At 63.3% G+C, this 88,587-nt stretch carries 76 protein-coding genes, 1 tRNA gene and 1 pseudogene (1 of these 78 only partly in view); 17 read left to right on the top strand and 61 right to left on the bottom strand.

Features of this window, described 5'->3' with window-relative positions; genetic code table 11:
• Positions 1 to 132: 132 nt before the first annotated feature.
• Both PAN31117_RS17495 and PAN31117_RS17490 read right to left on the bottom strand, forming a co-directional pair.
• Complete coding sequence (locus PAN31117_RS17495; protein WP_150739334.1) at positions 133 to 1,497, bottom strand: coniferyl aldehyde dehydrogenase; 1,365 nt, start codon at positions 1,495 to 1,497, stop codon at positions 133 to 135.
• 241 nt (positions 1,498 to 1,738) lie between these two features.
• Positions 1,739 to 3,403, bottom strand: a complete 1,665-nt coding sequence (locus PAN31117_RS17490; protein WP_150739313.1) for an isovaleryl-CoA dehydrogenase — start codon at positions 3,401 to 3,403, stop codon at positions 1,739 to 1,741.
• Between the two features lie 312 nt (positions 3,404 to 3,715).
• Between PAN31117_RS17490 and PAN31117_RS17485 the strand changes: the two genes are divergently transcribed.
• The gene (locus PAN31117_RS17485; protein WP_246189147.1) at positions 3,716 to 5,449 is read left to right on the top strand and encodes a GMC family oxidoreductase; all 1,734 of its coding nucleotides are present in this window, start codon (positions 3,716 to 3,718) and stop codon (positions 5,447 to 5,449) included.
• Here the strand turns inward: PAN31117_RS17485 and PAN31117_RS17480 are convergent.
• The 15 genes from PAN31117_RS17480 to gatC all read right to left on the bottom strand — a co-directional run bounded on the left by PAN31117_RS17480 (position 5,420) and on the right by gatC (position 24,063).
• Entirely contained in the window at positions 5,420 to 6,310 is an 891-nt protein-coding gene (locus PAN31117_RS17480) for a prepilin peptidase (protein WP_246189146.1), read from the bottom strand. The two genes, PAN31117_RS17485 and PAN31117_RS17480, sit on opposite strands and share 30 nt — an antisense overlap.
• Positions 6,311 to 6,312: 2 nt before the next feature.
• Entirely contained in the window at positions 6,313 to 7,404 is a 1,092-nt protein-coding gene (locus PAN31117_RS17475; protein WP_150739312.1) for a type II secretion system F family protein, read from the bottom strand.
• A 61-nt stretch (positions 7,405 to 7,465) separates the two neighbouring features.
• Complete coding sequence (locus PAN31117_RS17470) at positions 7,466 to 9,199, bottom strand: GspE/PulE family protein (RefSeq protein WP_150739311.1); 1,734 nt, start codon at positions 9,197 to 9,199, stop codon at positions 7,466 to 7,468.
• Complete coding sequence (locus PAN31117_RS17465) at positions 9,183 to 9,656, bottom strand: hypothetical protein (protein WP_150739310.1); 474 nt, start codon at positions 9,654 to 9,656, stop codon at positions 9,183 to 9,185. The genes PAN31117_RS17470 and PAN31117_RS17465 overlap by 17 nt, the downstream gene beginning before the upstream one ends.
• The gene (pilO2, locus tag PAN31117_RS17460) at positions 9,646 to 11,016 is read right to left on the bottom strand and encodes a type 4b pilus protein PilO2 (protein WP_150739309.1); all 1,371 of its coding nucleotides are present in this window, start codon (positions 11,014 to 11,016) and stop codon (positions 9,646 to 9,648) included. Before pilO2 ends, PAN31117_RS17465 begins: the two co-directional genes overlap by 11 nt.
• Before the next feature lies 1 nt (position 11,017).
• Complete coding sequence (locus PAN31117_RS17455; protein ID WP_150739308.1) at positions 11,018 to 12,778, bottom strand: secretin GspD/PilQ domain-containing protein; 1,761 nt, start codon at positions 12,776 to 12,778, stop codon at positions 11,018 to 11,020.
• A gap of 48 nt (positions 12,779 to 12,826) precedes the next feature.
• Positions 12,827 to 13,381, bottom strand: a complete 555-nt coding sequence (locus PAN31117_RS17450) for a toxin co-regulated pilus biosynthesis Q family protein (RefSeq protein WP_150739307.1) — start codon at positions 13,379 to 13,381, stop codon at positions 12,827 to 12,829.
• A gap of 45 nt (positions 13,382 to 13,426) precedes the next feature.
• Complete coding sequence (locus PAN31117_RS17445) at positions 13,427 to 14,038, bottom strand: pilus assembly FimT family protein (RefSeq protein WP_150739306.1); 612 nt, start codon at positions 14,036 to 14,038, stop codon at positions 13,427 to 13,429.
• 489 nt (positions 14,039 to 14,527) lie between these two features.
• On the bottom strand, positions 14,528 to 17,677 hold the full coding sequence (locus PAN31117_RS17440) for an efflux RND transporter permease subunit (RefSeq protein WP_150739305.1): 3,150 nt from the start codon (positions 17,675 to 17,677) through the stop codon (positions 14,528 to 14,530).
• Complete coding sequence (locus PAN31117_RS17435) at positions 17,674 to 18,930, bottom strand: efflux RND transporter periplasmic adaptor subunit (protein ID WP_150739304.1); 1,257 nt, start codon at positions 18,928 to 18,930, stop codon at positions 17,674 to 17,676. The genes PAN31117_RS17440 and PAN31117_RS17435 overlap by 4 nt, the downstream gene beginning before the upstream one ends.
• A gap of 158 nt (positions 18,931 to 19,088) precedes the next feature.
• Complete coding sequence (locus PAN31117_RS17430; protein ID WP_150739303.1) at positions 19,089 to 19,895, bottom strand: polyphosphate kinase 2 family protein; 807 nt, start codon at positions 19,893 to 19,895, stop codon at positions 19,089 to 19,091.
• A gap of 133 nt (positions 19,896 to 20,028) precedes the next feature.
• Positions 20,029 to 21,501, bottom strand: a complete 1,473-nt coding sequence (gene gatB / locus PAN31117_RS17425; RefSeq protein WP_150661120.1) for an Asp-tRNA(Asn)/Glu-tRNA(Gln) amidotransferase subunit GatB — start codon at positions 21,499 to 21,501, stop codon at positions 20,029 to 20,031.
• A gap of 144 nt (positions 21,502 to 21,645) precedes the next feature.
• Complete coding sequence (locus tag PAN31117_RS17420) at positions 21,646 to 22,131, bottom strand: hypothetical protein (protein WP_150739332.1); 486 nt, start codon at positions 22,129 to 22,131, stop codon at positions 21,646 to 21,648.
• Positions 22,132 to 22,160: 29 nt separating this feature from the next.
• Positions 22,161 to 23,651: an Asp-tRNA(Asn)/Glu-tRNA(Gln) amidotransferase subunit GatA gene (gene gatA / locus PAN31117_RS17415; protein WP_150739302.1), complete on the bottom strand. Its 1,491-nt coding sequence runs from the start codon at positions 23,649 to 23,651 to the stop codon at positions 22,161 to 22,163.
• Positions 23,652 to 23,763: 112 nt separating this feature from the next.
• Entirely contained in the window at positions 23,764 to 24,063 is a 300-nt protein-coding gene (gene gatC, locus PAN31117_RS17410; protein WP_150739301.1) for an Asp-tRNA(Asn)/Glu-tRNA(Gln) amidotransferase subunit GatC, read from the bottom strand.
• Positions 24,064 to 24,612: 549 nt separating this feature from the next.
• Between gatC and PAN31117_RS17405 the strand changes: the two genes are divergently transcribed.
• From PAN31117_RS17405 to PAN31117_RS17355, 11 genes are all read left to right on the top strand, one after another.
• On the top strand, positions 24,613 to 25,656 hold the full coding sequence (locus tag PAN31117_RS17405; protein ID WP_010805637.1) for a rod shape-determining protein: 1,044 nt from the start codon (positions 24,613 to 24,615) through the stop codon (positions 25,654 to 25,656).
• Between the two features lie 196 nt (positions 25,657 to 25,852).
• Positions 25,853 to 26,821 (top strand): rod shape-determining protein MreC, encoded by a 969-nt coding sequence (gene mreC, locus PAN31117_RS17400; RefSeq protein ID WP_150739300.1) that lies wholly within the window; start codon positions 25,853 to 25,855, stop codon positions 26,819 to 26,821.
• 9 nt (positions 26,822 to 26,830) lie between these two features.
• Positions 26,831 to 27,343: a rod shape-determining protein MreD gene (mreD, locus tag PAN31117_RS17395; protein ID WP_039394706.1), complete on the top strand. Its 513-nt coding sequence runs from the start codon at positions 26,831 to 26,833 to the stop codon at positions 27,341 to 27,343.
• Between the two features lie 48 nt (positions 27,344 to 27,391).
• On the top strand, positions 27,392 to 29,644 hold the full coding sequence (gene mrdA / locus PAN31117_RS17390) for a penicillin-binding protein 2 (RefSeq protein ID WP_150739299.1): 2,253 nt from the start codon (positions 27,392 to 27,394) through the stop codon (positions 29,642 to 29,644).
• Positions 29,644 to 30,792: a rod shape-determining protein RodA gene (gene rodA / locus PAN31117_RS17385; RefSeq protein WP_039401937.1), complete on the top strand. Its 1,149-nt coding sequence runs from the start codon at positions 29,644 to 29,646 to the stop codon at positions 30,790 to 30,792. The genes mrdA and rodA overlap by 1 nt, the downstream gene beginning before the upstream one ends.
• Before the next feature lie 247 nt (positions 30,793 to 31,039).
• Positions 31,040 to 31,780 (top strand): hypothetical protein, encoded by a 741-nt coding sequence (locus PAN31117_RS17380; protein WP_150739298.1) that lies wholly within the window; start codon positions 31,040 to 31,042, stop codon positions 31,778 to 31,780.
• A 27-nt stretch (positions 31,781 to 31,807) separates the two neighbouring features.
• The gene (locus PAN31117_RS17375; RefSeq protein WP_150739297.1) at positions 31,808 to 32,653 is read left to right on the top strand and encodes a hypothetical protein; all 846 of its coding nucleotides are present in this window, start codon (positions 31,808 to 31,810) and stop codon (positions 32,651 to 32,653) included.
• Positions 32,654 to 32,824: 171 nt separating this feature from the next.
• A complete protein-coding gene (locus PAN31117_RS17370; protein WP_150739296.1) occupies positions 32,825 to 34,123 on the top strand; it encodes a protein-tyrosine phosphatase family protein in 1,299 nt (432 codons plus the stop codon).
• A 133-nt stretch (positions 34,124 to 34,256) separates the two neighbouring features.
• The gene (locus tag PAN31117_RS17365) at positions 34,257 to 35,204 is read left to right on the top strand and encodes a protein-tyrosine phosphatase family protein (RefSeq protein ID WP_150739295.1); all 948 of its coding nucleotides are present in this window, start codon (positions 34,257 to 34,259) and stop codon (positions 35,202 to 35,204) included.
• Positions 35,167 to 35,550: a CesT family type III secretion system chaperone gene (locus tag PAN31117_RS17360; RefSeq protein WP_174991009.1), complete on the top strand. Its 384-nt coding sequence runs from the start codon at positions 35,167 to 35,169 to the stop codon at positions 35,548 to 35,550. Before PAN31117_RS17365 ends, PAN31117_RS17360 begins: the two co-directional genes overlap by 38 nt.
• Positions 35,551 to 35,574: 24 nt before the next feature.
• On the top strand, positions 35,575 to 36,264 hold the full coding sequence (locus PAN31117_RS17355; RefSeq protein ID WP_150739293.1) for a hypothetical protein: 690 nt from the start codon (positions 35,575 to 35,577) through the stop codon (positions 36,262 to 36,264).
• A gap of 54 nt (positions 36,265 to 36,318) precedes the next feature.
• On the opposite strand, the gene PAN31117_RS17350 is transcribed toward PAN31117_RS17355, so the two are convergent.
• The 3 genes from PAN31117_RS17350 to PAN31117_RS17340 all read right to left on the bottom strand — a co-directional run bounded on the left by PAN31117_RS17350 (position 36,319) and on the right by PAN31117_RS17340 (position 39,588).
• Positions 36,319 to 38,349 carry a hypothetical protein gene (locus PAN31117_RS17350; RefSeq protein WP_150739292.1) on the bottom strand — a complete coding sequence of 677 codons (2,031 nt, stop codon included), beginning with the start codon at positions 38,347 to 38,349 and terminating at the stop codon, positions 36,319 to 36,321.
• A 454-nt stretch (positions 38,350 to 38,803) separates the two neighbouring features.
• Positions 38,804 to 39,133, bottom strand: a complete 330-nt coding sequence (locus PAN31117_RS17345; protein ID WP_150739291.1) for a hypothetical protein — start codon at positions 39,131 to 39,133, stop codon at positions 38,804 to 38,806.
• Positions 39,130 to 39,588: a hypothetical protein gene (locus tag PAN31117_RS17340; RefSeq protein ID WP_150739290.1), complete on the bottom strand. Its 459-nt coding sequence runs from the start codon at positions 39,586 to 39,588 to the stop codon at positions 39,130 to 39,132. The genes PAN31117_RS17345 and PAN31117_RS17340 overlap by 4 nt, the downstream gene beginning before the upstream one ends.
• Positions 39,589 to 39,930: 342 nt before the next feature.
• Here PAN31117_RS17340 and PAN31117_RS17335 point away from each other — a divergent pair, with 342 nt between their 5' ends.
• A complete protein-coding gene (locus PAN31117_RS17335) occupies positions 39,931 to 41,589 on the top strand; it encodes a winged helix-turn-helix domain-containing protein (protein ID WP_174991008.1) in 1,659 nt (552 codons plus the stop codon).
• Between the two features lie 99 nt (positions 41,590 to 41,688).
• Here the strand turns inward: PAN31117_RS17335 and PAN31117_RS17330 are convergent, their stop codons facing one another.
• The 38 genes and pseudogenes from PAN31117_RS17330 to def all read right to left on the bottom strand — a co-directional run bounded on the left by PAN31117_RS17330 (position 41,689) and on the right by def (position 78,688).
• Entirely contained in the window at positions 41,689 to 42,813 is a 1,125-nt protein-coding gene (locus PAN31117_RS17330) for an IpaD/SipD/SspD family type III secretion system needle tip protein (protein WP_150739288.1), read from the bottom strand.
• Positions 42,814 to 42,838: 25 nt separating this feature from the next.
• Positions 42,839 to 43,927 (bottom strand): IpaC/SipC family type III secretion system effector, encoded by a 1,089-nt coding sequence (locus PAN31117_RS17325; protein ID WP_150739287.1) that lies wholly within the window; start codon positions 43,925 to 43,927, stop codon positions 42,839 to 42,841.
• 16 nt (positions 43,928 to 43,943) lie between these two features.
• Positions 43,944 to 45,695 (bottom strand): type III secretion system translocon subunit SseC family protein, encoded by a 1,752-nt coding sequence (gene sctE, locus PAN31117_RS17320; protein WP_150739286.1) that lies wholly within the window; start codon positions 45,693 to 45,695, stop codon positions 43,944 to 43,946.
• Complete coding sequence (gene sicA, locus PAN31117_RS27730) at positions 45,692 to 46,957, bottom strand: type III secretion system translocator chaperone SicA (protein WP_281349200.1); 1,266 nt, start codon at positions 46,955 to 46,957, stop codon at positions 45,692 to 45,694. The genes sctE and sicA overlap by 4 nt, the downstream gene beginning before the upstream one ends.
• A gap of 120 nt (positions 46,958 to 47,077) precedes the next feature.
• On the bottom strand, positions 47,078 to 48,241 hold the full coding sequence (locus PAN31117_RS17310; RefSeq protein ID WP_150739285.1) for an EscU/YscU/HrcU family type III secretion system export apparatus switch protein: 1,164 nt from the start codon (positions 48,239 to 48,241) through the stop codon (positions 47,078 to 47,080).
• A 13-nt stretch (positions 48,242 to 48,254) separates the two neighbouring features.
• Positions 48,255 to 49,031, bottom strand: coding sequence for a type III secretion system export apparatus subunit SctT (gene sctT, locus PAN31117_RS17305; protein ID WP_150739284.1), 777 nt, complete (start codon positions 49,029 to 49,031; stop codon positions 48,255 to 48,257).
• A gap of 1 nt (position 49,032) precedes the next feature.
• Entirely contained in the window at positions 49,033 to 49,296 is a 264-nt protein-coding gene (locus PAN31117_RS17300; RefSeq protein ID WP_150739283.1) for an EscS/YscS/HrcS family type III secretion system export apparatus protein, read from the bottom strand.
• A 10-nt stretch (positions 49,297 to 49,306) separates the two neighbouring features.
• Entirely contained in the window at positions 49,307 to 49,951 is a 645-nt protein-coding gene (locus PAN31117_RS17295; protein ID WP_150739282.1) for an EscR/YscR/HrcR family type III secretion system export apparatus protein, read from the bottom strand.
• Positions 49,941 to 50,912 (bottom strand): YscQ/HrcQ family type III secretion apparatus protein, encoded by a 972-nt coding sequence (locus PAN31117_RS17290; RefSeq protein WP_150739281.1) that lies wholly within the window; start codon positions 50,910 to 50,912, stop codon positions 49,941 to 49,943. The genes PAN31117_RS17295 and PAN31117_RS17290 overlap by 11 nt, the downstream gene beginning before the upstream one ends.
• Positions 50,906 to 51,973, bottom strand: a complete 1,068-nt coding sequence (locus tag PAN31117_RS17285) for a SpaN/EivJ family type III secretion system needle length determinant (RefSeq protein WP_150739280.1) — start codon at positions 51,971 to 51,973, stop codon at positions 50,906 to 50,908. The genes PAN31117_RS17290 and PAN31117_RS17285 overlap by 7 nt, the downstream gene beginning before the upstream one ends.
• A complete protein-coding gene (locus PAN31117_RS17280; RefSeq protein ID WP_150739279.1) occupies positions 51,961 to 52,416 on the bottom strand; it encodes a SpaM family type III secretion system protein in 456 nt (151 codons plus the stop codon). Before PAN31117_RS17280 ends, PAN31117_RS17285 begins: the two co-directional genes overlap by 13 nt.
• Positions 52,400 to 53,758 carry a FliI/YscN family ATPase gene (locus PAN31117_RS17275; RefSeq protein WP_246189145.1) on the bottom strand — a complete coding sequence of 453 codons (1,359 nt, stop codon included), beginning with the start codon at positions 53,756 to 53,758 and terminating at the stop codon, positions 52,400 to 52,402. The genes PAN31117_RS17280 and PAN31117_RS17275 overlap by 17 nt, the downstream gene beginning before the upstream one ends.
• Before the next feature lie 2 nt (positions 53,759 to 53,760).
• Positions 53,761 to 55,878, bottom strand: coding sequence for an EscV/YscV/HrcV family type III secretion system export apparatus protein (locus PAN31117_RS17270; RefSeq protein WP_150739278.1), 2,118 nt, complete (start codon positions 55,876 to 55,878; stop codon positions 53,761 to 53,763).
• Positions 55,878 to 57,023 carry an HrpJ domain-containing protein gene (locus PAN31117_RS17265; protein ID WP_174991007.1) on the bottom strand — a complete coding sequence of 382 codons (1,146 nt, stop codon included), beginning with the start codon at positions 57,021 to 57,023 and terminating at the stop codon, positions 55,878 to 55,880. Before PAN31117_RS17265 ends, PAN31117_RS17270 begins: the two co-directional genes overlap by 1 nt.
• Positions 57,010 to 59,082 carry a type III secretion system outer membrane ring subunit SctC gene (gene sctC / locus PAN31117_RS17260; protein WP_150739276.1) on the bottom strand — a complete coding sequence of 691 codons (2,073 nt, stop codon included), beginning with the start codon at positions 59,080 to 59,082 and terminating at the stop codon, positions 57,010 to 57,012. Before sctC ends, PAN31117_RS17265 begins: the two co-directional genes overlap by 14 nt.
• Complete coding sequence (locus PAN31117_RS17255) at positions 59,079 to 59,861, bottom strand: helix-turn-helix domain-containing protein (protein ID WP_217429667.1); 783 nt, start codon at positions 59,859 to 59,861, stop codon at positions 59,079 to 59,081. The genes sctC and PAN31117_RS17255 overlap by 4 nt, the downstream gene beginning before the upstream one ends.
• Before the next feature lie 82 nt (positions 59,862 to 59,943).
• Positions 59,944 to 60,225, bottom strand: a complete 282-nt coding sequence (locus PAN31117_RS17250) for a hypothetical protein (RefSeq protein WP_150739275.1) — start codon at positions 60,223 to 60,225, stop codon at positions 59,944 to 59,946.
• Positions 60,212 to 60,952 (bottom strand): hypothetical protein, encoded by a 741-nt coding sequence (locus PAN31117_RS17245; protein WP_150739274.1) that lies wholly within the window; start codon positions 60,950 to 60,952, stop codon positions 60,212 to 60,214. Before PAN31117_RS17245 ends, PAN31117_RS17250 begins: the two co-directional genes overlap by 14 nt.
• Before the next feature lie 10 nt (positions 60,953 to 60,962).
• Positions 60,963 to 61,577 carry a type III secretion apparatus protein OrgA/MxiK gene (locus PAN31117_RS17240; protein WP_150739273.1) on the bottom strand — a complete coding sequence of 205 codons (615 nt, stop codon included), beginning with the start codon at positions 61,575 to 61,577 and terminating at the stop codon, positions 60,963 to 60,965.
• On the bottom strand, positions 61,574 to 62,323 hold the full coding sequence (locus tag PAN31117_RS17235) for an EscJ/YscJ/HrcJ family type III secretion inner membrane ring protein (RefSeq protein WP_150739272.1): 750 nt from the start codon (positions 62,321 to 62,323) through the stop codon (positions 61,574 to 61,576). Before PAN31117_RS17235 ends, PAN31117_RS17240 begins: the two co-directional genes overlap by 4 nt.
• Positions 62,323 to 62,625 carry a type III secretion system inner rod subunit SctI gene (gene sctI, locus PAN31117_RS17230; protein WP_150739271.1) on the bottom strand — a complete coding sequence of 101 codons (303 nt, stop codon included), beginning with the start codon at positions 62,623 to 62,625 and terminating at the stop codon, positions 62,323 to 62,325. Before sctI ends, PAN31117_RS17235 begins: the two co-directional genes overlap by 1 nt.
• Before the next feature lie 62 nt (positions 62,626 to 62,687).
• Positions 62,688 to 62,948, bottom strand: coding sequence for a type III secretion system needle filament subunit SctF (sctF, locus tag PAN31117_RS17225; RefSeq protein WP_150739270.1), 261 nt, complete (start codon positions 62,946 to 62,948; stop codon positions 62,688 to 62,690).
• Positions 62,949 to 62,973: 25 nt separating this feature from the next.
• Positions 62,974 to 64,185, bottom strand: a complete 1,212-nt coding sequence (locus PAN31117_RS17220) for a PrgH/EprH family type III secretion apparatus protein (protein WP_150739269.1) — start codon at positions 64,183 to 64,185, stop codon at positions 62,974 to 62,976.
• Between the two features lie 173 nt (positions 64,186 to 64,358).
• Positions 64,359 to 65,105: a tetratricopeptide repeat protein gene (locus PAN31117_RS17215; RefSeq protein WP_150739268.1), complete on the bottom strand. Its 747-nt coding sequence runs from the start codon at positions 65,103 to 65,105 to the stop codon at positions 64,359 to 64,361.
• A 116-nt stretch (positions 65,106 to 65,221) separates the two neighbouring features.
• A complete protein-coding gene (locus tag PAN31117_RS17210) occupies positions 65,222 to 65,644 on the bottom strand; it encodes a DsrE family protein (protein ID WP_370855766.1) in 423 nt (140 codons plus the stop codon).
• A gap of 88 nt (positions 65,645 to 65,732) precedes the next feature.
• Positions 65,733 to 66,248, bottom strand: coding sequence for a hypothetical protein (locus tag PAN31117_RS17205; protein WP_150739266.1), 516 nt, complete (start codon positions 66,246 to 66,248; stop codon positions 65,733 to 65,735).
• A 164-nt stretch (positions 66,249 to 66,412) separates the two neighbouring features.
• Positions 66,413 to 66,853 carry a 6-carboxytetrahydropterin synthase QueD gene (gene queD / locus PAN31117_RS17200; protein WP_411829204.1) on the bottom strand — a complete coding sequence of 147 codons (441 nt, stop codon included), beginning with the start codon at positions 66,851 to 66,853 and terminating at the stop codon, positions 66,413 to 66,415.
• A gap of 12 nt (positions 66,854 to 66,865) precedes the next feature.
• Entirely contained in the window at positions 66,866 to 67,501 is a 636-nt protein-coding gene (gene queE / locus PAN31117_RS17195; RefSeq protein WP_150739265.1) for a 7-carboxy-7-deazaguanine synthase, read from the bottom strand.
• A gap of 26 nt (positions 67,502 to 67,527) precedes the next feature.
• Entirely contained in the window at positions 67,528 to 68,268 is a 741-nt protein-coding gene (queC, locus tag PAN31117_RS17190; RefSeq protein ID WP_150739264.1) for a 7-cyano-7-deazaguanine synthase QueC, read from the bottom strand.
• Between the two features lie 292 nt (positions 68,269 to 68,560).
• Positions 68,561 to 68,636 (bottom strand) — tRNA-Phe (locus tag PAN31117_RS17185).
• Positions 68,637 to 68,747: 111 nt separating this feature from the next.
• A complete protein-coding gene (locus PAN31117_RS17180) occupies positions 68,748 to 69,488 on the bottom strand; it encodes a response regulator (RefSeq protein ID WP_150739263.1) in 741 nt (246 codons plus the stop codon).
• Positions 69,489 to 71,867: a sensor histidine kinase gene (locus tag PAN31117_RS17175; protein ID WP_281349199.1), complete on the bottom strand. Its 2,379-nt coding sequence runs from the start codon at positions 71,865 to 71,867 to the stop codon at positions 69,489 to 69,491.
• Between the two features lie 223 nt (positions 71,868 to 72,090).
• Positions 72,091 to 72,687, bottom strand: a pseudogene (locus tag PAN31117_RS17170) (DUF4390 domain-containing protein); the annotation flags it as partial.
• Entirely contained in the window at positions 72,684 to 73,997 is a 1,314-nt protein-coding gene (rsmB, locus tag PAN31117_RS17165) for a 16S rRNA (cytosine(967)-C(5))-methyltransferase RsmB (RefSeq protein WP_150739260.1), read from the bottom strand. The pseudogene PAN31117_RS17170 and the gene rsmB, both read right to left, overlap by 4 nt.
• Before the next feature lie 77 nt (positions 73,998 to 74,074).
• A complete protein-coding gene (htpX, locus tag PAN31117_RS17160; protein ID WP_039394597.1) occupies positions 74,075 to 74,935 on the bottom strand; it encodes a zinc metalloprotease HtpX in 861 nt (286 codons plus the stop codon).
• A gap of 233 nt (positions 74,936 to 75,168) precedes the next feature.
• On the bottom strand, positions 75,169 to 76,146 hold the full coding sequence (gene fmt / locus PAN31117_RS17155) for a methionyl-tRNA formyltransferase (protein WP_150739259.1): 978 nt from the start codon (positions 76,144 to 76,146) through the stop codon (positions 75,169 to 75,171).
• Between the two features lie 95 nt (positions 76,147 to 76,241).
• The gene (locus PAN31117_RS17150; RefSeq protein ID WP_150739258.1) at positions 76,242 to 78,023 is read right to left on the bottom strand and encodes an ArnT family glycosyltransferase; all 1,782 of its coding nucleotides are present in this window, start codon (positions 78,021 to 78,023) and stop codon (positions 76,242 to 76,244) included.
• Between the two features lie 161 nt (positions 78,024 to 78,184).
• A complete protein-coding gene (gene def, locus PAN31117_RS17145; protein ID WP_150739257.1) occupies positions 78,185 to 78,688 on the bottom strand; it encodes a peptide deformylase in 504 nt (167 codons plus the stop codon).
• Between the two features lie 264 nt (positions 78,689 to 78,952).
• Between def and dprA the strand changes: the two genes are divergently transcribed.
• The 3 genes from dprA to PAN31117_RS17130 all read left to right on the top strand — a co-directional run bounded on the left by dprA (position 78,953) and on the right by PAN31117_RS17130 (position 83,613).
• A complete protein-coding gene (dprA, locus tag PAN31117_RS17140) occupies positions 78,953 to 80,263 on the top strand; it encodes a DNA-processing protein DprA (RefSeq protein WP_246189144.1) in 1,311 nt (436 codons plus the stop codon).
• Positions 80,264 to 80,353: 90 nt separating this feature from the next.
• On the top strand, positions 80,354 to 80,743 hold the full coding sequence (locus tag PAN31117_RS17135; protein WP_150739256.1) for a thioredoxin family protein: 390 nt from the start codon (positions 80,354 to 80,356) through the stop codon (positions 80,741 to 80,743).
• 161 nt (positions 80,744 to 80,904) lie between these two features.
• Complete coding sequence (locus PAN31117_RS17130) at positions 80,905 to 83,613, top strand: DNA topoisomerase III (protein WP_150739255.1); 2,709 nt, start codon at positions 80,905 to 80,907, stop codon at positions 83,611 to 83,613.
• A 134-nt stretch (positions 83,614 to 83,747) separates the two neighbouring features.
• Here the strand turns inward: PAN31117_RS17130 and PAN31117_RS17125 are convergent, their stop codons facing one another.
• Positions 83,748 to 84,710 (bottom strand): LysR family transcriptional regulator, encoded by a 963-nt coding sequence (locus PAN31117_RS17125; RefSeq protein WP_150739254.1) that lies wholly within the window; start codon positions 84,708 to 84,710, stop codon positions 83,748 to 83,750.
• A gap of 460 nt (positions 84,711 to 85,170) precedes the next feature.
• Between PAN31117_RS17125 and hemN the strand changes: the two genes are divergently transcribed.
• Entirely contained in the window at positions 85,171 to 86,721 is a 1,551-nt protein-coding gene (gene hemN / locus PAN31117_RS17120; RefSeq protein ID WP_246189143.1) for an oxygen-independent coproporphyrinogen III oxidase, read from the top strand.
• 160 nt (positions 86,722 to 86,881) lie between these two features.
• On the opposite strand, the gene PAN31117_RS17115 is transcribed toward hemN, so the two are convergent.
• Entirely contained in the window at positions 86,882 to 87,079 is a 198-nt protein-coding gene (locus PAN31117_RS17115; protein ID WP_044453281.1) for a YbdD/YjiX family protein, read from the bottom strand.
• Positions 87,080 to 87,117: 38 nt separating this feature from the next.
• Positions 87,118 to 88,587, bottom strand: the 3' portion of a protein-coding gene (locus PAN31117_RS17110; protein WP_150739253.1) for a carbon starvation CstA family protein. Its footprint extends 597 nt past the window's final position; the window shows 1,470 of its 2,067 coding nt (coding positions 598–2,067); its start codon lies beyond the right edge, outside the window; it ends in the stop codon at positions 87,118 to 87,120.

Genomic DNA, 88,587 nt, shown 5'->3' with positions numbered 1-88,587 from the left:
ATCGACGCCGGATAGATTTAGGCAAGCCAAACACTGCATCAAATCAGTCTTGCAAAAACGGGGGTGACCATAGATTTGTTTTGGGCAGCCTGGTCGTACTACGGCGATGGACTGTGACGAAGTGCCCGGCCCTCAGCGCAGCAGCAGCTTCATCATCGCGGCGAACCGCTTGCCGTACGGCGGGTTGAGCAGACCACCGCCATTCCAGCGTGCCTGACGGAAGATCGGCTTCTCCTTCGAGAACGTCCGGAAGCCCGCCTCGCCGTGATAGCCGCCCATGCCGGACGGCCCCACGCCGCTGAACGGCAACGAATGCTCGGCCACGTGCAGCAGCGTGTCGTTGATCGTCACACCGCCGGAGATGGTGCCGTCCACTACCTGATCGATGCGCGCGTTGTCGGTGTCGAACATGTAAAGCGCGAGCGGACGCGGACGCTCATTCACGTACGCAATCGCGGCGTCCAGATCGTCGTAGGGCACCACCGGGAGCAGCGGTCCGAAGATCTCCTCGCGCATCACGCGCATGCCATCGTGCACGCCCGTCAGCACGACCGGCGGCAGACGTCTGCGCGCCGCCTGCGCCGGTGCATCGAACAATGCGTGGGACGTCGCGCCCTGCGCCACCGCCTCGCCCGCCAGCCCGGACAATCGCTCGAAGTGACGCGCCGATACGATGCTCGTGTATTGCGAGTTGTTCACGGCATCAGGGTACAGGCGCGACGCCACCTGTCGCGCCGTCGCCACGAAAGTATCGAGTTTTTCGCGCGGCACCAGCACGTAGTCGGGGGCGACGCACGTCTGCCCCGCATTGAGCAGCTTGCCGAGCATGATGCGCTCCACCGCGTGTTCCCAGCGCGCGCCCGGGCCGATAATCGCGGGCGACTTGCCGCCGAGTTCCAGCGTCACCGGCGTGAGATGCTCGCTCGCCGCGCGCATTACGTGATGCCCAATCGACGTCGCCCCGGTAAACAGAAGATGGTCAAACGGTAGCGAGGAAAAGGCGCGTGCGACCTGCGCGTCGCCCGTCACTACTGTCACCCATTCCGGCGGGAACGTCTCGGCAACGGCCGACGCGAACACTTCCGCAAAACGCGGTGTGACTTCCGAGACCTTGATCATCACGCGATTGCCTGCGGCCAGTGCATCCGTGAGCGGACCGATGGCGAGAAACAGCGGGTAGTTCCACGGCACGATGACACCAACGACACCCAGCGGCTGGGGGACGATGGCGCGTCGCGCAGGCAGGAGCCAGAGGTTCGCCCAACCCGAAGAGCCACGCATCCAGCGACGCGTGTGCGACAGCGCATGCTTCAGATTGCCCAGCGAGGGAAACAATTCGAGCATGTCGGTCTCTTCCGTCGACCGCCCGCCGAAGTCCTCATCGATGGCCCTCGCAAAGGGCTCACGATACTTGTGCAACATGCCGAGCAGCGCCGTCAGATGACGCTTGCGGGTCGGCCAGTCGACGTGTGGGGCGGCATCGTGCGCGTGACGCATCGCGTCGAAGCGTGGCAACAGCAACGCGCGCGCCAGATCGTCGTCATGCGACACCTGCAATGTCGCGGCTTCGTGCAGCCCGCCCCCGCCCATCTCGTCCTTGTGTCCCATGCCATTCCTCCCTGCGACTGCCGGTGCGTGAGTGCTCCGGCCGCCGTCGTGTCGATATGTTGTCGTTATATGAAATCGATGCTTCGATGCGTGACGTCTTCGCGCGACGCCTCATGTCTTGCTTCGTGCCTCATGCAAGAAACGCCCTGTCGAGCCAAGCGCGTCGCACACCGACAGGAATCGTGTCCGGCATCACGCCATAGACACGTCCACCTGCATTCGCGAACCGGCTCTCGACGAACCCGTGCGCCAGCTCGGACGGCGCATGCTCCAGCAGCAACGCCGCTTGTGACAGCAACACGATCTGTTGCGCGATGGCACGCGCGCGCACCGCGTGTGACGCGGGATCTGCGGCGAGCCAGCCATGCAACTGTGCGAGCGCGGCTCGCAGCGTCGCGTGCGATCCGACGCGCTCGCCGAGCCACTGAAACCAGCTTTGCGCGACGTCCGGTTCGCGGCTCATGGCGCGCAGCACGTCCAGACACATCACGTTGCCCGAGCCTTCCCAGATCGAATTGACGGGCGCTTCCCGATACAGACGCGCCAGCGGCCCCGTCTCGACATACCCATTGCCGCCCCACACTTCCATGCATTCGCCAGCGAGTTCGAGCGCGCGCTTGCACACCCAGAACTTCGCGGCTGGCAGCACGATGCGTCGCCATGCACGCTCGACGGATGAATCGTCGTCTGACAGGCTCGCGTCGAATGCACGCGCGAGTCGCATCGCCAGCCACGTCGCCGCCTCCGACTCCAGCGCGAGATCGGCAAGCACCGCCGTCATCAGATCCTGATCGACGAGTTTCGCGCCGAACGCCGTGCGATGCCGCGCGTGATGAATCGCTTGCACGACGCCCGTACGCATCATCGCCGCGCTGCCGATCACGCAATCGAGCCGAGTGTAAGTCGCCATCTCGATAATCGTGGGCACACCGCGTCCGGGCGCTCCCACACGCGTGCCGTACGCGCCCTGAAATTCCACTTCGCTGCTCGCGTTCGAGCGATTGCCGAGCTTGTCCTTGAGACGCTGAATCTGCACCGCGTTCTTGTGGCCGTCGGGCCGGTAGCGCGGCACGAAGAAGCATGACAACGCGTCGCTGTCGCTATCGCGCGCGAGCACCAGATGCGCGTCGCACTGCGGGGCAGAAAAAAACCACTTGTGGCCGACGAGCGAGAACTCGCCGCTGCCACGCTCAGTCGCGACCGTGGTGTTCGTGCGCACGTCGGAGCCGCCCTGCTTCTCCGTCATTCCCATGCCGACGAGCATGGTGTGCTTCTGTGCGAGCGGCACGTCGCGCGGATCGTGCTGCGGCGCGAGCAGCTTGTCCTTGATCGTGGCGAAGAGCGCTGGCTCCTTCGCCAGCACCGGGATACTCGCGAACGTCATCGTCGTGGGACACAGCGAACCGGCTTCGTTCTGCGCGTGCAGAAAGTACGACGCCGTGCGTGCCGCCATCACCCCGCCACGCGGATGCGCCCATGGCAACGATTGCAGTTGTGCACCGCGCAAAAGGCCCATGAGCGAGTGCCACGCGGGATGAAATGCGACACGGTCGATACGATTGCCTTGCGAATCGAAGGATTCCAGTTCCGGTTCGTGACGATTCGCGTCCTGTGCCCATTGCTGGACTTCCGCCTCGCCCACACGTGCGCCCTGACGATGCAACTCCTTCACGTGCCAGTCCGCGTCGAACGCTGCCACAGCGGCTTGCAGCGCGGCGTCAAGCGCGTAGAGGTTGTAGTCCGTGAGCGGCGGCACCTGATTGGTGACGTCGTGCGTCTGCCAGGCTTCAGTCATCCGTGTCTCCCTTGCGCGTCATCCCGAATGCCTTGCACGGGACGGTCACCTAAAGTCGATCATTTCATCATAGCGGTTAAGCCCGCAGGCTCGCGCAAATTAGAGGAATGCTTCACTTCCCCCCCGGGCACACGCATTGTCTGCCTACAATGAGTGCCGCTGCAAAGTGACGTTGACGAGGCTCCCCGGAGGTCGACGCAAGCGGCGAGAGACACAGGCATCGCAAAGCATCATAAGAACGAGCAGCACAAAAAGCAGCGAACGCATTCAACAACAAAGTTGAAGCAGTGCCATCCAAGGGAGGATGACAGCATGGACTATGACTACGTCATTGTCGGCGGCGGCTCGGCCGGTTGCGCACTCGCGGCGCGTCTGGCGGACGGGTTGCCGGATCGCACGATTGCACTCGTCGAAGCCGGTCCGCCGGATAACAGCTTCCTCGTGCGTCTGCCGCTCGGCCTCGCAGCACTCGTGCCGTTCGCATCGCGCCGCAACTACGGCTATCGCACCACACCGCAGGCGGGACTGGCGGGACGTCAGGGTTATCAGCCACGCGGACGCGGTCTCGGCGGCTCCAGCTCGATCAACGCGATGATCTACACGCGCGGGCATCCGGACGACTACAACGACTGGGCGCAAGCGGGCTGCACCGGCTGGGCGTGGGACGACGTGCTGCCGTACTTCCGTCGCAACGAGAACAACGAGCGCGGCGCGAACGCATGGCATGGGGCGGGCGGCCCGCTCAACGTCGCCGATCTGCGCACCGTCAATCCGTTCTCCCAACACTATGTCGACGCCGCGCGCGAAGCGGGATTCCCCGTCAGCGACGACTTCAACGGCGAGCATTACGAAGGTGCGGGCATCTATCAGGTGACGCAGAAGGACGGTCAGCGATGGAACGCGGCGCGCGCCTATTTGCACGGCAAGACGCGTAATAACCTGCATGTGATCACCGATGCGCTGGTGCAGCGCATTGTGTTCGACGGCAAGCGCGCGACGGGCATCAAGCTGCAACGGCAAGGCACCGTGCAAACGATTCACGCGCGCGCCGAAGTCGTGCTGAGCGCAGGCGCGTTCAACTCGCCGCAGTTGCTGATGTGCTCAGGCATCGGTCCGGCCGACCAGCTTCGCGCGCATGGCCTGGACGTGCGGGTGGACGCACCCGGGGTGGGCGAAAACTTGCAGGATCACATCGACTTCATCGTCAACAAATACATCGCGCATCGCGATCTCGTCGGCTATACACCGCCAGGGCTTTGGCATCTGCTCACGCAAGGGATGGAATACCTGCGCGACCGGCGCGGTCTGTTCGCGAGCAACGTGGCGGAAGCCGGTGGCTTTCTGAAAAGCGACCCGTCGCTCGTGCGGCCCGATTTGCAGATGCACTTTCTTGTGGGCATTTGCGACAACCACAACCGTCGGCTGCATCTGCGGCGCGGCCTCTCGTTGCATGCGTGCGTGCTTCGGCCGAAGAGTCGTGGACGCGTCACATTGGCGTCAGCCGACATGCGCGACGCACCGCACATCGACCCGGCGTTTCTGCAAGCGCAGGAAGATCTCGACACGCTGCTGCGCGGGGCACGCGTGATTCGGCGCATTCTCGCGGCGCCGTCGCTCGCGAAGTTCGGCGGAGAAGAGCTGCACAGCCGGGGTGTGGAATCGGACGAAGCGCTGACGGCGTTGATCCGTGCGCGTGCCGACACCATCTATCACCCGGTCGGCACTTGCCGGATGGGCAGCGATGCGGCGTCGGTCGTCGACACGGAACTGCGGGTGCGCGGCGTGGAGGGATTGCGCGTGGTCGATGCGTCCATCATGCCGACGCTCATCGGTGGCAACACCAACGCCCCCTCGATGATGATCGGGGAGAAAGCCGCGGACATGATGCTGGCGAGTGCACGGGCATTGAATCGGGGCGCTGGGGAAAACGTCAGCGCGCGTGGCGATGCCCATACCGTTGCCGATTTGGCACCCGACGGTACATCCGGCGTCGAAACGATGACCGCTTCCACTCCGTTAGCCGCTCGTGCGCAACCACAGGTCTAGGAACGGCTCGCCCCACACCGCGCTCGCCAACGCGCCGAGCACGAGCCAGGGGCCGAACGGCATCGGCTCGCGCAGCACGCGGCCACGCACCAGCCCATAGGCCGCGAACGCCAGCGTCGCAGCCATCGCGCCGAAGGCGAGCGTGAGCGGCACGCCGATCCATCCTAGCCACGCACCACAGGCGGCGACGAGCTTGGCGTCGCCGCCGCCGAGGCCATCATGGTGCGTCAGAGCGCGGTACACCGATCCGATCGTCCACAACACGACGTACCCGAGCGCGGCGCCCAACACCGCTTCGTCAACGGGCAACGTTACGCCCATCACGCTGCATAACAGCCCCGCCCATAGCAACGGCAACGTGAGCAAGTCCGGCAACAATCGCGTATCGATGTCGATGAGGGCGAGGGCCAGCGACGTCGCGCCGAAGCCGCACCACACGAGCATCGCGGCGTATTGCTTCGACGGTACGAATGTCAACGCCATCGCGGCGAACAGCACGCCGACAGCTATTTCGACGAGGGGATAACGCAGCGCAATCCGTGCGCCACAAGCGGCGCAACGCCCGCGCAGCCACAGATAGCTGACGACCGGGAAGTTGTGACGCGCCGCAATGCGCGACTCGCAATGCGGGCATCGCGACGGCGGCCATGCGAGATTGAAGACCGGCGTCACCGGCGGAATCCGTCCGGACCACGCCGCGACTTCGCCCGCCCACTGCGTCTCCAGCATGCGCGGCAGCCGGTAGACGACAACGTTCAGAAAGCTGCCCGTAAACAGCCCCAGTACGGCCATCGCCGCAGCGACCGCTTCACGCGGCAGCGTCTGAAATTCGCACCACAGGGATTCGAAAAGAGAGACCATCGTCAGAACATCGATTGGGCGTACTCGCCCGCCGCATGGCCGATCTGCAACATGCCGCCCACGGTGAAGATGATCGTCAGGCCGACGAGCGCGAGAAGCACGGAGCGTAACGTGGCCGAACGGGCCTTGATGCGTTCTGCGACCTCTTCGATGGTCATCAACCCGATCTTGCGAATGCCCGCGTCGAAGTTGGTCCGCCCCGAGTACTCGACGAGCCGATCGAACACTTCCTCGTTGAAGATGCCCGTGTCCATCGCCTTGATCATGCTGCGCTCGCTCTTGAGCGAGGCCCGCATGCGTAGCAGGTGCCACCGCAACCAGGGCGACGCCCGCGTAAGCAGCAGCGAGACGGCGTCGAACACAGAGGTCTTCGCACTCGTGAGCGCGGCGAGCGCCACCAGAAACTCTCCCGCGCGCACGTCGCGATAGACGGCGTAGGGGCCGAAGTTGTCGAAGCGGCGGCGAAGCGGTCCCGTCCACCGACTGAACGAGAACGACATCAGCATGACAAGCGCGAACGGCAGGCCATAGAGGAGCGGCCACCAGCTCGCGACAAAGCTGGACATCGCATAGAGGCCCGCGCCGATCAGCGGGAATTTCTCCGGCGGCATGATCTCCGTCATGATCGGCATCATGCCGTAGGCCACGCCCAACTGAATCGCCGCAAGCAATACCGACATGAAGATCGGCAACGCCACCGCGCCCGCAATGACCGCACGCGTTTGCTGCTGGAGCGTCACCACGCGCGCGAGAAAGCGCAACGTGCCGGGCAAATCGCCCTTCTCGCCTGCCGCGATCACGACGAGGTCCTCCTCGGGAATGGTGCCCGCCCACGACTTTTGCAGGTTTTTCGAACTGGCCCGGTCGCGCCACACGGCGTACAACGGCGCCATCGGATTGCGGCGCTCCTTCGCCCGCGCATAGCGGCGCGAGAACAGTTCGAACGGGTTCGCGCCGTCTTCGATAGCGTCGGCAAAGTCGCTGTAAAACTTGGCACGGGATTTGCGAAATTGGCGCTTGGCCTTCGTCAGGCCGGGATACGGTTCGCGCGCGGGAGAGATTTTGGCGAGCAGACGATTAGCGGCTTCGATCATGGCATTCGGTGCTGAACATCGGAGGGGGAATTACGCCGACATCGACGCGTGCAACGCGTCGTCACACACTGGCGAGACGCCGTGTCGAAGCGGCGCTCAACGACGTCGACTGACGGAAATGGAATTTCTTGAGTTTGCAGAAGGCGGATTCGATATCGTGCGGGTCGACCAGTCCCTGCGACATCTTGTATATGGCGTGCTCCATCGCGGACTTGCCGGTCATGTGCGGGCTGGTCAGGTCTCCATCGTGGCAGACGCGCCAGTGACGCTCCGCGTCCCAGTAGTGCCCCTCGCGCAGCAAATCCAGCAACTCGTCGGTCAGCTCACACACTTCGGCCACGACCGTCTGCCCACTGGTGCCGCGACCGGAACAGCGCTCGCAGCCCGGCCCTTCGACGCAAACCTTCGACGTGTCGATGCCGAGTGCGCCGATCACCGACAACGTGGCGGCGTCGATGACGTCCGGCGCGTCCAGCGCGGCTCGCTTGCAGTGCGCGCATAGGACCGGAATGAGCTTCTGATAAACGATGGCCGTGAGGAAATTAGGCGAGGCGACGGCCGAGAGCGGCATGCCGATTTCGTCGCTGACCAACCGGGTCACGATGCCGAACGCGCTCGACGCGTGCACGGTCGACAACACCTGGTGGCCCGTCTCCGTCATCGACTTGGCGAACGAGCCGGTCTCCGCATCGCGAATCTCGCCCGGCATCAGCTTGTCGGGATCGCCGCGTAGCAAAACCTTGGCCGCCGCGCCGAAGGGAGATTCTCCCGGGCCGTCTTCCGCGCGTCGCTGAATCGGGATCTGCGTCATATGCGGCTGGATGTACTCCACGGGATCCTCGATGGAGAAGAATTTTTTTCCCGAATCGCGCTCGTAGGTCATCAACGTACGCAGCGTCGTGGACTTTCCGGAGCCGGTTTCGCCCGCGATGATCGTAAGACCCGGGCTGCGGTGCACGGCGTCTTCCAGAATTTCGACCTGATCGTCGGCATAGCCGAGTTGGGTGAGCGTGAGGACATCGCCGTCCATGGCTTCGTTGATCAGCAGACGCAGCACCACGTCCACACCGCGATTCTCCTTCACGCTCTGGAAACGCAGTTGGTACTTGCGCTGGCGAATCGTCAACGGAATCGAGCAGCTTTGGTGCTGCGCGTCGTCGAAGTGATTGTGGCTGCGGCTGCTCGGATCGGCGCGCGAGTTATAAGCGGCCGAGACGGCGTCGAGCATGGCGTGATAGTCGCGGGCAAGACGATCGCTCTCCGCAGACATGCGCAGCTTGCCGTGAATGCGCATGCGCACATGAACATGACGTCCCTCGCGGAACTCGAAGTGGATATCCGACGCCCCGGCTTCCACCGCACGCTCGATGATCAGATCGAAATTGCGATACGCACCGGTACGCTGCTCACCCACCTGGCTGCCGTCGTCCCCTTGCTGCTGAAGGCGCGACTGCATCAGCAGGATTTCTTCTGTCGTGCCGACGTAGATGCCTTCAAGGTCCAGCCGGTGCTTGGCACGCACGGCACGGTCGAAGCGTTCGAGCAGATCGGAACCCTGCATGCGCACGAACGTGTTGTTTTCGAGCAGTACAAGGTACAGACGGGGCTTCATCGCAACGAGCACCAGCGCGCCATGTTCCGCGCCTGCGAGCGTGATACCGAGGTCCTGTCGCCAGCCGAACGTCTGAATGTCGGACTCGCGCAGATCGGCAATAGGGCGGACGATGGCACGCGTGTGCCCGCGTCGTCCGAGGTGCGCCAGCGTGGCACGCAGCCGTTCAGTAATCGTCGCCATGCGCTTGCCCCGGGACGCGCCGACTCGTCTGCTCGGAAGATGACGGCGCTTCGCCGAAGGCGTTGGGCAACAGCAACCGTTGTTGCCGCGCGCCGCGTCGAATGTCGACGAAATCGTCGCCGATCTGCACGACCTGCCAGAGCCCGACCTTGTCGCCTTTCGCCACGTTGCGTCCGAACTTGCCGTCTACACGCAGATATGCCACGGAGGCGTTCTCCACACCGTAGATAAACAGCAGTTCGGGCGGCACATCGGCCAGCGCGGGTTTGGCGAACGTCGGCGTCTTCCCGTCCCCCGCCGCCTGTGCTTTGGCTTGCGCCTGTTTGGCGTCCTGCGCCTCCTGCGAGGCCTTGAGATGCGCCCGCGCAAAGGCGTCGATCGTCTCTTCGGCATGGACACTCGCCGACAGCAGCGTCGCCGTCGCCCATACGGCGCCACGGAGCAACTTAGTGAACATAGTAGGTTCCTTGTGCGGAGAAGACGGGTTTGCCGTCGTCGATGACGATCTTCAGCTCGCCGAGGGACATGTTGCCCGCGCGCATCATCAGGCCCGAGACAGAGTCGAAGAACGCCAGATGCCCCGCCATCTTCCATTCACCTTTCGAGATGGGGGGTGGCACGTCGTCGCGCGAGGCCGCACCCGGTGGCACCGGCACCAGGGGCTCGGGCATCGTCAGCGCGATATCCATGCCGTAGTCGCCAAGCGCTTGCAGCCGCGCCCCCGCCGTGCGCAGAAACTGATTGCGCGGGATGGGGGCGACGCGGGCATCGCCATCGTCTTCGAGCGCTTCGATGGCGGGTGTGTCTGCCGGTGTGCGCGCTTCGCTTTTGGCTGCACCGAGCGATGCGGCGACGGTGCTTGCCGAGGTGGCATCGTCCTCGGGTAGCACGAAGCGCTCCTTCGCATGATCGAGATCGACAATCTGCGCATGAGGACGTTGTGACAGCAGCAGATCGAAGGTGCCGCCTTCGAGCCGTCGCCATTCGATCTCGCAAGTCCGTGCCTTGCAGTCGATGGATGCCGGTCTCCATCCACCCGCACTCGCAGGCAGTTGTTGCACCGCGCGCTGCAAATGCCTTGCGTAGGATGCGCCGGTCGAGAACGACTCGTCGGCGAGTGCCCGCGTCAGCGCCTGCTTGTAAGCCTCGACAGGATCGACGCGATTGGCTGCCGCGAGCTTTTCGCGCTGAACGCTCTCGTACCATTGCCACCCCCCGTACGCTGCGCCAGCGATGACCGCGAGCACCGTCAGCACCGCAGCGGCGATTCTCAGCTGACGCACCGGGAGCGCCTGACGCACCGGCTTAATACGTGTCTCGGGCGTTGCCTCGCGAACTGCAGCGGCGGCGATGTCGTCGAGCGTGAGGATGACGTCGGCATGCGGCAGATCGGTGCGCATCACCCCGGCGACCGTCACCGGCCCTTCGACCTCCGCCGCCCACTGATCGAGACGATGCTTCAACTGCGACGCCGGGACCTCCAGATCAAGTTCGGGACGATGGTCGCGCAACGTCACGAATACCGCCTTGGCGGGGTCGTCGGGGTCCGGATGCATGAACGCGACGTTCGGTCCGTCGACCAGCGTGCACAGCACCGCCGCAAGCGCGTACCTGGCCGTAGCGGCGTCCGTCTGCGGCACTTCGGACAGCGAGAGCAGCCCCACGGTGCGCGTGCCTGCCCCGTCATCGGTGACGGTGAAGTGCGAGGCGTCGCGGCTGCGCGCGAGACTGCGGATCTCGGCCATCTCCTTTTCGAGACCGATCAGCGTCTCCCATTGCGCGCCGATCACGAGGTGGTTGGACAGTGCGCGTCCCATCTCACACGCCCTCGGTCAGTTCCGGCGAGATCATGATGACGACCTCGTTCACGTGTTGATTCGCCTCCTTCGTGCCCCCTTCGTAATTGAAGATGCCATCGCGCTCGGTGTTGTCGTCCTTGCGACGGAAGCCGCTGAGCACCAGCGTATCGCCCGACTTGAGCGACGCGCGCTGCATCGTTTGCAGCGACGAAGTAATGGGCAACTGCATGAATGTGCCTGCACCGAGGCCGTCGTCGTTGCGACCACGATCGTCGTCCTTGCCACCGATTTCGACGCTCGCGCCTTTTCCGCTGACGGCGGCGCGCACGTTCGAGCCGTTGCCGGACGACTCGCCATCGCCGCCGCTCGGCGCTTCCTTGCCGGTGCGCAGATTGATCTTGTCGAGCTTCTTCAGGTCCGACATATCGATCTGCACTTGCAGCATCACGCTCCGGTTATCCATCAACGTCGGCAACAGGTTCATGACGAAGCCCGTGGTGAGCACCGATTGTTCAGCCGTCACGACAGCCTGTCCACCGTAGTTGCCGGGCGTCATCTTGGTCTGCGCGACGAACCCCCGGTTCTGTGTGACGGCCACCGGCGCAGGCTGGTTGTTCAGCGTGACGACGGTCGTGTCGATCACCGTACTCACGCGCCCCTGCTTGCTCAGCGCCTTGATGAACGCGGTAGACCCGGCCAGACGCCCGTTCGGGATCGTGCGGATGCCCAGCCCGCCCTTGCGCGTCATGAGCGCGCCGCCCAGCGCCGGGCCGCTCAGGCCCGCCACGAAGCCGCTTGCGGATCGATAGACAAGATCCCAGTCGATGCCCGCCGCTGAGTTTTCGTCAAGCGTGACGGAGTAGACCTGTACGCGCAGCTTCACCTGACGGCCAAGCACCGCATTCTCCGATTCCACGTATCGCGCGACGCGCTCGACGACATCGGCCGTATCGGTGACGACGAGCGAACTCGTGACGACCGACGGCGTGACGCGACCGCTCGGCGAGAGCATGTCGGTGACGGTTTTGACGAGATCCGTCCAGTAATCCAGTTCGGACTCGACCGTGACGTTCGCGTCGGCGTTGAAACTCAGATCGACGCCGCCCGCCGACGTCCCGCCACCGCCGCCGGATGCGCCGCGATCCGCCTTCATTCTTGACGCCTTGCCGACCGACGCCGTGTACGTTGAGCTACCCGGCATCATCTTGATCTGAAAGGTTCGGGTGACGTATCGCGCGAATTGCACGACGCCATCGCGATAGGACCAGTGCGTGCCGGATCGATGTGCAATGGTGTCGAGCAGCCCGGACAGTGAGCCGTGGTATTGCAGCGGCACGGCAGGCTCGCCACTTTCGGTGCAGTTGACCTGGAAGCGTTGCGTCGCGCCTGCGGCCCCGCCGCGACCGCCCCGGCCATCGCGGGACGACGCACCGCCATCGCAAGCGACATCGGACGCCATGCGAATCGTCAGGCCGTGGCCTCGCGCCACTTGCGCGAGCAGCACCGACATGGGCAGGGGAGCGCCGGTAGAGAAGCGCACCTGACGCGCGAAGAATTCGGGGAGTGTGATCGTCGCGCTGACCGCGACTGATTTTTTTGACAGCCAGGCGCCATCGACATGTTCGATGGCGCCTATGGCCGTTGCTGCGTGGGCGTCGTTGGCGGTGCGCATCGTCTCGCGCACCTGTGTAACGTTCTCGTCGGTTTTCGACAGCAGGCCCGGCGTGCCGCACGCTGTCAGTAACGTGATGGCGCACAACACGCCGAGATGCTTTCTCATGGATGACCGCTTCCGATGTGGTTCGCCGTGCGCGGGGCAAGGCGGAAGTTATTGTGTGGCGTGCACGACGCGCAACACGCGGTTGGCCTCGTAGACCTTGACGCGTATCGGTGCGTCGGTGTTCTGCAACGAGCGCACGATCTGCTCGACGATGCCAAGGAAATCCCCGCGAAACGTGGCGGGATACTCGATGGGAAAATCACGCTCGATCTCCCACGCGAGTTGCCAGCCATTGCGCTCGGCATACCGTCGGACGGCCTGAGAAACGCGGCCGTCCGACGGTTGCAGGGCAAGCTCCATCGCAGTCGGAGACGGTAGCGGGGCAGTGGCTGGCACCACCGCCGACGCCGTGACGCGCACCGTCTGCACGTGGCGCTGCGCTTCGTCGAAAGCGTCGGGCGCAGGGGCCTGCGGACTGGGCGGCTCGGGCACGGCCTCCACGTTGTCGTGACGACCACCGCCAAGCGATTGCATCAGCGGCTTGTGGCTCGCGAGCATCCACGTCACGTCCGTGCCGGACGCCGCTTCCGCCGCCAGGGTCGATGGCACCGCGCCCCCCAACATCGAAGCGAGCACCGCAACACGCATTCCTGGAAGAGTCATGTTCTGTCCGCCTTTGGTCTTTGGTCAGATCCCCGAGATGACTTCTCAGCCAGCGATGGTGAATTCGATATCGGCTTGCGTCATGGTCGCGCTGTTGCTGTCCTGCGTGCACGACTTGCTGATCTGATCGATCTTGTTTTCGGCTTTGGATTTGATGACGTTGCCGTTGATGCTCAGCGTGGCGAACAGACCGTTCATCTTGGCGGCGAAGTCTTCGCACTGAGAGCTGGGATAACCGACCGATTTCACCGTCACACCGCTCGACGGATAGCCACCCGCCTGGACCGCGTCGATCGTGATTTCGCCACCGAAACGATTCAGGATCGTGGTGGTGCCAGCGGGCCGGTTGAACGGCTCGGCAATCGCCGTCGGACGAATATCCGCCTGCTTGGTCTGCCCTGCGATCAGCGTCCCGGACGCCACCGCGTTCTGCACCGCAAGGACCGACATCTGCCAATCTTTCATCTCCTGCGACAGCTTCACGCTGTTCATCAGGCGCGGCACACCGACCATCGCCCCGGCCATGATCAGGCCCATCACGGCGACGGCAACCGAGAGTTCCACCAGCGTGACCCCGCGCTGGCCGCGCTTGTTCAGTCGCGAGGCGAGCTTGTGTTTGATTTGCGTGACGGCGTTCGCTTCTGTGAATACGTTCATTTTTCGAGTCCGAGGTTTGAGGGATTGGAGAGATTTAAGGAAACGACGTCACGATCCGAGAGACCCGCTCGCAACGACTGGGGCGATTTATGCCCGAATGTGCGTCGTCGCGTTGTCGCGTGCGTCGCGCAGCTTTCGCAAATTGACATTCGTCGCAAGCATGAAATCGCCCATTCGCGCGCCATTTCCGATACCTCCGGACGCGCCTCGACAGTCGCGAAAATCGTCGCGAAATGGGCGTGAAAACAAGGCGGGCTGTGGATACCGGACAGCAGAACGCCGCCGGCTACATCAACTTAAAAATAGGAATGTGACTAAACGCAAACCAAGGGCCTACAAAAGTTTGCGCAAACGTCAGGAATCAGCGGATTCACAAGCCAATTTGCATGGTTTGCGTGGCAAACGGGAGGGGGCCTGGCGCCTTAGGGGAGGGTCGATGGCGCGCAGCAGGCAGAAAATGCCGCTGCGCGCCGTCGGTTTCGTCAACGCTTAGTGGACGTGGCTGGTCTTGTGCACATTGACGTCGGTGGCGTCGTGGCTGCCGTCGTGCTTTCCACCACCGTCGTTCGCCGCCTTGTCACCGGGCAGCACGAGCGGCCCATTACCGGCGAAGCGGTCGAGATACAGATAGATGACCGGTGTGATGTAGAGCGTGATCACCTGCGAGAACAACAACCCGCCGACGACGGCCAGACCGAGCGGCTGGCGCAGCTCCGCCCCCGCCCCCAGCCCCAGCGCAATCGGCAACGCGCCCATGAGCGCCGCCAGCGTCGTCATCATGATCGGACGGAAACGCAGCGCACAGGCCTGACGAATCGCCTCAAGCGGCGTCATGCCGCCATTGCGCTGCGCGTCGAGCGCGAAGTCGATCATCATGATGGCGTTCTTCTTCACGATACCGATCAGCATCAGAATGCCGATCACCGCGATGAGCGACAGATCCAGGCCGAACAGACGCAGCGTGATCAGCGCGCCGACCGCCGCCGACGGCAAACCGGCCAGAATCGTTATCGGATGGATGTAGCTCTCGTACAGCACGCCGAGCAGCACGTAGATCACCAGCAACGCGCCGACCAGCAGCACCACCTGACTCGACTGCGACTTCTGGAACGCGGCTGCATCGCCGCCCCAGCTTGTGATAATGCTCGGCGGGAAGCCCAACTGCTGCTGGAAGCCCACGATCTTCTTCGAGGCATCGCCCAGCGCGGCACCCGGCGCAAGGTTGAACGACAGCGTGACGGCCTGCAACTGGCCCTGATGGTTGACCGACACCGGCCCCATCTTGCGCTCGACGGTCGCCACGGCCGAGAGCGGCACCAGCGCACCGCCCTTGCCGCGCACGTAGATCTTGTCGAACGCGCCTTCGTCGCGGCGATCGTTGTCGTCCGCTTGCAGAATCACCTGATAGCTGTCGCTCGGCGTGTAGATCGTCGACACCTGACGCTCGCCGAACGCGCTGTAAAGCGCACTACGGATATCGCCGATGGCGACACCCAGCGTGTTCGCCTTGTCGCGGTCGATGGTCAGTTGCGCCTGCAAGCCTTTCATCTGCGCGTCCGTCGTCACGTCGCGGAAGATCGCATCGGCACGCATCAGATTCATCAGCCGGTCGGACCACAACTGCATCTCGCCTGGCTTCACGCTCTGCATCACGTACTGATAGCGGCTCTTGCTCTGCTTGCCGCCCAGTTGCAGGTTCTGCACCGGATTGAAGTAGACGTTCAGGCCCGGCACCTGTTTGACGTCACGCCGCAATTCTTCGAGCACTTCGCTCATGTGCGGCCGCTCGCCGTGCGGCTTCAGGTTGATGAACATGCGGCCCTGATTGCTGTCGTTGGCCGACACGATCACGGTCTCCACCGCCGGATTCGCACGAATGATGTCGCCCGCCTGACGCAGCAGCGCCGACATCGCCGTGAACGAAATGTCCTGCGCGCCTTCGGCCGTCACCTGCACCTGCCCGATGTCTTCGCTCGGGAAGAAGCCCTTCGGGATCGTAGCGAACAGTACGCCCGTCGCAATGAACGTGGCCCCCGCTGCGCCGATCACCCACTTGCGGCGCGCGAGACACCAATCGACGCTGCGCACGTAGGCGTCCTGCACCCACACGAAGCCGTCCTCGAACCACTGCGTGGCACGCAGGCCGAGGCCTTCGTCCTGCTCGTGCTTGAGATAGCGGCTGCACAACATCGGAATCAGCGTGAGCGACACGGCCGCCGACACCAGAATCGCCAGCGACACGACCACCGCGAACTCATGGAACATCAGCCCGATCACGCCCGGCATGAAGAAGATGGGGATGAACACCGCCACCAGCGAAATCGAGATCGAGAGAATCGTGAAGCCCATCTCGCGCGAACCGACGAGCGCGGCGCGCAACGGAGGCACGCCGTTCTCGATATGACGCACGATGTTCTCCAGCATCACGATGGCGTCGTCGACCACCAGACCCACGGCGAGCGTGATGCCCAGCAGCGAGATGTTGTCGATCGAGTAGCCCATGCCCTTCATCAGCGCGACGGTGCCGATCAGCGACACCGGCAGCGACATCACCGGAATGAGCGTGGCGGCCAGACGGCGCAGGAAAAGGAAGATCACCAGCGTCACGAGAATCACCGTGAGCGCGAGCGTGAACTGCACGTCGTCGATGGACTCACGAATCGACACAGAACGGTCGTTGAGCAGTTTGACCTGAATCGACTGCGGCATCTGCTCTGCGAGTCGCGGCAGCGCCGCCTTCACCTGATCGACCGTCGCGACCGTGTTCGCATTGGGCTGACGCAGCACCGCGAGCACGATAGAGCGCTCGCTGTTGACCCAACTTCCCGTCTTCACCGATTCGACGCTGTCCTGCACGTCCGCGACATCGCGCAGATACACAGGGCTGCCGTTGACGCTGGCGATGATGAGGTTCGCGAACTGGTCGGCCTTTGTCATCTGACGGTTGGCCTCGATGGTCAGCGTCTGACGGCTGCCGTCGAGCGTGCCCACCGGGCTGTTCGCGTTGGCCGAGGCCAGTGCACGTGCCACGTCGTCGAGCGTGAGCTTGCGCGCGGCGAGCGCATCCGGGCGTGCCTTCACGCGTACGGCGAAGCGCTTCTGGCCGAAGATCAGCACCTGCGCCACGCCGGGCAGCGTGGAGAGCGTGGGGGAGACGAGGTTTTCCGCGTAGTCGTCCAGCTCGGCGAGCGACATCGACGGCGAGTTCATCGCAAGGAACAGAATCGGCGCGTCGGCCGGATTGACCTTGCGATACGACGGCGGTGTCGTCATCTCCACCGGCAGCTTGCGCTGCGCGCGGAACAGCGCCGCCTGCACGTCGACGGCCGCTGCGTCGATATCGCGGTCGCTGTCGAATTCGATGATGATCGATGTGGTGCCCTGTGTATTGGTCGAACTGATGACCGCCACACCCGCAATCGTCGAGAACTGCTTTTCCATCGGTGCCGCGACCGACGCGGCCATCGTCTCCGGACTCGCGCCCGGCAGCGTGGCCGTGACCTGAATCACCGGCGAGTTGTAGCTGGGCAGGGCGGAAATCGGAATCTGTCCGTACGCGATCAGACCGGCTACGACAGCCGCCACGCACAGCAGAATCGTCATGACCGGCCGGCGGATACAGAGTTCTGAGAGGTTCATGGCGCTTTCCCTGAACCGCCGCCAGCACCGGCGCCCGCTTCGCGCGACGCCACGACCGTCACCTTATTACCCGGACGCAGGTTTTCTGCGCCCTCCTGCACGACCTTCGCCCCGGCTGGCACGCCGTCGACGACCGCGAGCTTCGCTTCCACGTAGCCGACCTTGACCGGCTTGGCACTGACCTTACCGTCACCGCCGATCACGTAGACGAACTTGCCGTCCGGCCCGGTCTGCACCGCCTGCGGCGGCACGACGCTCGCCTGCTTGAGCACGCGCCCAATGACCGCGACGTTCAGATACATGCCCGGCCACAGCTTCGCGTCCCGGTTGTCGTAGGCGGCCTTCAGGCGAATCGTGCCCGTCTGCGAATCCACCGCGTTGTCGATGAAGCTGAGCTGACCGGAGACGTTCACGCCCGTGGTCCCGAGCGTGGCCGTCACGGCGACCGGGCCGCCCGCGCGCGCTGCCTGCAATTCGGCAAGCGCCCCTTCGGGCAGCGTGAAGCTGATGTCAATCGGATCGAGCTGGGTGATGCTCACGAGCGCTGCGCCCCCTGGCGTCACCAGACTGCCCGGATGCACGTTGATCGCGCCGGTGCGTCCGTCGATGCCCGCACGGATCTGGTTGTAATCGACCGCTACCTGACTCGCGGCAATCGCCGCCCGGTCGGCGGCCACCTGCGCAGTGAGGCTGTCCACACCGCTTTGCGCCGTGTCGAGCGCGCTTTGCGAGACGAAGTGCTCGGCAATCAGTTGTTTGGTGCGCGCGAGCGTGCGGCGGGCATTGGCGAGATCGGCTTCGTCCTTCGCCAGTTGCGCCTGCACTTTCTTGAGGTTCGCTTCGTCCATGCGGGCGTCGAGCGAGAACAACAGTTGTCCGGCTTTGACGAAATCGCCTTCCTTGATATGCACCTGACGGATGGTGCTGGAGATTTGCGGGCGGACGTCGATGGTCTGACGCGCCGTGACCGTGCCATTGGCAATGAGCCGGACGGGGACGTCGCGCGTTTCGACGGTCGCGGCCGTGACGGACGGTGCAGCCGCCGCCTTCACGGTCTTCTCGGCACCGCGCGAGCGCAACCACGTGGCCCCGCCAGCGATGATCGCCACAGTGACCAAACCCGCGACCCAGCGGCGCGAACCCTTCGATCCATTCGCGCCACTCCCCGGCTGCCCCGTCGTCCTGGCGGCTTCACCATGCCCGTGGGCAGCCGCGTCCCCCGGCAACGGCCGGCGGGCGTTCTCGTCACTCATCTTCTTCCCCGTTTCCCCATGCGACGCGGACGCCAGTCGAGCCCCCGCCCTCCCGGTCGCGCCTGTTTCTACTGATAAAACAGCCGTGAATTGCCGCGGCCGTTCACTGCTTGCCCGTCGTTATGTTCGCCGCGGTGCTGCGCCGCCGCATTTCCTCACTACTCCACCTTCATGCCCGTCAACTCGGGCCTGCCCGGCGGATACGTCAGGTTCAGCTCGCTCAGGGCGTGCACCAGCAACTCTGCCACCATCAGATTACGGTGGCGTTTTGAGTCGGAAGGGACGATATACCACGGTGCGTGTTCCGTCGAGGTCGCCGATAAAGCCGCCTCGTAGGCCTTTGTGTATTGCGGCCAGAAGCTGCGTTCCTTGAGGTCGCCCAGCTCGAATTTCCAGTGCTTGTTGGGATCGTCGATACGCTCCTGAAGCCGCTTGCGCTGCTCCTCCGACGAGATGTACAGGAAGCACTTGATGATGTGTGTGTTGTTGTCGACGAGCAGTTGCTCGAAGTTGTTGATGTGCGTGTAGCGGCGCTTGCACTCGTCCGCATCGATCCAGTCGTGCACACGCGTGATGAGCACGTCTTCGTAGTGGCTACGATTGAAGATCGTCAGTTCACCCGCCGCGGGTACCACCATGTGAACGCGCCAGAGGAAGTCGCGCGACAGTTCGATGGGTGTGGGCGACTTGAAGTTGGCCACGCGGATGCCCAGCGGATCGACGTTCTGGAACACCGCGCGAATGGTACTGTCCTTGCCGCTGGTGTCCATGCCCTGAAGCACCAGCAGGACACGATGTTTGCTGTTGGCGTGCAGGACCGTCTGCAATTCGTCGAGTTTGAGCGCCAGCTCGGCCAGACGCGTCTTGTCGTCGTCCTTGTTGTCGCCGGAGAACGGTTTGTCGGCAGGGTCGAAGCTTGAGAGGTCCAGCTTCTTGCCGAACGGTACGCGGTATTTCTCGAACATCGCCAACTCCTGCGTGAAAAGTTAGTTGGCAGTATGGCGCAAATTGCGGGGGGTACAAAAAAAGGGCGCGGTGCCGATCCGGCTACCGCGCCCTTCCTTCTCTTGCGTCCGTCAGTCCATCAGCCGACCGACATTACGCGCCGAGCTTCTTCTTGAGCAGTTCGTTGACCTGCGCCGGGTTGGCCTTGCCCTTCGTGGCCTTCATCGCCTGACCGACCAGCGCGTTGAACGCCTTCTCCTTGCCCGCACGGAATTCCTCGACGGACTTGGCATTCGCCGCCAGCACTTCGTCGATGATCTTCTCGATCGCGCCCGTGTCGGTGATCTGCTTGAGGCCCTTCGCTTCGATGATGCGGTCGGCGGCACCCTCGTCGGTCGCACGCTCTTCCCACATCAGCTGGAAGACTTCCTTGGCGATCTTGTTGGAGATCGTGTTGTCGGCGATACGGGCGAGCAGACCGGCGAGTTGTGCGCTCGACACCGGGCTGGCGTCGATGCCGATGTCTTCGCGGTTCAGCAGCGACGACAGTTCGCCCATGATCCAGTTGGCGGCAGGCTTGGCGCTCGCTTTGCCTGCCTTGGCGACCACCGCTTCGAAGTACGCAGCCTGCGCCTTCGATTGCGTGAGCACAGCGGCGTCGTAGTCCGACAGACCGTACGCCTCGACGAAGCGCGCCTGCATGCCGGCAGGCAGTTCCGGCAACGATGCACGCACGCGCTCGACCCATTCGCTGTCAATCACGAGCGGCATCAGGTCCGGGTCCGGGAAGTAGCGGTAGTCGTGCGCGTCTTCCTTGCTGCGCATCGAACGCGTTTCCTTCTTGTCCGGATCGTACAGACGCGTTTCCTGCACCACCGTGCCGCCGTCTTCGATCAGTTCGATCTGACGACGCACTTCGTACTGAATCGCCTCTTCGAGGAAGCGGAACGAGTTCAGGTTCTTGATTTCGGCGCGCGTGCCGAACTCCTTCTGGCCGACCGGGCGCACGGACACGTTGGCGTCGCAACGGAACGAACCTTCCTGCATGTTGCCGTCGCAAATACCGAGCCACACCACCAGACCGTGCAGCGCCTTGGCGTAAGCCACGGCTTCGGCCGCGCTGCGCATTTCCGGCTCCGTCACGATTTCGAGCAGCGGTGTGCCGGCGCGGTTCAGGTCGATGCCGGTCATGCCTGCGAAGTCTTCGTGCAGCGACTTGCCCGCGTCTTCCTCAAGGTGAGCGCGCGTGAGCGTGACGACCTTCTCATACGCTTCGCGGCCGGTGCGCGGGTCGGCTTCGACTTGAATCTTCATCGATCCACCCTGCACCACCGGGATTTCGTACTGACTGATCTGATAGCCCTTGGGCAGATCGGGGTAGAAGTAATTCTTGCGCGCGAAGATGCTGCGCGGCGCAATCGTCGCCCCGATAGCCAGACCGAACTCGATCGCACGCTCGACCGCGCCGCGATTGAGCACCGGCAGCACGCCCGGCAGCGCCAGATCCACAGGGCATGCCTGCGTGTTGGGGGCCGCGCCGAACTGCGTCGATGCGCCCGAGAAAATCTTGGAAGCGGTGGAGAGCTGCGTGTGCGTCTCCAGACCAATAACGACTTCCCATTGCATAAGGTTCACCCTTGTCTCAACTTGTCGGCACGGCGCATGTCGCCCTGCCTTTGCTGCCGCCCGTCTCTCAGATCTCCCTGAGGGGACGGTGCGACCTGTTCCTGTTCGTCGATCTCGTCGATACCTGCCAACGCTGGCCCGGGCTTATCTACGTGTGTCGCGTGCGCACATGCCCGACTGCGGATCGAAGCTCACCGGCCATGCGTTGTCGTAGACGTCGCCCGTGCAATACGCTTCGCAGTTCGCATGGCCGATCGTCACGTTGCCCGGATCCTGCCAGATGAGCAGCTTGCAACTGCCGCTGTTCGCGCGCAGCTCGATGCTCGGCTTCCACTGCGTCTGGTGAAAGTTCGCCAGATTGAAGTGGCAACTGCCACGGCTGCCCACCCACAGACGCCAGTCCAGCGCCTGCACCGCATTGCCCTGCACCTTGAGCGTTGCCTGTTCGCGAAAACCGTCTTCGTCGGTCTGCGAGCAGTACCCCGAGAGGTTGACTTCGCGATAGGCGATGGGCGTCGGGCGCGAGAATGGCAGTGAGCACGACGCGAGCGTGAGCACCATGCCAGCAAGCATCACACCCCGGGAGACCAGCGACGCAGTGCGTGCGCTGGCCGGAGCAGGAACCGTCATTTCGCGTTGCATGCGCTGGCGGCTCATGATCAGACGCCCGTCGGAGCGCGCTTGTGCCAGTCGGTCGCGCGCTGGAACGCGTCGGCCACTTGCAGCAGGCGGGCTTCGTCGAAGTAGTTGCCGATCATTTGCAGGCCGACCGGGCGCGCGTCGCGTCCAGGGCCGACCGGCAGGCTCATGCCCGGCAGACCGGCCAGACTCACCGACAGCGTATAGATGTCGGCCAGATACATCTGCACCGGATCGGCGCTCTTCTCGCCAAGGTTCCACGCCACGGACGGCGCGACCGGGCCCATGATCACGTCGCACTGCGCGAACGCATTCTGGAAGTCCTGCGCGATCAGACGGCGGATCTTCTGCGCCTGCAGATAGTAGGCGTCGTAGTAGCCGTGCGAGAGCACGTACGTCCCCACCAGAATGCGGCGCTTGACCTCGGTGCCGAAGCCTTCGGCACGCGACTTCTTGTACATGTCGAGCAGATCGCGGTACTCGGCCGCGCGATGGCCGAAGCGCACGCCATCGAAACGCGACAGGTTCGACGAAGCTTCTGCCGGGGCGAGCACGTAGTACACGGGGATCGAGAGTTCCGTCTTCGGCAGCGACACCGGCACGCGCACGGCGCCCAACTTCTCGAACTCAGCGAGCGCGTTGTCGATGGACGCGCGTACGTCGGCGTCCAGACCGTCACCGAAGTATTCGGCGGGCAGACCGATACGCAGACCGGCCAGCGGCTTGTCGGCAGTTGCGCCGTCGAGCGGCTTGCCCAGACCGCGCGCGAAGTCTTCGTCCGCACGTTCGAGACTGGTCGAATCGCGGGCGTCGAAGCCAGCCATGCCGTTGAGCAGCCATGCGCAATCCGCCGCGCTGTGACCGAACGGGCCGCCCTGATCGAGCGACGAAGCGAACGCGATCATGCCGTAGCGCGATACGCGGCCGTACGTCGGCTTGATGCCGGTGACGCCGCAGAAAGCGGCTGGCTGACGGATCGAGCCACCGGTGTCGGTGCCGGTGGCGACCGGTGCAAGGCGCGCAGCGACAGCCGCCGCCGAGCCCCCCGACGAACCGCCCGGCACAGCGAGCTTGTCCCATGGGTTCTTGACCGGACCGTAGTAGGAATTTTCGTTCGACGAGCCCATGGCGAACTCGTCCATATTGGTCTTGCCGAGCGTGACCATGCCCGCGTTCTGGAGACGCTCGACGACGGCGGCGTCGTACGGGCTGTCATAGCCCTTGAGCATGCGTGAACCCGCCGTGCTGTGCCAGCCGCGCGTGACGAACACGTCCTTGTGGGCGACGGGAATGCCCAGCAGCGGCTGGTTCACGCCGTCACCGGCAGCGATGCGGGCGTCGGCAGCGCGCGCCTGCGCGAGGCTGGCTCCGGCGTCGACATGCACGAAGGCGTTCAGATCGGCGGCACCGGCAATGCGGTCCAGATAGTGCTGCGTCAGCTCGACGCTCGAGACGCGCTTGGCGTCGAGCGCGGCGCGCAAATCCTGCAAATGAATCAGATCTTGTTCCATGATGGCGGCTTGACTGGGTAGCGCATGAAGGCGGAAGGCGCGAGGCCCCTGGTGCAGGAGGCAGGCGGGACGCGCGCGTGTCCTCGGACAGCGTTCGCGTCTCGCGCCGGACTCACTCGATGACCTTCGGCACCAGATAGAGGCCGTCCTGCACGGCGGGCGCCGGACGCTGATTTGCCTCGCGATCGACCTGCTCCGTCACCGCATCGGTGCGCAGACGCTGAGCGACTTCCTGAATTTGTTCGATGGGATGCGCGAGCGGTGCGACGCCCGTCGTGTCGACTGACTGCATCTGTTCGACGAGCGCGAAGAAGCCGTTAAGCTCCTTTTCCATGTGAGCCGCCTCGTCATCGGCCAGCTCGAGACGCGCGAGATGAGCGATGCGTTTGACGTCTGAGAGATTCAAAGCCATGAAGAAATCCCAAAAAAATGCGCATTGGAGAGCAGCCGAATGCACGCCTGCCGCCAAAATTAGGGACAGAATGCGGAGAATCTGCGGACAAGGTCACGCCCGTCTGCCGTTTTACTCCGTGCACTGCACTGCGCAGGACGTCGGACACGCCGCACCGTGAGGCTCCCGGCGAGTTTGCCCCGGGGGTCGAATGTGGCGTCAACGTGCTCGTTTTTCCTGCAAAACCTGCGAAATTATAAGGTATCATTGCGCATTAAATTTGCGTCGGAGCGTGTTTTTGCACCCTCCGCCGCTGTCGCGCAGGTGGGCCACGGCTAGTCCGGGGGGCGCGACAGACGATCGCGCAGTCCAGTGGAAGACCCTGACGCGACGGATTTTTAACGGCAGCCCCGCCTCCTGCCCGGTACCGCATTCCTCGGTTTGTCCGCACGTTTCGCGAGCCGCCGCGTGGCGCCTGGCGATTTTTTTGCGAACAGGCCGGAACCCAGACGACAGGCAGCCGTCCCAGTCAAACGCATTGGGCGGCCTCAAGCAAACACAGGATTTTGCATGTTCGGTTTTCTTCGCAGCTATTTCTCCAACGACCTGGCCATTGACCTGGGCACGGCCAATACCCTGATCTATATGCGCGGCAAGGGCGTCGTCCTCGACGAACCTTCGGTGGTCGCCATTCGTCAGGAAGGCGGCCCGAGCGGCAAGAAGACGATTCAGGCCGTCGGTAAAGAAGCCAAACAGATGCTCGGCAAGGTGCCGGGCAACATCGAGGCGATCCGCCCGATGAAGGACGGCGTGATCGCCGACTTCACCGTGACCGAGCAGATGATCAAGCAGTTCATCAAGATGGCTCACGAGTCGCGTCTGTTCTCGCCGTCGCCGCGCATCATCATCTGCGTGCCGTGCGGTTCGACCCAGGTCGAGCGTCGCGCCATCAAGGAAGCCGCGCACGGCGCCGGCGCCTCGCAGGTGTACCTGATCGAAGAGCCGATGGCCGCTGCCATCGGTGCCGGCCTGCCGGTCTCGGAAGCCACGGGCTCGATGGTCGTCGATATCGGCGGCGGCACGACCGAAGTGGGCGTGATCTCGCTGGGCGGCATCGTCTATAAGGGTTCGGTGCGTGTTGGTGGCGACAAGTTCGACGAAGCCATCGTCAACTACATCCGCCGCAACTACGGCATGTTGATCGGCGAACAAACCGCCGAAGCGATCAAGAAGGAAATCGGCTCGGCCTTCCCGGGTTCGGAAGTCAAGGAAATGGAAGTCAAGGGCCGCAACCTCTCGGAAGGGATTCCGCGCGCCTTCACCATTTCCAGCAACGAAATCCTCGAAGCCCTGACCGATCCGCTCAATCAGATCGTGTCGTCGGTGAAGATTGCACTGGAACAGACGCCGCCGGAACTGGGCGCCGACATCGCCGAGCGCGGCATGATGCTCACGGGCGGTGGTGCGTTGCTGCGCGATCTGGACCGTCTGCTCGCCGAAGAAACCGGCCTGCCCGTGCTCGTCGCCGAAGACCCGCTCACCTGCGTGGTGCGTGGCTCGGGCATGGCGCTTGAGCGCATGGACAAGCTCGGCAGCATCTTCTCCTACGAGTAAGCCAACGTGCGTGGTTCGTCGTCCGGCGCGGTGGGGCATTCCCTTGCACACCTCGCCCGGCACGACAGACCGCGCAGCAAGATCTCGCGCACGGGGTCAGGCGTCACGCCGCTTGTCACGTCACTTCGTCGCGCCCGACTGACACCACTCGCGCACCGCAGCGTCTCGCTGCGCGTGCTTCCCTGAAGGGCCCACCATGCAGTACAGTCCGCCGCCACTGTTCAAACAGGGACCGTCGGCATTGGCCCGGCTGATCTGTTTCGTCGCGCTCGCCATCGGCCTGCTCGTGGTCGACTCGCACTACAACACGCTGGAGCGGGTGCGAAGCGTCGTCGGCACCGCCCTCTATCCCGTGCAACGCATGATGCTGTTGCCGCGCGACGCCATTCTCGGCGTAGCGGGTTTCTTCTCGACCGAATCGCAGCTCACCACCGAAAACGGCACGCTGCGCGAGCGCAATCTCGAACTCTCCGTCCAGGCCCAGCGCAATAACCAGCTGGTGGCCGAGAACGAACATCTGCGCCAGATGCTGGCCCTGCGCGAGCGTCTGCCCGTGCCCAGCATTCCGGCGGAAATCGAATACGACACGCGCGATCCGTTCACGCAACGCGTGGTCATCGATCGCGGCACGAAGCACGGCGTCAAGCTGGGCGCGCCGGTCGTCACAGAGCAAGGCCTGCTCGGCCAGGTCTCGCGGGTGTTCCTGATGCAAAGCGAAGTCACGCTGCTGACCGACAAGGAACAGGCCGTGCCGGTCCAGGTCACGCGCAGTGGCGTCCATAGCGTGATTTACGGTGGCCTGCGCGGCGACGTGCTCGATCTGCGCTTCATTCCGCTGTCGGCCGACGTGAAGGTCGGCGACGAAATCGCCACCAGCGGTCTGGACGGCGTGTACCCCGCCGGTCTGCCGGTCGCACGCATCACGAAGGTCGATCGGGTTTCGGACACCGCGTTTGCGCGCATTCTGTGTCAGCCGGTGGCCAACCTGCGCAGCCAGCGTCAGGTGCTGGTCCTGCAATACACCACGCCGCTGGCGCTGCATCCGGACGCCGCGGCCGATCTCGCACGCGCCTCCGATCCGTCGGCCAGTGGCGCGAAACCCGCGCCGAAGGGCGGCACGCGCGCCGATCCGAAGCTCGCGCCGGGCGCCCGCAAGGGTCATTGAGGAATTCACATGCCACGACCGCAATACATCCTGCTGCCGGTCAATCCGTACTTCATCGCGCTCAGTCTCGTGGTGGCGTTTCTGGTCAACCTGATGCCGTGGGGGCACGCCCCCGCCATGCCCGACTTCGTCGCGCTGGTGCTGATGTTCTGGAACATCCACCAGCCGCGCAAGGTCGGCATGGGCGTGGCGTTTCTGGTCGGATTGCTCATGGACGTGCACAACGCCGGACTGCTGGGTGAGCATGCGCTCGCTTACACGCTGCTGTCGTACGGTGCGATCATGATTCACCGCCGTGTTCTGTTCTTCACGCTGCTCGGTCAGGCGCTCACGGTGCTGCCGTTGCTGCTGCTCGCGCACGTGGTGCCGTTCATCATTCGTCTGGCGACCGGCGCAGCATTTCCGGGCTGGTGGCCGCTCGCGGCCAGCTTCGTGGAAGCTGTGCTCTGGCCGGTGATCAGTATCTTGCTGCTGGCGCCGCAGAAACGCGCCGTCGACCGCGACGATACGCGTCCGATCTGACGGGCTTCCCCGCCCTCAGATCGCACCTACGAGCCCCGCCCAGCCAGCATGACCGAGTTCAAGAATCCCCAGCAACAACTGCAGACGTTTCACCTGCGGGTAACGGCGGCCGCGTTTTTCGTGCTGATTTGCTTCAGCCTGCTCGCGGTACGTTTCGTCTATCTGCAAGTCTTCCGTCACAACCAGTACGCCCTGCAAGCCGACGAAAACCGCGTCTCCCTCGCGCCCATCGTGCCCAACCGTGGCGTGATCATGGATCGTAACGGCGTGGTCCTGGCGCGCAACTATTCCGCCTACACGCTGGAAATCACGCCGTCGAAGATCGGCCGTCCGCTCGAAGACCTCGTCACCGATCTGTCGGACGTGATCGAGATCACGCCGCGCGACCGCGCCCGCTTCAAGAAGTTGATGGACGACAGCAAGAGCTTCGAGAGCCTGCCGATTCGCACTCGGCTGACCGACGAGGAAGTCGCCCGCTTCACCGCCCAGCGTTTCCGCTTTCCCGGCGTGGACGTGCACGCGCGCCTGTTCCGTCAATATCCGCTCGGCGAGACTGCCGCGCACGTGATCGGCTACATCGGCCGGATTTCGCAGCGCGATCGTCAGCGTATCGACGCAATGAGCGAAGAGAACGACAGCGACAGCGCCAAGTACGACATCCGCCGCGACGTCAACAACTACAAGGGCACCGATTACATTGGCAAGATCGGCGTCGAGCAAAGCTACGAGACGCAGCTCCACGGCATCACCGGTTTCGAGGAAATCGAAGTGACCGCCGGGGGCCGTCCGGTGCGTACGATCTCGCGCACCCCGGCAACACCGGGCGACAACCTCGTGCTGTCCATCGACATCAAGCTTCAGCAGGTCGCCGAACAGGCCTTCGCCGGACGTCGCGGTGCGGTGGTCGCCATCGAACCGAAGACCGGCGACGTGCTCGCCTTCGTGTCCGCGCCGAGTTTCGACCCGAACATGTTCGTCGAAGGCATCGATCAGCAGAACTGGGACGCCCTGAACACCTCGGCCGACCGGCCGCTGCTCAACCGTCCGTTGCGCGGCACCTATCCGATCGGCTCGACGTACAAGCCGTTCATGGCACTCGCCGCGCTCGAACTCGGCAAACGCACGACGAACTGGGGTTTTCAGGACACGGGTTCGTTCACGCTGGGCAACCACACGTTCCGCAACGACGTGCGCAACGGTCAGGGCTGGATCGACATGTACCGCTCGATCGTGGTCTCGAACGATACGTATTACTACATGCTCGCGCACGATCTGGGCGTGAACGCCATTCACGACTTCATGGCGCCGCTCGGCTTCGGTCAGTTGACGGGCATCGACATCGAAGGCGAAGCGCGCGGCATCCTGCCGTCGACCGAATGGAAGCGCAAGGCGTACAAGAAGCCAGCGCAGCAGAAGTGGTACGACGGCGAGACGATCAGTCTGGGCATCGGACAGGGCTACAACTCGTTCACGATCCTGCAACTCGCGCACGCCACCGCCACGCTTGCTAACAACGGCGTGGTGATGAAGCCTCACCTCGTGAAGGCCGTCGAAGATCCCGTCTCGCATGCGCGTCAGCTCACCGTGCCGCATGAAAGCGCGCGTCTGCCGTACAAGCAGGCGGACATCGATTTCGTCAAACGGGCAATGGTCGGCGTGATCAAGGAAGGCACGGGACGTCAGGCGTTCGCCGGTGCACCTTACGATGCGGGCGGCAAGACGGGCACGGCGCAGGTGTACTCGCTCGGCAAGAACGAGAAGTACAACCACAATGCGATTCCCGAGTTCAAGCGCGACCACGCCCTGTTCATCGCCTTCGCCCCGGCAGAAGATCCGAAGATCGCCATTGCGCTGATCGTCGAGAACGCCGGTTGGGGTGGCGCGCAGGCCGGCCCGGTGGCGCGACGTCTGCTCGACTACTACCTTATCGACGAGCCGAAGGAGCGAGCGGCCGAAGCCGCCGCACTGCAAGCTGCCGCGTCTGGCGCAGGCACGGCGTCGGCGGTCTCCGCCACACCGGACGCACCGCCGGCCAGCGCCGCCGAACTCGACCGCACCGCAGGCGCCGCCACGACGACCGTGTCGCGGGTGGCACCGGGCGCATCGGGTGCCACTGCCGCCAACGCCGCACCGCGCGCCCCAGGCGGCAAGGCATCGGCAGCCACGGCCGCACCCGCTCCGCAACCCGCGCAACCGACACAGCCGACCAAGCGTGAGCCGACTGTGAGCCCGACCGTCGCAGACGAAGCGCGCCACCGTGCCGCGATCCGCGCACAGCGCGGGCAAGGAGGAACGCCATGATGGCGCTCGACAAACATACGTGGAAAGAACAGGTCAAGCGCCTGTTCGCCGCCTTCGACAAGCCGCTCGCGCTGATCGTCTTCCTGCTGCTTTGCGTCGGACTGGTCACGCTCTACAGCGCCAGCATCGACGTACCCGGCCGTGTCGAAGACCAGATCCGCAACATCGTGCTGACCTTCATCCTGATGTGGGTGCTGGCGATGTTGCCCACTCAGACCCTCATGAAGTTCGCCGTGCCGCTCTACACCGCGGGCGTGGCGCTGCTCATTGCGGTGGCGATGTTCGGTCTGACGAAGAAGGGCGCGAAGCGCTGGCTGAACGTCGGCATGGTGATTCAGCCGTCCGAAATCATGAAGATCGCCATGCCGCTCATGCTGGCCTGGTACTTCCAGAAGCGCGAAGGCAACATTCGGTGGTTCGACTATCTGGCGGCCATCGCGCTGCTCGGCGTGCCCGTCGGGCTGATTGCCAAGCAGCCCGACCTCGGCACGGGTCTGCTCGTGGCGGCGGCGGGTCTGTACGTCATCTATCTGGCCGGATTGTCGTGGAAACTGATTCTGCCGGTGCTCATTGCCGGGGTCATCGGCATTGGCACGATCCTCGCGCTGGAAGACAAGATCTGTCAGCCGGATGTCGAATGGCACATCCTGCACGATTACCAGAAGCACCGCGTGTGCACGCTGCTGGACCCGACGTCCGACCCGCTCGGCAAGGGCTTCCACACGATTCAGTCGGTCATTGCCATCGGCTCCGGCGGCACGACCGGCAAGGGCTGGCTCAAAGGCACGCAGGCTCACCTCGAATTCATTCCCGAGAAGCATACCGACTTCATCTTCGCCGTGTTCGCGGAGGAGTTTGGCCTGATCGGCGAGGGTGTGCTGATCCTGCTGTATCTGCTGCTGGTCGCACGCGGCCTGATGATCGCGGCGAGCGGCGCGACGTTGTTCGGACGATTGCTCGCCGGTGCGGTCACCATGATCTTCTTCACCTACGCCTTCGTGAATATGGGCATGGTGAGCGGCATTCTGCCGGTGGTCGGGGTGCCATTGCCGTTCATGAGCTACGGGGGCACGGCGCTGGTGACGCTCGGCCTCGGGGTCGGCATTCTCATGAGCGTGGCGCGCGAGAAGCGGCTCATGCAGAGCTAGCACACTCGCACCTCCTTCGGCGCATCGATGCGTCACCCGCAAAACGGCAGAGCTTACGCTCTGCCGTTTTTGTTTCCGGTCGAAGCTTTCGTCGTTTTCAATGAGCGATACATGGGATTCGGCTTAGTCCAAATCCGATACAAACGAGGCTTAAACGAAACACACGTGCATTCGCCGAGTTCACGGTCTTCATCGAGATGAAGTAGGCCAATTGGCGTCACGCACGCAAACGAAGGAGCACTTCGCGATGGGCATGGACATCTCGCTACAAACCGTTGCACAGAATTCGCGCGCCGTACTCGACATGCTGAACGCGCAGGCGAATGAAGGTGTTGCGAAAGGACGCATCGGCATTCGCAAGGACGGGCAGATCACTGTCTTCAAAGGCATGGAGTTTGTCCTGCATCTCAGACAATGCCACCGCGCGAAAGAGCTTCTGAAAGCACACGAACTGATCGCCGAAAGGAAGTCGCCCATCTCGTCGCTGGTGTCCTTGCTCAAGCTCAACAGCGTCCGGCTGGATAAACGGCCGGTGAGCGAACTGATCCTCAAGCTGAACCGGTCCAATGTAATGGACCGTCAGGCCGGTGCAGGATCTGCGGCGCAGGTCTTGCTGACGACACGCTCGGAAGCGGTTTCGTCGATTGAGCCCACGACGTGGACGGTTCCGGCCAAGCGCGAGGATTTCTATCCCACGGTCATGGCGGAGGCAGAGAAAATCTGGGCTAAGTACCGCGAACCCGCTGACAGCGATACCCCCACCGTAGCGGCCGATCCGCTGAGCGACGCCCTCCCGGAAGCGCCGACCGAATGCGATGCAAAGCCAGCACTCCCGCCCAAGAGCAACCAGTCAGTCCTGCAACGGAACGTCCGTCTTGCACGGATGGCATACGGCGACCCGACGCCCGTCTACACCGCTGACGAACAGAAAGCGGACCGCCCCACGTCGCCAACGCGGGTCGAGTCGAATCAGCGCTACCCCGACTAAAGCCCCCTCGAGAGGAAAAATCAGGCTATGACCAGTATCACGCTGCAATCGGTCGCATACAATTCGCGCCCCACGCTCCACAGGTTGGGGGAGCCGGGCAACGGCGCGACCATCGAGAATGGGCGCATCGGCATCAACGAAAAGGGTCAGCTCGTTGTCTTCAAGGGCAAGACATACCTGCTGCACCTCCAGCAGTGTTACCGGGCGGACAAGCTCATCAAAGCGAACGACTTGTCGACGCACGCAAGCTCGTCGTTGCGCTCTGCGCTCAAGTTCAAAGACCTCCGAATGGGCAAGCAGTCTGCCGACACGCTGATCAGCAAGATGAACCTGACCAATGCGTTGCGAAAGATCGTCGGCAAGTCCGACTACTACGAAGCGCTTCTCGCGGGCATGCCCGGCATATTGTTGTCGAGACGCAATCCCCTCTCGCAGGCGAGCGTGCGGATTACAACGCAACCGCCGATGGCGTTGCAGGAACTGAAATGGGTGACCCCGACTGCCGATAACAACGCCGCGCCCCCTGCGGCCGATCCCGAGCAGACAACGGAAACGACGTTCAACCACAACCCCGTTCCGAAGCCTCGCGCGACGCTGTCCGCGAACGCACCGACGCGGCCACCGCGCAAGATCGACTCGCCCTTTATGCATCATCCGCTGCCGACCAGTCCATCACCGTCAACGGTGTCGTCGCACTCGTTCGAATACTTTCCCGGCACGCCTCCACGGACGCATGCATCGGCGTCATCCGACAACGCGCAGACAAGCGCCCGGAACACCAACGACTCCCCGGCGTTCTTCGACGACTTGCATCGGGGAGGCGTGGCCAAGGATGCATTGATCCGAACGATGCTCCTGAACAGTGGTTCGTAGTCTGGGCGGCCCCTCTGCACGCGCCTGAGCCTCTCGATGAGCACGCCGCTGTCGACCGCGCCGAGCCGCCATACCCCAGCGTATACGATGAGCCAAACCTGCAAGCGGCTTAGCGCTGCGGGCATGACCATTGTCTTTCGAACGCTCTGGAATCGGGAGGCATTTCAACGCATGGCATCGATCCATACCCAGATCAACGCCGCCACCATGACCAGTGACGAGGCCGAGCAGCTTCATCGTCTGATCTGTCGACACGCGGTCGATCCCGCCCGTACGACCGTCGGTGTGAATCGCGGCGGTCAACTGGTTCTGCTCGTGGGATGGAGCGCTTACCGGCATCCGCATCTGTGGCGTCGCGCGCGCGACATGGCGCTCGCCGCGCTGGCGGACGCCGACGCGTCCGCCCAGTGGCGCACGCATGAGTCGTCGGACGCACGCACCGGCGGTCCGGATGCCGTGCGCCCCGGCGTACGCGCCATGCGACTCGATCAGCCGTTCGTCATCGTCTGGCTGCTGCGCAACGCCACGGCCGCCGTGAGGGCTCAACTGCTGCAAGGCATCAAGCGGCAGCTCGACTGGCGCGGCAACCCGGATACCTGTGGCGTCGATCTCCTCAGTAACGACCGGCCGCAGGACGCGCTGTCCGAGCTCAAACACCGCATGGGATCGGCCCAGCATGTCGTGGGCCACTACAAGCTGGTCACGCAGAGCAACGCGTCCTATCGCGATCACTATCACCGCGAGTTGTCGACCCGTCACCACCGTACGCTTTGGGTTGCGCGTCAAACGGCGTTACGGAGTTTCGACGGTGCGTTGCTGCCGGCCAATGTCATTCGCGTGAACCATCTGCCCCTGGCGGCCGTCTGCCAGACGCCGCAGCCGGGCGCGCTCGAAGCCTTCCTGTGGTTGCTGATGAAGCTGCGTCCGTCGGTCGTCGTGCATGTCACTCCTCAATGCGAGCCGCACGGCGCGGAACGTCACGAGGGCGCCATTCGCGCGAGCCGACGCCATATCACCACCAGCACGGCCGCGACCTTCGTCACCGACTTCAGCGTGTACTCCACGACGCTTCGCACCAGCGCGAGCGAGGTCACGTTCTCGGTACTGCACGCGCCCTACCGACATGCAACGGATGTGGCGTCCGACCGGTTGTACGTGACGCAAACGTTGCAGTTCGTCGAAAACGCCATGCGACATGTGTCGCCGCCGGAGGACGCGAGCGGCAAGTCCACTGGCAGCATCCCCACCGGATACCCGGTGATCGTTTTCGACGAGCCTGAGGGTATCGCCGGGGTTCTGGTCACGGCGCTCGCCATGTCGCGAGACGTCCACGAGCATCTCAGCGTAGAGGAAATAGTCACCGATATCCGGCTCACGGCTTCCCCGCAGTTGATCGGCACCCACCACCAGCTCGACGTCATCGGTGCGTTTGCCGACGACCTGCGAAGACCGTTGCTCAGACATCGCTGATTTGACGATTCGTCGATTCGCTGCGCTGGCGTCGTCACATCACGCGATGTCTTCGCAACACACTGAGGAACGGTACGAAGCGCCGTTCCTGCCTGCCCCCTTCACGCGACGCGATCGCATCAGGAGACCTGCCATGTCGCCCCAGGCCACCGTGCCCCCCTCCCCCGGACACCCCGCGACCGTGGCATCCCGGCGTTCGGTTCGCGTGACACCGGCCGAGGCGCTAACGCTGACGCGTCAGCCGACGGACGAGAAATCGCCCCGAGATTCGCAGTTGCTCACGCACGCGAAGCGTGCGCTGGCCGTACGTCGCGAGCCACCCCGTGCGCCCGACATCGAGCGCTACCTGCGACGCTGGCTGACCGCGCCGCCCGCCCTCCTGATCACCCTCGCATCGGACGACGAACTGCTCGCCCGCAACACCGCCTATCCACTGCTCGCGCCAATGAGCCGCCGTTTCGGCGACATCGGCTATAGCAGCTATCTGTTGACGCAACGCGACTGCGGGCAGCAGGGCACACATTTACGCACCTGCGTTGTCTCCATCACACACGGCTGCGACGTTGTCACGTTTCCAGCACTTCAGGCATGGACCGACGACGGTGACGCCATCATTCGCGCCGAAGCCCTCTCCCATCTGTATCAGACCGCTGAACGACTCAAGGCAACGACGCCCGTACAGCACCTGCGACGTCAGGATTTCTATCGGACGCAGACGCTTGTCGCGCCAAAGCACCTGCCCGTCGTGCAATCGACGCACCGCACGGCGCGACTCGGCATGTGGCTCGCCGCGACCGGGCTGCTGGACCAGGGCAATGCATCGCTCGACACCGTGTTGCGCGACATCCGCATCGGGTCGACGAAGTTCGATCCGACCTTCCGCCAGCATCAGGAGCTGACCCGCCTCGCGCGCACCCGTCATCGGCGTGGCGCAACGAGACCTGCGCACGACACACCGACAACCGACCGCAGCGATGACGGCGACGCCAACACCTCGCCCGGCAGCGACTCCCTTTCATCCCCTCTCTCAAGGACGTTCCCCGATGCAAGACCTGCATTCCTTCCACAACGTTGTCGGTGAGTTGCTGCAACACATCGGCTTTTTCGCATTCGAACCGGCCCCAGATCAGGAAGTCGTGAGTCTCGATGTCGAAGACCACATGTCGCTGCACTTCGGCGCTATCGATCAGGTGTCCTGGTTCATGCTTGCCGAGATCAACGAAACGCCGACGACCGACGCCCTGGCAGCCGCCCTGCTGGCCAATCATCTGCGCGCGGACTTCCGACAGCCGGTGTTTTCGCTCAATGACAACGGCACGCTCAATTGCTGGATGAAGATGCCGCTCAACGGGCAGGACCGCGCCGCGCTGGCCGATGCATTTGGTGAACTTCTGGATGTCGCGCAAGCGCTGCCTACGGCCAACTGACCCCATCATTCACAGGAGCTAATCATGGCCGTTCCACTGGCGAGAAACACCGAAGATTTACGTATGCAACTGAGCGTCATGCCACCGGGTACGAGGATCGGCATAGACGAATGCGGCGTTGTCGTCCAATACGGAGGGTTCGACTATTGCCTTCATCCGCGTCAGAACATGCGGGCGAGAAATTTCATTCTGACTCGGGAGCTCTCCCCCAAACGCATACCCTCGGCATGGCATCGATTCGCCACGCAGATACGTGCTGTATTCTCGGGTGTGAAAGCTGCCCGCCTGCTCAGGGCCCTGAACACCCGGGCGGTGCAGTCTGTCGAGCGTTTTTCCGTTCGAAGCAGCTTTAGCGGATCTGCGCAGAGAACACCGCCTTCGTCACGTCCCGTCGGTCCCTTCAAGTTCGAATCCCCGGCGAACGATGACCGCCTGATCAACGACGCACAAGCCAAACTTGCGGCGATTCGAGCGCGGAATGCGCTGAAGCAGGCCGCTAAACCGACCTCGCCCGCCACAGCGGCACATTCATCGGCTTGCATGGAAACTGCGTCGAATACGGATGAGATCCCCTATGATTTCCTGCGACGCAACACTTACGATGCGATGACGCCTTCGTCGCCTTCGTCAACTCGGCCCTCCATCGGTATCCCGCCGCCGAATCTGGTTCCGCCCAACCCAGCGCCGGTGGTGGCGCACACCACGAACCGTTGACGTCGTTTCAGGGCGCGGTGTGAGCCGCGCCCTGCGTCTTCTCTCCTACCACTTTCACGCAGCGAGCATCGACGTGCCGCCTGTCGGGACGTGACGCCCCGGATCGCCACGTCCACCCGCGCCGCCATTGCCGCCGTTCCCGCTCACTGCCCTGTTGGCCTCGCCTTCGAGGTCCGGCAACCGCTTGCCGCCCACCGAAAGGTGCCACTTTCGCGACACCCTCTCGCGGTAGCCTCCTTCCACGTAAGCGAGCATGAACTCGGCCATCGCGGCATTCGTCCTGGCCCGGTGGTTTGGGGTCGGCGCTTGCGCGAGATCTCCGGCGGCCTCGCGCAGTGCGTCCAGCAAGTCCCGTGTGGCGGGTACCTCTTGCACGATGCGCTGAAGATCGGCTTCCAGCGTCGTTCCCGGCACCGGGGTCGCCATCTGGAAATACATCTCGTCGAGCTCGTCCTTGTGACGCGTCGAAAAGTCCTGCCACCACGCGCCGCCGCCCTCCAATCCACTCGTCAGACGTTGACGCATCATCGGTGCAAGCATGTCGAGGCAATAGCTGCCGATAGTCAGCACGTCCGCCGAACGACCGGCCCACGACACGCCCGCCGTCACGGACACCGGCGTCGGCGTCTTCCCGCCCACGCCACACGTCGATTTAACGCCGCGAACGGAATACATCAGCGCGACGCCGTCCTCCTTGAGCTTGAAACGCATCGTCGTCGTCACGCCTACGTCTGCATCGATGCCCACGTTGCTCAGTGCATTGCCGATTTCGGCCACGCCCCATACGCTACCCGGGCGCACGCCTACCGCGTCGAGCGCCTGCGCAACGGAATTCGCGACGTCGACAGTGCCAGCGAGATCGATCGTGAGAAAGCTGCCGCAGTAGTAGGGGTCTTCGTCCTCCGTCACCTTTTCGTATGTGACGTTCCCGTGAATGCCGTCCGGCAGTAAAGCGCCCAGTCCGACGCCCACATTCAGCTCAGCTTGCCACTTGCTTTGACGACTGCTCAGTTCGTAGATGGCCAGCGAGTGGGGACGCAGGATGCGCTCGCGCGCCTTGAACAGTTTCATAAAGACCGCCTCCGCCTCCGGATCCAGATCGCCGCTGAGTTTGAGCAACGCGAACTGTTCGAGCAGATATTGCGCGCGCGCCTCCATGTCCTCGATGCCTCTCCCTTCCCGCCCCGTCATGAACTCGGACGTGACCTCGGTGCTGGACTGTCTCAGGTGTGCGTTGATCACCTCCAGCAACTTCTCGGGCGTGCAGACGAGGGTCGACTCGGACAACAGTCGGCGCGCGACATCCGGCTTCGAGTCGGCCAGCGAGAGTATGTCCTGACGCGCCTGCTTGATCGTCACAAACTTCCGACCGGCCGCCGAGAGACTCGCCGAAACGCCGATATTGGCGGACACACCGGCGTGCACCTCTCCCATGTACGTATCCTGACGCTCGACGGGCTGCGCGGTGAGACCGTACCGCGCAATGTCGAGGCTTTTGCCGCACAGAGCGATCAGATCGTCTTCAAGACAATCGCTACTGAAATCCGCACGTGCTCGGTCGTACTCGTAGGACGAAGAGATCGTGAACAGGTCACGAATCTTGGCGATCAGCGCGATCGGACTGTGCTTGATCCACGTGGTGAATTTGTGGCTCGCGTTTGTGACGTAGTCGACCAGGGATCCGTAAATTTCCGAGCGCGACGCCGCGACCGACAGTCCCAGCTCCGCTTCGACAAACGACAGCACGTCCGCGTCTGCCGAGAGCGTGACCTTGTCCGTACGTGAATCGACCACCCACTCCGTGGGCGTGACCGATAAGGTCGAATCGGTTGCGTAAGTGACGCCCGCGCCCACGCCGGGCACCACATTCACACCGACGCCACCGCGCATCCGGAAGGACTGCGACGCGCCCGGCTTCATCGCACCCAGCCGATCTTTCAGCCCGTCGTTCAGACGACGTTTGACGCATTCATGGACGCTGACTTCGAAGTGCCATTTCAGGGAACGGCTGGCGCGCAATGCTGCGGGAACCAGCTTCTGTCCCCAAGTCTTCTTGTTGATGTGGCGCTCGAGGGCGCTTTGCATCGACCGAAAGAGTTCTGAGCATGCTCGCATCTCCCGCGCCGACATTGGCGCGTCTGACGGTGCGCGCAAGAAGTCCTGTACTTCCGCCTTGAGCCTGTCGTGGGCGCGCCCTTTGTCGGGCCGTCCCAACGTGGTCCGACAGTCCTGGTAGACGTTCCAAAGCGCGGAGATCGCCGTGCAGGTGTCGGCGCGCGATAGCGGCTGTGTCCAGGCGTCGTGTCGCACCCGCGTAGCGGGCACGTCGTCGCTATCGTTGCTCGCCTGGAAGAGACGATCGTCGTTCCCGATACAAGTGTCGAATTCGTTTTGCGAAATGTCGACTTGCTCTGACGCTGGCGTTGCGACCGCATTGAGTACACCCGGCGTCGACTGAACCATATATGCCATAAAATTTTGCCCCCTCTCAAATACCGGCGCCTTCTAGCGCTGCTCGAAGCAGGCGCTTGCGTCGGCGTCACCGCATAAACACCTCTGACAAGATCATGTCGATGCAAGCCACGATATCTGCTCGGGTGCCACGCACTGCGCTGCCATACATCAGCAGCATGCGACGCGACTCGAACAGTGAAGGCCCATACAGCCAGGATTCGCACTGCGCCGTACGTCCGCCGAATCGCACGTCCGGCAGCCTCCCTCCCGCGAACGACACCATGAACGTCAGGTGACCATGCGCGTATTCGAGCAGCCAGAACGGCTCGACGCCCACCGCCGAGCGCGCTTGCAGGAACGTGCCGAACGTCTGCGGCAGCGCGCTGAGCAGCAGCGTGGAAATGGCGTGTGTCATGACGGCATCACCACACGTTTGACGCGGTCCGAGACGTACAGAAAATCGTGGATCGCGTCCATGCACGTCTCGAAGGTCTCCCACGGCGCGACATATCGATGCAGCACCAGCAGCGGTCCACGCGTTCCAAAGAGGAAGCCTCGTCGGCAAAGCATGAGATTCATCGTCAAAGCCCGAACTGCGCCGTCGTCATCGACGGCGCGCATGCGTCGCTCGATGAGCGTGCCGGCCGACTGCCGAATCGAACACGTGTCCAGATCGCGTGCCTCGAAGAAGATCGTTTCGTGACGCATCGTCACATCGACCTGCCAACGCTCGTGCATCGCTGCGCAGATTCGTGCTAGGGCGACTTCGCCCTGCACCACGGGCAGCGACCGGTCCGCCTGACGGGCGGCTGCCAGCCGACGCAGCGCTGATGCCGAAATCGACGTGCCGGACTCACGGTCTGCTTCCATGATTTCTTATAGGTTGGGGACTTTCGGGAACATGTCTTGCTTCTGGGCATGATCCGGGTCTTCTCCCGGGAGTGCATTTCATCTTTCGCCCATGCCGACGAGATCGGAAAGCGCTTCCGACCCAAATTCGTCGGGAATCGGCCTAAATTGCGGCGCCGAGCCCCCCAGAATCGATGGTTCCTCGCATAGTCTCCACGCTTTGAGGAACATGATTTCGCCGGTGCCCCCCCGCGGCGATGATTCTGAGCGCAGAGGTGTAGCACACTTCCGGTTTGCGGCCGGTCGGACCTGCAGTCGTCTTCGCTCGCGTCGAGTGGGGTTCGCTGGCAGGAGAATCGGCACGTGAACCAGATCAGTTCGCCGCAGAATGGAAAGGTCTATTTGTTCGACGATTTCTCGTTGGACGCGAATGGCGTGCTCAAGCAAGGCGACCGCCAAATCTGCCTGCCCCCCAAGGAGGTCGCGGTACTGCGCACATTGCTCGACGCCGCGGGCGAAAACGTCAGCAAAGACCGGCTGCTATCGCTGGTCTGGCCTCATCAGGATGTGAGCGAAGAATCGCTCACGCGCTGCATCTACGCCATCCGGCGCGTGCTTCGCGAAAAGAAGTCCGATCGCATCGTGGAAACGGTGTACGGCACCGGATACCGGATTCGCCGTTCTGTGGCCATTGTGTCGGCCGCCACACGTGCGGCCGCGTTATGCACGCTCGCAATCATGCCGTTCCGTCTCCCGAATGCGGCGCAGACGCTGATGCTGCACGACCGGCTCGTCACGCGTTTCTTTGAATTCACGGCGTACGGTCTGCGTGTCCTTCCCGCCTCCATCACGCGCTCGGTGCTCGAATGCCACGACATTGCGCGCTTCGTCGAACGCTTCTCTCCCGATTACTACGTTATCGGTCACGCCATCGAAAGCAACCGGTTGCGCATTGAGCTGGTGAGCTCCGAATGTCATCAATTGCTGTGCAGCGAAGACTTCGAACTGACCGACACGGACAACACGCTGCCGCTTGAGACCCGCATCACCGATATCGTGACAAAGCATGTGCCGGGGCTTTGCGCGTCGGTAAATCTCTCGCAATCGTTCGATTCGCTCGACAGCGCCACCACGTTCCTGCACGCACGTTTCAACCTTCAACGACACACACCTTCGAGCCTGCGGCAGTCGTTGCAGCTGTTTCATCAGTGCGTGGGCGAAGGTGCATCGCGTACGGCGCCGTACTGCGGGCAGGCCGAGTGCTACCTTGCGCTCGCCCATCTGGGGCTGTTCGATCAGAAAGCGGCGTTGCACGGCGCACGTGCGGCCGTCGAGGCCGCACTCGCGCTCGCGCCTCGCGATCCGCACGCCGTCAGTCTGCTGGCGATGTTGCACAGCATGAAGTTCGAATCGAGTGTGGCGAACATTCTTTTCGACCGGGCGCTGTGGTCTGCACCATCGAACCCTTACGTTCGCTATCACCACGCGTGGCACTGCATCCTGAAAGGAGAAGCCAAGGCTGCGGAGATGGCGCTCGATATCGCGCTGGAGCACGACCCGAGCATGATCGCGGCGACGATTCTCAAGATCTGGTCGATGTTCTTCGACCGCCGCACGGACGAAGCCATCGTCGTGGCCCGCGAAAGTCTGCAACGCCTTGGCCAGCATCATCCGGTGCTCACCAGCGCCATGGCCATCATGCTCTCCCACCAATCCCGCCACGCCGAGGCGGAAGCACTGGTGCGGTCCGTGCGCGAGACCGGCGACGATGCTGGCCTTTTGCGGGTGAACCGTCATTACGTGGAACTCGCACGCGGCGCAGAGCCGGCGAAGCGGGCCGCCCGACAACTGCTCTCGGAAATCGACTCGCGCCAGGTCCGCGCGGGACTGCTGCCTTTGATCCTTCACACGGAGGGCATCGGTGCAGCGCGCGACGCCTGGCGACGCATGCGCACCGACTGGTATCCATGGCAACGCCTGTATCGTCACGACCCACGCCTGGAGACGTTGTTCTCCCTCTGACGGCAGCCGCTTCAAGCCTCCATAAAAAAACCCCGCCGGAACGGGCGGGGTTGACGGTGATATGGGGACGCTAGCGACAACGCATGCCCGCTTTCGTCATTACCGATAGAAGCTTTTCGCCGATTCGCTCATCGCTGCGATCGCGCCGCTCATCACCTTCACCAGGTTCTCGTAATTCGCGTTCGCCGTGGTGTAGCGCTGCGACAGCGACTGCAACGTCGTCTTCACCTGATTCTCCTGCCCGGTGAAGCCATTACGCCAGATTTCCAGTTGCTGCGTGGTCATTGTCGCGATGCCGTTGTCGTCTGCCTTGGGCAACGTATCAATCATGGTCTGGATCGGGCCAGTATCGATCACCACCACGTACTTGCCGCTGCCCGGTGGCTGCTCGACCACACTGCTGTCCGGCAGACCGAGATCATTTGCCCACTTCTCGGCGTCTTCCTTGCTGCCGCCTTCGATCTCGCCATCTTTGCCATCATCCCCTTTGTTTTGAGGCGGCCACAGCACCGCATTCTGGCTCGGCAATTTGAATTTCTCGAGCAACTTTTCGAGCGCCTCCTTCAGCTTCCCGACGTCGAGTTTCACATCCTTACCATCGCCTTGGGACGTAATCCATGACGACAGTTTCGACACGATGTCGGTCAGTGCCTGACTGAATTCGAGATACTTCTTCGCGGCTTCCTGGAAGGTGTCGAGAAAGCCGCTCTTCAACTCGCCGATGAGCTTCGCAATTGCATCCCAGAACTCCTGGTCACTCCATTTCCCCGGATCGTCATCATTGTCGGCTGGGATGTCGTCGCCACCCAACGCGTTCACCGAGGGAGGAGGTTCGTTTCCGAGGGAGCGAATGCCGGGGGCATCCGGTTTGCCATCGCCCCCGCTCTGCGGTGCGTTCCCACGAAGTCGGTCGCGAAGGTCCTGCGGCATGGGTATGTCGCTGTCCGCGAGGCCCTGTGCCCGTGCGACAAGATCGTGTCCTGCCATGCGTGCGTCGTCCCAGGCGTCGTCTCCCATCTCCTGCCCCGCGATCTGGAATGCTTCCCAGAAACGGTTGGCACCTTTGACCACGCCGTCGATCAGCGCATCGTCGGGCGACGGTGCATCGAAAGGCATTGGGGCGGGCACGACGTTCGACTGGTTTTCCGGTTTTCCCGGTGGCACGACGTCCTCCAGTGGGAGCGTCGCAGCAGGAAGCAAGCGGTCGGTGAGGATACTGGTCATTCGTTAGTCCTTTGAAGCGTCGGTGTTACGCGCGCAGGTTGTTGGCAATGGTCCCGCCCGCATTGATGGTCGCTTGCGAAATGCTGTCGAATGCGCGGAGCAGTTCCGCCAGCATCGACTTGTCCTGGTTCGATTGTTCTTGCATGGTGTTCACACCGTCCTTGGACAGTTGCGCGCCACTGTCGTTGACCTTCTGATCCTGCGCGGCAATAAGTTCGCTGTAGCGGCTCCCACCGTTCACCACGCCCGCCAGCGGACTCCCCAACATCATCAGCGCCTGCCCCGACGTCTGCGCCCGCCGCCCGTTGTCGGCCATCGCATCCTGATTGAGCGGATCGGGTCCGGGCGCAGCGTCGATGTCTGTGTTCGTCGCGGGCGGTGGAGTATCCGGGACATCGACCCCATCGGCGGCATTCGGGCGCGGGGGGGCAGGTGCATCGTCCAACACGTTGGCGTCCATGCTGTTACGACGACTCGCGGGGGACTGCCCTGCGGCAGCCGTCGACGCATTGGGAGCGGGCGGCACGTCGGGCGAGGCCGGCGGCGGCGGCGGAGGCGTCACATCCGGGGTCGATGTCTGTGTCTTCAGCGCCGTGCGCTCTCCGGAGAGACCTTTCAGGCTCTGGAACGCCCCCATGCCCGTGAACGCCAGTTGCACAACGCCGGACGAAATGCCGCCCCACATCGCTGCATCGCCCTGACGTCGGGTCGCGTCGGCCGCCGCAAGCACCGAGTCGACATTTACTTCGGCCATCTTGTTGCGCAACTTGACCGAGTTTTCATAAGCCCGCACGTAGAACTCATAGACAAGCGACAGTACCAGCGCAGCGTCGGAGACAAGCCCCTTGCTGCCGATGTCCTTTTCGCCGTCTTGCCCCGGGGTGTTGTCGACACGCGCTTCGTCGTCCTGCTGACGCAACCAGTCGATAGCATCGAGGCGATTGGCGTTCGGTGGCGGATTCGCGAGCGATGGTCGCTGTGCGTCTTCGTCATCGAGATTCGGCGTGAACAGGAGATGGGGGCTCAGCACCGACGACGGCGATTGAGGCTTGTCCAGTGCGTCCAGCATTGGCACAAACGGTTGATACGTTACATCCTGAATCGGGAGGCTCATGAACTTCTCCTTTCACTCAAGCACGTACGTTGTTGAGCACAAACTTTCGCGCTTCTTGTTGGACTTTGGCCGCGTCGGACATCTGTGAAATGATCGCGGACACGACATTCTGGGCGGCACCGAAGCGGTCCGCCGACTGCTTCACCGAGTCCGTGATCTTGTCCAGCGTGTCTTGCGCGACCATCATGTCGGCCATGACGTCGGTGGCCTGCTTCTGATACGTTCCAGTCGCCGCGTTGCCTGCGGCCTGCGTACCGCCCAGGGCAAGCTCCCCGAACGTCACAACGCTTCTGAGCGTGTTGGCGAGCATTTGCTCATTGCCCTCCTTGACACCCAGTCGCGAAGCCGCCGAAGACATGCCCTGAGCAACCATCTTCGCGCCGGCCTTGCCCGCCTCGCGCAGCATGTCGGGCACCAGCTTTTTCACGAAGTCGCCCACAAGGGAGCTAAGCATCTTGCCGAAATTGGTCGCCGCCGCAGCACCGCCCGCCACGACCGTCACGGCGATGAAAGCGATCGTGACCACCGCGGCAGCCACCACCCCGACGATGTTGCCGATCATTTCCGCGGTGTCTTTGCCCACGCCCAGCTCCTCGAGCATCGACCCGACGAACTTGCCGATCTCGGAGGCCAGCGGTTGAATGACGTGGGTCATCACCGGCTTGATTGCCTCACCGACGAGCGAGAATCCCGTTGCAGCACCCATGACCGAATCGGCCAGCAACGCGACGCCGACCACCGTCATCGTGGTGCTCAGCCCCCCGGTAAATACCGCGCCGACGACACCGACGACTGCCAGCACGGCCCCCAGAATCTTGCCGAAAATGCCGAAGATCTTGCTCAGCTTCTGGGCTTGCTTGACTTTGGCTTCGTACTCCTCGTTCTGTTTGACGAGATCGGCCTGTCTCGCCTTGCGAATCGCCTCGAAGAACTTCATGTCTTCCTGAATGGCATCGTTCGCGCTGTCGCCGAGCAACTTTGCGAGTTTCGCCATCAGCAAGATCAGCTCATCCATGTTCTCGCCGTTCTTTTCGGTGGATGCATTGTTGAGTGCTCCCGGCAATTGATTGCCAAGAAACTTGCCCAAAATGTCGTCCGCCTTGCTCGTCGCCGCCTTGGCGGCGTCGAAGGCTTGCGTCGCTTCGTGCTTCGCATCGTCGTGCTTGCCTTTCGCAGCGTCGTAGCCCGACTTCGCTGCCTCGTATGCCTGCGCGGCCGCATCGTATTCGGGCGTGCCCGGCGTCGCGCCGTCGAGTGCAGCCTTCGCTCTGGCGAGCGTGTCCTGCGCATTTGCCAGTGCCTGCTCGGCATCGGCGAGGCTCTGGATGGCCTGGTCGAGCGCGGCCAGCGCGTTCGCTGCGTCGGCCACCGCCTGATCGAACTCGGCCTGACTTTGCTCGGCCATTGCCTGACGCGAAGCCGCTTCCAGTTGCGTCTGCTTGAGACGATTCTGAAGATCCGTCAACGACGAATTGCCGAACAACTCGGTCAGGCGACCCAGCAGATACGTCAGGCTCGTGCGTGCATCGCCGAACGGCGGTTTGAGGGCGGGGGCATCGGCATCCGGCTTCGGCATTTCGCCCGTTGACGTCTGCGTCGACGTCATGTTCTCGATCATCTGCCGGATGACGGCCTGCATGCCCGCCCGGATGTCCGACACCGGCTTTTCCACACCGTCGAGGCCTTTACCTGCCACGGGACCGTCAATATCGTTCGAACCGTCCGAAAGCGGCACGAATCCGGGCAAAGCGGCGGTGATCGTAGTCATGCCGCCTCCTTGGCGCCAGGTGCCTTTTCCTTGATGTCATCCGCGCCGATGGCGTCGAGATAGGCTTTGGCCTTCGTGCGCAGATCGGCATCGCTACTGCTCTCGCATACCAGCCCGAAGCATTCGCGCGCGAGCGGCGTATTGCGCATCATCATCTGGCACTGACCCGCGTAAAACACCGGACGGTAATCGTTCTTGCCGACCGCGAACGCCATCGCGTACAGATCGACCGCCTTCTGGTATTCCTCCTTGAGCTGACACACCGCCGCCAGTCCGACGATGTATTCGGGGTTGTAGAAGTCGTAGATGCAGAGGAAGCGGAAGAAGGCTTCGGCCTGCGCTAGCTGACCATTGCTGTAGAAGTCGTAGGCGTGTGCGTACAGGCCGTCCATGGTCTCGCTTGGAATGCCGTGGATGTCCTTGAGGCTTGCGCCGGCGACGACAGCGTCCCAGATCGCGCTCGTGACGCGCCCTTCGTCCATCTCTGCTTGCATTGCCGCTTGTGTCATCGAATTACCTCCTTCCGATCCCCGAAAACGGGTCGATCTTCTGTCTGCCAGCCGGGCGGCTGGAATAAATGCGAGTCGGGGGCCAGCGGTGCGCCGACCTCCCGACGGGGCGCGTGCCCGAAGCGAGCGAAAATCGCTGCGGCTACGCTTCCCGACAGGTTCGCTGTCCTGCCGCATCTCGCTCATCTGTGAAAAATCCGGCAATCGCGCCAAGTACCGAATCCATGATTCGATACCGCTCTCGCGCACCCATCGATAACATCGGTCTGCCTGTGCAGCCGCTGCCCTCGCCTGCGCAAGCGCGGTCTGACGCTTGTGGCTTGCACGGGCGTACTGCGGATCGTGCGGCGACAAAACATCGAGCACGACCTGTGCTTCGGCCACCGCCACATCTGCGCTCATCGCCTGTGCCTGACTTCGCTCGAAGGCCGTCTGAGCGCGGCCATATGCAGCAACAATGCGGCGCGCTGCGTCGCTCAGTCTCACGCGAGCCAGCCGGTGGCTCACCTCCGCTTTCGCTCGCGTCGGCAATACGCCGGGGAACAGCACTTGTTCGGTCGGAAGGTCGATCGCAGGTGCACAAGCCGCTTCGCGCGCACCGGCGCGTAAGGACTGTCGCAATCCTGCGAGGGCATCGCACGCCAGTGCGCGCAGGCACTCCCGGTTCGGGGATGCCCCCTCCGGTTCGGCAAAACTCGCAAACGTGCCCGCGTTGCGCAGCATCGAGAGATGACACATGTCCTCGCGCACCATCTTTCCTCCTGGGGTTTCAAATAATCAGGGGGCCGCAATGTGTGGCTCGTCGTCTCATAACTGCATCCCGATAGCTATCATTTAAGCAACGCGTTCCTTGGGAGACTTCCAAAAAGCGTTCTATTGAATACGGGGACTAACGTTTGGGTTTTCGACAGTCCCCTGCAAACCCTGCTGAGTCGCCGTGCCGTCGGCGCTATCGCTCGCTTCGCTTTCGCCGAGGTGGTCGTTCTCGTCATCGACCTCGTCGTCATGCATGCCTGCTCGTTCGACGTCTTCCAGCCAGATGAGCAGCCGCATGATTGCGTCGAGTTCTTCGAGCGCCACGAAGGTATGACGACGGTGCGTCCGATAAAGACGCCGTGCTAGCGCGATATCACCGATCACGGGGATACCCTGCGACTCTGCGTATTTGCGCACCGCGAGGGCGCGTGCATTCGTTTCCATGACGGAAATGAACGGCAGCGGGATGACATCGGGACGGAAATAGATGCCCACGGCGATATGTGTGGGATTCGCAATGATCAGACGCGAGTCGCGCACGTCGGACTTCACCGCCTCGGACAGCAGCTCGTTGTGCAGCGTCCGACGCTGTCGCTTGATTTCGGGATTGCCGTCGGTATCCTTTTGCTCTCGCTTGACTTCATGGCGCTCCATGCGCTGCTCACGCATGAACAACCAGAACTCGACCATCGCGTCGAGCACGGCGATGGGTACGACACACGCGAGCGAGATCCAGATCAGCTTACGCACCAATTCGGCCCACGCCGCGCCCACACCCGCCGGACTCATGTAAATCTGCGCGAACAGTAACCCCTTGGCGCTCGACCACAGCACCACGACGATGGCACCGAAGCTAAGCAGATAGAGCACCGCCTTGAGCGAATCCTTGAGCGTGCGCAAGCTGAAGATGCGCTTGGTGCCCGCCATCGGATTGAGTGCACCGAGATTCAGCTTGATCGCTTCGCTCGCCCACGCGAAGCCGGTCTGCAGCAAGGCTGGCAACACGGCCGCCACAACGCACACGAGCAGCACCGGCATGAACATCTGCAAGCCATGCTTGAACAGTCTGACGGCGAAGGCCTGCGGATCGGCGAATTCGCCATTCGCCAGCACCTGCCTGTACTCCTGCATCAGCCACACCAGCGGATCGCTCGACAGCACGAAGATCAGGCCGACGAACACCAGCGTGACCATCGTCAGTTCTTTGCTTTTGAACGCCTGCCCCTTCTTCGCCGCGTCCTTTAGCCGCTTGCGTGTCGGCTTCTCGGTTTTCTCGCCCATACCGCGCTTACGTCTACGGTCCTGCGGCCGGCGCGAGCCAGCGCACCACGTCGTCGGGACGCACGAACATCGACACGAGCGCGTCCGGCAACGTCGCGGAGAAGTAGATCAGCAAGATGGCAAACGCGATGAAGCTTTTGATCGTTAGCGACAGTGCAAATGCATTGACCTGCGGTGCGAAGCGCGACAACAGCCCCAGCACCAGCTCGGACAGGAACAGCGCGGCGACCACCGGCGCCGATAGCGCAATCGCGTGACTGACCAGCACGTCGAGGAATTCGTGAATGCGCGCAACCGAGATCGTGCACTGCCCGAATGGCTCGCACACGCGGTAACTGCGTGCCAGCACTTCGAGCAGTAACGTCATGCCGCCCAGTTGCAGATAGATCACCGCCCCGAACCACTGGAAGAACCCGGCGAGTTCCGACGTGTCGATGCCGTTCGCCGGATCGATCACGCTGCTGAGCGTGGCGCCGCGCTGGTTGTCGATGTACGCACCCAGCGCGTGGAACACCCAGAACGGCAGTGCCACGGCCACCGCGATCACCAGCCCCAGCGCCGCCTCGCGCAGCAGTAGCGCCCATACGAAGCCATCAAGTGGGAGAGGTGTCCCATAGGCGTAAGGCCAGACACCCACGGCCATCCACATGGAGACGGTCGTGCGCACGACGCCCGATAACACATTCCCGTTGAGGATCGGCAGCAAGAACACCGACGGTGCGACACGCGCATACGCCATCGCGACCGCCAGAATGCCGTCGTGATGCGCGAAAACGAGCGACACATCCATGTCAGGCTTTGCCCGTCACGGCCAGTTTCAGCATGGTCGCGCCGTAGCCCACCAGCGTCTCGCCGAACCAGTCGGCGAGCAGAAACAAACTCAGCGAGACAGCGAGCAGCTTCAGGCCGAACGGCAGCGTCTGCTCCTGCACCTGTGTGACCGTCTGGAGCAAGCCGACGATCACACCGACGAGCGTGGCCACCGCGACAGGACCAGCCGACAGAATCAGCACCAGGTAAAGCGCGCGGTTGCCCGCATAAATCAAGTTATCCATGGCGCGCTCCCTATTGCAGATACTGGTTGACCAGGCCTTGCGACAACAGCGACCATCCGTCCATCGCCACAAAGAGAATGAGCTTGATCGGCACAGAGATCGTCACCGGGCTCATCATCATCATGCCTAGCGAGAGCAGCACGCTGGAGACCACCAGATCGACGACCATGAACGGCAGATACAGGTAAAAGCCGATAGTGAACGCGCTCTTGATTTCGGTGAGCGCATACGCCGGGAGCAGCGCGAAGATGGACGGTGCGGTGGCGTCGAGCGGTACGCTGGCGCCGTCGCGGGTCACTTCCTGACGCGCGAAGAACTGCGTCAACTGCGGGTCTGCATACTTGAGCAGGTAATCGCGATAGGGCGCGAGTCCGTCGTCGAGAAAGCGACGCACCGAATTCGGATCGGCAAAGTTGACGGGGTTCGCCTGATACGCGTCGAGCACCGCCGTTGTCACCGGCAGCATCACGAAAACCGAGATCAGCAACGCTACACCGTTAAGCGTCATATTGCTCGGCACCTGTTGCAACCCGAGCGCGTTGCGCACCATCACGAACACAATGGAAAACTTGACGAAGCAGGTACCCGACGCCACCAGAAACGGTAGCAGCGTGAAGAAACTCAGTACCGCAATCGCCGGCACATCACTCCACATGATCCGGTCCCTTTGCTTCCCTCTGCGCGTCATCCGTCTCCATCAGCCACTCGAATATCTCGACGCCCAGCCGTCCGTCGAGTTGCACGAGTTCGCCACGCGCGAGCAACGTGCCGTTGGCGCGCACCTCGACGTGCTGCTCGGCGCCCGGCTGCAACGCAAGCACGCGCGTGCGGCCGAGTTGCTCCAGTTCGGCAAGCGTCATGCGCTCGCGTTGCAGCACGAACACCAATTCGACAGGCAACTGAGCCAGCGACGTCGCCCCACCCGAGGTTGCTGCCATCCCGCCGAAGTCGTCGCCGTCCCGCGAACGCTCGGGCATCGTCTCCTCGATCTCGTCATGCAAATAGGTTTCCAGCATCGCGCTCCCCTCCTCCTGTTGATAACCGCCGATCACACTTCCCGCGCAACTCAGCCGACGCCTCACGTCGCGGATGATCAGGACATCGCCGCGATGAATGCTGCGCAGCGTCGACAGCCGGGCCGGACTGCGACCGATCTCCACATCGAGCGAGAAGCGCACGCCACTCACGTCGAGCGGCATCGTGCCCCGTACCTCGGGCACCCGCGCGAGCCATACGGGGCACTCCGCCGCCCGCACTTTGAGCAGCATCGCTTCGGGTAGCGCCGCGCCGTCGATCGGCGCACCGACGTCGAGCACGTCATAACGCAGCTCGGGCATCGGCAGATGCAACGGGTTTGCCGTCACCGTGAACAACCGCGCCGCCAGTTGCTCGGAATCCGCGCAGCACGCGAGCGAGGCCAACTCATGCGCAGCACCTTCGAGCCACATGCCGGGCTCCACCCACCCTTGCCACGTATGCGCTGTGTCCTGCACGCGAATCCACGACCCCATGCGTGGCAGATATTCGAGCGATGCCGACCAGCCCCGCGCTTGCCAGACGTCCGCCGCCAGAGTGAGCCGCGACAGTCCTTCGTCGATGCGCCGAAGTTTCAACATCCGGCGTCCTCATCGTTTGTGCTGTCCAATTTTTCGACGGCCTCGATGGCTCGCACACCCACGCGGCGCGCCGAACCTTCGTCCGGGGAAGACGTCGCCCCCGGCAGCGCGGCCGACAACCGCCGCTGGACCATGGCGTCCGATGCGCCGAGCACGAAGCCTCGCCGTCCGTTCACTTGCACGACCTGCACGTTGACGAAGTGCCCTTTGCCCCAACTCCCGAATGCGTAGCGCATGCCGTCGCCACCGGTGATCGACCGACGTGCGGCATCGCTGGGTAACGAGTCCACCGGTGCACGCGGCGCCATGGGTTTGTGCGGCACCGGCGCAGCGAATCGACGTGCGCCCGGTTGTAGCGCGAGGGCATGCCCTTGCGTGACCTGTGGGGTCGAAGTGCCCGGCGCACTGGCGCCCCCCTCCCCCCGATGCGACCGCTCGCGTGAGTCGTGACGTGCGCCAGCTTCCGCCCCGGATTCCAACGCGACGCCCGACACCGTCATGGCGCGATCGTCCACGCTCGCGGTGGTCGACTCTCCGGTATCACCGGTATCGCCAACACCGCCGGTCGTCGTCAACCGCGCGTCGCGACGTTGCACCGAAGCACTGTCGGCATCGACTTGAGGTGTACCGGCGACGAGCGACGCGTCGGTGCGCTTGCCAGCGACAGATCGTGTCGGGCCATCACCCACGAGTCGGTTCGCCCGGAGCAACTCGACAAGCGCCTTACGTGCGCCGTTGTCGCGCGTCGACGGATCAGTCGCATCCCTGTTGTCGGCAGACGTTGTGCGCGCTTGCTGAGTTGACGAGACGCCTTCGCCCGATGATGTCGAGCCCCCAGACACCGCGTCGAGCTGCAGCGGCGGCGAGCGATCCATCGGCATCGACCAGAACCAAAGCGGCGCAGCACTCGGCGTGTCGTGCGCACTCCGATGCTCGGAGGCGCGCCTGCGCAGCGCCTCTTCCACACGCTGCGCCATCGTTTTGTCGCTTGCCTGTTGTCGCCCGGTCTCGTCCGGACTTGCCAATACCTCGGCCGTTCCTGCCACGCTTACCTGCGCCATGACTGATGTTCCTCAAGTTCGCTACATTCCACATACGCCTGACGTTTGCGGGCGTCGCTACGCAATGTCTTCGCCAGACGTGTGTACTTTGTCTCCTTGCGCCACCATCGCCGCCGCTCGTTCTCGGTCAGTTCGCGGTCGGTCTCCAACTGCTCACGCGATTCGGCCAGCGTCGCGAGCTTCACATCGAGATCGCGCACCTGCTGACGCAACAGCCCCGTGACGCGCATGCCGCCACGCAGTCCAGTGATATCCGATTCCAGCTGCGACGGCTTCGACGAAGCGATCAACGCGAGAATTGCGTCGCGTTGTGCCGCGATCTCGTCGGACTGTCTGATGAGATCGGCGTCCCTGAACGAGATGTTGCGCAGCTCGCGCTCCTGAATCTCCTTGATCTGCAGTGCACCGCGATAGAGTCGTCGTGCGTCACCCCACGATTTCATGCAACCTCCTCAGCGTCTCTTCGGCGGACGACCATTCGTGCGCCCCTTGCTTCAGGAAAGCTTCGATGTACGGCTTCGCCTCCATCGCGCGGTCGTCCTGAGCATTCACGCCGGGCCGGTATTCACCGAGGTCCACCAACGTCTGCAACGATTCGAGACGTGCGAGCCATGCCCGCAGTTCGCCCGCCGTGCGCATCTGGTCGGGTGGCGCAACGCGCGTGGCGACACGGCTCACGCTGCGTAGCACGTCGATGGCCGGATAGTGGTTCCGGTGCGCCAGTTGGGCACTCAGATGGATGTGCCCGTCGAGAATCGAGCGAATCTCTTCGGCCATGGGGTCCGGCATCTCGTCGTCTTCCAGCAACACGGTGTAGAAGGCGCTGATGCTGCCGCGTGTGGATGCCCCTGCGCGCTCCAGCAATTGCGGCAGGCTCGTGTAGACCGATGCTGGCACGCCCGCGCGCATGGGCAGCTCGCCGGTCGCCAGTGCCAGATCGCGGCACGCGCGCACGTAGCGGGTCAGCGAGTCGACGAACAGCGCCACGCGCTGGCCTTGATCGCGAAAGTGTTCGGCGGCCGTGGTCGCCAGCAGCGCCGCGTTGCGGCGCGTGACGGCAGGGGCGTCCGACGTTGCGAAGATCACGACGCAGCGCTGCGCGCCCGGCGACGCTCTCAGCGCTTCGACAATCTCCACCACCTCGCGCCCCCGCTCGCCGATCAGCGCAATCACCGTCGTGTCGACCTCCACGCCGGCCAGCAACGCGTTCATGAACGACGTCTTGCCGCACCCCGCGGGCGCGAAGATACCGACACGCTGCCCCACGCCACAGGGCATCAGCGCATCGATGGCGCGCAGCCCCGTATGCAAGGCGCTATCGACGCCCACGCGTTCGAGATAGGGCAACGCCGGGGCCAGCAGCGCGCGCTCCGTCGCCCCCGCACGCACCGGCGCCAGCGGCTGCCCGTCGATGCGGTCCACGATACCGCCACCGGCGTCGAGCACGGCCCCGCGCCAGGCCTCATGCGGGCGGCACGACGCCTGACGCCCCGTGGGCAGCACCGCCGAATCGCAGGACAACCCTTGTGTGGCGGCGAACAGGCTGAGAATGGCGCGTTCGTCGTGCACCGCGATCACCTGCGCCTGCCCCACGACGTGCGCATCACGCCACGTGCGGCGGATATCGCAAATCTCACCGATGGTCACCCCCGGGATGTGCGCCTCGGCCGTGTGTCCGGCGATGCGCGAAATCAGCGAGAGATGCCGGACGAACGACGGGCTGCCCCGGGTCGGCATTTGGATGGGCACTTGAGTCGGTGTTTGCGTCATGGTGGGCATCGGCATGCTCAGATCGTGCTGATGACGTTGACGGACACGCCGTCGACCAGCTCACCGAACGACAACACTTCCAGATCGCGAAAGCGCGTTTCCGCCAGCTTCTTCACGAAGCGTCGCACGTCGACCGACGCCAGCAGCACCAGGTCCTTGTGGGGCCGCCCGGACGCGTCGAGCGCGAGTGCTACGCGGTCGAGCAGCGCTTCGGCGTCTTTCGGATCCATATTGACGAACGCGCCACCGGCCGTCTGCCGGATCGAGCGGCGCACACTCTCCTCGATCTCCGCGGAGAGCATGACGACGCGCAACTCACCGCTGCGCAGGAACTTGTTGCAGATGTAGCGGCCCAGCGCGCCGCGCACGTGCTCGACGAGATTCAGCACATCCTTCTCACGCGGGGCCCACATGGCAAGGACTTCCATCACGAGCTTCATGTTGCGAACGGAGATCCGCTCCATGACCAGACGTTGCAGAATCTCGGAGACCCGCTGTAATGCCACGTGCCGCAGCACCTCCTTGACCAGATCCGGGTAATGCTGCTCGACCAGATCGAGCATCTTCTTCGTCTCCTGAATGCCGAAGAACTCGTTCACGTGTCGCGTGAGCAGGACGGCCATCCCCTGATACAGCTCGTCGGCCGGCGGGTGCGTGAGATGTCGCATCGCAGCGAGCGCCTCGCCCTGCGCCGGCGTCACCCACGCGCAGCGGCCGCGCTCGGGGCCGGAGAAGACCGGGTCGTATTGCAGGGCCGCGATTTCGCCGGTGTAGGCGTCCACGCGCACGCGATCGTAGAAGATGACGAACTCGTCGGCGCGCACTTCGTTGATGTAGACGGCAGCACGCGATTCGGCGAGTGATGCCGATCCCTGCAAAAGGACCTCCGGCAGATGCACCCCGAAGTCGGTGAAGAACTGGCTGCGCACCCGCTCCGTGAAGCCAGCCGCTTCGAACGACGGCAGTTCCGCCGACGGAATCACGATGGCCAGCGGCGCTGTCGACGGCGCAACACTGTCGAGGTTGTCGATCGACATGAGCGAGCTGTCCGCTTTCGCATTGGGACGCGCCTTCCCTGGCTTGCCCGCCTTGCCTGCGGCACCATCGCCCGGCTTGCCGCTCTTGTCGCTCTTGTCGCTCTTCCCCGCCTTGGCCGCGTTGCCCGAATGCCTGGCCGCGTCCGGCTTTGCGAAGTAGCAGGCCAGCGCCAGCAGGCAAGCCAGCAGAGAAAAGGTCGGAAACGGAAATCCCGGCAGCGTGCCGATGATCAGCGTGAGGAGCGCTGTTGCACCCAGCACGAAGCGGTTGCCCATCAACTGGCTGACGATCGTGCGTCCCATGTTGTCGGCTTCGCCGTTCACACGCGTGACGACGAAACCCGCCGACACCGAGATGAGCAGCGCCGGAATCTGCGCGACGAGACCGTCGCCGATGGTCAGCGTGGTATAGGTCTCCAGCGCACCGCCCAACTCCATGCCGCGCTGCGTCATGCCCACGATAATGCCGCCGATCAGATTGACGAAGATGATGACGATGCCCGCGATCGCGTCACCCTTGACGAATTTCATCGCCCCGTCGAACGATCCGTACAACTGACTCTCGCGCTCCAGCACACTGCGACGCTCGCGCGCACCGTCGTTATCGAGAGTGCCCGCCTTCACGTCGGCATCGATACTCATCTGTTTTCCCGGCATGCCGTCGAGCGAAAAACGGGCAGCGACTTCGGCCACGCGCTCGGAGCCCTTCGCGATCACGATGAACTGCACGATCGTGACGATGGCAAACACCACGAACCCCACCGCCAGACTGTCGCCGATGACGAACTGTCCGAATGAATCGATGATTTTTCCCGCGTCGGCATCGATGAGAATCAGGCGCGTGGTGCTGATCGACAGCGCCAGCCGAAACAGCGTCGTGATGAGCAGCATCGAAGGAAACGACGAGAAGTTCAGAATCCGCTCGATGTGAAACGCGCCGAGGAAAAGCAACACGGAAATCGCAATGTTCACGCCGATGAGAAAGTCGACCAGATAGGTCGGCAACGGAATCACCAGCATGGCGATCACGCACGACATCAGAATCAGAATGACGACCTCGGGACGACCCCGCAGTTCGTTCAGTAACGCTGCGGGCATCACGCGCTCCGGCGATGTCGCGACACGGGGTCGGACGCACGGTCGCTGCGCTCACCGCGGTAAGCCGCTTCGGCAAGATCGCGCAAGCCGTCGAGCAGCACGTCGCGCGCCTCCTGCGTCTGCAACGGTTCACCCGGCAAGTCGCAGCAAGCCCGGTACAGCAGTCCGATCAGTCGGCCATGTGCGCCGTTGTCCTGTAACAGTGCGGCGGGGCCCGCAACTGCGCTCATGCATTCGTCGAGCGCACGGGGGTCGGTCAGGATCGCGAGCACGAAATGCAGCCAGTCTTCTTCGTTGGAATTGAAGGGTTCGGCAAACGGACTGGTGCTGACCCGTTGCACGAACGTGCGCTCGCACGAGCGCAAGCGCTTCAGGACGTTAAGGCGCTGCGTCGGTGAAAGTGCCTCCGCCTCCGTGCTGCTCGGGTCGAGTGAGCGCATGTCGTCGACAAATGTCTCTTCGATGAAATTGAGCACCTGCTCGCGTCGCGTATAACCGAATCGGGAAATCCACGACTGGTAGATATCGATGTCGGGCGTCTGCGCGTCGTTGATCAGAAACTCACGATATGCCGCGCGCAACATACGCGGCCCAAACTCAAGCGGCATCTGTTTTGCGCTCAGGCGTGCTTTGATCGCGCAATGAATGCCCGCCTTGCGCTCACGGATTTCCTTGCGAGGCGCGTCCTGCGCAAGCTGAATCGCCTCACTCAGTGCTTGCTGTTGTGTGCTGCCGAGCGATTCACGCTGCGTGTCGAGCGCCTGAAGGGCGAGCCATCGGTCGGTGACGTCGTCGAAGGCTTCCTTCAGCAGTCGGTTCAATCCTTCGGCCGAGATCCACGACGCGCCGAGAATCGCCAGAATCTTGTTCGGCGCGTCCTCTTCGAGGATGTAGTCGTAGCTCTGCGCCATGCCGCGGTTTTCTTCCTTGCGCGTCGTGCGCAGCCGGAACTGCGCCATGACGGACGACATTTCCTCGGCCGACTCCAGCGTCTTTCGGATATCGGCGACCGGGCCACCCGGGAGAATCCGCTGGGGGCCGTCGTCATCGTCGTGCGAGCGCGTCGCCCGTTGTCGCCCCGGCGACGTGGCGGAGGTCTGCGAGATTGACGACGACAACGGTCGAATAGCATCAAGACTGGCCACGGTCGGCTCCCGTGTTAGGAATGACGGACTCGTCGCGCAGGTGCTGTTCGGCACTCGCGTCCGACGGTGATTGGTAAGGGGATGCGCCCGACGCTTCGCGTGCCTCGGCGGCATGGGCGGCCGGGTCTGCCCGGGCCGGATCGAGCCCGGTCGTTGCGCGAACGCCCTTCGACACCCCGTCGACGGGATAAGGCAACGTGGCCACGGTGTCGCCCGCGATATCGCTGGCGTCGCGCTGAAGCGGGCCGTCGATCTCGCGTGGTTGAATCAGAAAGACGCGCACCTCGTTGTTCTGTGCCGTACTGGTATAGCGAAACGCGCGGCCGATCCACGGAATGTCGCCGAGCAGCGGGATTTTCTTCTCGACGGTGTCGCCGCCGTCTCGTGTATAGCCGCCGATGAGCAGGCTCTTGCCCTGCGGCACGCGCGCGATGGTGCTGATGCGCGTACGGGATACCGTCGGCAGCACGGTGTATTTGCTCTCGGCATCGCTCGGCTTGCTGGGCGCACTCGTGCCGTCTTCGATGTTGAGCGTCATTTCGATTTCGTCGAGCCCGGCAAAGCGCGGCCAGACGCTGATCATCGTCCCGTAGGTCACACTGCGCAGGTCCGTGGTGCGCTCGCCTTCGAGCGGCACGTAGAACGTCTGGCTACCGTCGAACATCGCGGGGATGTTCTCCTGCGTCAGGATCACGGGACGCGACACCACGGTCGCCAGTCCACGCGAGGCAATCGCCTGAATCTTCGCCAGAAAGCGCACGCCGTCGAGCGTACTGACCGGTGCCGTCGTGTTGAGCAGCACGCCCACGTGAGACCCGATGGAGACGCCACCCGACCAGTCCACACCGAGCGAATCGAGCGCTTCCTTGCGCACATCGATGATCCATAGCGACAACTCGATATGGCGACGCGGCGCATCGAGGCGCGAGACAAGACGCTCGATGCGCTCGACCTGTTCGGCCGTGCCGCGCACCAGCAGGCTATTGCCCGCCGGATACGCCTGCACGATGAGCTGGCCGCGCCCGCCCTCGCCAATGCTGCCGGGGCGCGTAGGGGGCACGAGCGGCGGCGCGGCATTGAGCGCTGCGGGCGGGAGGGCTGTGTCGGCTTTAGGCCCCGGAGGCAATAGCGGTGCGGGAACGCCCCGTGCGTCCTGAGGCGAGAGGGGTAACTGCGTCGACGGCGGCAACAGGCCGCCCAGACTACCCGCGCCACCCCGCGCGGTCTCCACCAGCTCCTTGATCACGGACTCCATCCCGGGGATGACGATCTTCTCGTCGCGCATCTGATAGGTGCGATCGGACACGAAGCCGTTTTCCATGCGCACCACGCCGATCCGGTCAGGTCCGGCCGCTGGGACGTCGTTGACCGTCGTGCGATCGATCGAGCGCGACGCCGCGAGCACGAGATCGACATAGACCGGAGGACCGGAAACGTAGAACACTTTGCGGCTCGCCTCGCCGCGTATCGGGTAGCGCCGGTCGTAAAGCCCTGCACCCCGCAGATACGACACGAGATCGGATAGATTCGTATGCGTCATGGAGACGGTTGCATTGCGGATCTCGGACGCGTCGTAGATGAAGATCGACTGCCCGTCGTGATACCAGATGAGACCCAGCCGGTTCGCCATCGATTCCAACAGCGCACGCGCGTTGCTCATGTCGAAATCGCCGGAAATCTGCTTCTTCGCCGCAAGATTGCTGACGATGAGCGGACGGCCGAGATACGGTGACAGCGCCGCGAAGAATACGCGCAGGTTGTCGTTGCGTGCCACGTAGCCACCCGATGCGCCGAGCCCCTGCCTCGCCTGTGTCGGCACGGGAGCGACGGCTTGCACATCCTGCACCGCCTGCTCAGGCCTGGACGCACGCTCATGCACGGGTTCTAGCGCCTGCGGTAGCGCCTGCGCTTGCGGCTCGATCACTGCCCGGGGCGCCGACGCTGGCGAAGCCCCCTCGAGCGCGCCGGCCGAGGACAACGCCATCGCCCACGAGGCGACGGCAACGTTCGAAGCGCCTGCGGCGAGCATCGCGCAGACGACGTAGTGCATCTTCTTCATCGAGACAACGTTCGCAACGCACCGGCGGCACTGGTCGGCGACATCCCGATCAGTTCCTTGATCTCCGTGGAGAAATGCGACGACGAGGCATAGCCGTTGCGCAGCGCGATTTCCGTGAAGCTGTCGTTCCCCTGCGCGACTTCAAGCATCGAGCGCGCCATGCGCCAATCGCGCAACGCGATCTTGGCGGATTCCCCCAATGCGCCCCGGCACAGTCGCCGGAAGTGCGAGTACGACACGCCGTACTTCGTGCACATATGACGCAACGTGCCACCGGCGGGTGCGCGCGTCAGCAGAAAGCGGATCAGGTCGTACGATTCGCAACGGCGCAGTACGTCGAGCATCGTGCGAAAACCCTCGCCCGGTGCAGCCATCTGACTCAGGAACCACAACTCGCACTGCCGACGGTCGGCCCACGGCGCCTCGACCGGCACCCGATGTAGCGCGGGCACGGCGCAGCGCCGGTAGTGGTCGTCCGAGTCGTTGCCCATCGCGTGTGCTTCGTCCATGAACGCCAGCAGCTTGACCAGCACGTTGCAATGCAACCGCTGGCAGTGAAGCGTGCCGCCTCTGACCAGCAGCGTGCCTTTGCCGTGCATCAGCAATCCGCAATACCCGGGACTCAGCTCCAGTCGCGTCGACCCCACGTTGCCGGTCGGTTGGAGCTCCAGCAACAGGCTTCGGGTGGACGGCGGCGAACACACGAACCACACGCCGCCGCATGCCAGCGCGTACGATTGGTTTTCGCACAGCGCTTGCGCTTCTTCCATGATCTTCATGCTTCTCATCGACCACCTCACTTCCCGTCGAAGCCCGACGGATCTTCCGTTTCACGATTCCGTGGCATGCGCCGCCGGCGCGTCACACGTCGCCAATTTCCTCATATCGCTCCTGACTTCCTTCGAACGAAGCCAGCCATAGCTGACGCACGAACAACGCTCGCCATATGTCTGACAGCTCCTCATCCTTGTCGTCGTCGGGCGACGGCTCGGGCACCGGCGAATCGATGTCCGGCACGGGTGGCTGCCCCTGCGGCGCCCCTTGCACGCCGCGCACGCGTTCGGCGAGCGACATCGGCGTCGGCGCATTGCCGTCGTCTGCGGGCGTCGGCGAGATCGTTGATACGCCTTCAATGGTGTTCATCGTCGTCACCTGTCGTAGCGAAGCGCCCTGCAGCCGAGGCGATTGCGGGACCTCGGGCTGCGTCGAAGTCGAGGTCCACGTTCGCGATCCATTCCGTCTGAGCCTGGTCCTTCGCCAGTGCAGCGACGCGCTCACCGAGCGACCTGAGCGCGGGCGCGAGCATCGCGTGCAGGTCCGCCTTCGATGCGTTCGGATCGATGTCCAGCGCCGCCCCAGCCCGCGCGACGTAGTCGTCCGGGTCGTACTCGATCACGGTGCTTCCCCGGTGCACGGAGATGCGCTCGTCCGTCGTTCTGAATTCAAGCTTGAGCGGTGCTTCGCACGCGGCTTCCACCCGTGCACGAATGCCGTCACGGCGCGCCTTGAGCCGCACGGGCAACACGATCGTCACCGGCACGTCGGACGGCACGCCTGCGAAGGCGCGTAGCGCGTCGTCGAGCGCGCAGAGCAACGCCTCCGGATGACGCGACGCGCATGTCAACAAGCCGCGCACCTGTTCGATCATTTCGCCGCGCCAGCGCAGGCACATCTGCTCGGTGCGCATCAGATGCGCCACCACGTCTTCGAGGGCCACGGCCATACCGTCGCGATACCCGGCGTGCATCGCACGCGCTCGTTCCTTCTCCATCGCGCGCTGCGACTCGGCGACACGCCGCTTCGCCCAACGACGAATGTCGCCGTCGACGCGCTCGGTTCGAGTCCCGCGAACCAATTCGCCGCGGCTCACGACAACACCGTCAATGACGCGTGTCTGGGGGGGAATGGGGATGCTTCTTGGCATATTGCAGAGCCGTCACAAAGAGTCGAACGTCGCGCGCGTCGGGCATGTCGGCGGCGCAGGAATCGAGAGGGGGAAACAGCAATGGCAAACGCTGACGAAGCGGTTCGCGAAGCGACGCACTCAGCGCCATGAGCCGCACAAACCCTTCGCACAGCAATTCGCTTTGCGACGGCGGCGCCGCCACGGCGCACGGCACCGCATCGAGCACCGGCAACCGGGCATACGCATAGGCCCACCGGGGTAATCGGAGCAGCGCGGCGCGACGGCACAGACTCGCCTTGTGCACCTGACATCCCATCAGATAAGCCACCTGCGGCAACAATCGCCAGTTAAGTACCCAGGGCCGCTCGACGATACCGATCTGATCGAACGGCCAGTGACGGTCGAGACGAAATCCGGCGATGAGCATTTCGTTGATCACGGCCCGCTGACGCGGCGACGAGAACTGCGTCGGATAAGTAAAGCGCACCGGATGGATGTACGACACCGGGTCGAACATCATCGTGCGCCAGCACACGGCAATCGGACTCGGCGACTCATGCAGGTCGGGTGTCGGGTACAAGGCCATCATCGGGCCTCCGGCACTTGCGCGACGTCACTGCGTCGCGGCCACCTCAGGCGCGCTCTCAGCGCCGCAGCGAGAACCGCGCAAGCCAGCACGCCGCCCCCCAGGAGCGGCCAGAGCGGGCGGCCTTCGTTCGTTCGCTTCTCGACGGGCAACGACGGGCCCGCACTGAGCGAGACCGGCTGCCGCGAGAGCACAACGGAGATATTCTCGTAGCGCACATCGTCGAAACTATTCTTGAGAAATCGCCGGATGTCGTTGATCAGCGCCGTTGCATCGAAGTCGTTCCGATACACGACGACAGCAGAAATATGCGGACCGGACATCGGCGCGTTGCCAGCCTGCGCGTCCACGTCATAACTCACATGCACGCGTGCCGCGAGTACGCCGCTCATCAATCGGACGGACTGCTCCAGTCGCTGCTCGATTGCGGAGTACAGGCGCGCCCGCTCGGCGCGGGGCGACGCCACGAGCGAATCGGGCGGGAACATCTGGGCGATTTCCATACGGGGACGCGACGGCAAGTCGTACGTCTTGAGCCAGTCCACCGCTTGCGGAAAATCGGCGGCGTCGACCGAAATCGAGTAGCCCGCCTTTCCCCCGTCGGTCTTCTGCGTCGCGATGTCGTGACGCAGCAACACGGCCGCCACTTCATTGGCCTGCTGCTGGTCGAGCGCACTGAGCAGCGTCTCGGCTTTGCGGCATCCCGTGAGTGCCAGCACGGCAACGAGGAGAAAGACGTAGCGACACATTACCGAAGCAGCGCCTCGACGGCCGCCACCGATTTACGCGCGAGCGAACTCGCCATGCCGACATCGATCCCGTACACGGCCAGCCGATTCTGCAAGTCCATCCCGCTCTCCGGATTACTGGGATCGAAGCGTGACGCAGCCGCCGCGATGCCTGCACGGTCCGCTTCGAAACCAGCGGACAGATTGGCCACCGCGTTCATGAAACGCGACTCCAGCGTCTGGCCTGCAGCGAGATCGGTCGCAGGCACCGATGCGTCTGGGTCCAGCGACCGGACCGATAACAGCGAAGGATCAAATAGCATGGCAGCCTCGTTCGATATGTCGGTGAATGCATGAGCATTCGATAGCACGCGATGGTCGTGCATCAGTACTTGGAGATGACCCCTTGCACCGCGTCCTTCAGCGTCTTGACGGTGCCGGACTGCGCTGCACGCATCGTCGTATAGGCAGCCATGGCCGCCTGAAATTCAGCCATGCCCTCCGATTCGGTCGGCCTGCTCTTGATTTTATCGAGCGCCTCGTCCATACGCCGCTTCAAGTCAGCCGTCGGTCCGTCGAATCCCTTCGACGTCTGTTCGAGGTAGGTCAGTTCCTCACTTCTGATTCCCGGAATGCTGTCAATCATGGTTGTGCCAAGCTCCTGTGCGGCATCACTGCCGGTTAATAAATCGCCACTGATGCGGTCCGTCTTTCACATAGGCGGTCGGACCGTACGCATACGATTGCTTTGCCGTCCAGTCGTCGCGCAAGTCGACGTTGAAGTGCACCAGACGCTTTCCCCACCGTTTCTCGAATGTCTGCATAAAGCCATAGAGACGGCGCAGTTGGACATCGTCGAGTTCCGTGCTGATGTGGAACGTCACGCCTTCCGGGGTATCGGTGCGCAGGAACGGGACCATCTGACGTTTGAGCGCGTCCTCGGCTTCGCCGTTTGCTTCGGTTTCGTCATGCAGCGTGATATTCACGCGATGGGCATAGGGAATGCGCTCCAGCAGCGCCTGGCGGAACTGCGCCATCTCCACGTCGGACAGCCCCTTCTGCTTGCGATTGATCCATAGCTCAGGCACGGCCGGGTCGTCGAGCGAGAGCTTGAAATACAGCACCTCGGTGCGCGATGTATCGATCCACTGCGTGATGCGCGCGTTCTCCTCGTCGAGTGCGACGAGCACCAGCTTTTCCCGCTTCATGACCTCTGCGCCGAGCGCGCGCGCCAATGCGTTACGCGCATCGCCGTCTTCCGTAAGCACGTAGAGATGATCATCGTTGCCGGGCAGCACGGTCGCGCGACCACCGAGCGATTCGAGATATTCCGACACGCTCTGCGCCTGACGTTGCGGCTCCGAGTGCCAGTAGAAGAACGCGCTTGCGACGAGCAGCACGACGACGGCGCACGACCAGAACGCCTGCTGCCAGCGGCGGCGCACACGCGCCGGGTTCACCCCGTCGTCGAGCCGCGCCTGAGCGCACAAGCTGCGCTGTACCTCGTCGGACCACGCTGCGTCGACACGTTTCACGCCCACGCGAACATCGCCGATGCGGGCGATCTGCGAGGCGTCGATGGCGACTTCCACACCGGCACCTTCGTTGAGCGTGCGCACGAACAGTCCCTCGCGTCCGGCGTCGTCGACCAGCACTTCGAAGTTGTCGCCGCCTTCTCCGTCCATCGGCACATAGATGGCGTTGGGTGGCATTTCCGTCTGCCAGCCGCGATCGAAAGCAGGATCGCTGGGGCCAATGACGAAAAGCGTCACACCGGGCGGCAGCGCAAACTCGCAGCCGCGCATCGGGCCGCTCAGCAGCCGCAGCACCGCCCCTTGGGGGAGGCCCTCGATCTCGTCGGGTCGGAGGTCTGATTCCATCATCTCTTCGCGAGCAAGCGATACCGGACTGTCAGTCGACGTCGGCGGTGTTCGTCGTTCGCGCTCCTCAACAATGAATTCGTTGAGGCTGAGAATAACGACCTGGGATCAGCGATTCATGATGGGATTCTTCGCATCCGGGAGATGCGTGATCAGGACTTCAAAAATCCGCTGCGCTATCGCGCGGCTGGCAAGGGCTGAGTGGGCTGAACGAGTGATGGGCGTTGCGGGCGTTCGCGATTCATGGCGTCAAGCTTGCCCTGAGCGGCAACGTCGCCCTGTGCAGCGGCCTTCTCGTACCACAGGCGTGCGCGCTCGGGATCGGGCGTCACAACGCCGTAGCCACGCTCGTAATAGCTCGCCACGATGTATTGCGACGGCAGGTCGCCGCCGCGCGCCGCTTTTTCGTACCAGGTGAACGCGGTCTTGTAGTCTTTGGGCACGCCCCGCCCGATGAAGTACTCGTTGGCAATGGCCGCCTGCGCCTGCACGTGGCCCTGCTTCGCGGCTTTCTCATACCAGAGGTTGGCTTGAGGAATCGATTTGTTCACGACGTAGCCGTCGTCGAACATCTTGCCGTAGACGTATTGCGCCTGCGTCATGCCCGCGTTGGCCGCCCGTTCCAGCCATTGCACGGCCCCGTTGGGGTCGGCCGTCCCCCCCTCGCCGTTGAGCAGCATCATCGCGTAGTCGAATTGTGCAAGGCGATTGCCCTGTTCGGCTGCGCGGCGAAATGCATCGAGCGCCTGCGTCTGCTGACCCGCCTCGTATTGATGCACGGCCTGATCGGTCAGGGCCTGCGCCGGTGCCTGGGCGGCAGCGACCGCGTAGGGGACCGGGGCGCAGGCAACGCCTGCAAGCACAACGACAGCACCGGCAAACACGCGGCGCAGGGCGAACGACGTCGGGACGGCACGGGTCATGGCACACCTCCGGGAACGGACGTACGCCTATTGTGCGCCAAACAAAAAGCCCCGGCTTGAACCGGGGCTTCGGGGCGAGATCGCTGTCGCGCTTTCGCACTTGGGCACTCAGGCACTTACGGCTTGATGTAGGAATATCCCTTTTGCTGCAAGCGCGTCAGTTCGACCACGCCGGACGGCGTGAAGTCCGCGTCCAGCACGAACTGGTCCTTCTTCAGATTGCGCTGCTTGAGCGTGATTTCGCACACCTCAAACTTGACGCCGCGCGCGTGCAGCGCCGAGATCAGCGGCCCGACGGTCGCCGCATCCTTGTAACTCTCCATCAGGAAATCGACGCCCTGCGAATGCGCAACGACCACGATCTTGGTGTCCGGCACCGTGTCCAGTTGGTTGCGGATGTTGCGCAAGCCTGCGAGTGCCTGATGCTCGGCATCGTTGATGTGATACACGACCTTGTCTTCCGCAAATGCCGAGGTGGCCGGTACAGCAAAAACAGTGAACAGGAATGCGGTCAGCAGGCTGCGCAGCAGTGTCTTGATCATGAGAGTCCCCCTTCGCGATATCGGGTGTTGGCGATTGACGTTATGGATGCGAGTTACGTGTAACCAGCTGCATCATAGCGCGATGTCACACGTCGGAGCGCGGATAACCTGCGTCGAGATAGCGGGAGATGGCGGACCGTTCTTCGTCCGGTGGAGGCGCAGACGGCCCGACAAAGTGGCTGAGCCAGGCATCCTCTGCCGAGTAGGCAGGCGGCGGGCTGGGCGGTAGCACCTCAGGCAGTTGCCCGGGCAATGCATACGGCGGCGGCGGATCGTCGTACGAAGGTCCAGCTTGCGCAAGCGGGTCGCTCTGCGCTTCCGGGCCGCTCGGCTCCACGGCGGTGTAGCGCGGTGGCCTCAGTGCATCGTCCCGGCCGTCGTGGATCGGACCTACGCCAGTGATATCCATGCGAAACGCGTCGTATCCGGGACGTACCGCACTCGATGCCGACGCAGGCATCGCCACCCCCTGCAATCGGTTCGCCGCCCGGTGGAGCGACGCCATGTCGCCATCCAAATCGAGGCGGCGAACCGAATATAGCTGTACCCCCGTCTCCGGCTCCAGTGCGACGTAACTGGCAGCTCCTGAAATTCTTGCCATAACTTCTCCCAAAAATGAAAAACCCGCCAGATTCGTGATCTGGCGGGTTTGCACTTTCGGTCATGCCTTCACCGGCAGCCGTCGCGATTGCGAGTGAAGTATCGGTTCTGTGACAGGTCGGGCGTCATCCCAAAAGGGTGACGGAGATTCACGCAAGCCGTGGCTCAGGCGGTCACTTCCGACCAGCAGTTCGGCGTCTCGTACAGACGCAGACGCACCAGACGCAGGTCGCGCCCGTAATGCGCATCGAACACGTGGCTCAGCTTGTCGAACGCGGCAGCGGCGAGATTCTCGACGGTCGGCACGCGATCGAACACCACGGTCTTGTGGTCGGGCATCGTCTCAAGGAACGTGCGCACGGCCGTGTCGCCTTCATAGACGAGGAATGCGTGGTCCCACACGGAGACCAGATGCTCGTTAGCGAGCGCCTTCACGTCGGCAAAGTCCATCACCATGCCGTTGTCGGACGCACCGCTCTCACGGCTCACTTCGCCCGCGAGCGTGATCTCCAGCACGTAGCGATGCCCGTGCAGGTTGCGGCACTGGCTTCGGTGATCGGGAATGCGGTGGCCCGCGTCGAATTCGAGTTTCCGGGTAATCGTAATCACAGCAACGGCTCAGGGAATATTCAGGTATTTGTGCGTCTGCATCGACAACGACCAGCGCGGGTGCGACTTGCAATAGTCGATCGCCAGCTTGGTATTCGTGTCCCGCAACGGGCCATCCATCGGTTGCAGATAGAAGTGCGTGAAGTCGAGCGCTTCGTAATCGGCCAGACGCTGACGATCCTGCGGCACCACAACCTTTAGTTCGTCGCCACGCGTGACGATCAGTTCGGCATCGGTCTTCGGGCTCACGCACACCCAGTCGATACCTTCCGGAATCGCTTGCGTGCCATTGGTTTCCACGGCAATGCGAAAACCCTCGGCATGCAGCGCAGCGATCAGCGGGGCGTCGAGCTGAAGCAGCGGCTCGCCGCCGGTGCACACGATGAAGCGGTGCGCGCGATCGTCCTGCGGCCACAGGGCGACGACCTGTGCGACGAGCTCGGCCGGCGTGCGGTACTTGCCGCCGTTCTCGCCATCGGTGCCGACGAAGTCCGTATCGCAGAACTGGCAGACGGCGTCGGCACGGTCCTCTTCGCGCCCAGTCCACAGGTTGCAGCCTGCAAACCGGCAGAACACGGCCGGGCGTCCGGCGTTCGCGCCCTCGCCCTGCAATGTGTAGAAGATTTCCTTTACCGCGTACGTCATGATGCTCTCGATTCGACTATGAAGAATCAGACCGCCTGGCGACCCTGATTCTGGTTATCGCGTGCGCGCCACTGCTCGTAGCCGCGCTGGCGCAACTGACACGCCGGGCATTCGCCACATCCGTAGCCCCACGGGTGCAGCACGCTGCGCTCGCCCAGATAGCACGTGTGCGTGTCTTCGCGCACGGTCTCGACGAGCACGTCGCCGCCCAGATCCTGCGCCATCTGCCACGTGTCGGCCTTGTCGATCCACATCAGCGGTGTCTCGACGATGAAGCGCTGGTCCATGCCCAGATTGAGCGCGACCTGAAGCGCCTTCATGGTGTCGTCGCGGCAATCGGGGTAGCCCGAGAAATCCGTCTCGCACATGCCGCCAACGAGTACGCGCAAACCTCGGCGATACGCAATGGTCGCACCAATCGTCAGAAACAGCAGATTTCGTCCCGGCACGAAGGTATTCGGCAGATTGTTCGCCGCCATCGCAATCGTGGTTTCGCGTGTGAGCGAGGTTTCGCTGATCTGGCCGAGAATCGACAGGTCGATCATGTGATCGTCGCCCAGTCGCGGTGCCCACTGCGGAAAACGTTCGCGGAGCTTGGCCAGCACGTCGGTGCGGCACTCCAGCTCGACGCTATGGCGCTGGCCGTAATCGAAACCCAGCGTCTCAACGCGCGCGTAGCGCGAGAGCGCCCACGCGAGGCAGGTGGTCGAATCCTGTCCACCGGAGAACAGAACCAGAGCGGAATCGGTGCTTGTCGTCATGATCATGCGCTAGCAGTATCGCCCTTGCCGTCGGAGCATCGAGGCATCGCGACAGCGGGGGCCGGGGCACGCGCTTGCGGCTGCCATCGAAGATCGGACCTTTCGGACATTCGGGACGTACGGACATCGCAGTCTCGAACGTCCCCGGACCTTTCCGGCAACCCGCGTGCGGGAGTTGTCACGCGATTTTGAACCGCGTTGCCCCGCGCAGCTATCGCCGGGCCGTTATACCCATCATCGGGCAGCGTTTTCGGTCAAACGCAAAAAGGGCTTGCGATATGCGCAAGCCCTTCGAATTTGGTGGCCTGGGTCGGAATCGAACCAACGACACGCGGATTTTCAATCCGCTGCTCTACCAACTGAGCTACCGGGCCAAGAGAAAAGCGATTATAGAGAACGAATACGCTTTGTGCAAGCCCTTCATCTAAAAAATCTGCAGCGAAGCGGCATGACGGCACCTTTGCACGCGCCACACCGCCATTCCATCAGGTCTTGCTCTTGGAAAGTTCGACGCCCAGTTGCTTGAGCTTGCGGTACAAGTGCGTGCGTTCCAGCCCGGTCTTCTCGGCCACGCGCGTCATGCTGCCGTGTTCCTTGGCCAGATGGTAAGCAAAGTAAGCGCGTTCGAAGGCGTCGCGGGCTTCGCGCAGCGGGACGTCGAACGAGATGTCCGCCGACATACCCGAACCGGCCAGGCCGCTCACGCCGTCTGCATCGCTCACGCCGAGCGGCACGTGATGCGAGGCCGTACCGTTCAGGCCCGCGCCAGCCTGACGCGGCTCGCTCTCGCCGAAGACACCGGCTTCGAGTGCGTCGTCATCGCCTTCAAAGGCGCTTGCCGCCCCACCGGACGCTTCGCGCTTGCCGCGCGCCAACCCCTGCTCCACCGCCTGCAACAGCTTTTGCAGGGCGATGGGCTTCTCGAGGAAGTTGAGCGCGCCGATCTTCGTCGCCTCGACGGCGGTGTCGATCGTGGCATGTCCGGACATCATGATCACGGGCATGGTCAGCAACTGCTGTGCCGCCCATTCCTTGAGCAAGGTCACGCCGTCGGTATCGGGCATCCAGATGTCGAGCAGCACGAGATCGGGCGTGTGTGCGGCACGGAAAGCGCGCGCTTCCTGCGCGTTCTCCGCCACCTCCACGACATGCCCCTCGTCGCTCAGAATCTCCGAGAGCAGCTCCCGGATCCCCATTTCGTCATCCACCACCAAAATGGTTGCCATTTACGCTACCTTCGTGTGTTCTGCCGGCTTGCTGCGCGGCAGTTCCTGGTCGTCAGCCAATTGAGTAAACAAGATCGAAATCTGTGCACCTGCACTGCCTTCGCCCTCGGGTAAAGACCGGTTACGGATGTCGATACGCGCCTGATGCTCGTCGATGATCTTCTTGACCATCGCCAACCCGAGCCCGGTGCCCTTCGACTTGGTCGTCACGTAGGGTTCGAATGCGCGGGTCAGAATGCGCGCCGGGAAGCCCGGCCCATTGTCCGTGATCGTCAGACGCACTGCCGTGCGCTTCGGTTCGCCGGGATGCACATCCGTTCCTGCGTATTCTACTGTCTTCGTTTCCACCGTGATAAGAGGGTTTTCGGTTCCGCCGACCGCATCTTGAGCATTCTGCAGCAGATTATGGATAACCTGCCGCAATTGCGTCGAGTCTCCGCGAATTTCCGGCAGCTCTGCATCGAGATACGGACGGATCGTGCCACGCCCTTCATCCACACCGTACAACGTCAGGACCTCGCCAATCAGCTCGTTGAGTTGCAGCGGATGCATGATCGCCGGCGGCAACCGCGCATAGTCGCGGAAATCATCCACCATGCGCTTCATCGCCGCCACCTGATTGACGATGGTCGTCGCGCCCTTGCGCAGCACTTCGGCGTCGGCCGGCGGCAGCTTGTCGGACAGCTTCATCTGCAAACGCTCCGCCGAGAGCTGAATCGGCGTGAGCGGATTCTTGATCTCATGCGCCAGACGCCGCGCCACTTCGGCCCACGCCACCGAACGCTGCGCAGAGATCACGTCGCTGATGTCGTCGAACACCACCACGTAGCCGCCGCCTGCCCTGGTCGGCACCCCGGCCACCGCCACCATCGGCTCCGGCAGATGCGAGCCGCGTACCAGCAGCGTCACTCCGTCGGTTTCGCCTGGCAGCGTCAGACCGATTTGCTGCTGCCAGTGCCCGCCCGGGCCGAGGTCGGCATTGGCATCGCGATCGGCGAACGCACGACGCAGCGTTTCACCGAACTCTACCAGCGCCGGAATATGTGCGGGCGAGCGATTCAACTCGCCCTGAAAACTCTGCTTGAAGATGCGCTCGGCGCCGGCGTTGGCCGTCGTCAGTCGGAAATCGCGGTCGAAGACGAACACGCCGGCCGTCAGGCTCGACAGAATGGACTCCAGGTGCGCCTTCGAACTTTCGAGCGCGAGACGGTTGCGCTCAACGGTGGCGCGTGCGTCGGACAATTGACGCGTCATCGCGTTGAACGCCTGCGTCAGGAAGCCCAGTTCGTCATTGGTGCGCACTTCCCCCTTGGGCGACAAGTCGCCTGCCGCGACTTCCTGCGTGCCGCGAGCGAGCAGGAACAGCGGACGCGCCAACTGACTGCCGAGCGCCAGCGCAAGCATCATCGCCACGAAGGTCGCGAGGAACAGCGATAGCGTCAGCGTACCGATGTACATCTTGCGAAGGCCTGTGCGTCCCAGCGCCTTCTCCTGATATTCGCGATAAGCGTTCTGCACGGCCTCGGCGCTCTTGGCCAGATTGGCCGGGACCAACTGGATGACTTGCAGAAACCGTTCGTCGTCCTGCAACGACGACGTGTAACTCGACGGAATGCGGATCACCACCCGCCAGCGCAACTGATCGTGTCCTTCGTGCCGGTCGTAGCCTTCGCTGCCGCCCTCGATAGCCGTGTAGCCACGCGGCTGCGTGCGCGCCTGTCGCAACATCAGCGCCGTGGGCAGATCGGGCACCAGCGCGTTGAAGTTGCCTGAGGCCGAGGCCAGCACACGTCCGTTGCCGTCGACGATGGTCGCGTCCTGCAAACCGAACTGATCTCGCATGCGCAGCAGCGTGAGCGTGCCGCCCTTCTCACCGCTCGACGCCAGATTGTCGGCCACCAGTTGCGCCTTCGCACCCAGATCCGACAGACCGTTGTTCAGAATCGCGCGCCCGAGTTCAAGACCGGAGTCGAGCGCCGTTTCGACCCGCACGTCGAACCACGATTCAATGCTGCGCGAGACAAATTGCAACGACACGAGATAGATGATGCCGCCCGGCAACACGCCTACCAGCGCGAAGAAGATCGCGAGCTTGGCGAGCAGTCGCGTGCCGAAACGTCGCTGGCGCAGCCGCACGAGAATGATCCAGACGAGCGCGCCGACGATGAAGACGAAGATGAATGCGACCGCGATATTCGCGGTGTAGAGCAGCGAGTAGTAGCGATCGAAGAATTCGGTATTGGCCGACGCTAGCGCGAGCAGGCCGAACAGACCGATGGCGACCAGCGCCATCGTGACGATCAGCGTGCGGATGACGATGTGCTTGAGCAGGCCGCTGCCGTTATTTGACACGGGCAGCTCCGGGCGGGAGGGCCGCATTGAAGGCCAGTGGCAATTTTCCCGTCGAACGCGAGGCGGCGTTCGACGGATTCGTCGCATCGAGCGATGCCGTCATTCCCGTCAGGCCCAGGCTCGCAGGCGCGGCGGACGGTGCCAGCGTGATCGGCGCGGCTGCGGCAGAAGCCGATGTCGACGCGGAAGCAGATGCTGCGGCGGGCAGTGCCGCAACCGCCGGCACCGACAAGCCCGCCGATGCCGATGGTTGCGCGGGCGTGAACAAAAAGCGCGTCCAGTCCGAGCTGAGGTTCCAGTCGCGATTGTTCACCGCGTCGATCTGGAACGGCTTGGGCATGAGCGCGTTGTCGAGCCGCATGCGCACCGACACCTGATACTGCGTGCCCGGCTTGGCCACGCCCTTCTCGATCACGCGCCAGCCGCTGACATTGCGCACGAGCGCGAGTGCTTCGCGCAGCGAACCGAAGCCGAGTTGCAGGCCGCCGCTATTGCTGTTGCCGTTATTGCTGGAGACACGATATTGACGCGTGAGCGGCTGGAACCACAACCGCACGCTCTGAGACGTATTCACGACCTTTTCGTCGAACCAGTACCAGCGCGAGCGGGTCAGTTCGAAGTCTGTCGTGAAATAAAGGGAGACGCCGCGATTGACGGCATCTTCGAGACTGTTATTGAGCTCGAAGGCAAAGCGTGCGTCGAGCGACCAGCCGCCGTCCGACGGTTCGAGCCGGGCCTCGCGCACCTGGATTTCGTTTTCGGCGCGCGCGGGTGCCGCGTAGCCGAGCGCAAAAACGCACAGCAGCAGTGGCAGCAGGCAGGCCAGTAGCCGTTGGGAGAAAGTCACCGTTTCTGGAAGCGAGCGTAGTAGAAGCCGTCGTGGGCGCCGCCAGGGGTCATCAGCAATTGCCCGGGAGCGTCCAATCGTACCGCATCTGTGCGAACACGTTCAAACCATTGCGCTTGCTGCTCGTTTTCCGCCGGGAAGACGGAGCACGTCGCATAGATCAGTTCGCCGCCCACGGCCAATGTCTCCCACAGCGCGAGCAGAATCCGGCGCTGCTCTTCGACCAGCGCGGCAATGTCGGCCTCGCGACGTAACCAGCGAATGTCCGGATGACGGCGCACGATGCCCGCTGCCGAACACGGCACGTCGGCCAGAATTCGGTCGAACGGCACGCCGTCCCATCCCCCGCCAGACCATTTCGACGGATTGCCCGCATCGCCGATGCGCACATCCGCATCCAGCCCGAGACGTTCGAGATTCTCGTAGATGCGCGGCACGCGCGTGCGGTCCGATTCGAGCGCCGTGACCTGCACGTTCGCCATTTCCAGCAGATGACCGGTCTTGCCGCCAGGGGCTGCGCAGGCGTCCAGCACGCGCATGCCAGGCGTCGGATGCTCGCCGAGTACCAGCGGCGCAGCCAACTGCGCGCCCGCATCCTGCACCGAAACCCATCCGTCGGCGAAACCGGGCAGACGATCGACCGGCACCGCCTGCGCCAGACGCAGCGCCACCGGGCCGATGACCTCGGCCTCCATGCCAGCCTGCGTCAGCGCCGCCTGCATGGCGTCCACGCTGACACGACGCGTGTTCACGCGCAGCGTCATCGGTCCGCGGCCATTGCCAGCGGCCAGCAGCGTCTCCCATTGGTCGGGATAGGCACGGCGCACGGTGTCGATCCACCACGCCGGGTAATTCCAGCGCGCTTCGGGTTGCGTCTCGATCTGCGCCATCAACGCGCTGCGCTCACGCAGAAAGCGTCGCAGTACCGCGTTGGCCAGCCCCTTCGCCGCCGCCGTGCGACGCTGCGCGGCAATGGCTTCGACCGCCTGATCGACGACCGTAAATTCGGTGTACGCAGCACCTTCGGCATCGTCTTGCAGCAACGCGAGGGCACACAGGAGGATGTCGCGCACGCGTGCCTGCAAGGCCGGCTTGACGAGCACGGCGAGCAGCGCACGGCTGCTGCCCAGACGTCGCACGGCGCGGTAAGCGAGATCCTGTGTGGCGGCACGCACCGTCGGCGCGCACTGGGCGGTGGCTTGCGTCAGCGCCTGCGGCAATGCGGTGCCCTTCTGGACGGATTCGACGACCTGTGCGGCGCGTTGCAGCACATAGGCCAGGGATTCGGTGGGCAGACTCGGTTGCGGCATGGGCGTTCTACAAACAAACATGCCCGCACGACGGCGGGCATGGGAGGGTAACTGGACGGCTGTCGGCCGACAGGATATCAGACGGGATATTGGCCGGTGCGGGCCATCTCCATCAGACGCGCTACGCGCTCTTCAGTCGCCGGGTGCGTCGAGAACAGGTTCGCGAGGCGCCCGCCGGACAGCGGATTCATGATCATCATCTGCGCCGTGGCCGGGTGCTGCTCGGCCGTATCGAACGGAATGCCCTGCGCGTAACGATGGATCTTGTCGAGCGCCATCGCGAGCGACTGAGGGTCGCCGGAGATCTCGGCACCGCCACGGTCGGCTTCGAATTCACGGGCGCGCGAGATCGCCATCTGGATCAGCGAGGCGGCCAGCGGCGCGAGAATCGCCACGGCGATACTGGCGATCGGATTGGCCGGACGGCCGTTTTCGTCGCGTCCACCGAAGAACATCGCGAAGTTGGCGAGGGCGGAAATCGCACCGGCCATCGTGGCGGAAATCGTAGAGATGAGAATGTCACGATGCTTCACGTGGGCCAGCTCGTGCGCCATCACACCACGGAGCTCACGGTCGGAGAGCACGCGCAGAATGCCGGTCGTGGCCGCCACCGCAGCGTTCTCCGGATTGCGGCCGGTCGCGAACGCGTTCGGAGCGTCTTCGTTGATCAGATAGACTTTCGGCATCGGCAGGCCAGCACGCTGCGACAACTCCCGCACCATGTTGTAGAACTGCGGCGCGCTGGTCTCGTCGACTTGCTGCGCGTTGTACATGCGCAGCACCATCTTGTCCGAGAACCAGTACGAAAAGAAATTCATCGCGAGCGCGAACGCCAGCGCAAGCATCATGCCCTGCTTGCCCCCGATCATGCCGCCCACCACCATGAACAACGCGGTGATGGCCGCCATCAGCAGGGTGGTCTTCATCCAATTGAACATAGTGTTCTCCTCTGCAAATCCTTGATGACCTCACAGATCACGCACTTTGCGTGTCCTCGGGCGTTAGATGGCGTCGCTTACCGAAAATTCAACGTCCCCGACACCAGTGTCGACTAATTTTTCAGACGTTCACCGGGTTTGCACGCGACTTCGAAGACGTTTTACGCCATTTTCGCGCTGTTTTGATGTCCGGAACGTCGAATCCCAAAAATCAACCGGAAGGCTCGAAACGCTTAGCTCACCGTGCCGGCCGCAAACACGTCGCCCGTCGCCAGCGCAAAGCCCGTCAGGAACTCCCGCACCGGCAAGCGCTTGCCGCCCGGCTTCTGGCACTCGGTCACGCGCAGCGCGCCGTCGCCGCAGGCGATGACGATGGCGTCAGCGCTCACTTCGAGCACCGTACCGGGGGCAGCGCCCGGTTTGCCCGCCACGGCGTCCGCGCGCCAGAGCTTCACGGGCGTGTTGTGCACCGTGCCCAGCGCACCAGGGAACGGATCGAACGCCCGCACCTGCCGCGCCAGCGTCTCGGCGGGCTTGTGCCAGTCGAGCACCGCTTCCTGCTTGGCGATCTTCTCGGCGTACGTGACGCCCGCCTCGGGCTGCGCTTCCGACGGCAAATGGCCGTCGCGTGCGAGCCGCTGCAACGCCTCGACAATCATCTTTCCGCCCAGCGCCGCCATACGGTCGTGCAGCGTCGCCGTCGTATCGTCGGCACCGATGGGTTCGGCTTCGCGCGAAATCATCGCACCGGTGTCGAGCCCGGCGTCCATCTGCATGATGGTGATGCCGGTCTCGGCGTCGCCCGACTCGATGGCACGGTGAATCGGCGCAGCGCCGCGCCAGCGAGGCAGCAGCGAGCCGTGAATGTTCAGACAGCCGTAGCGCGGCAGATCGAGGACTTCCTGCGGGAGGATCAGGCCGTAGGCCGCCACCACCATGACGTCGGGCGCGAGTGCGCGCAATTGCTCGATGGCCGCTGCCGCTTCTTCCGGATACTTGCCGTTACGACGCAACGACGGCGGCTGCGCCACCGGCATACCGTGTTCCTGCGCGTAGCGTTTGACGGGACTGGCCTGAAGCTTCATACCGCGTCCGGCAGGACGATCTGGCTGAGTAAGCACCAACTCCACGGAGAAGCCAGCGGCATCGATGGCGGCGAGCGCGGTTTGTGCGAATTCCGGTGTACCGGCGAAAACGATGCGAAGCGTCATGATGGACTTCCTCCTGCGTGATGCTGACGTAGTACTGGCGTAATGCCGAGGTGATGCTGATGCAATGCCGGAGGGTGTCCGGCAGACACGACGACTTACTGAACGGCGGCGGGCGCCGCCGAAGCGGTGGAAGCCGTGGCGGGCGTCACCGGTACGAATGCCCGGAAACGCTCGTTCGTGTCACCCGCGCGGCCGCCCTGCCAGATCTCGCGCCAGGCGTCCGGCACCGCGATGCGAGACGCCGCTTTGTCGAGTACCAGCAGCGTGTCGCAGCGTGAAGCGTCGTCGAGACTCGGTAGCTGCACCGGGCGCACGTCGATGAAATAGTCGAGCATTGCCCGTTCCGATTCGCCCACGTTGAACGATCCGATGCAAGTGCTCGCTCCGGATGCACCTACCTGCGTCGCATTCGTTGCCTTCATGGCCTTCGTTGCTCGCGGCACTTGCGAGAGCGCCTCGTGCAACGCGGCGAATGGTGTGCGATAGCTGCGCGCTTCGTTGACCCACGGCAGCAGTAGCGTCGAGAGCGTTCCCCAGACGAACATCAGCCCCGCGAAACCGAACACGAGTGCGCCGAGTGCACGGCGATGCACGATGGCCGTCACCCACAATGCCGCGATCACGAGGCCTGCGAGGAACAACCCCGGCGAGAACGGCAGCACGTAATCGAGCGGCAACCATTTGCCGATCGGACCTGCAGCGACATGCCCGTTCCCGGTCAGTTGCAGCCCCCAACGCACCCAGAGGAACACGCCGAGCACGCTCATGAGCACCAGCGCCACGCCCGACCACGTCCTCTCCAGCCACGTCGGCAGACGCACGCCTGCGCCCAGCACGGCGATGGCCGGGAAGAGCGGCAACATATAGATATCGCGGATGGCCGACGACACCACCAGCGTCAACACGAACAGCACGGCGTACAGCCACAGCATGGCGAGTTCCGGCCGTTCGTCGACAAAGCGTCGCAGACGTCTGCCCGTGCCTTGGCGCAGCTGCGAAATCAACGCCCCCACGGCAAGCCAGCCCGCCGGAAAAGTCAGCCCGAGCAAGCTGGTCACGTCGTTCCAGTACGACTTGCGCTCGCCCCCGAGATGCACAAAGCCGAAAAACCGGCCGAAGTTGTTATCCCAAAACCATTCGACGAACAGCGGCTCGGACGCGTGCCAGAACAGCATCGGCCAGACGATCAGCCACGGCAGCGATGCAAGCAACGCCCAGCCGAGCGCCGCCGCGTAACGACGCGTGCGATACGCGGGCAACAGGGAGGCAGTGAGCGCCGTGAGACCCAGCACACCGGGCACGAGCAAGCCTTTGCTGAGGAACGCAATGCCAGCCCCCGTACCGAAGAGCAGCCCCCACAAACGAGCGGAATTCTCGGCCCGGGCCAGACGCGCGAGCGCCGCCAGCGCGAGTGCGGCGCCAGCCAGTTGCGGCACGTCGGCCGTCAGTTTGTGAATGTTCTCGATGGCGCCGAAGCTGCCGACCATCAGGATCGGCGCGAGCCAGTTGAAGGTGTCGGAACGATAGACGCGCTGCGCCAGACGTCCTACGCAGATCACCGCAATGACGAGCCACGCGAGCACCGCGAACTGCGCACCCTGGAACACCGGCAGCACGGCGGAAGTCGCGCGCGCGAAAATCGCCCCCGTCCAGTACATGACGGGCGGCTTCTCGACGAACGGATCGGCGGCCACACGTGGCACGATCAGATCGTGACCCCGGAAGAAGTTGAGCACCATGCCGACCGAATACGGTTCGTCGGCTTTCCAGGGGTCGCGATCAAACAGGCCCGCGAGCAGGAACGCGAACAGTAGTGCGGCGCTCAGCCAGAAAACAAAACGGGTACGGGAAGACGGCGTAGGCGTGGCGATGGACATCTCGTCAGACAGTCGGGGTGATTGGCCCGACGGCAGACGTTCGAGACGCCCCGTCGCAGCAGCAGAAGGGGCGCATGGCCCGCGAGCGCTGCAAGTATAGAGGACTTTACCGGGCGCGCCCAAGCCTGATGGTACGCGACCGATGAGGTGCGTCGTGGTGTTCAGGCGCGTTCGGCCTGCTTCTTCATCTTCGCCTTGATGCGGTTGCGCTTGAGCGGCGAGAGGTACTCGACGAACACGCGTCCCTTGAGGTGGTCCATCTCGTGCTGAATGCACACGGCGAGCAGATCGTCGGCGTCGATGACGAACTTCTCGCCCTTCTCGTCGAGTGCTTCGACGCGCACACGATCAGCGCGCTCGACTTCGTCGTAAATGCCCGGCACGGAGAGGCAGCCCTCTTCGTAGACCTTTTGTTCGTCGCTACGCCACACGATCTTCGGATTGATGAACACACGCAGCTCGTCGCGCGTTTCCGAGAGGTCCATCACGATGACCTGCTCGTGCACGTCGACCTGCGTGGCCGCGAGGCCGATGCCGGGGGCGTCGTACATGGTCTCGGCCATGTCCTTGACGAGTTGACGGATCCGGTCGTCCACCACAGCGACCGGCTTGGCCACCTTGTGCAGACGGGGATCGGGATATTGAAGAATTGTCAGTAATGCCATGATGAAAACGGGAATTCGCCGCATTGCCCTGCGGGCGGCCGCACACGCAAAATCATGTGATCACGCAGGCGTACGGCAATGTCTGTCGCGCGCCTCGTCTGCTATGGCCCCCCGGTCAATGCTTACCGGATGATGAAAAATTTTAGCATAGCGCTATCGTCGACGCTGGCGGCCGACGCGCCCCCGGCCACTCGTGACGCCCGTCCCGCCTGCCTCACGCGCCATTCCTGGACGTCGGGGAACGAACATTCCTCCCACTTCGAGGTGACGCGCCCCGATGTACAGATCGGTGCGGACCGGGAGGAAATCAAGGACTGGTTGCGCCTGTGCCACACGCCGGGCGTGCCAGCAGCGGCGGTCCGACGCCTGCTGGCCGCCTTTGGTCCGCCCGACGCGATCTTCGGGGCGTCGCGCGGCGCGTTGTCCGACGTGGTGCCGGTGGACGTCGTCGGGCGGTTGCTGGCGCATACGTCTGCCGAATTGTCGACGCAAATCGCCGCCACGCTCGAATGGGCGGATCGACCGGGATGCGCCGTCCTCACTCTGTCCGAAACCGCCTATCCGCGCGCGTTGCTGACGCTCGGCGACGCGCCGCCGATCCTGTACTGCCGGGGAGACGTGACGCTAGCCAACCGGTCGGGAGACGGCGGCGAGCGTGCCGTGGCCATTGTCGGCAGCCGTCGCGCCTCGCTACAGGGACGCGACAACGCACAGCACTTCGCACGGGTACTGGGGGATGCCGGTTTCGCCGTCGTATCAGGACTCGCCGCCGGGATCGACGCGGCCGCCCATGAAGGGGCAATGGAGACGTCCGGGGGCACGTGTGCGGTCGTCGGCACCGGCGCGGACATCGTCTACCCAACGCGTCATCGCGCACTGGCCGAAAAGATCGCCGAACGGGGCCTGATGCTGTCCGCGTTTCCGATCGCCACGCCGCCCCGGCCCGAGCACTTCCCCCGTCGCAACCGGCTGATCGCGGCACTCGCCCGGTGTACGGTCGTCATCGAAGCGACGGCGCACTCCGGCTCGCTCATCACAGCGCGCCTTGCCGGCGAATTAGGACGCGACGTCCTTGCCGTGCCCGGATCCATCCACTCGCCGCACAGTCAGGGCTGCCATGTGCTCATTCGGGACGGGGCCACTCTCGTCGCTTCGCCGGACGACGTGCTTGAAGCCCTCGGTATGACGCCATCCGCCCCGGCGCACCCCGTCTGTGGCGAGCGCAAGCGTCGGCACCGTCCCTCACCCTCCCGGGCGGGCGGCCCAACGCCGGATCACGGCAAACGGATCGCTCAAGGCCACAATGACGGGAACGCGCCACCCCCACCGAGTGTCCACGTCTGCCCGAAGCAAGAAAAGGCAAACGTGAGCACGGTCGGAGCGACAGACTCCCCGGCGGGCACGACAGCGGTTCTGAAGGCGCTGGGGTATGATCCCGTCAACGCGGACACCCTCTGCGAGCGCACCGGCCTCGGTATTGCCGACGTGCTGGCGCAACTGGGCGCACTGGAACTCGGCGGCCATGTCGCCCGTCTGCCGGGCGGCCGGTTCAGCCGACTGACTTTAGCCGACTGATTCCGGCCCAATGAAGTCCTGCTACGAGGGTCAAACAACGCGCATCTGCCCGTCACCCCCCAAAACACAGCAACCGATATCACCGACACCATGCCCGTTTTCGATCCCGTCGCCGACCGTTCTGCACTGGCTGCCGCGCTGGCCGCGGGCAACACGCGTCTCGTGGCCTGTCTGTGCGCGGAGTGGTGCGGCACCTGCCGAGAATACGCGCAAACCTTCGAGCAATTGGCCGCGAAGCATCCCGAGCTATGTTTCGTCTGGGTGGATATCGAAACGCACGCCGACTGGCTCGACGACCACGACATCGAGAATTTCCCGACATTACTGGTTCAGGATGCACCCCAATCGGCCGGTCAGGCCCGCTTCTTCGGCCCGGTGCTGCCGGCCATCGGGATTCTCGAGCGCATGCTCGACGCCGATGTACTGGGCAACGCCACGGTCGCGGCCCCCGCGCTGCGCGAGCATCTGCGCGCCGCATGAGCCTGCGTCGGCCCCACCCTTGCCGACGGCTTGCGACGCGCTTATGATGTGCCGCTTTCAGGCACGCCTTGTGCCCGATCCGACGGCAACGCCGGATTGGCTATATGTTATAAAGCCAACGAATGTCGCCTGGCGACACCCCCTCAACATTACCTAACGTCATGTCAAAAGCTCTGATCATTGCCGAGAAACCGTCCGTCGCGAATGACATCGCGCGGGCGCTGGGCGGCTTTACCAAGCATGACGAGTACTTCGAGAGCGACGATTACGTCGTCTCGTCGGCGGTTGGCCACCTCGTCGAAATCGGCGCGCCGGAAGACTATGAAGTCAAACGCGGCAAGTGGAGCTTCGCCAACCTTCCCGTGATTCCCCCGCACTTCGACCTCAAGCCGATTGCCAAGAGCGAGTCGCGTCTGAAGGTGCTCACCCGCCTCATCAAGCGCAAGGACGTCGATGTCCTGATCAACGCCTGTGACGCGGGGCGCGAAGGGGAACTGATTTTCCGTCTGATCGCCCAGCACGCGAAGGCCAAGCAACCGGTCCAGCGCCTGTGGCTTCAGTCGATGACGCCGCAATCGATTCGCGACGGCTTCAAGCGTCTGCGCACCGACAGCGACATGCTCCCGCTGGCCGATGCCGCGCGCAGCCGTGCCGAAGCCGACTGGCTGGTCGGCATCAATGGCACGCGCGCCATGACGGCGTTCAACAGCAAGGGCGGCGGCTTCTTCCTGACGACGGTCGGCCGCGTGCAGACGCCGACCCTGTCGATCGTGGTCGAGCGCGAAGAGAAGATCCGCAAGTTCGTGTCGCGCGACTACTGGGAAGTCAAAGCCGAGTTCGTCGCCGCAGCGGGCTTCTACGAAGGCCGCTGGTTCGACCCGAATTTCAAGCGCAACGAATTCGATCCCGAGCAGCGCGATTCGCGTCTGTGGAGCGTGGCGGCCGCTGAGTCGGTCGTCGCCGCCGTGCGCGGCAAGCACGGCACCGTCACGGAAGAGTCGAAGCCGTCGAGCCAGCTCTCGCCGCTGCTGTTCGATCTGACCAGCTTGCAGCGCGAAGCCAATAGCCGCTTCGGTTTCTCCGCAAAGAACACGCTCGGTCTGGCGCAGGCGCTGTACGAAAAGCACAAGGTGCTGACGTACCCGCGTACCGACGCACGCGCGCTGCCGGAAGACTACCTGGAGACCGTCAAGGAAACGATGACGGTGCTCAAGGAGAGCAACAACTATCACCAGTTCGCCAATCAGGTCCTGAACAAGGGCTGGGTCAAGCCGAACAAGCGGATCTTCGACAACAGCAAGATCAGCGATCACTTCGCCATCATCCCGACGCTGCAGGCGCCGAAGAACCTCTCCGAGCCGGAGCAGAAGCTGTACGACCTCGTGGTTAAGCGCTTCCTGGCAGTGTTCTTCCCGGCCGCCGAGTATCAAGTGACGACCCGCATCACGGAAGTGGTCGGACATCACTTCAAGACCGAAGGCAAGGTGCTCGTGCAGGCCGGTTGGCTCGCCATCTACGGCAAGGAAGGCGCAGACGACGGCAAGGACGCGAAGGACACCAAGGAAGACCAGCCGAATCTCGTGCCGGTCGCCAAGGATGAAAAGGTCGGCGTCGACAAGGTCGCGGCGGTCGGTCTGCAAACCAAGCCGCCTGCGCGCTACAGCGAAGCCACGCTGCTTTCCGCCATGGAAGGCGCGGGCAAGCTCGTGGAAGACGGCGAGTTGCGCGAAGCGATGGCGGGCAAGGGCCTGGGCACACCAGCTACGCGCGCGGCCATCATCGAAGGCTTGTTGACGGAAAAGTACCTCGTGCGCGAAGGCCGCGAGCTGCATCCGACGGCCAAGGCGTTCCAGTTGATGACGCTCCTGCGCGGCCTGGGCGTGGACGAACTGACGCTGCCGGAACTCACCGGCGAATGGGAGGCCAAGCTCTCGCAGATCGAGCGCGGCGGCCTCAAGCGCGACGAGTTCATGCACGAAATCGCGCAAATGACGCAGACTATCGTCAAGCGCGCGAAGGAATACGATTCCGACACCATCCCCGGCGATTACGCGACGCTCGCGACGCCGTGTCCGCACTGCGGCGGTGTGGTCAAGGAAAACTACCGCCGTTTCGCCTGCACGAACTGCAACTTCTCGATCTCGAAGATCCCGGGCGGACGTCAGTTCGAAATTCCGGAAGTCGAAGAGCTGCTGCAGAACAAGACGATCGGGCCGCTGTCGGGCTTCCGCAGCAAGATGGGACGTCCGTTCTCGGCCATCATCAAGCTCTCCCCCGATGACGAAATGGGCTACAAGCTCGAATTCGACTTCGGTCAGGACAACGGTGACGAAGATGGCGAAGCCCCGGACTTCACGGGTCAGGAGCCGGTCGGCCATTGCCCGAAGTGCAACGGTCGCGTGTTCGAGCACGGTATGCGTTACGTGTGCGAAAACGCCGTGGCGAATCCGAAGACTTGCGACTTCACGTCGGGCAAGGTGATTCTCCAGCAGGAAATCACGCGCGAGCAGATTCACAAGCTGCTCACCGAGGGCAAGACGGACTTGCTGACGAACTTCAAGTCGTCGCGCACCGGTCGCACGTTCAAGGCGTATCTGGCCAAGCAGAAGGACGGCAAGATCGGCTTCGAATTCGAGGCGAAAGCCCCGAAGAAGACCGCAGCGAAGGCCACTGACGGCGACGCGAAGGGTGACGAAGGCGACGAGAAGGCCGCTCCGGCACGCAAGACGGCGTCGAAGACCGCAGCGTCCAAGGCACCGGCCAAGAAGGCGGCCGCGAAGAAGACGACGGCGAAGGCCAAACCGGCGACCAAGAAGGCAGCATCGAAATCCGACGACGCCGCCTTCGACGAAGACGACGCACCGTTCTAAGTACGTCACTCGTGCGATGAGGCCCTGCGGCTTCATCGGTTCGGGCAATGAAAAACGGCCACCTCCTCACGGAAGTGGCCGTTTTGCTATCTGAAGCCAGCGGCTAACGTTGCGTTTGGCCTCGTTAGGCTGCGTTACATCTGAATTTCGGTGGCGGAATTCGTCGACATCTTGGGCGGCACCCAGCGCTCGGCGGCCGAAATGCCTTCGTTCTGTCGGAAGTACTCGACTGTCAGGTCAATGAAGCCACGCGTCTTTGCCGACAGATACTTGCGGCTCGGGTAGACGAGCGAGACGTCGATGGGCGTCTGCGAATAGTTGCGCATCAGCGCCACCAGATCGCCGTCGCGCACATCGTTACCCACCAGATACGACGGCAGGAACGCGATCCCATGCCCGAGCAACACCGACTGACGTAGCAGCGCCGTGTTGTTGCAGATGAGCTTGTTCTGCACGCGCACACGCACTTCGCCGTCCGGGCCGGCAAACACGCGGTCGTCGCTCCAGAACTCGCTGGGCAGGCCCAGCACGCCGTGCTCGCCCAGCTCTTGCGGCGTGACCGGCTCGCCATGTTCGGCGATATACGCGGGCGAAGCGCACAGCATCACACGCGTCTCCGCGAGCACGCGCGAAATCAGGCTTTCGCTGTTGATCATGCGCGTGAGCAAAATGCCGCAGTCGTAACCTTCTTCGACCAGATCGACGGCCCTGTCGGTCAACGTGAGATCGACTACGACCTTCGGGTGCAGCTCCTGATACTTCTTGACCAGCGGTGCGAGGTTGCGCACCCCGAACGACACGGGTGCGACGACCTTCAAAGTGCCTTTGGGGTCACGTGACGCACTGGAGATGAGTGCATCGGCCTCGTCGACTTCGTCGATGATCTGCCTGCAGCGTTCGAGATACACCTGACCGGCGCCGGTCAGGGACAGGCTGCGGGTGGTGCGGTTGAGCAAGCGAACGCCGAGATGCGATTCGAGTTCTGCGACGTGCCGCGTGACCACAGCGGCGGACAAATCCATCTGGGCGGCTGTACGGGCGAAACTCCCGTTATCGGCCACTTTGACGAAAACGCGCATCGATTGCAGACGGTCCATGTTGTTTCCAATCGTGATGTGCCGCGTCGTTCCGGCAGAAGCGCATATGGGCGTATGCGCGTATGGGCAGACCGGCGAGCTGCCAGCACTGCGGATACCTGGGGGAAACTCGCTAAAACCCGCGGGCACCGGTCGGACCGCCGCCCCGGCGGTTCCGGGGCGAGCCTCGCGCGTGCCGCCAGGACTGTCGACACGGCGGGGACTTCAATAAGGCGCTAGCTTACCGTAGACGACAAAAAATTGCCTGCCGCGACAATGATTTCGGTGCACTTCAGGCGTGCCACGTGCGCATCGCGACGCAAGAATCCACTTCCAATGCGGCAATTCGCGCAACGACGTCCCGCATTACAGGCATCTCACGCGGCTTGCGTGCCGCCGACAAAGCTGTTTGACGCAGGTCACGGCGTGCCGCGCGTGGCAGGGCTAGAGTCGAGTGTCTCCTATTGTTTCGGGCCTCGTCATGAACCTTCTTCCCATTTTGTCGACGCCTTGCGCCGGTTCGCCTGACGATCCGCATGCCAGCAAACCGTGTCCGGGCTGCACGTCCCGCAATTTGGGAGAGGATCCCGGGCATTCTCGCTGCCAGTCCCGCGCAGCGGCGTCCTCCCGCACAGCGCTACCGTCTCCGGCCTCGGCCAGTCCCGTTCAGTTCGACGCACGTCTGCTCAGCCGTTACAACGTGAACGGACCGCGCTACACCTCGTATCCGACCGCGCTGCAATTCCACGACGATTTCGGCGTCGGCGACTACGCCCGCGCCGCCGCGCAGTCCAAGCGCACCGGCAAACCGATATCGCTGTATCTGCACGTGCCATTTTGCGACACGGTGTGCTTCTACTGCGCGTGCACCAAGATCGTGACGAACAACCGCGCGCATGCACACGCCTACGTGGCGCGTCTTCACGCGGAAATTGTGCGTCAGGCGTCGTTGGTCGGTGCGGGCCGCACGCTCGCACAGATGCACTGGGGCGGCGGCACCCCGACGTTCCTCTCACTGGAACAGATCGCCTCGCTCGTCGACGCGATCAGCCGTCACTTCGTGATGACGCCCGACGACAGCGCCGAATACGCCATCGAGATCGATCCGCGCAGCGCGGGACCGGCGTCCATTCGCGCGCTGCGAGCCCTCGGCTTCAACCGGCTTTCCATCGGCGTGCAGGACTTCGATCCGCGCGTTCAGGAGGCGATTCATCGCGTGCAGCCTCGCGCGCTCGTCGAAGCGACGCTGCACGCTGCACGCAGCTGCGGCTTCAAGTCAGTCAATTTCGATCTGATCTACGGCCTGCCGCATCAGACGACCGCGTCCTTCTCGAATACGCTCGATGCCGTCATCGAGATGGCCCCGGAGCGTTTGTCGGTCTTCAGTTACGCGCATCTGCCCGAGCAGTTCAAAATGCAGCGCTGTCTGCCCGACGCGCTCCCGGACGGTCCCGAAAAACTCGCGCTGCTGCAAACGATCATCGCGCGGCTGACGGCGGCCGGTTACGTCTACATCGGCATGGATCACTTCGCGCGCCCCGACGACGAACTCGCCGTCGCGCAAGCGGCCGGTACGCTGCATCGCAACTTCCAGGGTTACAGCACGCGGGCGGATTGCGATCTCATCGGTGTCGGCATGTCGGCCATCGGCCGTGTCGGCGACAGCTATGCGCAGAATGCCAAGACGCTCAAAACGTATTACGACGCCATCGACGCGGGCGGTCTAGCGATTGCGCGCGGCGTGCAACTCGATCGGGACGACCACATCCGGCGCGATGTCATCTCGCACCTCATGTGTCATATGACGCTGGATTTCAGCGCGATCGAAGCCGCCCACGACATCGACTTCGTCGCTTACTTCGCGAGCGAACTCGGCGAGCTGGCCGATCTCGCGGCAGACGGGCTCGTGGCCATCGACGCGCACGGACTACGCGTGCTGCCTGCCGGACGCCTACTCGTGCGGGTAGTGGCACAAGTGTTCGACGGCTACCGCCGCAGCACCGCCAACACGCGATGCGCCAAGGTCATGTGACGTCGACAGAGCGGCGGTGCCGGGCCAGGCGAACCGTCGCATGAAAGCAAAACGCCCGATGGGATCTCCACCGGGCGTTTTTCATTTTCGACGGCATCGATCATTCTTCGATGCCGTGTTCGAATACTTCGTTCCGATGCTCCACCGCGCTCGGACGCATTCAGCAGCAGCGGCCACCGCTCTTGCCGCCGTAGCGCGCTTCCTGCCGTTCGCGGAAGAACGCCTCGTAGCTCATGACCGGCTGATCCGGATGCGTGGCCTGCATGTGCGCCACATACGTGTCGTAATCGGGCAGGCCGACCATCAATCGCATGGCCTGTCCCAGATACCGTCCGACCTTGCCGACTTCATCGAGCATGGGGTGTCCTCCACTATGCGTTCACGTGCCAGCTGTTCTCAGACCCGTTGCCCGGAGGGCATCGGCTCGAACGGCGTTTCCTTGGCCGTCGGTTTGTTTTCCCGACGAGCGACGAGAATGGTGCGCACCCCGAACACCGCGACCGCGACCACGACAAACATGAAGACCCCGGCGAGCGTCGCGTCGACATAGTCATTGAACACAATCTGCTGCATCTGCGAGACCGACTTAGCCGGGGCGAGCAGCTTGCCCTCGGCAAGCGCTGCCTGATACTTCGCAGCGTGCGCGAGGAAGCCGACCTTCGGGTCTGCGTCGAACATCTTCTGCCACCCGGCGGTGAGCGTGCAGGCGAGCAGCCACAGTGTGGGCAGCACCGTCACCCAGGCGAAGCGCTCGCGCTTGAGCTTGAACAGCACGCAGGTCGCAAGAATCAGTGCGATGGCGGCGAGCATCTGATTTGAGATGCCGAACAGCGGCCACAACGTGTTGATGCCGCCCAGAGGATCGACCACGCCCTGATACAGGAAGTAACCCCACGCCGCCACGCACAAGCCCGTGGCGATCAGGTTTGCGGGCAACGACTCCGTGCGCTTGAGCGACGGCACGAAGGTGCCGAGCAGGTCTTGCAACATGAAGCGTCCGGCGCGCGTACCTGCATCGACGGCCGTCAGAATGAACAGCGCTTCGAACAGAATCGCGAAGTGGTACCAGAATGCCATCATCGCTTCGCCCCCCACCACCTGATGCAGGATGTGGGCCATGCCGACGGCGAGCGTCGGTGCGCCGCCGGCGCGCGAAATGATGGTGTTCTCACCCACCGCTTTCGCGGTCGCGGTCAGCACCTCTGGCGTGATCGTGAAGCCCCAGCCCGAGACGACTTGCGCCACGGCTTCCGGCGTCGTACCGATCACTGCTGCCGGGCTGTTCATCGCGAAGTACACGCCCGGGTCGATCACCGACGCGGCCACTAGCGCCATGATTGCTACGAACGACTCCATCAGCATGCCGCCATAACCGATGAAGCGCGCGTTGACTTCGTTATCGAGCAGCTTGGGCGTGGTGCCCGACGAGATCAGCGCATGGAAGCCAGACACGGCGCCGCACGCGATCGTGATGAAGAGGAACGGGAACAGCTTGCCCGACCAGACCGGACCGCTGCCGTCGACGAACTGCGTGAGCGCAGGCATCTTCAGCTCGGGGGCGACGACCAGAATGCCGATGGCGAGCGCCAGAATCGTGCCGATCTTCAGGAACGTCGACAGATAGTCGCGCGGTGCGAGCAGCAGCCACACCGGCAACACCGATGCCACGAAGCCGTAGCCGATGAGCATCCACGTCAGTTGCTTGCCGTCGAACGTGAACAGCGGCGCCAGCGTGGCGCTGTCGTGCACGCTCTGGCCGAAGTAGATCGCCGCCATGAGCATCACGAAGCCGATGATCGAGACTTCGCCGATGCGGCCCGGGCGAATGAAGCGCGTATAGACGCCCATGAACAGCGCAATCGGTAT

The organism is Pandoraea anapnoica, assembly GCF_902459765.1.
In the GTDB taxonomy this organism is placed as follows: Bacteria; Pseudomonadota; Gammaproteobacteria; order Burkholderiales; family Burkholderiaceae; genus Pandoraea; species Pandoraea anapnoica.
The sequence above is the reverse complement of the archived record's forward strand: the minus strand, read 5'-3'. Positions and strand labels throughout refer to the sequence as shown.

Coding starts and splice junctions, on each gene's coding strand:
- PAN31117_RS17205 (WP_150739266.1), bottom strand. CDS start 66,248: ATGGCAAGAATTTCAGGAGCTGCCAGTTACGTCGCACTGGAGCCGGAG.
- PAN31117_RS17275 (WP_246189145.1), bottom strand. CDS start 53,758: ATGCCGATGCCCACCATGACGCAAACACCGACTCAAGTGCCCATCCAA.
- PAN31117_RS17430 (WP_150739303.1), bottom strand. CDS start 19,895: ATGTTCGAGAAATACCGCGTACCGTTCGGCAAGAAGCTGGACCTCTCA.
- PAN31117_RS17465 (WP_150739310.1), bottom strand. CDS start 9,656: ATGTTCACTAAGTTGCTCCGTGGCGCCGTATGGGCGACGGCGACGCTG.
- PAN31117_RS17420 (WP_150739332.1), bottom strand. CDS start 22,131: ATGACGGTTCCTGCTCCGGCCAGCGCACGCACTGCGTCGCTGGTCTCC.
- PAN31117_RS17135 (WP_150739256.1), top strand. CDS start 80,354: ATGCCCGTTTTCGATCCCGTCGCCGACCGTTCTGCACTGGCTGCCGCG.
- mreD (WP_039394706.1), top strand. CDS start 26,831: ATGCCACGACCGCAATACATCCTGCTGCCGGTCAATCCGTACTTCATC.
- queC (WP_150739264.1), bottom strand. CDS start 68,268: ATGATCATGACGACAAGCACCGATTCCGCTCTGGTTCTGTTCTCCGGT.
- PAN31117_RS17235 (WP_150739272.1), bottom strand. CDS start 62,323: ATGTGTCGCTACGTCTTTCTCCTCGTTGCCGTGCTGGCACTCACGGGA.
- PAN31117_RS17345 (WP_150739291.1), bottom strand. CDS start 39,133: ATGACACACGCCATTTCCACGCTGCTGCTCAGCGCGCTGCCGCAGACG.
- fmt (WP_150739259.1), bottom strand. CDS start 76,146: ATGACGCTTCGCATCGTTTTCGCCGGTACACCGGAATTCGCACAAACC.
- rodA (WP_039401937.1), top strand. CDS start 29,644: ATGGCGCTCGACAAACATACGTGGAAAGAACAGGTCAAGCGCCTGTTC.
- PAN31117_RS17350 (WP_150739292.1), bottom strand. CDS start 38,349: ATGCAAAGCGCCCTCGAGCGCCACATCAACAAGAAGACTTGGGGACAG.
- PAN31117_RS17220 (WP_150739269.1), bottom strand. CDS start 64,185: ATGATGGAATCAGACCTCCGACCCGACGAGATCGAGGGCCTCCCCCAA.
- gatB (WP_150661120.1), bottom strand. CDS start 21,501: ATGCAATGGGAAGTCGTTATTGGTCTGGAGACGCACACGCAGCTCTCC.
- PAN31117_RS17250 (WP_150739275.1), bottom strand. CDS start 60,225: ATGAACACCATTGAAGGCGTATCAACGATCTCGCCGACGCCCGCAGAC.
- PAN31117_RS17215 (WP_150739268.1), bottom strand. CDS start 65,105: ATGACCCGTGCCGTCCCGACGTCGTTCGCCCTGCGCCGCGTGTTTGCC.
- PAN31117_RS17285 (WP_150739280.1), bottom strand. CDS start 51,973: ATGGCGCAGGTAAGCGTGGCAGGAACGGCCGAGGTATTGGCAAGTCCG.
- PAN31117_RS17380 (WP_150739298.1), top strand. CDS start 31,040: ATGGGCATGGACATCTCGCTACAAACCGTTGCACAGAATTCGCGCGCC.
- PAN31117_RS17495 (WP_150739334.1), bottom strand. CDS start 1,497: ATGCGTCACGCGCACGATGCCGCCCCACACGTCGACTGGCCGACCCGC.
- PAN31117_RS17325 (WP_150739287.1), bottom strand. CDS start 43,927: ATGAGCCTCCCGATTCAGGATGTAACGTATCAACCGTTTGTGCCAATG.
- PAN31117_RS17255 (WP_217429667.1), bottom strand. CDS start 59,861: ATGAAGATCATGGAAGAAGCGCAAGCGCTGTGCGAAAACCAATCGTAC.
- rsmB (WP_150739260.1), bottom strand. CDS start 73,997: ATGCCGCAACCGAGTCTGCCCACCGAATCCCTGGCCTATGTGCTGCAA.
- sctE (WP_150739286.1), bottom strand. CDS start 45,695: ATGACTACGATCACCGCCGCTTTGCCCGGATTCGTGCCGCTTTCGGAC.
- queE (WP_150739265.1), bottom strand. CDS start 67,501: ATGACGTACGCGGTAAAGGAAATCTTCTACACATTGCAGGGCGAGGGC.
- PAN31117_RS17475 (WP_150739312.1), bottom strand. CDS start 7,404: ATGATCGAAGCCGCTAATCGTCTGCTCGCCAAAATCTCTCCCGCGCGC.
- hemN (WP_246189143.1), top strand. CDS start 85,171: ATGAACCTTCTTCCCATTTTGTCGACGCCTTGCGCCGGTTCGCCTGAC.
- PAN31117_RS17485 (WP_246189147.1), top strand. CDS start 3,716: ATGGACTATGACTACGTCATTGTCGGCGGCGGCTCGGCCGGTTGCGCA.
- PAN31117_RS17290 (WP_150739281.1), bottom strand. CDS start 50,912: ATGTTGAAACTTCGGCGCATCGACGAAGGACTGTCGCGGCTCACTCTG.
- PAN31117_RS17280 (WP_150739279.1), bottom strand. CDS start 52,416: ATGAAATCGTGGGGTGACGCACGACGACTCTATCGCGGTGCACTGCAG.
- PAN31117_RS17435 (WP_150739304.1), bottom strand. CDS start 18,930: ATGAGTGACGAGAACGCCCGCCGGCCGTTGCCGGGGGACGCGGCTGCC.
- PAN31117_RS17490 (WP_150739313.1), bottom strand. CDS start 3,403: ATGACTGAAGCCTGGCAGACGCACGACGTCACCAATCAGGTGCCGCCG.
- PAN31117_RS17355 (WP_150739293.1), top strand. CDS start 35,575: ATGGCCGTTCCACTGGCGAGAAACACCGAAGATTTACGTATGCAACTG.
- PAN31117_RS17450 (WP_150739307.1), bottom strand. CDS start 13,381: ATGACTCTTCCAGGAATGCGTGTTGCGGTGCTCGCTTCGATGTTGGGG.
- sctC (WP_150739276.1), bottom strand. CDS start 59,082: ATGAAGAAGATGCACTACGTCGTCTGCGCGATGCTCGCCGCAGGCGCT.
- PAN31117_RS17445 (WP_150739306.1), bottom strand. CDS start 14,038: ATGAACGTATTCACAGAAGCGAACGCCGTCACGCAAATCAAACACAAG.
- gatA (WP_150739302.1), bottom strand. CDS start 23,651: ATGGAACAAGATCTGATTCATTTGCAGGATTTGCGCGCCGCGCTCGAC.
- htpX (WP_039394597.1), bottom strand. CDS start 74,935: ATGTTCAATTGGATGAAGACCACCCTGCTGATGGCGGCCATCACCGCG.
- PAN31117_RS17115 (WP_044453281.1), bottom strand. CDS start 87,079: ATGCTCGATGAAGTCGGCAAGGTCGGACGGTATCTGGGACAGGCCATG.
- PAN31117_RS17440 (WP_150739305.1), bottom strand. CDS start 17,677: ATGAACCTCTCAGAACTCTGTATCCGCCGGCCGGTCATGACGATTCTG.
- mrdA (WP_150739299.1), top strand. CDS start 27,392: ATGACCGAGTTCAAGAATCCCCAGCAACAACTGCAGACGTTTCACCTG.
- PAN31117_RS17125 (WP_150739254.1), bottom strand. CDS start 84,710: ATGGACCGTCTGCAATCGATGCGCGTTTTCGTCAAAGTGGCCGATAAC.
- PAN31117_RS17300 (WP_150739283.1), bottom strand. CDS start 49,296: ATGGATAACTTGATTTATGCGGGCAACCGCGCGCTTTACCTGGTGCTG.
- PAN31117_RS17180 (WP_150739263.1), bottom strand. CDS start 69,488: ATGGCAACCATTTTGGTGGTGGATGACGAAATGGGGATCCGGGAGCTG.
- sicA (WP_281349200.1), bottom strand. CDS start 46,957: ATGGTGCGCGAGGACATGTGTCATCTCTCGATGCTGCGCAACGCGGGC.
- PAN31117_RS17455 (WP_150739308.1), bottom strand. CDS start 12,778: ATGAGAAAGCATCTCGGCGTGTTGTGCGCCATCACGTTACTGACAGCG.
- PAN31117_RS17365 (WP_150739295.1), top strand. CDS start 34,257: ATGTCGCCCCAGGCCACCGTGCCCCCCTCCCCCGGACACCCCGCGACC.
- PAN31117_RS17330 (WP_150739288.1), bottom strand. CDS start 42,813: ATGACCAGTATCCTCACCGACCGCTTGCTTCCTGCTGCGACGCTCCCA.
- PAN31117_RS17470 (WP_150739311.1), bottom strand. CDS start 9,199: ATGGCGACGATTACTGAACGGCTGCGTGCCACGCTGGCGCACCTCGGA.
- PAN31117_RS17360 (WP_174991009.1), top strand. CDS start 35,167: ATGCAAGACCTGCATTCCTTCCACAACGTTGTCGGTGAGTTGCTGCAA.
- PAN31117_RS17270 (WP_150739278.1), bottom strand. CDS start 55,878: ATGCCCGCAGCGTTACTGAACGAACTGCGGGGTCGTCCCGAGGTCGTC.
- def (WP_150739257.1), bottom strand. CDS start 78,688: ATGGCATTACTGACAATTCTTCAATATCCCGATCCCCGTCTGCACAAG.
- PAN31117_RS17370 (WP_150739296.1), top strand. CDS start 32,825: ATGGCATCGATCCATACCCAGATCAACGCCGCCACCATGACCAGTGAC.
- PAN31117_RS17130 (WP_150739255.1), top strand. CDS start 80,905: ATGTCAAAAGCTCTGATCATTGCCGAGAAACCGTCCGTCGCGAATGAC.
- PAN31117_RS17295 (WP_150739282.1), bottom strand. CDS start 49,951: ATGTGGAGTGATGTGCCGGCGATTGCGGTACTGAGTTTCTTCACGCTG.
- mreC (WP_150739300.1), top strand. CDS start 25,853: ATGCAGTACAGTCCGCCGCCACTGTTCAAACAGGGACCGTCGGCATTG.
- PAN31117_RS17340 (WP_150739290.1), bottom strand. CDS start 39,588: ATGGAAGCAGACCGTGAGTCCGGCACGTCGATTTCGGCATCAGCGCTG.
- PAN31117_RS17175 (WP_281349199.1), bottom strand. CDS start 71,867: ATGCGGCCCTCCCGCCCGGAGCTGCCCGTGTCAAATAACGGCAGCGGC.
- PAN31117_RS17375 (WP_150739297.1), top strand. CDS start 31,808: ATGACCAGTATCACGCTGCAATCGGTCGCATACAATTCGCGCCCCACG.
- PAN31117_RS17150 (WP_150739258.1), bottom strand. CDS start 78,023: ATGTCCATCGCCACGCCTACGCCGTCTTCCCGTACCCGTTTTGTTTTC.
- gatC (WP_150739301.1), bottom strand. CDS start 24,063: ATGGCTTTGAATCTCTCAGACGTCAAACGCATCGCTCATCTCGCGCGT.
- sctF (WP_150739270.1), bottom strand. CDS start 62,948: ATGATTGACAGCATTCCGGGAATCAGAAGTGAGGAACTGACCTACCTC.
- PAN31117_RS17240 (WP_150739273.1), bottom strand. CDS start 61,577: ATGATGGCCTTGTACCCGACACCCGACCTGCATGAGTCGCCGAGTCCG.
- sctI (WP_150739271.1), bottom strand. CDS start 62,625: ATGCTATTTGATCCTTCGCTGTTATCGGTCCGGTCGCTGGACCCAGAC.
- PAN31117_RS17310 (WP_150739285.1), bottom strand. CDS start 48,241: ATGGGCGAGAAAACCGAGAAGCCGACACGCAAGCGGCTAAAGGACGCG.
- PAN31117_RS17480 (WP_246189146.1), bottom strand. CDS start 6,310: ATGGTCTCTCTTTTCGAATCCCTGTGGTGCGAATTTCAGACGCTGCCG.
- pilO2 (WP_150739309.1), bottom strand. CDS start 11,016: ATGGGACGCGCACTGTCCAACCACCTCGTGATCGGCGCGCAATGGGAG.
- PAN31117_RS17405 (WP_010805637.1), top strand. CDS start 24,613: ATGTTCGGTTTTCTTCGCAGCTATTTCTCCAACGACCTGGCCATTGAC.
- sctT (WP_150739284.1), bottom strand. CDS start 49,031: ATGGATGTGTCGCTCGTTTTCGCGCATCACGACGGCATTCTGGCGGTC.